This is a genomic window from Mycobacteroides sp. CBMA 271 (assembly GCF_009729205.1).
Taxonomy (GTDB): domain Bacteria; phylum Actinomycetota; class Actinomycetes; order Mycobacteriales; family Mycobacteriaceae; genus Mycobacterium.
Window position 1 is genome coordinate 571,609 of sequence record NZ_VTHB01000002.1, and the last position, 115,343, is coordinate 686,951.

Consider the following 115,343-nt stretch of genomic DNA (forward strand, 5'->3'; position numbering starts at 1 on the left):
ATCGGCGTCAGCACGGTGGGCCAGATCGCCGGACCTCGTGGTGGTGTCGGTCCTCAAGCACGGCAGTCACGGTTTTCAAGAGGCGCGCATCATCGGCGCACTGGTGGTGACGCTAGCGGCGGCCGTTGCGGCCGTACTGCCGATCGGCTATCCGGTCGATACCGAAACTCGTTAGACGTCAAGGTGATATGGGTCGTCCTTGGGGAGCCACACATCTTCCAGCCCGAGCGGCCCCGTCGCACGAGTGAGTGCGTCGACCATGGCGTGCACCGTGGGGTTGTCCTCGTCCTCACGGACAACCAGCGACCACGTCCAGCACGGCGTTGGATTGACAATCGGACGCGCGATCAGACCCGGCGGAACCGGGGTCTGCTGCCCCTTCGGGTTGACCAGAACCGGTCGCTTGAGCCTGCGGACATGATCGAAAAACGTTGGGCCGGTGACGCCCCCGTCGCCGATGCGCTGCAAGGGGGCACCGACTTCATCGGCGAACTGTTGGGCGTATCGGTTCCATGACTCCCAGCTGGCACCGTCCTCCTCGAGGAGCGCCAGCGTGTGCTTGGCCTCGACCGGTGAACCGTCTGTCCCCACGTCAAGGGCATAGAGCCTGTCGGCGCCCACAATTCGGGCGCGCAGCCGCAGTCCCTCCAAGTCCGCGTTCTGCACCCAGCAGATGGCCAAGTCCAGACTGCCCTCCGCGACGCGGGCCGCCTGAGTGTGTGAGGGCATTACCCACGTGTCAACCCGGAGCTGCGCCACACCCGCGGCGCGTTCGGCCCAGTCAGTCGGACACCAATTCACATACCCAATGCGCACCGGCTGCGTGCGAACCAGCCCCATCGCAGCCCTTCGGAACGCATCGGCACGATCGATCAAAGCGCGAGCCTCCGGCAGCAGCGCCGCGCCCGTGGGCGTCAGCGATACCGATCGACGGTCACGATCGAAGAGCTGCACCTTCAGATCACGTTCGAGCGCCTTGATCTGTTGTGAGAGAGAGGGTCCGGCAATATGCAGCCTGTCGGCGGCGCGGCCGAAATTCAGCTCCTCGGCGACGGTGACGAAGTACCGCAACTGGCGCAGTTCCACCGACACATCCTAGACCGCTGGTAGATGCAGCCTCCCAGCAATGAGCAAACAGGTCGTGGCCTCCGGGCAGATGTTCGCCAATGATCTTGTTGGAAGAGCTACAACACGAATGGAGCAGTTCTATGCCATCTACACAGAAGGTCGTCGTCATCACCGGGGCGTCCCAGGGCATCGGTGCCGGGCTAGTCGAAGGCTTTCGCAAACTCGGATACGCCGTCGTCGCGAACTCTCGCTCTATCCCGGACAGCTCGGACCTCCAGGTCCTCTCCGTCGCCGGTGACATCGCACAGCCCGGTGTCGGGGCGCGGGTGATCGACGCCGCCGTCGCGCGATTCGGACGGATCGACACCGTGATCAACAATGCGGGCATATTCATCGCCAAACCGTTCACCGAGTACACAGATGAGGACTTTGACGCCATCACCGGCGTGAACGTGCGGGGATTCTTCGAGATCAGTCGCGCCGCACTCAAGATTCTGACCGAGCAGGGCGAGGGTGGGCACATCGTGAACATCTCGACAAGCCTGATCGACCAAGCCAATTCGCAGGTTCCGTCGGTACTCGCCGCGCTCACCAAGGGCGGCCTGAATGCCGCTTCGCGCTCGCTGGCCGTCGAGTACGCCACCCGTAAGATCCGCGTGAACACCGTGGCACTAGGCATCATCAACACCCCGATGCATGCCGGTGACTCCGAGGAGATGCTGGCTGTGATGGCGAACATGCACCCGCTCGGTCGGCTCGGCGAAACCTCTGAGGTCGTGGACGCCGTGCTGTACCTAGAGAACGCCCCCTTCGTCACCGGTGAGATCCTGCACGTCGACGGCGGACAAAGCGCGGGACATTGACATGGGCGACACCGCAACAGCCGTCGACATAGTTGGCGCGCTACTCAAGGAATGGAAGACGGGCGTCGACGCCCACAAACCCGAGATGGTCGCAGCGCTCTTCACCGAGGGCGCGCTCTTTCAGGGACTGCAGCCCTACAGCGTGGGGCGCGATGGGGTGGCGAGGTACTACGCGTCGCAGCCGCACGGGATGCGCGTCACCTACGACATCCTCGAGGCTCGCCTGTTGGGCAATTCGGCGGCGCTCGGATACGTGCAGGCGCAGTTCGCCTTCGAGAACCGGCCCGCGGTCGCCCTCCTCATCGGAGTAGTGGCAACACACACTGACGGTCGTTGGCAGATCGCTTATTACCAGGTGTCACCACCACCCCTGGGGGCTAGCAAGCCAGCGTGACGTACGCGACCTTTTGTCGGGTAGTAGGAACCGTTGTCGGCCGGTTCCGCATATTGCGTCCCGACTGCACGTCCTGGGCGCCGGTCTGCTGCGACACCCCTTGCACCGTGCACTGCGACGGATGATCCGATCCGACCTTCGTGATGATGACCCGGTAACCGTTGGACTTGAGGTCGTTGATGACGGCGTCGGTATCCGCGGCGGGGCCGGCGAACGCGGCGGCAGCCGTCACCAGTGACAGTCCCGCGGCGGCTACTCCTGCAACCGCCGCGGTAATGATCTTCTTCATCAGTGGTGCTCCTTCTGCGTCGTCGAAGATGAAGCCGGGCTTACAACTCGTGACTAAGCGTTGTTCTTATTTGTGCCGTAGGGCACGTGCGGGTTGGTCCCCAGCGGGACCAGTGGGTTGGCGCCTTCATAGGTCGGCTGGTGGACACCCTGCTCGTAGTAGACATCGCCGGGTGCCACGCACGGGCCCTGCCCGGTGGCGTTGACGCTCGTTTCGCTGGCGTAGCAAACCGGAGGAGGCGTCGGACCGGCCGAGGCGATCGGTGCTCCGACAATAGCGACAGCCGCGGCAACACCGACTCCGCCGAGGATTGCAGTGAGTGACTTTCTCATGTGATGTTTCCTTTCCGCTCGGTCATCTTGCTAATGGCCTGGAAAGTGAAATCACTTGCCAAAACATCAACGTTGATGCATTCATCCAGTTCAACGGCTTTCAACATCACCTAGTTCCCAACTTATGAGATCCTCGGCCAATTCTTAGCTAAATCTCAGAGTACCCCATGGGGGTTAGGGTCCCAAGAAAATGGTGTATAGCCGTTTACCTACCGTTAACCAGGGGTAATGAGCCCGTCTGGCTAGATCACCTGATCTATAGTTAGATCATGCGATCTAAATCGGGCATCAAACGCACCTTCACCGAGGTGGCGCGGCGCGAGCAGATCGTCGCGTGTGCGATGGAAGTGATCGCGGAGGTGGGCTACCCACAAACCACCATCCGAAAGATCGCCGACCGGGCAGGTATCGCGATGAGTGTCGTGCTGTATCACTTCGGTTCCAAGGATGGGCTCGTTGAGGCGGTCATCGCGTCGATGTATCAGACGGCCCTCGCCGAGGTGCCCCCGGCGGTACGCCGCGAGCGGACCCCGACGGCGCAGCTCGCCGCTTACATCCGTGCCAGCGTCGGCTATTTCGATACCCATCGCATGCACCTGGCAGCACTCAGCCAGCTGGGGACGAGCTACAAGCCTAGCGACGGCCGACGCCTTGGCGACCTGGAGCTGACACCCGAGCTCACCGATCAATTGGCCGAGCTCGATCCATCCGCCATTCTCCGCGCGGGCCAGAAATCCGGTGAATTCGCTTCGTTTCCAGTCGATTCCACCGCCATAGCAGTGCGAGGAGCGGTGAACGCGGTGGTCGAAAAGGTACTGCAAAACGCCGATTTCGATGCGCACGGCTACGCGGAGGACCTGGTGAAGTTGTTCACCCGAGCAGTGCGGAGGGTGTGATGGCTAGGATCATGATCGCCGCGATCGGCAGTCACGGTGACGTCGCTCCCATGACGGGTATCGGTGCGCGCCTCACACACGCCGGCCATCACGTGACCATCGCGGCGTATGAACGCTTTGCGCCGCTGATTACCCAGTGCAGCTTGAATTTTCGCGGTATTCCCGAACCAGGTAACCAATCGGGGGATTCCGATACCGATCCCATGAAGGGTCTTGCGGAATTCCTCGCCCCACGTGGCATGCGGACGCTAGGTGCCGCGCTCTTGACGGCGCTGGGCGACGAACCCACCGACGTACTGATGCTGTCACCGTTCGCGGAGCTAGCGGGACATCCGATCGCCGAAGCCAAGGCCGTAGCCTCCGTCGGCCTTCGGCTGCAACCATTCTCGGCCACCGGCGCCTTTCCTCCAGCGGCGTTGGGCGCCTGGTCGGCCGGCTCGGTGGGCAACCGCCTTGCGTCCCGCTCCGGCGGCTGGCTTGTCGATCACTTGTACGGCGGCGCGGTCGCCGATTTCCGGCGAGACCTCGGCCTACCCAAGGTTTCCGCGGGCGCGCTACATCGCCAACGCACCGAAGCGGGTTGGCCTGTGCTGCACGGATTCTCGCGGTATATCGTTGCGCGACCGGAAGATTGGCGGGCGGGACTCGACGTGACCGGCTACTGGTGGCCTGAACCCGACCCACAGTGGAGTCCCGCCGCCGAGCTAGTCGACTTTCTCGCCGGGGGAGCCCCACCGGTGTTCATTGGGTTCGGGAGCACGATGACCTCGGCCAAACACGCGGCGCACATATCCGAAGTCGCCCAAAAAGCCCTGCGCCAGGCCGGTGTTCGCGGCATCGTACACGCGGGTTGGTCCGGACTCGATGCCGTCGGCGACGAGATCCTGACTATTGAAGACGTGCCGCACAGCTGGCTGTTCCCACAGATGGCCGCCGTCGTGCACCACTGCGGTGCGGGCACGACGGCGGCCGGGCTACGTGCCGGAGTTCCGGCGATCGCCGCTCCTGGGCTTGGCGATCAGCCATTCTGGGCGCGGCGTCTCAAAGGACTCGGACTGAGCGCCGCCACCATCCCGCAACGCGCGCTGACGGTCGAGCGGCTCGCCGATGCCATCCGCGTCGCCCTGACCGACGACGGGCTCCGGGAACGTACCCGGCAGATCGCTCGTGTTCTGGCAGCCGAGGACGGCCCGGCTCAGGTTGTGCGTATGGTCGACGAACTACTGCGCTGACCAAGAGGGTCCGCGACACGTACCGATTCCATGCCGCCGTCATCCCGAGTCCCCGTTTTGAGCGTGCGAATTGTGTCGATTTCTGGACGTTGTTCGACAGGATCCGCACGCTCGACAGGCACCCGCTGGGCGTAGTCTCCTGCGGGTGAGGGACACCGGACACCTGCTGGAAGCCGCCACCGCCGTAACGCTGCTTGCGGCCGGGCTCATCTTCCTACTCGCGCTGATACTCGGCGTCTGGAAGTACCGGCAGATGCTCAGCAGCCCGGACCATCTCGCACATCCCTACGTCGACATTGCGCATCGGGCGGCACTGCTCTATGCATTCGCCACCTTGCTCACCGCGGTATTCGTCGAGTTCAGCGGGTGGCCTAGCTGGGTAAATCTCACCGCTGCAATGGTTCTGGTGTTTTTCTTTGTGTCCGCCATCGTCAGCTACATCGTCCACGGCGCGCTACGCGACACCACCAATCAGCTCGAAAACCCTGGCCCAGGAATCTACGTGGCGATGGCCCTGCTCATCGCGGGCGAGATTGGCGGGTTCGCGGTTCTGCTCGCCGGATTCGTACGTGCCCAATGGTTCTCGTGACACCCGGCGCCTAGCGGTCACCACATGTAGGGCACCAGGCGATAGCGCGCTTTCTGCGCGTACTCCCGGTATCCGGCCAACTGTTCGGCGAGTAGCTTTTCTTCGTCGCTGATACGCATCATGAGCACGATGAGGCCGGGGATGACGGACACGAGGCCCCAATACGAGCCGAGCGCAAGGGGAAATCCGACGATGGTGATCACGTTGCCGGTGTACATGGGGTGGCGGACCAGCCCATATAGACCCGTGGAGACAAGCCTCTGGTCCGCCTCCACTTGTACGGTCGACGCCGCGAAGCTGTTCTGAACGACCACTAGGCTCGTCACGCCCAGTCCAACGGCGACCAGGACATCACCCAGCACGCAGATCACCGCCGGTACCGACGACCAGCCAAAGCGGTGATCAAGGGCGCTCATCACCACCATTGCCGCGAGCGAGAAGTACCAGCCGCCGATGAGGACTTTTTGCACCCTCCGCGTTTCTGCTACCGGGCCCGCGCGCTTACGACGCTGGTGCGCAGCGGGATTCGCCCGCTGCAGGTAGATGCCGGGGATCCACGTCGACAATGCAAACACCACGAGAAAGGCCCACGCTTGCCAGTAGTCGACCGTCCCCGCGAGCAGGAAAAGCACCGCGCCGAAGACGGCGAGTTCGACAAACCCGAACGCCAGCACTCTCGCAACGGCCTTCACGAAACCTCCAACTGTTGGGCCATGCTTCGAACCGATGGCGCCTCTAGGAGCGCGAGCACCGAAAGTTCCGCATCGAGGGCCGTGTTGATCGCGGCGACCACCCGGATCGCCCCCAGCGAGTTGCCGCCCAGGTCGAAGAACGACTCGTCCACCCCGACGCGGTCTACACCCAGCACGTGGGCGTAGATGCTCGCCAGGATCTGCTCGGTCAGACTGGACGGCGCGCGATGTACGCCATCGGTGCCGAGCGCCGGTTCCGCTGACACCGCAGGGCTGTCCAAACCTTTCAGCCGCAGTCGCTCGGTCCCCTTGATGAGATCCAACGACGACAACCGGCGGTCTGGATGTGCGGTCATCGCTGCCAGGACGTGCTTGAACCGCTCCATCAGCGTGCCGACGCATTCCGCGTCGAATACATCGGTGTCGTACTGGACGCGCAGCCCCATTTCACGACCCGGCCCGGCCTGCACCGCGATTGGGTAGTGATAGTCGTCGCGGCTGCTGAATCCGGTCACGGTCAAGCCGTCGGCGCCCGGCAGCGTTCCGGCGTCCGTCGGATAGTTCTCGTACACGAAAACCGTGTCGAACAACCTGTCCTGGCCGGTGATGCGGTGGATATCGCTGAGTGCCACATGCTGGTGCTCGAGGGTGTCGTTGTGCGCATTTTGCAGTTGATCCAACAGGTCCGCCGTGGTGCTGGTCTCGCTGAAGGTCGCCCGCACCGGCACCGTGTTGATCAACAGGCCCAACATCGATTCCGCGCCGAGCACCTCGGGTGGCCTGCCCGAGACCACCGTCCCGAACGCGACATCCTGCTCACCGGTCAGTGTGCTGAGCAGTAGCGCCCAGGCGCCCTGCAGCACGATGTTGACGGTGGTGCGCTGCGTGCGCGCCAGTTTGGTCAGTGCCCTCGTGGTCTTCGCAGGTACCCGAAACATCTCAACGCTTCGCTGCCCGAACAGCAGCTTCTGCGACGGGCCGATGAGGATCGGAGTCTCAAAGCCTGCCAACGCCTCTCCCCATGCCGCGTGGGCGGCATCGTGATCTCGTTCCGACAACCACGTCACGAACGTGCGGTATGGCGTCGCCGCGGGCAGCCGCAGCCCGTGGTATCCGGCGAAGATCTCCTGCATCAGGATCGGCATCGACCAACCGTCTAGCACGATGTGGTGATTAGTGAGCACCAGCCGGTGCGCCTCTGCGGCAGTACGAATCAACGCCACCCGGAATGCGGGTTGCTTCTTAAGGTCGCACACCGCGGCGCGCTCGTCGGCGCAGATTCCCTCGATCTGTTCTTCAGCGCCAACGCCATTGGCGTTGAGTTCGGTGTACCGCCAGGGCGCCACCGGATCGACCGGAATGACCTGCACCGGTTGCTCGAACTGAGGACAGAAGCGTGCCGCCAGGTGCGGGTGCCGGCTGACCACGGCCTGCACCGCATCGCGAAGCCGGGGCGCATCAAGCGGACCGCTCAACGCAACCTCCAGCTGTACTGCGTACACATCGTCCCCCGAGCAATTCGCCATGCTGGCGTGATACAGCAGTCCATGCTGCAAGGGGGTTAGCGGCAGCACGTCGTCGATCGGGAAGTGGCCGTGCAGCTCGTCGATCTGCTGCTGGCTCAGCCGGGCAGGAGCGATATCGGACGGGGTCAACCCGCCCCCACCCCTGCGCACATGCGCGCAGATCCCGGCCAGGGCGTCGAACCACAACCGGCTGATCCGGGTAACCGCCGTGCGATCCAGTGCCGACGGTGCCCACATCCAGGTGGCGTTCAGATGCGGCCCGGAGTCGGTGTCGATGGTGACCGCGTTGAGCTCCACGGAGTGCGTCAGGGCAATCGGAATATCCCCGGCTGCACCCGTCAATGACACGCCTTCTTGACTAAAACGCCACACATCGCCAGACGCATAGGCCGCCGGGGAGCCAAGCCGCCCAAGGTAGTTGAACCCAATCGCTGGGTCGGATCCGCCGAGATCCACCTCGGGATTCAGATAGCGCAAGAGACCGTACGTTAGGCCGTCGGGCAGGGCTCGAAGTTGTTCTTTGGCGTCCTTGATTACCGCGCCGAGCGCCGCATCACCGGCCACCACCTGCGTCCAGCGCAGCCCACCGTGCGGCCTCCCGACACTCAAAGCCACCGGATACTTGGTGGTAAACCATCCGACGGTGCGCGACAGGTCAATGTTTCGCTCCGCCGCGTCGCCGGAATCTGCCAGTTCCTCGTGGCGTCCGTGACCTTCGACGTCGATGGCGATGGGTGCGCCGCCGGTCCCCAGGTACTGCGTCCACGCCAGGGCGAAAGCGATCAGCAGAATCTCTTGTACCCCAGCGTGAAACGCCGCAGGCACCTCACCGAGCAGCATATGGGTGGTCTCGGCGTCCAGAAACTCCGTCAAGTGTCCGGCGGTGGCAAACGTATCCTCGGCGGATTGCGGTGCCGGTATGCCCGAAGGGACCGCCGCCACCTGTCGCCACGCGTCCGCCTGGCCGATCACGTCGGGGTGGTGGGCGTGCTCGGTCAGCAGTTCCGCCCACCGCTGGAACGACGTCCCGGTCGGCAGCAGCAGGACCTCCTGCCCACCCTGATGCTGAGTCCAGGCAATGTTCAGGTCTTCCAACAAGATTCGCCACGAAACACCATCTACGGCCAGGTGGTGAACGATCAGCACCAGCTGGCTCGTTGAGGTCGCCCACAGCGCGCTCAGCATCACCCCGACGGCGGGGTTGAGCCGCGACCTTGCGGCCACCAGCGCCTCATCGGAGAGCAGATTCACCGAATGCAGGCAACTCGCAGCGTCGATCGCATCCGCCGCAGGCACGGTCAGCGCCCATCCGCCGGCGCCGTCGTCCGCTGCGCGCATCCGGAGCATCGCGTGCCGCTCAAGCAATGCCTGCAACATGACTGCAACGTCGGCCGCCGTCACGCCCTCGGGAGCCTGCAGCACCACCGTTTGATTGAATTCGTCGACCGGACCGTCGGCGCTTTCCAAACCCTTCAGCCACTGCATGATTGGGGTGGCCAGGACTTGCCCCAGACCCTCGTCAATCTCGCTGCCGGGACTATTGGCCAGCCTGACCACCCGCGCCAATCGGGCCACCGTCTGCTGGACAAAGATGTCGCGTGGGCGACCCAGTAGGCCGGCACCACGCGCCCGCCAAATCACCTGGATGGCCGAAATGCTGTCTCCGCCAAGGTCGAAGAACGAATCATCGACTCCCACTTGTTCCAGCCCGAGGACTTGCGCAAAGATGCCGGCCAAAATTTCCTCGATCTGAGTGGCCGGAGCGCGGTAATGGTCGATGGCCTGATACTCGGGCGCCGGCAGCGCACGAATGTCTAGCTTGCCGTTGACCGTCAACGGCATGGCCTCCATGACCACGATCGCTGCCGGCACCATGTACGCTGGCAGCCCCTCACCGAGTGCCGCGCGCAACCCTGCGGGATCGGCGCTCCCGGTGATGTAACCCACCAGGCGCTTATCGCCGGGACGGTCCTCGCGGGCGATCACCACCGCATGCTCGACCCCATCGAGATCCGTTAACGCCGATTGGATTTCACCCAACTCGATGCGGTATCCGCGGATCTTGACCTGCTCATCGGCACGCCCAACATACTGCAACTGTCCGTCGGCACCCCAACACGCCACGTCTCCGGTGCGATACATCCGCGTGCCCGGCGTGCCGTACGGGCACGCGACAAATCGCGACGCCGCCAGCGGCGCCCGGCCTACATATCCATAGCCCAAACCCGCACCGGCAACATATAACTCACCCATCACACCAAACGGCACCGGCCGCAGCCAATCATCGAGAACGAAGAACGCCAGATGCCCCAACGGCACCCCGATCGGACTCGCCGCACTGCCGACGTCGGCGGCCAAGATCTCCCGGAACGAGGCGTGCACCGTCGTCTCGGTGATCCCGTACATATTGATCAACCGCGGCAACACCGGGTGATCCTGCAACCAATCCTCCAGCCGGGAGGGCTCGAGCGCCTCTCCACCGAACACAACCAACTCAAGTTGAAGCTCGGACTCCAACCCTGGCGCCTGCCCGTCCACGGTTTGCAACGCGTAGAACGCCGACGGCGTCTGGCTCAACACGCTGACGCGTTCCTCGACCAACAAGGCATGAAACTCGTCGGGCGCGCGCACCACCGAATCCGGAACAACCACCAATCGGCCACCGTGCAGTAGTGCCCCGAAGATCTCCCATACCGAGAAGTCGAAGGCCAACGAATGACATTGCGTCCACACCTGACCCGGTGTCAGCTCCACCTCGGAGTCGATCGCCTCCAACAACCGCGTCACGTTGTGATGCGGAATGGCAACACCTTTCGGAACGCCGGTGGTGCCCGAGGTGTAGATGAGATACGCGATATCGTCCGGGCCCGGGACCGCCAATGCGTGACCTGGCTGGTGGTCGGCGGCCGAGACATCGATGACCGTCAATTCACGCCCGTCCAGCCGATCAGCCAGCTCGGCGGTGGTCACCGCGACCATCGACCCAGAATCGTCGAGAACGAACTCTAATCGCGCATCGGGCACCGATGGATCGATCGGCACATACGCCGCACCGGTTTTGAGCACGCCCATGATCGCAACGACTGCCTCGACCGACCTGGAGAACAACAGCGCCACCCGCTGCCCCGGACCCACACCATGACCAACCAACAAGCATGCCAACCGGTTCGACGCCTCATCAAGTTCTTGATACGTCAGGTGGGTGTCATCGAGGCTGACGGCCACCGACCCTGGAACACGCGCGACCTGCTCCTTGAACAACGTTGGAATGGACTCCGCGCTGAGCGCAGGCCGGGTCAGGATCGCCCGATTGCCCACTACGTCAAGGCACTTGTGCTCGTCGGCGCTGACCACGTCGACCGCCGACAGACGCTGGGTGGGATCGGCTGTCATCGCCTCAAGCACCTGCTGTAGCCGGTCGATCATCGTCTCGACGGTGCCGATGTCGAACACGTCGGTGCGAAACTCGACGGTCCCCACAATCCCTGCGGCTCCGCCCGATTCGTTCCACGATTCGGACAACGAGAAGGACAGATCCATCCGGGCAGAGTGAGTGTCCAGCGGTAGCTGGGTGAACTGCAGATCCGCCGACGCCAATCCGCCGCGTGGATCGCCGGTTTGGCCGGGCACGTTTTGCCAAGCCAACATCACCTGCACCAGGGGGTGATGGGCCAGCGAGCGAGTCGGATTCAACCGCTCCACGAGCACCTCGAAGGGCACATCTTGGTGCTCGAAGGCCCCCAAACTACGTGTCCGTACCTGAGCCAACATGTCAGCAACGCTGGGATCTCCGGCGAGATCGACCCGCAACACCAAGGTGTTAACGAAGAATCCGACGAGTGCGTCCAGGGCCGAGTCGCGTCGCCCGGCAATCGGGAAACCCACCGCCACATCAGAACTCGCACTGAGCTTGGATAACAGCACGGTCAGGGCCGTTTGTACCACCATAAAGGTGGTCGCGTTGTGCTCGCGGGCCAGGCGAGTAACCCGCTCCTGCAAATCGGCAGACCACTCCACGTCCACCCGGGAGCCACTTTGATCGGCAACCAACGGATAGGGTCGGTCGGTCGGCAGTGCCAAACGCTCAGGCAGCCCGGCCAGCGCGTTCTCCCAGTAACTCAATTGCCGGGAGATACGGCTCTCACTATCGTCGAGCTCGCCGAGCTGCGCGCGCTGCCAGAGCGTGTAATCCGCGTACTGGACCGCCAACGGTTCCCAGCTGGGGGCCTGCCCCGCACACCGGCCGGTATAGGCCACCCCTAAATCGGCCACCAGTGGGGTGATGGACCAGCCGTCGGCAGCGATATGGTGCACCACGGCCACTAGCACATGGTCGTCCTCGGCGACGCGGAAAAGCCGTGCCCGCAAAGGGATCTCGGCGGAAAGGTCGAAACTGTGCTGGGCCGATTCCGCGACCGACGCATCCAATCGAGATGCCGGCCATCCGGAGGCGTCAACGACCTCCCAACCGGATTCGGCTTGCGCAGCCGAAACAACCAGCTGCTGGGGTATCCCATCGACTGCCGGAAACAACGTGCGCAGACTCTCGTGGCGGTCAAGCACGTCGGCGAACGCCACGCCCAACGCGCCGACGTCGAGGTACCCCTGCAGGCGCAACCCCACTACCAGGTTGTACACCGGCGAGGGCCCGTGCAGTTGGTCGATGAACCACAGCCGACTTTGCGCGAAGGACAGCGGCATCACCGCGGGCCGCTCGGCGGCAACCAACGGGTCTAGCCGGCCGGTGTCGTCACCGATACGGAGCGTTAACTGGGCGACTGTGGGAGCGTCGAACACAGCGCGCTCTTCAAGGCCTGCATCCAGAGACCTGTTGAGCGCCGCGACCAGACGCATCGCCAACAGTGAATCGCCGCCGAGGTCAAAGAACGAGTCATCGACGCCGACGCGTTCCAGGCCCAGGACGTTCGCGTAGATTCCGGCCACGATTTCCTCGGTGGGCGTCGCCGGAGCCAGATACTGATCGACGTGCTGGTATTCCGGTGCGGGCAAGGCTTTTTTGTCGAGCTTGCCGTTGACCGTCATCGGCATCGCCGGCACGACCACGACCGCCGATGGCACCATGTAGGGCGGTAGCTTGTCGGCCAATGCGGTGCGCACCGATGCCGGGTCGGCGATACCGGTGATGTAACCAACGAGTCGTTTGTCTCCAGTACGGTCCTCGCGAGCGATCACCACCGCATGCTCGACTCCATCGAGATCCGTTAACGCCGATTGGATTTCGCCCAGCTCGATGCGATATCCGCGGATCTTGACCTGCTCATCGGCACGGCCTACGTACTCAAGTTGCCCATCGAGCCCCCAGCACACCAGGTCCCCGGTGCGGTACATCCGCGCGCCCGGATCCCCGAACGGGCAGGCCACAAAACGTGTGGCAGTCAAAGGCGCCCGGCCCACATAGCCGTCACCCAAACCCGCACCGGCCACATACAACTCGGCCACCACGCCGGCCGGAACGGGGTCCAGCCATTCATCGAGGACAAAGGAGGCCAAATGCCCCAACGGCGCCCCGATCGGACTCGCCGCACTGTCGGCGTCGGAGGTAGTGATCTCGCGGAAGGACGCGTGCACCGTGGTCTCGGTGATCCCGTACATGTTGATCAGCCGCGGCGATTCGGGATGGTCCGCCAACCATGGTGCGAGACGCTGCGGTTCCAGCGCCTCTCCACCGAACACCACCACCTCGAGACCTAGCTGTCGATCGTGCCGCCGGTCCGCGTCCACGGCTTGCAATGCATAGAACGCTGACGGCGTCTGGCTCAGCACATTGACGTGTTCATCGACCAGCAGCGCATGGAACTCGTCGGCAGAACGCGTCACCGACTCCGGCACAATTACCAGCCGCCCGCCGTGCAGCAGGGCGCCGAAGATTTCCCATACCGAGAAGTCGAAGGCCAACGAATGACATTGCGACCAAGCTTGTCCCGCTGCCAGGTCCACCTCCGCCTCGATCGCTTCCAACAACCGCGTCACGTTGTGGTGCGGAATGGCAACACCCTTGGGCACTCCGGTGGTACCCGAGGTGTAAATCACGTACGCGGTGTCATCCCCATCCGGTGCCTCCCACGCGTTGCTCAGACCGCCGACCGCCACGGCCTCGGCGTCGTCGATATCGATGACCGTCAACCCACGCCCTTGCGGCCGATCCGTTAAGTCGGCAGAAGTCACGACGGCAACCGGCGCCGAATCGTCGAGGACGAATTCCAGCCGCGCATCGGGCACCGATGGATCAATCGGCACATACGCCGCACCGGTTTTGAGCACGCCCATGATCGCAACGACTGCCTCAATCGACCTCGAGAACAACAGCGCCACCCGCTGCCCCGGACCCACACCGTGAGCGACCAATAAGTGCGCCATACGGTTCGACGCCTCATCAAGCTCGAGGTAACTCAGCGAGCTGTCGCCGCAACTAACCGCCGTCGTCTCCGGAACAAGCGCCACCTGCTCGGCGAACAACACCGGAATCGACACCGAAATCACGGGCTCGGATAGCGCGGCCCGATTGCCCCACTCATCCACCTCGGTGCGCTCAGCTGAGTCGCCTAGTTCCATCGACAACAATCGCCGGGTGACATCGGCCGTCATTGTTGTTGCACCTCCTCTGTCATTGCCTCCAGCACTCGCTGGAATCGTTCGACGACTTTCTGAACGCGGCCCATACGGAATACGCCGGTATCGAATTCGACACGCAGTACAAGTTCGGTACCGGGCATCGCCTGCAGCGTCAGCGGATAGTGGTTGTATTCGCGACCGCTGACCTTGGTGATGGCCAATCCGTCGGCCATCGACGACGCCAGGGTCTCCACCGGATAGTTCTGGTAGACGAACAAGGTGTCGAACAGTTGATCCTGGCCGACAGCCTGGTGGATTTCGCTGAGCGCCAGATGCTGATGCTCGAGGGTGTCGCTATGACGGCGTTGGAGATCATCGAGCAACTCGGCGATGGTGGTATCCGCGGTGATGGTGGCCCGCACCGGCACGGTATTGATCAGCAGGCCGACCATAGAGTCTGCGCCGGCCACCTCGGCCGACCGGCCCGAGACCGCCACCCCGAAAGCGACATCACGGCGGCCGGTCAACCACATCAACACCTGCCCCCAAGCCGCCTGCAGCACGGTGTTGACTGTGGTGTGTTGCGCGCGAGCCAATTCATTGATGGCACTGGTGATTTCGGCGGTCAACTGGAACGACTCGACGGCGCGTCGGCCTTGCGTCGCCCGACCCTTGGGGGCGACCAGTGGCGGATTATCGAATCCCGCGAGGACTTTACGCCAGGCCTTGCGGGCGGCATCGACGTCGTGATCGGCCAGCCATGTCACAAACCTGCGGTAGGACCCGGCCGCGGGCAGGTGTTGACCGTAATAGCTCCCGAAGATCTCCTGCAGCAGGATCGGCAGCGACCAGCCGTCGAGCACGATGTGGTGATAAGTCATGACGAACCGGTGCTCGTTGTCGCCGGTGCGAATCAGCGCCGCGCGGAATGCCAATTGGTGCAACAGATCACAGACAGCTGCGCGTTCGTCGGCACACAACCGTTGCATCCGTTCGCCGACGCCGACGTGGTCGGCGGTACCCGCGGCTTCCGTGGAGATGTCGAGGTACTGCCAGGGCACGCTGGCGTTGGCCGGGATGGTCTGCACCGGTTCGTCAAATCGCTTATCGAACCGAGCCGCCAGGTTCGGATGGCGGTTGACGACTGTGCGCACCGCCTCACGTAGCCGGTGAGCATCCAGTGGGCCGGTGACGGTGACGTCCAGTTGCATCGCGTAAACATCGTCGCCGTTTCCGCGAGTTGCATTGGCCTGAAACAGCAGTCCTCGCTGCAGCGGCGTCAAGGGCAGGACATCGGCAATCGGTGCGTCCCGGCTGAGCTCGTCAATTTCGTGCTGAGCGAGCCGGACGGGCGCGATGTCGGAGGGTGTTAAGCCACCGCCACCACCGCGGACATGCGCGCAAATACCGGTCAATGCCTCGAACCACAGCCGACCGAGCCTGCTGACTTGGGTTTGGTCCAGTGCCGACGGAGCCCAGGTCCATGTGGCGTAAAGCCTTGGTCCGTCGGCTGTTTCGACCGTGCTCGCATTGAGTTCCACGGTGTGCCCCAGTGGCATCGGTATGGCTGCGGCGGCAGCGGACACGGCCGCACCCTCGTGGCTGACCTGCCATAGTTCGGCGAGGCCGTCCGATGGCGCTGTGCCGCTCGCACCCAGCCGGCCTAGGTAATTGAATCCGACAGTGGGGTCGGCATCCGACAGATCGATATCCGCGTTGAGGTAGCGCAGCAGACCATAGGTCATTCCCTCGGGCAGAGCGCGCAGCTGTTCCTTTGCGTCTTTGATCACGCGGCCGAGCACCGGCTCGCCGGCCACCACCTGATCCCAGCGCAGCATGCTCTCGGATCGCCCGATATGCCCCGCGACCTTCAACGCCACCGGGTACTTGGTGGTGAACCAGCCCACGGTGCGAGACAGATCAATCCGCGCGCGCTGTTCTCCTATCTCCTCCACGCGCCCGTGACCTTCGACATCGATGGCGACCGGCAAGGTGATTCCCGAGAACTGCGTCAACGCCATGGCATAGGCGATCAACAGAATGTCTTGAACCCCTGCGTGGAATGCTGCGGGAACCTCGCCGAGCAATGCGCGGGTCGTCTCGACATCCAACTCCGCCGTGAGATGCCCTGCGGTCGCGTACGTGTCCAGCTCGGGACGCACGGCCGGCAGTGTCGACGGGGTTGCCAGCACTCGTCGCCAGCTGTCTGCCTGATCCACCACTGTCGGGGCATGGGCGTGTTCGTCAAGCACAGTTGCCCACCGGGCGAAGGATGTTCCCGTTGTCGGCAGTGCAACGGTTTGTCCGTGACGGTGCTGGGCCCACGCGATGTTGAGGTCTTCGAGCAGGATCCGCCAGGACACCGCGTCGACGGCTAGGTGATGGATGGTGAGCACCAGCTGTTGCGTGGAAATCACCCACAACGCACTGACCATCTCCCCAGCGGCCGGGTTCAGCCGCGACCGGGCCGCCATCAGCGCCTCATCGGAGAGCATGTCCGTCGACTCCAGATGCACTGGTACCGAGCCCTTCTCGGGTACCAGCAGCGACCAACCTCCCGCATGATCATCCTGGGCACGTAGCCGCAACATGGCATGCCGGTCAAGTAAGGCGCTTAAAACCATCCGCGCGTCGGACTCGGTGACTCCAGGCGGGGCCTGGATCATCACCGTCTGATTGAACTGGTCGATCTGGCCGCCTGCGCGTTTCACCTCATGCAACCACCGCAGGATTGGGGTCGCGGTGACGGGACCGAGACCCTCATCCGTCGGGCCGTCCTCATCTGCTGCTACCCCGACCACCTGAGCCAGTCGGGCCACGGTCTGCTCCACGAAGATGTCGCGGGGTCGGCACGTGACACCGCACGCCCGGGCTCGCGCCACTACCTGCATGGACAGGATGCTGTCGCCGCCAAGGTCGAAGAACGATTCATCGACGCCGACCCGCTCCAGCCCGAGGACTTGGGCGTAGATACCGGACAAGATCTCCTCGACGGGCGATACCGGTGCGCGGTAGCGATCAACGTTTTGATAATCGGGTGCCGGCAGCGCGCGGGTGTCGAGCTTTCCGTTGACCGTCAACGGCAACGCATCCAGGACCACGATCGCCGCCGGAACCATGTATGAGGGCACGCGATCGGCCAATGCGACCCGCATCCCGGCCGGATCCATCTCCCCGGCAACTAATTCGGTGACATAGCCGATCAGGCGCGTGGTGCCGGGGTGATCTTCGCGGGCGATCACCACCGCCTGCGAGACACCATTCAGAGCAGCCAGCGCGGACTGCACTTCGCCGAGCTCGACGCGGTACCCGCGGATCTTGACCTGATCATCGGCCCTCCCCCGGTACTCCAGCTGTCCGTCAGCCCGCCAGCTGACCAGATCACCGGTGCGATACATGCGCATCCCGGGGGCCCCGAATGGACACGCCACAAACCGAGACGACGTCAGACCCGACCGACCCAGGTATCCGCAGGCCACACCGTCGCCGGCCACGTAGAGCTCTCCGACCACCCCGACAGGAACCGGTTGCAAATACTGGTCGAGCACGAAGAGCGCCGAGGTCGAGACGGGTGCGCCGATGGGCGCGGCGCCGGAGCCCGGTATCAAGGGCGCACTCATCGATGCGTACACCGTGATCTCGGTGGGTCCATAGGCGTTGATCACTGTCCGGCCAGGCGCCCAACGGTCGACAACCTCGCCCGGGCACGCCTCTCCGCCGAGTAGCAGCGCCACCGATTCCAGTCCCTGAGGGGATAACGCCCCAGCGGCTGAAGGGGTCTGGGTAAGAACATTGACACGCTCGTTGACCAACAAGGCGTGGAAGTCGTCCGGTGACGTCACGACCGACTCGGGCACCACCACGAGGCGTGCACCGCTCAGTAGCGCAGCCCAGATCTCCCATACCGAGAAGTCGAAGGCGTAGGAATGGCACTGGGTCCAGACCTGGTTCTTCGGCAGGTGCGCTGGCGTCGACCGCGCTATGTGGGTCAGGTTGTGGTGAGTGACCGCAACGCCCTTGGGCAGGCCCGTGGTTCCCGAGGTGTAGATGAGGTAGGCAATATCCTCGGGGGTCGGGTCCGACAGTGCGGTACCCGGTTGATCGTGCACCGCTGGATCGTGAAAATCGATGACCGGCACCAGAGTTCCGTCCAATCGATCGGATAGGCCGCTGGTAGTGATCGCGACTACTGGCGCGGCGTCGGCCAGCATGAACTCAATCCGGGCGGCGGGCACCGCCGGGTCGATCACCAGATAGGCGGCCCCGGTCTTGAGTATCGCGAGCATGGCGACTATCGCCTCCGCGGAACGTTCCATCAGCAGCGCAACACAGTCACCGGGGCCGGCCCCTTGTACGACGAGGCTGTGCGCCAACCGGTTTGCGGTCTCATCGAGTTCCCGATACGTCATGCAGCGCCCGTCGCAGCTGATCGCCACCGCCTCTGGGGAGCGGGCGACCTGGGTCGCGAACAATGCGGGGACCGAAACCGGTGCGCTTGCGGGCCTGTCCAATACCGCCCTATTGCCCACCTCGTCAATGCGTGCGTGCTCGTCGGCATCCAGCACGTCGATCGACGACAGGTGCCTGTCCACATCGACGGTCATCGCCGTCAACACTTGTTCGAATCGGCGGGTCAGTGTCTCGATGCTGGCCGAGTCGAACACGTCGGTGCGGAATTCAACCGTTCCGCCAATTCCGGCGGGTTCCCCTGCAGCCGTTCGACGTTCAGCCATTGAGAAGCTCAGGTCCATGCGGGCGGTCTGGGTGTCCGCCGGCATCTGGGTGACCTCTAGATCGCCCAGCGCCAGTCCATCATTGCTGTCGTGCCCGGGGACATTCTGCCAACCCAGCGCCACCTGGACGAGCGGGTGATGGGTCAGAGATCGCGTCGGGTTGAGCCGCTCGACGAGTACCTCGAACGGCACATCCTGGTTCTCGTATGCCGCCAAGCTACGTGCTCGCACCTGGGCCAGCAGCTCCGCCACGGTGGGATCTCCGGACAGGTCCACCCGCAGCACCAAGGTATTGACGAAGAACCCAATCAGCTCGTCGAGGGCAGGGTCGCGGCGTCCGGCGATCGGGAATCCGATTGCCACATCGACACTTCCGCTGAGCTTACCCAGTAGCACGCCGAGCGCGGCCTGAAGCACCATGAAGCTCGTCGCGTTGTGTTCACGGGCCACCCGAGCAATCTGCCGTTGCAGATCGGCGGGCCAGTCCAGTGCCAACGTGGCGCCGCGCTGATCGGCGGCGGGCGGGTAGGGCCGGTCGGTGGGTAGCGCGACGCGTTCAGGCATCCCGGCCAACGCTTCTTGCCAGTAGGTGACCTGCGTGGCGATCCGGCTCTGGCCGTCGTCGAGATCACCGAACTCGGCACGTTGCCACAACGTGTAGTCGACGTACTGAACCGCCAGGGGCGGCCAGCCGGGCGCGCGGCCCGCACTCCGGCTGGCGTAGGCCACCCCGAGATCAGTCACCAGCGGGGTGATCGACCAGGCGTCCGCGGCGATATGGTGCACCACCGCTGCCAACACGTGTTCGTCACCGGTGAGACGGAACAGCCTCGCCCGCAACGGTACTTCAGTGGCCAAGTCAAATATGTGCCGCGCCGCGGCGCCGATGGCCTCCTGCAGCATCCCCGGTGTCCAACCCGTGGCATCGACGACGTCCCAACCGAAGTCAGCATGTTCGCAGGACACGACATGCTGTTGCGGTATTCCTTCGACCGCCGAGAACAGCGTGCGGAGGCTTTCATGGCGGTTCACCACGTCACCCAGTGCCGCACCCAACGCATCGACGTCCAGAGCTCCGCTGATGCGGAGCGCGGTCGCCATGTTGTAAACCGGTGAGGGTCCTTGTAATTGATCGAGGAACCACAGCCGGGATTGCGCGAACGACAGCGGAATCTGCGCAGGCCGCTCGCCTGCCATCAAGGAGCCAAGTGTGCTCGATTCGCCGCTGATACGGGGGGCCAACAGCGCCACGGTGGGAGCCTCGAACACGGTGCGCACCGCCAGGGCGGCATTCAGGTCGGTGTTAACCGCGGCGATGAGGCGCATCGCGGACAGCGAATCCCCGCCCAGATCGAAGAACGAGTCGTCCATGCCGACGCGCTCCACACCCAGGACCCTTGCGTAGATTCCGGCCAGGATCTCCTCGGTGAGGGTGCCGGGGGCGCGGTAGCGATCGATGTCCTGATACTCGGGTGCCGGCAAAGCGCGGGTGTTGAGTTTCCCGTTGACGGTCATCGGCAACGTCGCCAACACCACCACAGCGGCCGGAACCATGTAGGTGGGCAGCTGCTCGGCCAGCTGGGCGCGCAGTTTCGCCGGATTCGCGGTCCCGGTCACGTATCCCACCAGACGCGTGTCACCAGGGCGGTCTTCACGGGCGATCACCGCCGCCTGCTCTACCCCATCAAGCCCAACCAACACCGCCTGGATTTCGCCGAGCTCGATGCGATACCCGCGGATCTTGACCTGCTCATCGGCGCGACCGAGATATTCGAGCTGCCCGGCCCTCGAACCCGAACCCCAGCGCACCAGATCACCGGTGCGATACATGCGCTGCCCCATCGCTCCCGCGCCGACGAACGGACAGGCCACGAATCGTGAGGCGGTCAAACCTGTCCGGCCCACATACCCGACACCCACACCGCGGCCGGCGATATACAGCTCGCCGACGACACCCGGCGGCACCGGGCGCAGCGACCCATCCAGCACGAACAGCGCCGCACCCGAGACCGGTGCGCCGATCGGCGGCGCCCCCGACCCCGCAGTCAGGGATGCACTCCGGGAAGCACAGATCGTGGTCTCGGTCGGGCCATACGCGTTGACCATCACCCGTCCTGGCGCCCAACGGTCTAACAGCTCGGCCGAGCAGGGTTCCCCGGCTACCAACAACGACACCGTTCCCAACGTTTCGGGCGAGAGCATCGCCACGGCCGACGGGGTCTGGCTCAACGCGCTGACCTGTTCGGCAACCAGCAGGGCATTGAGGTCCTCGGGTGAGCGCGTCACCAATTCGGGCACGATGACCAGTCGCCCGCCATGGAGCAGCGCACCCCAGATCTCTTCCACCGAGGCGTCGAAGGCATACGAATGCCATTGCGCCCATGTCTGTCCCGCCAGGAAGGTGTCCGGGGCCCCCAACAGCTGCGTCACATTGTGGTGGGTGATCGCCACACCCTTGGGGACGCCGGTCGTGCCCGACGTGTAGATGATGTAAGCGATATCGTCCGGGCCGGGCGCCGGCAGTGCGGGGACGTCAACGTCTTCGACATCGGTGCCCCTGATGACCTGTAGGTCATATCCGGCCAGCCGGTCGGCCAGGCCCACAGTGGTGATCGCGACGGTCGGGGCGGCGTCGGTGAGCATGAATTCGATCCGTGCGTCGGGTAGTGCGGCATCGATCGGCAGATACGCAGCCCCCGTCTTAAGGACCGCCAGCATCGCGACAATCGCTTCCGGGGAGCGTTCCGCCAGTAGGGCCACACAGTCGCCGGGTCCCGTGCCTCGATTTACAAGGTTGTGTGCCAATCGATTCGAGGCCTCGTCGAGTTCCCGGTAGGTCATACGGCGGCCGACCGAGCTGATCGCCACCGACTCTGGAGCATGAATCAGCTGCTGCGCGAACAATGCCGGGATCGATACCGCGGCCGGCGCCGGGGCGGCTAACACCGACCGATTGCCCCACCCGTCGACACTGGCGTGTTCGGACTCGTCGAGCAGATCGATGGAGGAGAGCCGCTGGCTGGGACCGGTGGTCATCGCTGCCAACACCCGCTGCCAGCGTCGGATCAGCGTTTCAATGGTGCCGGTATCGAACACATCCGTGCGGTACTCCACCGCACCACCGATCCCGGCGGGTTCACCGGACGAATTCCAGCGCTCCCCAAGGGAAAAGGTTAGGTCCATGCGGGCGGTCTTGGTGTCCACCTCGAGCGGCGTGACCCGCAGATCTCCCAAATGCAGCCCGCCGGCGGGACCGGACTCCTGCCAGGGCAGGTTCTGCCACGCCAAGGCCACCTGCACCAGCGGGTGATGGGTCAGGTTCCGCGTCGGGTTGAGCCGCTCCACCAATACCTCAAAGGGCACGTCCTGATGCTCATAGGCGGCCAGGCTCCGTGCACGCACCTGGGCTAGCAGCTCAGCCACGGTGGGGTCCCCCGCCAAATCCACGCGCAGCACCAAGTTGTTGACGAAGAAGCCCACCAGCTCGTCTAGCGCCGGGTCGCGGCGCCCTGCGATCGGGAAGCCCACGGCCACATCGGAATTACCACTGAGGTTGGCCAGCAGCACCGCAAGGGAAGCCTGCATCACCATGAAACTGGTCGCGCTGTGCTCGCTGGCCGCCGCACGCACCTGCTCCTGCAACTCTGCTGGCCAATCCACCACCACAGTGGCGCCGCGTTGATCGGCCACCAACGGATACGGCCGATCGGTCGGCAGCGCCACCCGCTCGGGGAGCCCCGCCAGCGTCTCTTCCCAATAGGCGACCTGCGCGGCGATGGGGCTCTCGCGGTCGTCGAGATCGCCCAGCTGTGCACGCTGCCATAGCGTGTAATCGACATACTGCACTGCCAGCGGCGCCCAGTCGGGGGCTTGGCCGGCACACCGGCTGGCATACGCGACACTGAGATCGCGCACTAACGGCGTCAGCGACCACCCGTCCGCGGCGATGTGATGCACCACCGCAACCAACACATGCTCGTCTACGGCGACACGGAATAGTCGCGCCTGCAACGGAATTTCAGACGTCAAGTCGAAACTGTGGCAGGCGGTGTCCGCGACGGCGTCATGCAGCCGGCTCGGCGGCCAGCCCGTGGCATCAATGACGTCCCAGCCGAAATCGGCAATGTCACCGGAGGTCAGCACGACCTGCCGAGGTGTTCCGCCGGGTGCATCGAAACGCGTACGCAGGCTTTCGTGCCGGCTGATTACATCGCTCAGTGCCGCCCCCAGTGCGTCGGCATCAAGGCGCCCATGCAGGCGCAGACCCACCGGCATGTTGTACACCGGTGAGGGACCTTGTAATTGATCGACGAACCACAACCGGTTCTGGGCAAACGACAACGGAATCACCGCCGGGCGGTCGCCAGCCATCAACGGCTCCAAGCGGCCCGCGCTCTCGCCGATACGCGGCGCCAACTGAGCAACGGTCGGCGCCTCGAACACGGTGCGCGCCGCAAGCTCGGTACCCAGATTCGCGTTGATCGCGGCGACCAGACGCATCGTCGACACGGAATCCCCACCCAGATCGAAGAACGAGTCGTCCACCCCGACCCGCTCCACATCCAATACCCGCGAGAAGATTCCGGTCAGAATCTCCTCGACCGCGCCGCACGGCGCTCGGTAGTGGTCGACGTCCTGGTAATCCGGTGCCGGTAGCGCCCGGGTGTCGAGCTTTCCATTCACCGTCATGGGCAACGCCGCCAACGCCACCACTGCGGCCGGAACCATGTAACCGGGCAGCCGTTCGGCCAGCGCGGCGCGCGTCGTGATCGGATCGGCGGTCCCCGTGATGTACCCAACCAGGCGCTTGTCGCCCGGATGGTCCTCGCGCGCGATCACCGCCGCGAGCTCCACCCCATCGAGTTCGGCTAGGGCAGACTGTATTTCGCCGAGCTCAATGCGGTAACCACGAATTTTCACCTGCTCGTCGGCGCGGCCCAGATACTCGAGCTGCCCGGCCCTCAAACCCGAACCCCACCGCACCAGATCTCCGGTGCGGTACATGCGCGCGCCGGGCTCCCCGAAGGGACAGGCCATGAAGCGTGCTGCAGTCAACCCCGGCCGACGCCAATACCCCATGCCCACACCGGCACCAGCGAGGTACAACTCACCGACCACACCCGCGGGTACCGGACGCAACCATTCGTCCAACACGAAGAAGGCGGCCCACGCCGTCGGAGAGCCGATCGGCGGCGGCCCCGAGCCGGCCGCCAAAGGTGCACTGGCGCACAACCACATCGTGGTTTCGGTGGGTCCGTAAACGTTAACCATCACCCGTCCCGGCGCCCAGCGATTCACCAACTCCGGCGGGCAAGGCTCCGCGCCGATCACCAACGCGGTTGCCTCCAGGCCTTCCGTCGGCAGCATCGACACTGCCGACGGGGTCTGCGTCAGCACCGTAACCTGTTCGCGCAGCATAAGATCGTGGAAGTCCTGAGGTGAGCGTGCGACCACGTCGGACACCACCACCAGCCGTCCGCCATGCAACAGGGCTCCCCAGATCTCCCATACCGAGAAGTCGAACGCATACGAGTGGAACTGCGTCCACACCTGACCCGGCTCCAGCGACACCCCGATCTGCAGCGAGTCGAACAGCTGAGTCACGTTGCGTTGGGTGACCGCCACACCCTTGGGCAGGCCGGTAGTGCCTGAGGTGTAGATGATGTGGGCCATGTCATCCGGGGCCGGTGCCGCCGGGGGGGTGCTGGGCTGGATTGCGACGGCCGGGTTCTCGATATCAATGATCACCAGGTCATGCCCGTCGAACCGGCCGGTCAACGCGGCGACGGTGAGCGCGGCGATTGGGGCGGCATCGGACAGCATGAAGTCGACACGGGCCTCCGGCAGTGCAGGATCGATCGGCAAATAGGCCGCACCGGTCTTGAGCACCGCGAGGATCGCCACGATCCCCTCGGCCGAGCGGGGAAACATCAACGCCACGCGCTCGCCCGGGCCCACCCCATGGCTAATGAGCAAGTGCGCCAATCGATTGGACTGCTCGTTCAGCTCCCGGTAGGTCAGTGCCCGGTCCCCACAGACCAGTGCCACCGCCTCCGGGGCGCGCACCACCTGTGCCGCGAACAGCTGTGGCACCGTGGCCGGTTTCGGTAGGCGGTTCAGCACAGCGCGGTTTCCCCACTGCTGCAGGCAGGTCCGCTCCTCCTCGTCGAGCATGTCGATCGCCGACAGAGCCCGATCTGGGTCCGCGGTCATGGCATCCAACACCGACTCGATTCGCGCGATGAGAGCGTCGATGCCCGGCGCGTCGAAAACGGCCGTGTCGTATTCGACGCGCAGGCGCAGTTCGTCACCGGGTATGGCCTGCATCGTCAGTGGGTAATCGGTGGATTCGTGACTGATGATCTCGGTGATGGACAACCCGTCTGCGCCCGACAACGCCGTGGTGTCGACGGGGTAGTTCTCAAACACGAACAGGGTGTCGAACAGTCGGTCGTGGTCGGTGATGCGGTGTATCTCACTGAGCGAAAGATGCTGGTGATCAACGGTCTTGGCGTGGGCATGTTTGAGTTGATCGAGCAGATCAATGGTGGTGGTTGCCGCCCCGATATCCGCGCGCACCGGCACCGTGTTGATCAACAGTCCGACCATCGACTCCGCGCCCACCACCTCAGCCGGTCGCCCGGAGACCACGGTGCCGAAGGCAACATCATGCTGTCCGGTCAGCGAGGTGAGCAGTAGCGCCCAGGCGCCCTGCAGCACGGTGTTGAGGGTGGTGTGCTGAGCACGCGCCAGTTCGGCGAGCGCTCGGGAGGTGCGTTCGGATACTCGATGCGCACGCACACCTCGTTGACCCTGTTCCGATGTGAACAACGGACCGACAAGAGCAGGAGTGTCGAAGTCTGCCAGCACCTCACGCCAGGCCGCCTGTGCTGCCGTCAGGTCGCGATCGGCCAGCCAGCCGATAAAGCTGCGGAACGGGGTGGCCGCGGGTAGCCGATGCCCGCGATAGCAGGCGAAGATTTCCTGCAGCAGGATCGGCAGCGACCAGCCATCCAGAACGATGTGGTGGTTGGTGAGCACAAACCGATGCCGGTCAGATGCGGTGCGAATCAAGGCGACCCGGAACGCCGGTGGGTGGGCCAGATCGCAGACCGCAGTGCGTTCCGCAGCACACACCCGCTGAACCTGCTCCTCGGATTCCGACGGGCTGCATTCGATGTACTGCCAGCCCACTGCGGGATCGGCGGGGATGATCTGTACCGGCTCATCGAACTGTTCGCAGAATCGGGCCGCCAGGTGGGGATGGCGGTGAGCCACCTCCTGCACAGCATCCCGTAGCCGGGCCTGATCGAGCGGTCCCTCGACCGTGATGTCCAGCTGCACCACGTACAAGTCGTCGTGAGGGCCATGTCCGCTGCCGCTGTGAAAGACCAGTCCCTGCTGTAACGCGGTCAGCGGCAGCACATCTGCGATCGGGTACTGCCGCTGTAAGTCATCGATCTGCTCTTGGCTCAGCCGGGCGGGTGCGATGTCCGACGGCGTCAATCCGCCTCCGCCATGTCGCACGTGCTCACAGATGCCGGCCAAGGCGTCCAACCACAGTTGGCTGAGCCGACTGATCTGAGCGTGATCGATGATCGAGGAGGCCCAGGTCCAGTTGGCTTGCAGATGCGAACCGGCATCGGTGTCCAGGGCGCCCGCATTGAGTGCCACAGTGTGGGTCAACGGCATGGGAATCGCCGCGACCGCAGCCGTCGAGGACAGTCCTTCGGCGGATATCCGCCACAGACCTTCGGATGAGTCGGCGGTTGCACCGCCCAGGCGGCCCAGGTAGTTGAACCCAATCGTCGGATCAGCCGCTTCCAAGTGAATGTCTGCGTTCAGGTAGCGCAGCAGACCGTAGGTCAACGGATCCGGCAGTGCCCGAAGCTGTTCTTTGGCGTCCTTGATCACGACACCGAGCGCCGCGTCGCCTGCCACCACCTGTGACCACGACAGTCCGCCGAGCGCCAGGGACACCGGATACTTCGAGGTGAACCAACCCACCGTGCGCGACAGGTCAATGTTTCGATCGAGACCCTCACCAAGGTCTTCTATACGCCCATGCCCCTCGACGTCGATGCCTACCGGCGCCCCGCCGGTGCCCAAAAATTCGGCAACCGCCAGCCCGAACGCGATCAACAGAATGTCCTGTACCCCAGCATGAAACGCTGCGGGTACTTCGCCCAGCAGCATGCCGGTGGTCTCGACATCCAGCGACACCGACAATTGACCGGCAGTCTCAAAGGTATCTACGTCGGGACGCGCGACCGGCAATGCCACCGGGGTCGCCGCCGCCCGTCGCCACGCCTGCACGTGTCTCACGACCTCGGGGCGGTGGGCTCGGTCGGCCAACAGCTCGGCCCACCGCTGGAACGATGTTCCAGCTGGGGGCAGGGCCATGGCGTGTCCGCCGCGACGCTGGGTCCAGGCGATATTGAGATCTTCCAACATAATTCGCCACGACACCCCATCGATAGCGAGATGGTGGACCACCAACACCAACTGGCTCGTCGAGGTCACCCACAGCGCGCTCAGCATCGCCCCTGCGGCCGGATTCAATCGGGACCGGGCGGCCACCAGCGCCGCGTCGGAGAGCGTGTCCACCGATTGCAGGCATCTTGGGGCGTCGACCGATCCTGGCTCGGGGACCGTCAAGGACCACTCGCCGACCCCGTCGACCTCTGCGCGCAGCCGCAACATCGCGTGCCGATCGAGTAGGGCCTGCAACAGGATGATGACGTCCGCCTCGGTCACTCCATCGGGAGCCTGCACCATTACCGTCTGGTTGAACTCATCGACCGGCCCGGATACATCACGCAGCCACCCCATGATCGGGGTCGCCCGTACCGGCCCGATGCCCTCATCGATCGGACCAGATCCATTGCCAGCCACAGCAACCCGAGCCAGCCGGGCCACGGTCTGTTCAACGAACACATCACGCGGTCGACATACCAAGCCGATGGCCCGGGCCCGCGACACGACCTGCATCGACAGGATGCTGTCCCCACCGAGGTCAAAGAATGAGTCATCAACGCCGACGCGCTCCAGCCCGAGTACCTGCGCATAGATGCCAGCCAGCACCTCTTCGACGGCATCTGCCGGAGCGCGATACCGATCGACCGCGACGTAATCGGGAGCGGGAAGAGCTCGGGTGTCGAGCTTTCCGTTGACTGTCAACGGCAGCACATCAAGCATCACCATTGCGACAGGCACCATGTACGCCGGTAGCCGCTCGGCCATCGCGGCCCGCAGGTCACCGGAGTCGGCTGTTCCGGTGACATAGCCGACCAGACGCTTTTCGCCAGGACGATCCTCGCGGGCGATCACCACCGCCTGCTCAACACCGTCGAGGCCGGCCAAAGCGGCTTGCACTTCACCGAGTTCGATGCGATGGCCGCGAATCTTGACCTGCTCATCGGCGCGGCCCAGGTATTGCAGTTGCCCGTCGGGGCGCACACACACCAGGTCCCCGGTGCGATACATCCGCATTCCCGGCCCACCGAACGGGCACGCAACAAATCGAGACGCGGTCAACTCGGTCCGGCCTACATAGCCGTAACCCAAACCAGTACCGGCCACATACAGTTCACCGATCACCCCCGCCGGGACCGGGCGCAACCATTCGTCGAGCACGAACAGCGCCGCGCCGGAGACCGGCGAGCCGATCGGCACCGACAGTCCGGGTGTGAGGGGCGCACTGATCGCGACACACATCGTCGTCTCGGTGGGACCGTAGGCGTTGATCATCACCCGCCCGGGTGCCCATTGCTCCACCACCTCAGGCGGGCAGGCTTCACCAACTACTGCCAGCGCCACCGAATCCAAGCCCTCACGCGGCAATACCCTTACCGCAGACGGTGTTTGCGTGAGCACGTCGACCCGTTCGCGAACAAGCAGTGCATGGAAGTCTTCCGGTGAGCTCGTCACGTCCTCCGAAACGACCACCACCCGCCCACCGCGCAGCAAGGCTCCGAAGATCTCCCACACCGAGACGTCGAAGGCCAAGGAGTGGGTCTGTGACCACACGCCGGGGTTCGGCAGCCCGGCATCGAGTGACTCCAGCAGCTGAGTCACATTGCGGTGCGTGATCGCCACGCTTTTGGGCACACCCGTGGTGCCCGAGGTGTAGATCAGGTACGCGATATCGTCTGCCCCCGGCGCAGGCAGCGCGCGCTTGTCACCCGCCGAGTTTTCGGTATCGCGAACATCGATGACGGCAACGCCGTACGCATGCAACCGATCTGCCAGATCTGCGGTGGTGACCGCGGCAATCGGCCCGGCATCGGCAAGTACGAATTCCAGCCGCGCATCGGGCACTGCCGGGTCGATCGGCAGGTACGCCGCACCGGTCTTGAGGACGGCCAGAATCGCCACGATCGCCTCGGCAGATCGGTGAAACAGCAGCGCCACACTTTGTCCGGGGCCCGCACCGTGCTCAATAAGCGTGAGCGCCAACCGATTCGCGGACTCATCGAGCTCCCGGTATGTCCACGAACGTTCGCCGCAGGTAACTGCCACTGCCTCCGGGGCGCGCGTCACGTGCTTGGCGAACAACCCGGGAACCGACAATTTGGACGAGACGGGGCTCAACGCGGTTAGGGCCACGTGGTTGCCGATCGCGGCGAGGCGCGTGTACTCATCATCGTCGAGTAAGTCCAACGCAGACAGCCGCGCCGCCGGGTCCGCGGTCATGGCGCTGAGGACACGTTGTAGCCGAGCGATCAGCGTGCCGATTGTGTCGGCGTCAAACACGTCGGTGCGGAACTCCACCGTCCCACCGATTCCGGCCGGCTCACCGGAATCCGTCCGACGTTCGCCCAGCGAGAAGTTCACATCCATTCGGGCCGTGCGGGTTTTCACCGGCATCTGGGATATCTGCAGATCACCCAACGCCATTGCGGCAGTTGCATCGTCGACGTGGTGTCCGGCGAAGTTCTGCCACGCCAGCGCCACCTGGATCAGTGGGTGGTGCGCCAGGGATCGGGTGGGGTTCAGTCGATCGACGAGGACCTCGAAGGGCACATCTTGGTGATCGAAGGCGGCCAGGCTGCGCTGCCGCACCTGGTCCAGTATCTCAGCAACGGTCGGGTTCCCTGCCAGATCGACCCGCAGCACCAGGGTGTTGACGAAGAAGCCGACCAGTTCGTCGAGTACTGGATCACGGCGTCCGGCGATCGGGAAACCCACCGCCACATCGGAACTCGCGCTGAGTTTGGACAGTAGTACCGCCAGAGCGGCCTGCACCACCATGAAACTCGTCGCATTGTGCGCCCGCGCCACCCCTGCCACTTGCTGCTGCAGCTCGGCGGGCCAGTCGACCGTCATCGTCGCACCGTGGTGGTCTGCCACCAACGGGTACGGCCGATCGGTGGGCAGCGCGATGCGCTCGGGCATCCCCGCCAACGCGTCCTGCCAGTACGCCAGCTGCCCGGCGATCCTGCTCTCGCTGTCCTGAAGATCACCGAACTGCGCCCGCTGCCACAACGTGTAGTCGGCATACTGCACGGACAGCTCGGCCCAGCCCGGAGCGCGCCCGACGCACCGGCCGGCGTAGGCCACGCCCAGATCGGCCACCAGCGGAGTGATCGACCAGCCATCGGCGGCGATGTGATGCACCACGGTCGCGAGTACATGCTTGTCCTCGGAAACGCGGAACAGCCGCGCCTTCACAGGGATCTCGGTGGAGAGGTCGAAGGTGTGCCGTGATGCGGCGTCAATCGCCTCGTGCAACCGCCCCAACGACCAGTCGGTGGCATCCACAACGTCCCAGCCGACCTCGACGCTTCCCCGGGCCATCACCATTTGGCGGGGGATTCCATCGGGGGCGGAGAACAGGGTGCGCAGGCTCTCGTGGCGGTTCACCACATCGGCCAGCGCCGCGGCCAACGCCTCGACATCCAGCGCTCCATCAATCCAGAACGCGGCCGTCATGTTGTAAACCGGTGAGGGGCCCTGTAATTGGTCCAGGAACCACAACCGTGACTGCGCAAACGACAGCGGAATCACAGCGGGACGCTCGGCGGCAACCAACGACTCCAGCCGATCCCCTTCCCCACCGATACGGCGGGCCAGTTGGGCCACTGTCGGCGCGTCGAATAGGGAACGCATAGCGATGCTGGCGTCCAACGAGGTGTTGACCGCGGCGATCAGACGCATCGCGGATAGTGAATCCCCACCAAGGTCGAAGAATGAATCGTCCGCCCCGACGCATTCGCGCCCGAGAACACGGCCGTAGATATCCGCCAGAATCTCCTCGACGGGAGTGGCTGGAGTGCGATAACGCTCACCCGCAGCGTATTCCGGGACCGGCAAGGCGTGCGTGTCGAGTTTTCCATTGACCGTCAGCGGCACCGCGTCGATTACTACCACCACGGCCGGCACCATGTAGCTCGGAAGTCGCTCCGCCAGTTGGGCACGGACCTGGCCCGGGTCGGCGGTGCCGGTGATGTAGCCGACCAGGCGCAAGGCGGCGAGATCGTCTTCGCGAGCGATCACCACGGCTTGGCTTACTCCGTTGAGACTTGCCAGTGCAGCTTGGACTTCGCCGAGCTCGATGCGATACCCGCGGATCTTGACCTGCTCATCGGCACGCCCGAGGTACTGCACTTGGCCGTCGGAGCCCCACCGAACCAGATCGCCAGTGCGGTACATGCGCGCGCCAGGCTCGCCGAACGGGCAGGCAACGAAGCGGGCCGACGTCAACCCGGAGCGGTGCCAATACCCCACGCCGACACCGCGACCGGCCACATATAACTCCCCGACCACCCCCGCAGGCACCGGACGTAACCAGGCATCCAGGACGAAGAGCGCTCCCCCAGCCACCGGCGTACCGATGGGCACTGCCGACCCCGCGGTCAGCGGCGCACTGATCGACGCATACACCGTGGCCTCGGTGGGGCCGTAAGCGTTGATCATCACTCGCCCGGGCGCCCAGCGGTCCACCAGCTCAGGCGGGCATGCCTCGCCGGCCACCACCAACGCCACCGATTCCAACCCCTGCGGCTCGAGCATGCCCGCGGCCGACGGAGTCTGACTCAACACACTGACGTCTTCGGCAACAAGCAACTCATGGAATTCGACGGGTGACGCGGCAACCGATTCGGGCACCACGAGCAAGCGTGAACCATGCAGCAGTGCGCCGAAGATCTCCCAGACCGACACGTCGAAGCTGTACGAATGCCACTGTGCCCACACCCGCCCCGGCCCGGCTGGCAGGTTGGCATCGAGTACACCGAACAGTCCTGGCACGTTACGGTGCGCAATAGCAACACCTTTCGGAACACCAGTGGTGCCCGACGTGTAAATGATGTACGCGATGTCGTCCGGCGCCGGGCCCACCAGCGCAGTGCTGGGCGCGGCGACAACAGGGTCGTCGATGTCGATGACGATCAGATCCAGCCCGCCAAGGCTTGCCCTGCTGGCCGCGGTGGTGACAGCGACCTTCGGCGCGGCATCGGCCACCATGAACTCGATACGGGCAGCCGGTAGTGCCGGGTCAATCGGCAGATAGGCCGCGCCGGTTTTCAGCACGGCCAAAATCGCCACGATGGCATCCGCGGACCGGGAAAACAGCAGCGCCACGACCTCGCCCGGGCCCACACCGTGCGCAGATAACGCATGCGCGAACCTGTTGGTGGCATCATCGAGTTCCCGGTAGGTCATCGACCGACCCTCGAAGGTCAGCGCCTTCTCGTCGGGTGTGCGTGCCGCCTGTTCGGTGAACAACGCCGGGATCGACTCCGCCGCCGCCGGTTTACTCAACGCAGCGCGGTTACTCCACCCGTCCAGGAGCGCGTGAGCAGCCCCGTCGAGCAGATCGACCGATGACAACGGACGATCTGGATCCGCGGTCATCGCCGCGAGTACCGTTTCCAGCCGCTCGATCAACCCTTCGATGGTGGCGAGGTCAAAGGCGTCGGTGTCGTACTCGACGCGCAGGCCTAGTTCGCGCCCCGGGAGGGCTTGCACCGCAAGCGGATAGTGATTGGATTCGTGGAAATCGAACTCGGTGATGGCCAGACCGTCAACACCCAACGGCGCGGTGGGGTCGATTGGGTAGTTCTCGAAAACCAGCAGAGTGTCGAACAGCCTGTCCTGCCCGACGAGGCGATGGATATCGCTGAGCGCCGTGTGCTGGTGCTCGAGGGTGTCATTGTGCGAATTTTGCAGCTGATGCAACAGATCTGACGTCGTGGTAGTCGCCGCGATCGTCGCCCGCACTGGCACGGTATTGATCAGCAGGCCGACCATCGATTCCGCGCCGAGGACCTCGGGCGGTCGCCCCGAGACGGTGGTGCCGAATGCGACATCGTGCTGACCCGTCAGCCAACACAGCAGCCGTGCGAAGGCGGCCTGCAACACCACATTGGCGGTGGTGTGATGCGCACGTGCCAGCTCGCCGAGCGCTCGCGTTGTCGCTTCAGGCAGCCGGAATGACTTAATGCCTCTCTGCCCCAGCTCCTCTCGGCCAATTGGAGCCACCAACGTGGGGGTGTCGAAACCGGCCAGTGCCGCACGCCACGCCGCTTGGGCGGCATCGTGATCTCGTTCGGACAACCAGGTGACAAACCTGCGGTAGGGCGCGACCGCGGGCAGACGTTGCCCACTGAAACTGGCGAAGATCTCCTGCAGCAGGATCGGCATCGACCAGCCGTCGAGCACGATGTGATGGGCGGTCAGCACGAAGCGGTGCCGGCCGTCCGCAATCCGGATAAGTGCGGCCCGGATCGCTGACTGGCCGCCAAGATCACAGACTGTGGCGCGTTCGGTGGCGCAAATCGTCTGGACCCGCCCGTCAATGCCACCGGCGGCAGCATCCAATTCGAGGTACTGCCAAGGTATTACCGGATCGGAAAGGATGAGCTGCACCGGCCCGTCGAACTGTTCGCAGAACCGGGCAGCGAGGTGCGGATGTCGGCCGATCACCGCCTGCACGGCATCGCGGAGTCGGCTCGCGTCGAGCGGCCCCTCCAACGCGATATTGAGCTGCATCGCGTACACGTCACCGGAGTCCTGTGCGGCGCCAGCGTGGAAAAGCAGCCCCTGCTGCAAGGGGGTCAGCGGCAACACGTCGGCAATACGGTCGTGCTGACTCAGCTCATCGATCTGCTGCTGACTCAGCGCGGCAGGAGCGATATCCGATGGGGTCAATCCTCCTCCCCCGCTTCGCACATGCGCGCAGATGCCGGCTAGAGCCTCGAACCACAGTTGACTCAACCGGCTGACTTGCCCACGATCGAGTGCTGAGGGCGCCCACGTCCAGTCGGCATTCAGCCGCATACCGGTGTCGGTGTCGACGGTGGCGGCATTCAGCTCCACGGTGTGCCCAAGTTGCATGGGCACCGCCGCGGTGGCGCGGGTCAACGACAAACCCTCGGGGCAGATCAGCCAGCCGTCGCCGGTGGCCCCACCGAGACGGCCGAGGTAGTTGAACGCGACCGTCGGGTCGGAGCCGGCTAGATCCACGTCGGGGTTCAGGTGACGCAGTAGACCGTAAGTCATTCCGTGGGGATGGGCCCTAAGCTGCTCCTTGGCGTCTTTGATCACCGCGCCCAACGCCGCATCGCCGGTCGTCACCTGCGCCCACCGTAATCCACCTAGTGCCAACGCCACCGGGTACTTGGCGGTGAACCAGCCCACTGTGCGCGACAGGTCGATACTTCGATCGGCAGCTCCGCCGAGATCTGCCAGTTCCTCGTGACGCCCATGGCCTTCCACGTCGATACCGACCGGTGCGCCGCCCACGCCTGAGAATTCGGCCACCGCCAATCCGAAAGCAATCAGCAGAATGTCTTGCGTACCAGCGTGAAATGCCGTGGGCACTTCACCGAGCAGCATGCGGGTGGTATCGGCGTCCAATGACGTCGACAACTGCCCGGCTGTCTCGTAGGTGTCCGTTCCCGGGCTTACCGCCGGCAGCGCGGCTGGGGTCGCCGTCACCTCGCGCCAGGCCTGTGCCTCCGCCACCACGTGTGGGTTCAGCGCAAACTCAGTCAGCAGCTCTGCCCACCGCCGGAACGGCGTCCCGGCGGTGGGCAGCGATACGGATCGTCCGCTGCGGTGCCGAGTCCACGCGATGTTGAGGTCTTCCAGCATGATTCGCCAGGACACCCCGTCCACGGCCAGGTGGTGGGCCACCAGAACCAACTGGCTCGTGGAGGTAATCCACAGTGCGCTCAGCATTGCCCCGGCGGCCGGATCCAACCGCTTCCGTGCCGCCACCAGCGCCTCATCGGTCAGCACGTCCGTCGATTGCAGACGCGCCCGGGCATCGATCGAACCCGCTCCGGGCACCATCAACGACCAGTTATCAGCGCCGTCGGAGGCGGCGCACAGCCGAAGCATGGCGTGTCGATCAAACAAGGCCTGCAACAGGATTGCGACATCGGGTTCGGTAGTACCCACGGGCGCCTGCAGGAGGACCGTCTGATTGAACTCACCAATCGGGCCGTCTGCGCTTTCCAGGCCCTTCAGCCACCGCATGATGGGGGTGGCTACCACCGTCCCGAGGCCCTCGTCGACCGGCTCATCAACTCCGCCGAACACGCCAACCACCTGGGCCAGTTGGGCCACGGTCTGCTGGACGAAAATGTCACGCGGGCGACACATCAGGCCTGCCGCGCGCGCCCGTGACACCGCCTGCATCGACAAGACGCTGTCCCCACCCAGCTCGAAGAATGAGTCGTCGACACCGACCCGCTCCAGACCGAGAACCTGCGCGTAGATGCCGGCCAGGATTTCCTCGGTGGGGGTCGCCGGGGCGCGGTACTGGTCGATGGCCCGGTATTCCGGTGCGGGCAAGGCCTTTTTGTCGAGCTTGCCGTTGACCGTCAACGGCATGGTGTCCAGCACCACGATCGCCGACGGGACCATGTATGACGGCAGACGTCGAGCCAGCTCCGCACGTGCTCCGTGCGGATCGGCAGTGCCGGCGATGTAGCCGACCAGCCGCTTGTCCCCCGCCCGATCCTCGCGAGCGATCACAACTGCCTGTGCGACACCGTCTAGATCCAGCAATGTCGACTGAATTTCGCCCAGCTCAATGCGGTGCCCGCGAATCTTGACCTGCTCATCGGCGCGGCCCAGGTATCGCAGCTGCCCATCATGTCCCCAACACACCAGGTCCCCGGTGCGATACATCCGCATTCCCGGCCCACCGAACGGACAAGCCACGAAACGTGTCGATGTCAGCGACGCACGGCCCACGTAGCCATACCCCAAACCCGCACCAGCCACGTACAGTTCGCCGATCACCCCTGCCGGCACCGGACGCAGCCAGGCGTCGAGTACCAGGAACGTCAGATCGGCCAGGGGCGCCCCGATCGGACTTCCGACCCTGAGTACATCGTCGGCGGTGATCTCACGGAAGGAGGCGTGCACGGTGGTCTCGGTGATCCCATACATGTTGATCAGCCGCGGCGGCCCCGGGTGATCAGCCAACCACGGTGCAAGACGCTGCGGCTCCAATGCCTCTCCCCCGAACACCACCACCTTGAGTCGGAGCTGCTCGGTTTCGGGCCGGGCCGTATCCACGGTCTGTAGTGCGTAGAACGCCGTTGGTGTCTGGCTCAGTACGGAGACATGTTCATCGATCAGTAGCGCGTGAAATTCTTCAGGTGAGCGCGCAATCCCATCGGGTACCACCACCAACCGGCCACCGTGCAGCAGCGCGCCGAAAATCTCCCACACCGAGAAATCAAAAGCCAACGAATGACACTGCGACCACGCCTGCCCCGGAGTGAGCTCGAGCTCTGCGTCGATTGTCTCTAGTAAGCGCGTCACGTTCTGGTGCGGAATGGCCACACCTTTGGGCACACCGGTGGTACCCGATGTGTAAATCAGATAGGCGATATCGTCAGGTTGCGGCACCATCGGCAACGCCGCGCTCGGCTGGCCGTACACCGCGCGGTCGTCGATATCGATCACTGCCAATCCGAGCCCACCCAACCGATCCACCAGATCGGCAGTTGTCACCGCAACGGTCGCGCCGGAATCGCTGAGCACAAACTCCATCCGCTCGTCGGGCACCGACGGATCAATCGGCACATATGCCGCACCGGTTTTGAGCACGCCCAGGATCGCCACCACTGCCTCGACCGACCGCGAGATCAGCAGCGCCACCCGATCGCCAGCACCCACGCCATGGGAAGTCAGCAAGTGCGCCAACCGATTCGAGGCGGATTCCAACCCTCTATATGTCACCGATGTGTCGCCGCAACTGACCGCCACCGAGCTCGGTACACGCTCAGCCTGCTCGGTAAACAATGCCGGAATCGACATCCCGATAACGGGCCTGGCCAATGCCGCCCGATTGCCCCATACATCCAAGGTTGCGCGGACGTCAGCGTCCCAGATATGGATGGCGGAGAGCGGCCGGTCCGGGGTGGCGGTCATCGACATCAACACTCGCTCGAATCGGACGGCCAGCGCTCGGGCATCGCAGCCACCGAACAGCGGACCAACACCCGATGTGCTCAGGAAGAGCTCTTCGTCGTTCTTGATAAAGACCAGGCCGAACTGATCCACGAGACCCGTGTGAGTGACGGTCCCCGATCCGGCGGCACCGGCAAAATCAGCCAACCGGGTGGTCGGAATGAAATTGATGGCAGCGCGATTCGACGCCCGCCCGGCTCCCTGGAATCGCGTCTTGCTCTCGATAGCGCGTAGCGGAAACCGTTGATGCTGCAATGCTTCTCGTATTCGACTATCGACGTGTTCACAAAATTCAGCGACAGTAACCGTTGGCGAGGTCCTCACTATCAACGGCACAACACCGGAGACCATCCCGGGCACCAGCAGCGACTCCGGCCGCACGCGCCGACTCACCGGGAAATCGAGCACGACTTCATTTCCCCCGACCTCCTCATGCACCAGTAGCGCGCATGCGGCGGTAATCACCGCGGCCCGACGCACCCCCAACACCGCCGACAGCTCACGGGTCTTGGCGACCACGGAAGGGTCCAGCTGAATTGGGGCAGAAGGCTCATATTCGTTGGCTGGGCTCGCGACACCGGGCGCAAGTCCATGAGGGGGCTCGCTGTCGAGAGGACCACACGCGGCCCAATAGGCCTCATCGGCCAGGTAATCGTCGGAGACTTCGTATTCCGACTCACCATCGACGAGACTTCCCAACGATCCAAAGAAGGGGGGAGGAATCGCCGCATCGGTGGCGATCGCAGAGTAGACGGCCGCGATCCGATGACAGAGGAGTCCCATGCCGACGCCGTCGATCACTATGTGGTGGCAGCACACGAAGAAGAAGAAGTCGTCCGGCCGAACCTGCATCAGCGCGAACTTGAACAACGGGCCGCTCAGCGACATCGGCGTTCGTTGGATCGACGACGCAATCCGATAGGCATCACGCTCGGGATCGGAAGAGCCCGTTAGGTCATAGCGAGCCAGCTCAACGTTCGGATAGTCAACCGCCGTCTGGAAGACCTGACCGTTGATTTCAGAAAACGTGGCTCTGAGCGGCTCAGCTTCCTGCACCACATGACGCACCGCTCGTTCGAGCAGGCCGTGATCGATGGCGCCGTCGATTCGCCCCAACATGCCGAGCTGCCATTTGACACCGGCACGACCGGTTTCTTCGGCGAGCCAAATGTCCAGCTGCCCCCGCGTTAAGGGAAGCGCCCGATGATCACATTCCATTGGTCCCCGCCCGCCACTTACTGATCAACAGTCCGACCCTGTGCCACCCTCTCGCGCAGACTCTTCGGCCGAATGTCGGCCCACTGCTGCTCGATGTTGTTCAGGCAAGCGGCACGGTCCGCCGCGCCATAAGCCACCCGCCAACCGGCGGGTACATCGACGAAGGCAGGCCACAAACTGTGCTGCTCCTCTTCATTAACCAGCACAAAAAAACTGCCATTGTCATCGTCAAATGGATTGATACTCAACAGGTCTCCCGAAACCCTCCGCGCATGCCAAGTGGAACAGGTTCTAAAACTAACCGAGATTGCGTCACCGGTGCGTGGTTTTAGAAAAATCATCAATACTTGCTGATGGACCTTCAGTCGTCCACTGCGCAACCTGACATTGCCCCGATAGATCGCTTCCTGAACGACAAATTGACTGATAGCCGTTACCAAACCAGCTTTGATCTGCTTTACGCCGCCGTCACGACACATGTGACGACCGTTGTCTCATAGTTTGCTGTATAGACCGTGGCACGCATCTTCCGGTCCTCGACAAGGTATCGAACGTGACCAGATTCCTCCGGTGGAAACCGTGGCCTGCGGGCCGCCGTGTCGATCCCCCTCGGCCGCATCCAACCGCAGAAAGTGCTCGCAATCCTGACTCAACACTCGTAACGTTGAAACCGCGCCGCAGAAATCTGAAGTGAGTGTCTATCTGCGGCAAGCAAACTCACATCCGGCACCACCGAGGCCGTCCGCATGTGAGCTGACATACCGTCTAGTACTGAGGATCACGCACAGTGAGCAAAATCGCGAAAGACGCATTGCCACCCGGGCCGCCACTGCCTCTGGCGGTGCAGTCCATCTTGATGGCGGGCTACGGTCTGCGCTTCCTTGCCGGCTGCCAGCGGCGCTATGGAAACATGTTTACGCTTCGTATTCCGTTGTCGGGCAAGGTCGTTTATCTCGCAGACCCCGCCGATATCAAGACCGTATACGCCGGCGACCCGCGAGTCTTTCATTCCGGCGAAGCGCATTGGTTCTTTCGCGGTCTCCTCGGTGACAGCTCGCTGTTTGTGCTCGACGAGGACGAACACCACGACCAACGGCGACTGCTGATGCCGGCGTTTCATCGCGATGCAGTCGCGCACCAGGCCGCTCAGATGGCCGACATCGCTGCAGCTAACATCGCCGAATGGCCGGTCGGCACGGACTTTCCCGTTGCGCCCGCGACGACAGAGATCACGCTCGAGGTGATCCTGCGAACTGTTATCGGCGCTAGCGACCCGGTGCGACTGGCCGCGCTGCGTAAGGTTGTACCGCGATTGCTCTACATGAAACCGTGGGAAACACCGGCGATTACGAATCCAGGCCTGCGACGCCACCGCCCGTGGCGCGCCGTCGGCCGCCGCATGGCCGAAACCGATGCCTTGCTCTACGCGGAGATCGCGGACCGTCGTGCCGATCCACACCTCGCCGAACGCACCGATGTGCTGGCGATGCTGGTCCGCGCCACCGATGAGGATGGCCGCACCATGTCGGACCGTGAACTGCGCGATCACCTCTTGACCGCGATCGCGGCCGGACATGAAACCACCGCGACGGCGCTGTCCTGGGCATTGGAACGGTTGACTCGCCACCCGGCCGCACTGGCCAGGGCAGTTGTGGCCGCCGACGCCAGCGCGGCGGGCGATCCCGGCGGCGACGAGTATCTCGACGCGGTGGTGAAGGAGACCCTGCGAATCCGTCCGGTGATATTCAGCTCAGGCCGGGTTCTCAAAGAGCCTGTCGAGGTGGGCGGCTACCGGCTTCCGGCCGGCGTCATGGTCGACCCGGCGATCGGTCTGGTGCACGCAAGTGCCGCGGTGTACCCGAATCCGGAACGGTTTGACCCAGATCGGATGCTCGGCGCCACCCTCAGCCCAACCACGTGGTTGCCTTTCGGCGGTGGCAACCGTCGTTGCCTCGGTGCCACCTTCGCCATGGTGGAGATGCGAGTGGTGTTGCGCGAGATACTGCGTCGGGTCGACTTGAGTACCACCACCGCGGCCGACGAAAAGCAGCAGGCCAAACACGTCACCTTCGTGCCGCATCGTGGCGCGTACATCCGGGTTGAGGCGATCAGAGACTGCGGTCCCGCTGTGGCGGCGCAATGTCCCGCCAACGCTCACCACACCGGGCAGTCGCGCAACTAGCGGCGGCTCTTCGGTTGCGACTGGCCGAGCCCGGCAAATTGCTCCACGAGATCGGCTGCGGCCAGAACGCTTTCGGCGGGTTTGGACATGAGGGCGGCGACCTCGCGGGCCCGCGCTACGCACTGCGGATCGAGGATGGCGCGCAGGTCTGCCACCAGTGTCCCTTCGGTGGTGGACGAGAAGCGGCGAGCGGTGCCCACTTTCAGCCGCTTGACGCGTGATCCCCACAGCGTCTGATCAAGGTCAGTCGAGAGGATCAAGGTCGGCACGCCAGCACGTAGGCCGGCGGCCGTGGTCCCGGTTCCGCCGTGATGCACGACCGCGCTGCAGAGAGGAAGCGCCGCCGAATAGTTCAGTGCAGGCACTACTTTGATCTTCTCAGTATCGGGAACGTCGCTGAAGTCGGAACCGGCAGCACACACCAGCGCCCGCGCACCTAACCGATCACATGCCGAGCTGATCATGGCGACGGTTTTGGCAGCAGATTCAACCGGCAGGCTGCCAAAGCCGAAGAAGATCGGCGGTTTCCCGGCCGCAATCCACGCGGCCACCTCGTCATCGAAATCCGTTGGTAGGTCGAGTGTCAGCGCGCCGACGAAGGGGCGACGGCTACCAAATCCGGCCCATTCGGATGCCAGCCCAGGAAAGCAGAGCTCGTCGTATGCCTGGATCTCCAGCGAGCCTCGTTCGGTGATCCGCCGCGGCGACGGCGCCGTGGCGGTTGGCAAGGCCAGTTCACCGCGCTGTATACCCTCGACCTTCTTCGCATTCTTCCACGCCAGCCACTCGCCCATCTTCATTGTTGAACGGCCCAGCGGCGCAGGCAGAAGCGGTACAAACTGGCCGTTGGACCGTAGCGGGAAGAAGTGCAGCGTGGCCAGTGGAATGTCGTAGTACTCAGCCACATTGCCTGCGGCATCCTCGAAATTCACCCCCGTGAACAGCAAGTCGGCCCCGTCAGCCAACGTCGTCAGCGTGGCGACGATGTCCTTCCAGCACTGGAGAAAGGGTTCCACGACTTCGCGCCGCAGCCTGATCAGATCCCGGACCTTCCAGAAGTTGCGGAACAGATGGGTCCAAAAGTTGCGGTGAGCGTCCAGAACCTCCTGCAGGTCCGGCCCGTACGGGACCGCGGTGAGTCCGGCCGCTTCGACGAAGCCAATGAGATCGGGCGGGACGGCCATACGTACCTCGTGCCTGCGCCGCAACAACTCACGACCGACAGCGACACACGGCTCGATATCACCGCGCGTCCCATAGCTCGCCAACACAAATTTCATCGCGGCGCCCGGCCCGAAACATTCGATATGTCTTCTGCCATCAGCCCACCCGCTTGAGGCGGACGAAGCCCTCCAACAGATCGGCAGTGGTTACCGGGCTTTCGGCGGGTCTGGTCATACGGGTAGCAACATCGCTGGCCTGGGTGACATATTCCGGGTCCAGGATGGTGCGCAAGTCCGCCACCAATGTCTTCTCGGTTGTGGCCGAAAAACGCCGAGTGATACCGACTTTCAACCGCTTGACGCGGGCCCCCCATAGTGTCTGATCCAGGTCTGTCGAAAGGACCAGGGTCGGAACGCCCGCCCGCAGGCTCGCAGCAGTTGTGCCTGCGCCGCCGTGGTGCACCACCGCGCGACAGGCGGGAAAGGCCGTTGAGTAATTCATTACGCCAACCACTTTGACGTTGTCGAAATGTGGCACATGATCGAAATCACTTCCTCCGGCGCACACCAACGCTCGCTCACCCAACTGGTCACAGGCCGAGCTGATCATGGCGAGCGTCTCGGCGGCAGATTCAACCGGCATGCTGCCGAAGCCGAAACAAATCGGCGGCTTCCCTGCCGCGATCCAGGTGGCCACTTCGTCATCGGAATCCGTTGGTAAGTCCAACGTCAGCGCACCGACGAAGGGGCGGCGGCCGTTGAATTCAGCCCATTCGGCCGCCAGCCCGGGCATACACGCCTCGTCATAGGCCTGAACCTCCAGCGAGCCGCGCTCGGTAATACGCCACGGTGAAGGCTTGGTGGCTTTGGGCAGGCCTAGTTCACGACGCTGCGGGTCCTCGAGCCGTTTGAACAACGGCCAGCCCAACCACTCCGACAGCCTCATGAGGGAGCGGCCCCATCGCGCCGGCAGTCCCGGAACGAGCTGACCGTTGGCCCGAATCGGAAACACGTGCAGCGTGGCGAACGGGAGTCCGTAGTACTCCGCTACATTGCCTGCTGCCTCCTCGCCAAGGACGCCGGTGAAAAGCAGGTCGGCATCTTTGGCCTGCGATGTCAGGGTAGCGCTGACGTCCTGCCAGCACTGGGTGAGAAATCGCCAATCCTCGCGCAACAACTCCCGCAGGTCCCCGATGCGCCAGAAGTTCTTCCAGAAGTTCCGTAGAAAACGCGCCCAGAAATCACGGTTCACGTCCTGCCACACGCGCACGTCCGGACCGCACGGAACCGCGGTAAGCCCGGCCGCCTCGGCGAAGTCGACAAGGTCGGGCGGGACGACCATGCGCACCTCATGTCCGCGACGCATTAACTCGCGGCCGACTGCGACGCCGGGCTCTACATCGCCACGGGTTCCATAGAATGAGAGTACAAATTTCATCGAGGATCTCAGCCCTTCACTTCCCTGCTCCTGCGGAACGAAACCGGGAGCCCCACCGTGGCTCAGCCGCCGGGAGCATAACCCGCAACTTGCGCTATTGACTTGAAATCCAAGAGTTTTGGGTGAAGGTCAACAACACGGACCGGCCCAAGGAAGACCTCAGCGACGGAGCGCCGGCACCGACTAGCAACTACTCAGGCAGGCAGGACAGCCCGCGGATTTTGCGAATCCTATTGGTATATAAGAAATATACGCACGTTACCCGAAACCGTAGTGCGCATTCGGTTTCCGCAGAAACGTGGCATCTGCTCCGCTCCAGCACATTCCAGATAGTTACTTGGCACGCAAGACGAAACCGGTTTGGTCACCGCGGTTCTGCAGATTGAGCTCCTTCGCTCGTTTCTCCCACGCCCAGATCTGCTTAGGGCGGAACATCCGAAGAATCTTGGGGTCGGTTACCGGAACGTCGCCCCGATAGGCTTCACTGCCGGTGAACTGACCAAACGTTGAATCATCGAACGTCTGCTCTACCCGCAACCCGGCCCGCTCAGCTGCCAATGACATTCCCTGTCGCGAGGGTATGACCATATGCCGAGGAGCATCGGCCTGTACCCAATCAGTCCCGTACGTCGTCCACGCCTCGGATGATGTCGTGGGTACGCGGGCCAGGCACATGCCCTCGGCAGCGAGCTTGCCTGCCGCCACCTGGAGCGTGGCCACCGGATCGGGCATGTGTTCAAGCGAATGATTGAACATGATGAGATCGAATTCGCCTGTCACGTCGTTCAGATACTGCTTCTTTAGCGGAATCCCCTCGCGCGACTCACCATCGCTTGCAATGAAGGGATCGGCACCGACCAGACTGCTGAATCCGACACGAGCCAGCCGATCAAGCAACGCGCCGCTCCCGCAGCCCACGTCCAGAATCCGCGCGTCACGCGCGATCCCCAGCTGAGCCAGCATTCTGACAACATCCCCGCCGAGCAGCACCCGGAAGATGCTCTCTGGCACCGGCGCCGTCATGATGGAGCCGAATATCCGACCGCCGCAGCGCAATTTGAATCGGTCGCGTTGGGTGACCAGCCACTCAAACGCCTTCGGCTGGGCCGACCCGTTATGCGAGTAGTAGGTGTCCGGATAGTGCCGCATGAGTTCTTCACCCTCAAGCGGATTGAGAATCTGCAACGTGTCGCACTGCACGCAGCTGAAGTATCCGAACTGCTCACGGGTTCCGAACATCATCTCGCGAATGTCGAATGCTTGATGCGGACCAGCCGAATCGCAGAGTCGGCACTGACTGGTAACCGCCGTCATCCAACTCTCCTCTGCTGCGCGGTGGCCGGGTGCTCGTGACCGGCGGTCACAGAACAACTTTCAAACGAACGAACCACGGAGCACGAACCTACCGCGTAGTGTCTTCGTTCGTGTGGGGATCAGTGCTAGCGCTCGCGGCGCTAGTGGCCCTCAACCCGATACGTCTCGGCATCACCCTCCTCGTAATCTCTAGGCGACGGCCGGTACCAAATCTGCTCGTCTATTGGGCCGGCTGTCTCCTAGGCTGCATCCCCGCCGTCCTGCTTCCGCTGACCCTCTTGCATGTCACGCCGATGTTCAGGTCTTTCACCGAGAGCGCGGCGAGCAGTCCCGCGATCCGACACGTTCAACTCGGCATGGGCCTGCTCGCGCTGGTGGTCGCCGCACTGCTGGCCGCGTGGCCGCGGATACGCCGCCGTCAGCCGGTGGCGACCGGCAATGCTTCAGTGCTGATAAAGGATTCGCAGACACCGAGTCTAGTTTCGCGACTACTCGGTCACGCGGACGACGATGACACTCACGGCAAGTCGGCGGTGGGGCGGCTGCTCCGCCGGACTAGGGCAGCGTGGGAAGGCGGATCTTTGTGGGTCGCGTTCCTGATCGGCGTGATGCTGGGCGGTATCGAACCTGACGCGGGTCTTTTCCTTATCGCGATCCTCGTGACCTCGGGCGCCGCGACCGGAACACAGATCGTCGTCGCGGCTGTCTTCATCGTCGCCGTACTTGGGATCGTCGAACTCACCCTCATCTGTTACCTGATTGCCCCGACGAAAACTGAAGGCGCTGTGCAAGTTCTGCACGACTGGGCCTTGACTCACCGCCGAAAGATCTTGGTCGCCATGTGCATGGCGGCCGGGGTATCCCTGTTGATCCACGGCCTGAGCGGCATCTAACGTTTCGAATCCCTAGCTGCTTGCGTGAAATCCATTTGGGCACAAGGGTTGACCAAACAAATGGGTTGGGCCTTGGTTCTGAATTCCCCGGAGAAATGGCGGCGGGCTCGGTAGTGTCCGGGCCGTGTGGGGTCCACTGCTCGGGATGGCGATCATGTTCGCGGTCAATCCGGTACTACTTGCCATCATCGTCTTGATGATCTCGCGGCCCAAGCCGGTGCAGAACCTGGCGGCCTACTGGCTCGGGAGCATGATCGTAAGTCTTGCGGGCCTGCTGATACCGCTACTGGTGCTGCATATCGCACCAGCATTTCGTTCCTTCGTGGAAGATTTGGCGAGGCCTGGCAGCAGTGTCACCACCAGGCTGGTCAACCTGGGCATGGGTGTCCTGATGTTGTCCATCGCAGCGCTGATGGTTGTGCGTTCGGTCCGTCAGCGATCGCGCCTACTGGTCGCAGCAGGCAGCGCTCCTGCTCCGCCGCCAGATCCCATCACATCGCCGTTCGGAAATCGGCGGGACGCCGCAGAGGGCAGCGAATCCACGTTCCGGCGGCTGCTTCGTCGCCTCCAAACAGCTTGGGAGGACGGGGCATTGTGGGTGGCGTTCATTTTTGGCCTCGGAGGGGTTCCACCTCCGATGTTGGTACTCTTCGTGCTCACTCCGGTAGTGGCATCCGGCGCCCCCGTTGGCACACAGGCCATCGCCGTTATCTTGTTCGTCTTCGGGATGTTTGCGATCGTCGAGCTCACCCTCGTCAGTTACCTGGTCGCGCCCACGAGAACCCTCGCGGTGCTGAGACCGCTGCACGATTGGGCGCTGGCTCACCGTCGGCAAATGTTGATCACTATCTTCTCAGTGGCCGGAATGATCCAGGTAGTCAACGGTATTGCTTGAGCAGCATCGCCGGCACTACCGCATTGTGCCGATAGGTCAGGCCCAGGTCCCGCGTCGCCCGTTGGCTGTCGCCATGATCTCGTAGACCAGCTTCATCATCGACGGCCGGGTGCGCCGGCTGAGTTTTTGGAACCGCTGAGAGTCCTCGACCATTGCCCGGAAACCGCGTTCGCTTGTCCGATACGCCTCGAAAACGTTATCCAGCGTGGATTGATCCCAGGGCTCGTCGCACGCAGCCTCGCACAGCGTCTCGTAAGCCACCGACATCCAGTCGGTACCAAAGGGCTCTGTCACCGGGCCGCGGTAGCGTTGGCGCCGAAGGTCTGTTTCGAGGAACCCCTCGATTGCCGTCTCGTCCCGGGCATCGAGGTTGAGCCCCAGGGCAACCGAGATTCGTTTCATCTCCCGTCGCCAATCCTCAAGGAGATTGGCGTACCCCACGAACACGCGCGGCACGTCCCGGGTGTTCGCCTCTGCCAGCAGGTTGAATTTGAGCCACAACGCGCTGGAGAACTCTGTCGAGGCTGACATCTGGGCAGCAACCGAGGCAATGACCTCCGTCGGGTGACGTACCGCGATCACGGTCGCCACATCGAATCCGGCTAGTCGCGCGGCCTCAAACCACATGCCGGACAGCAGATTTATCCTCGGGTCCTTGATGATCACCAGTGGCGCGGCCGGTAGCGTAGTCAGAAACGCCCGGATCTCGGCGATGCAGGCGGCCTCTTCGTCGGTGTCGAACGCACCTTCCTCCTGCAAACGCAAGGTCGTGTCGAACCGAGAGCTGTCGTTACGATGCAGGATTCTCTCGTTGAGAATGATTGCTTTGCGTGGCTCCCAATAGCCTCGGGGATTGGCCGGGTTGGCACCCGCGAGCGCGGACGGGAGAGTCCCACCGCACAGTGAGAGAACCCGGGTGATCGCCGATGTTCCAGACCGCGCCATCCCCAGGACGAACAGAACCGTCGGGCGGACAGGCCCGTCCTCAGTCATGACCACAACTTTGCACTCGACGCCGCACTCCGTGCGGTAGTGCCGTGCTGCACCATGAGATCCTCCAGCGGTAGACCCGCCCGGTCCTGGCGGTACGTCCCATCAGAACGCTTTTCGCAACGTAATTGACTGTGGCACATTGAATCATGTGTCCCCGGCACACGCGGATACATCGAGCCGATTGCCCCCATGGCGGGCAACCGCCACCGTCGGCCCCAACCCTCTCCGGGTCCGGAACTCGACGGTGATTGCCGGATCGGCATGGCGGGCCAACGCGCGCAGCGCCGAAGGGCTGTAAGCACGCAGGGAGCTGATGAACCCGTCATGCTGCAGCGGGGAGAGCCCGGTGAGCGGCAGCACGACCGCCAACAACGCGAGGTGGACGGGCGCCGGGGGTCTGGGTAGGTCGACAATCAACAACTTCTGCGCAGCCCTCGTTCCCGCTGCGAACACGTGGGCGGCGAGTTCGGGCGAAAGATGGTGCAGCGACAATGCAAATATCGCGAGGTCGTAATGCCCATCCGGGGCGTCGATTGCGGTGGCATCCATGACTTGCACCGATGCGCGCGGGTGACTGCCGAGATCACCAGCAGCCGCCCTAGCCACAAAAGTCGGATCGATGTCAGTGACCGTCACCTCGGCGGTGGGATGCATTTCCAGCAGCTTGCGCGACAGCCCGCCAAGGCCGGCGCCGAGTTCGAGGATCTTGGGAGTGCGCACGTCGGCCACCTCACGAAGCGCCAGCCGAGCACATCTCTCATGGATACCGATCCGTCGCCGTCGTCCTGCGCGATCGAGTGAATCCATGACCTTGCGTTTCAGATCGTCGACGTCGTCACGGTCCAGGTATTCCAGTCGGTTGGTCTGCAACCGGCGGTCCAGCCAGGAAGCGTCGGGGCCGCCACGAGGCATGCTCGAAATGTCGCAGGCGCTGTTCTCCACGTAGAACATCATGGCTGACATCCCGCCGTTCGACACGACAGTCGCGAAATCGAAAGGTGAAACCAATTGCAGTGCAATCTGGTTCACGGCGAATGCAAGAATCAAGGCGAATATCTGGCTCGGCTCGTCAACCAGATCGGCGGGCACCCGCAATGACACAGATTTCGCCACCACACGATCCGTGGAGCGGCTAGGCTCCCGACAAGTTCGGGTGGTTTGAGACCGGCGGAGCGGTCGACAGAACCCGTACGCGAATAGCCTGCATCCTCCGAGTTTGGCCCTGGCTGCTGAGAAACCGGCTGAGACTGAAGGAGTTTGACTGGTGCCTGGACAGATACGTCGGATCCGCGATTCCATGGGCGGTCGCAGGGCATCCAAAGGTGCTGCGCGGCCCGATAATAGGCTCGCGTTGGCCGACGAGGCATTGCTCGCCGAGCATCACGCCGCCGATATGAACGTGGTTATTCAGGTGACCTGGCTGTACCCGGACGCCATTGACATCGACGCACTGCGACGTTTCCATCACCATCTCGGCCAGGGCTTGTTGGGCCGGCGTATCGAGCGTCCGGCGCTGCCGATCGCCCGGCATCGGTGGGTCGCGGATCCGGGTCAGTCCCACATCGACATCGCTGAGCGGTCCCGTCCACGTGCCGCGTTCAGCGATTGGGTCGACGAACGCTCGCAGCTGCGCATCGACCCCGAATCGGGGCCCGGCTGGCACCTCGGCGTCCTTCCTCTTGACAACGGTACGACCGCAATCAGCTTGGTGCTGTCACACAACCTGATCGATGGCCTCGGGCTTGCCCTCGTGATAGTCGAAGCGGTCGTGGGCAAGACCCGCGATCTTGGCTACCCACCACCGTTGTCGCGCAATCGATTGCGCGCATTCGGTCAGGACGCCCGACAAACTGCGCGAGACGTACCCAAGGCCGCGCGGGCGCTTGTGGTGGCAGCGAGACTGGCCCGGGAGCAGGCCCGCACCAAGAGCGAGAATGACCGTCTCCCGGCACCCGTGCTGGCCGCGGTCAATGTAACTGGTGCCGACGACACCGACGATACTGTGCTCGTACCCGCCATCACGATCTATGTCGAACTGGATGAGTGGGATGCTCGTGCGGAAGCGCTTGGCGGAGCGAGCCATACGCTGGCTGCGGCCTTCGCCGCGAAGTTCGGGGAGAACGTCGGGCGGCGACGCCCCAGTGACGGGGCCGTCACCCTGCAAATCCCCATCAGCGACCGCACAGAGGACGACACACGGGCGATGGCGCTGTCGTACGCGCGGGTCAGCATCGATCCGACCTCGCTCACAACGGATCTGCGCGGCGTCCGGGCAGCCATCAAAGAGACGCTGACGGCGCTGAAGGCCGCATCAGACGAGTCGAAGCAGCTCCTATGGCTGCCGTCATTCGCGCCGAAGCGGACCCTGAAACGGATGGTCGCCCGGATACCCGCCGACCCCGATCAGTCGGTGTTTTGTTCCTACCTCGGAGACCTGCATTCGCTCATCGGCTACCCCGCCGGCACCATCGCTGACTTCCAGAACGCGCGCGCAACCGGGCAACGCGAAAGCCGACAGCTGCTTGACCGCACCGGCGGCCGAATGTTCATTCTGTCCGCGCGCCTCAACGGCAAGATCTTCATCAGCGTCGGCGCCTACCAACCGGGCGCAACAAACACGAAGGAAGCCTTGAATGCACTGGCCGTGCAGACGCTGACAGATTTCAGCCTGACCGGGGAGATCCACTGACGAATCGACGCCACAGTGGCGTCGTCGGATCCACGTCAGAAGTTATGACAAGTCTTGTAAGCCTGTTCCATGGCGCCAAGATAGGGCTCGAAGGCCGGAGCATTCGCCACATCTTGGGCAGTCTTTCGCCGCTTCTCCGGCCCCGCGGCAAGAAATTCACGTAGGCCACGCTGCAGTATCGGCGATTGCGAGAATGCAGCTTCAAACTGCGGGTCTTGCGCGTTGAGCGCCGCCACTACCTGCTGATAACTACAGGTTGTATTGATGGCCGCTTCCAGGTCGGGATCCGCGGACGCGATCCCCGCGCCAGCGGTCAGCGAAACCACAAGTCCCCCAACTCCTACAGCGAGTTTGGTCACCGACAGACGAAACATATGCACAGATCCTTCCTACTAACTCCTCGACGCACCCGACCCTAACCGGACAACTCCGATCACACCCGCGCTTTACCCAACCCGCTATAGATCAACCGTCCCAACAGATTTGGGAATCATGCGTGACCAGACACCGGGTCTAGAAACGTACCGGCCGGGCGCTGACGTACCCGTTGGGGCCACCAGAACCACCGACCCAGCAGTGCCGCGATCGCGGGTGTCATGAACGCGCGCACCACCAACGTGTCGAACAACAGACCAATACCGATGGTGGAACCCACCTGCCCGATGACGCGCAGGTCGCTCACCACCATCGACATCATGGTGAAGGCGAACACCAGACCAGCGGACGTCACCACCTTGCCTGTCCCGCCCATCGCGCGAATGATGCCCGTATTGATTCCCGCGCCGATCTCTTCCTTCATCCGCGACACCAGCAGCAGGTTGTAGTCCGAACCAACCGCCAACAGAATGATCACCGACATCGCGAGCACGAGCCAATGCAGTTCTATACCGAGAATGTTCTGCCAGATGAGAACCGAAAGCCCGAACGCCGCGCCCAGCGAAAGTGCCACTGTCCCAACGATCACCAGTGCCGCAATGAGGCTTCGCGTCATCACCAGCATGATGCCGAAAATCAGACACAGCGCCGCAACACCGGCAATCAGGAGATCGAAGGTCGACCCGTCGCGCAGGTCCTTGAACGTCGCTGCGGTCCCGGCGAGGTAGATCGTGGCGTTCTCCAGCGGCGTCACCTTGAGCGCCTCTTCGGCCGCCGAGCGCACGGCATCCACTCGTGAAAGCCCCTCAGGCGTACCGGGATCGCCCCGATACGTCAGGATCAGGCGCACCGCCTTCCCGTCCGGTGAAAAGAACAGCGCCATAGCGCGTTTGAATTCCTCGTTTTCGAAAACCTCCGGCGGCAGATAGAACGAGTCGTCGTTTTCTGCGCCGTCGTAGATCTTTCCCATCGCGGACGCGTTAGCGGCCGTTTCGTCGATAAGGGCGAACATCCCCGACATGGTGCTGTGCATGGTCAGCATCATGGCGCGCATTGATTTCATGGTCGCGATCATCGGCGGGAACAGGGCAATCAAATCCCGCTGGAGCATGTTCATCTGCTCCACGCGTTCGAGGATCTGGTGCGTCCGAGCGCTCATTTGGTCGGTGCCGTCAAGTGCCTGAAATACGGATCTGATCGCGAAACACACCGGGATGGTCTCGCAGTGCTTCTCCCAATACAGGTAATTGCGGAGGGGCTTGAAGAAGTCATCGAAATTGGCGATGTAGTCCCGCAATCGATCGACCGTCGCCGTCAGCTCCCGGTTCATGAGGACCGTCTCGTTGGTGATGTCGGAGATGCCGCGCATCAGCTCATAGGTGCGCTGCATCTGGTTGATCATCTTCGTCATGCCGTCGGCCTGCTTCAGCATGTCGTCCATGCGGTCTTTCCCAAACGGCAGGATCTGCACCATGCCTGCGCTCTGCAGGCTGATCTGGAACGGTATCGACGTACGTTCGATCGGGCTGCCCTCGGGCCGAGTGATGCTCTGCACCATGGAGATACCCGGCACCGCGTAGAGGCTCTTGGCTAGTTTGTGCAGGACCACGAAATCCGCCGGATTACGCATATCGTGGTCTGCCTCGAGCATCAGGACGTCGGGCGTCATTCGCGACTCGGGAAAGTGTCGCTCAGCGGCCGCGTATCCCACATTGGCGGGGATGCCTTGGGGCACATAGAGCCGGTCGTCATAGCTGGTCTTGTATCCGGGGAGCGCCAGCAGCCCGACAAGCACCACGGCGCACGCTCCGGCGAGGATCGGCCCGGGCCACCGGACGATCGCGGTGCCGACCCACCTCCATCGCCTGACCATGATCTTCCGCTTGGCTTCGAAAAGCCCGAACCTGCTGCCTACGGAGATGACTGCCGGAACCAGCGTGACCGCCACGGCAACCGCGACGACCATACCCACCGCGGCGGGGATGCCCATGGTCTGGAAGTAGGGCAGCCGGGTGAAGCTCAGACAGAAGATTGCTCCCGCGATCGTCAACCCGGAAGCCACGACCACCTTGGCGACGCTGCTGTAGGTGGTGTAAAAGGCCGTTTCTCGATCCGCGCCCGCCTGCCTCGCCTCGTGGTATCGGCCGATGAAGAATATGCCGTAATCCGTCCCCACCGCGATGCCGAGCGATATCAACAGATTCACCGCGAAGGTCGAAAGTCCAATGATTCCATGGTCTCCCAACAGTGCGACGACGCCCCGGGCCGCCTGCACCTGCACTCCCACCATCACCAGCAGAAGTACGACAGTGATGATCGAGCGATACACAAAGAGCAGCATCGTGAAGATCACCACGGCCGTCACCAGGGTGATCTTGATGAGAGACGTGTCGCCGGCATGGTTCATATCCGTCACCAACGGTGCGGGACCGGTGACATAGGCCTTGATCCCTGGCGGCGCAGTTGTCCGATCGACAATGGCCCGGACGGCCTCCACGGACTTATTTGCCAGCGCCTGGCCTTGGTCACCCGCGAGATTCACTTGGAAGTAGACGCTCTTGTCGTCAGCGCTCTGCACACCTGACGCAGTGAGCGGGTCACTCCAATAGTCTTGAACGTGCTGCACATGCGCGGTATCTGCCCTCAACTGACGAATCAGATCGTCGTAGTAGAGGTGCGCGTTGTCGCTGAGGGGTTGCTGGCCTTCCAGCACGATCATCGCGACGCTGTTGGAGTTGGATTCCTCGAACACCTCGCCCATACGCTGCATCGCCAGGAACGACGGTGCCTTCTGGGGAACGAGGGGAACCGAGCTCTCTCGCCCCACTTGTTCCAGCGATGGGACAGCGAAGGTCACGACGGCGATGATCGCCAACCACCCCACGATGATTGGCACCGAGAGTCGGCGGATCAGCCCAGCGATGAACGGCGGCCGGTCGGCGATCCGGTGGGTGCTCACGCGACCATCACCGTGCCGAAGATGAACGCACTCATTGCGATTAGCGCTCTTCCCGCTGCAGAAGGAACCTCACCAATGGGCGCGTACCGGCCGAGCCACCCAATGAACTGACGGGGCGCTGCCGCACTCGTTGGGGCCACCAGAACCATCGACCCAGCAGGGCCGCGATCGAAGGTGTCATGAACGCGCGCACCACCAACGTATCGAACAGCAGACCGATGCCGATGGTGGAACCGAGCTGACCGATGGTGATGAGATCGCTCACCACCATCGACATCATGGTGAAGGCGAACACCAGACCCGCGGACGTCACCACCTTGCCTGTCCCGCCCATCGCGCGAATGATGCCCGTATTGATTCCCGCGCCGATCTCTTCCTTCATCCGCGACACCAACAGCAGGTTGTAGTCCGAACCAACCGCCAACAGGATGATCACCGACATCGCGAGCACCACCCAGTTCAACGGGATACCGAGAATGCTCTGCCAGATGAGAACCGAGATCCCAAAAGCTGCGCCCAGCGAAAGTGCCACTGTCCCAACGATCACCAGCGCCGCGATGAAGCTTCGCGTCATCACCAGCATGATGCCGAAAATCAGACACAACGCCGCGGTGGCCGCGATCAGCAGGTCGTACTTGGAGCCGTCCACGATGTCTTTCACCGAAGCCGCGGTGCCGGTCATATAGATCTTCGCGTTGCGCAGCGGGGTGCCCTTGAGCGCCTCGGCGGCGGCGGTTTCAATGGGCTCGACCAGTGACATACCCTCCGTCGTCGCGGGGTCACCCCGTTGAGAGATGAGCATCCGCGCCGCCTTCCCGTCCTTCGACAGGAAGATGTCCATGACCCGTTTGAAGTCCTCGTTTTCGAAAACCTCTGGGGGAAGGTAGAACGAGTCGTCGTTCTGAGCGGCATCGAAGGCCTTGCCCATGGCCGTGGAGTTTTTCGTCGACTGTTCCATCTGGTCGAAGATCCCGGACATGGTGCTGTGCATGGACAGCATCATTTTCCGGGTGGACTCCATGGTCTCGATCATCACTGGAAACTGCTCGGCCATCTGTGGCAGAAGTTCATCCAGCCGATCGAGGTTGGCTACGAGATCTGACATCCTGTCCGAGACCTCGTCGATGCCGTCGAGCGTGTCGAAGACCGATCGAAATGCCTGACACATCGGTATGTCGTAACAGTGCTTGTCCCAGTACAGATAGTTCCGGATCGGCCGAATGAAATCGTCGAAGTCCGACACGTGATTTCGCAGCTCGTTCATGGTTTCTTCGAGCTCATGCGTCGTGCCGACCATGTCATGGGTGGTGCTGACCATCTGCTCGGTCAACGCCTGCATGCGCTTCATGGTCCCGATCGTCTTCAGCATGTCATCGGCTTGGACCAGCAGATCGTCCATTCGATTCTTCTGAAACGGCATCAAATGCGATTGACTCGCACTGCTCATGCTGAGCATGAACGGAATGGTCGTGTGCTTGAGGGGTTCTCCTCCGGGACGCGTCACCGCCTGAACCCGGGATACGCCCGGCACCGCCTGGACGCCCTTGGCCAGCTTGTTCAACACCAGGAAATCCACCGGATTACGCATATCGTGATCGGCCTCGACCAACAAAATGTCCGGCGCCATCATCAACGACTGCGGAAAATGTCGTGACGCGGCCGCGTAGCCCACATTGGCGGGAATGTCTTGCGGAATGTACTTCGCGTCGTTATAGCTCGGTTGATACACGGGCAACGTCAACAACCCGATAAGGGCCACGGCACACGTCGCGGCAAGAATCGGGGCGGGCCACCGAACGATCGCCGTCCCGATCTGTCGCCATCTACGGACCATGACCTTCCGCTTGGGCTCAAACAACCCGAATCGGCTGCCGACGGCAATGACGGCCGGAACGAGTGTGATGGCCACTGCGACCGCAACGACCATGCCCACCGCCGTGGCGACGCCCAGAGTTTGATAGACGGGGAGCCGGGTGAAATGCAGACAGAGAACCGCACCCGCAATCGTCAAGCCGGAACCCAGAACCACCTTGGCAACGCTGCGAAAGGTGGTGTAAAAGGCCGTTTCTCGGTCTTCACCCGCCTGACGCGCTTCCTGATATCGCCCGGTGAAGAATATGCCATAGTCCGTTCCTGCCGCGATGGCGAGCGCCACCAGCAGATTGACGACGAAGGTCGTGATACCGATAAGCCCGAGGTCACCGAGTAACGCAACAAACCCTCGGGCCACCGTCAGCTCTATCCCGACGACCACCAGCATGAGAATGACGGAAACAATTGATCGGTAGACCAAGAGCAGCATGGTGAAGATGACCGCGAGGCTCAGCCCCGTGACCAGCAGGACTGTCCTGTTGCCGGCCGGGCCCAAGTCTGCGGCGAAGGCCGCCGGGCCGGTGACGTACGCCGTGACCCCCGGCGGCGCCGGTGTTCGCGCCACGATTCCCCGAACGGCCTCCACGGATTGGTTCGCCGAAGCCCCCTCCCGGGGATCAGTAAGGGCCACTTGTACATAGGTGGCCTTGCCATCGCTGCTTTGCGCTGCCGCCTGGGTGATCGGATCGCCCCAGAAGTCCTGAACGTGCTGTACGTGGGCCGTGTCGGCCTTCAATTGGCGAACCAGCTCGTCGTAATACCCATGGGTGTCGTCACCGAGGGGTTGTTGCCCCTCGAGAACGATCATCGCCACAATGCTGGAATTGGTTTCGCCCATCAACTCACCCATGCGCTGCATCGCCTGAAATGACGGAGCCGCATCGGGATTCATCGCGACCGCATGCTCTTTCTCGACCTGCTCGAGCGACGGAACGCTGATACTCAGGACGACGGCGATCGCCAACCAACCGAGGATGATCGGCACCGCCAGCAGGCGGATCATCCGCGGCAAGAGTGGCCGACGGCCGGACACCGGCAATGGCTCCGTGGGGGGCTCACTCGACATGCTCATGCGGCCTTCAAGATGCAAAAGGTCAAAGCGCTTACGCCGTAGCGGACCTTCTCGTCCTTAACTTTGTCTCCGACGATGATGCGACATCCGATGCTGTCGGCGTCGCCTTGCGCGGTGATGTTTCCCATCGCGGTTGCCTCGCTGATCGGGAACTCCACCGACCATGGCAACGGCGCATCCTTGACCAGCTGCGGGTCAGCGTCGGCATCGAAATAGCTGATGGTCGCCACAGTGCCCGGAGGTCCGAACACCTCGTAGACCATGTACTTGGGATCGTGCGGACGTTTCTCCTCGCGTTCGGCGCTCGCGTACGCGGGACGCCGGTCGTTGCCGAAGATGCCGTGCAAGCGCGACACGGTAAATCCGCCCGCAACCGCCACCACGACGAGCACCAGCGGTATCCATAACCGCTTCAAGATCTTGAAAATTGCGAGTCCCTCCGACCGTCTCCGTGCCAGGCACGCATGTCAGTTGCACTAACATGCGTCTCCAGATCGGACGCGAACAGACAGATGACCGAGCCTCGAATGCGACTGCATTCCAAGCTCGGTCATGTGCGGAGCACCGCTAGCGTGCGGCACGCCTCATTGCGCGCGACCCGATTGCGAGAAGTAAATCATGTCGGTGCGCCATGGACGGCACAATCCGAGATCTTCGCCGGAAAGGCCTTGATCCCTTGATAATTAGTCTCGCGACGGTCCGAATTTGGTAACGGAATGCTCGTCTAGAAATATGCGCCTCGCGCTGTGGACATGCTGTATCTGGTTACGGCCAAACCCCATTCGGTGTCAGCGCGGTGCCCGATTCGCGAATTCTCCGCGATGTCAGGCTGATTCGTTGGAGACGGCAGTTCTCCGAATTACTAAATCCTACTAGGCGCGGCCGTCCACGGACTTCGGATCCGTTTCCGGCTGAACCCATCGGAATCCGGACTTGCTGCGCTCCATGAACCGGCGCTCGTAAGTGCCCTCGATCCTCTTGCCGTCCACCTCACCGGTAAGGATCAACTGGTCCGGGGTGGGCTGGCGTGCACTAAGCACCAGTTGCGGCGGATCGGATTCACGCTTGCGTAACTCCAGCCGGTCGCCGTCGACCTTGAGCATCCATGCCGAGGTGCGACCATCGGGAGTCTGGGACACAAAGTTCACCACTTTGAACTCGGCTACCTTGTCGCGGTGGGCAATGGCCACATTGGGCCATGGCGCGGGAGCCGTCTGGTTCAGGTTTACCGCTAGCCCGTCGATGGTGAATGACGTTGCATGCCACACACCGTCGAGATTCGACGTGGGGGTCCTATAGGTCGCGTAGACAGATGCACTCTGAAGCGCGATGAGCGCCGTCATGACCGATGCCAGACCGAATTTCAGGACAATGCCCGTCCTTCGCAGCCAGCGCCTGTTCGTACCGAGTGCGGGCCACAGCCGCACCGGCTCGGTGGCGCTGCGATTGAAGGCCACCCGCACGAGGTTTGGCCACAGCGGCGCGGTCACCGCGACCGCAATCAAGAACAGCTCTCCGGACAACTGCTTGACCGGCACGTCGTAGGTCATGTTCAGCAGAAACACCTGCGCCATCGCGAACACAGATCCCAGGGCCCCCAACACCCAGGTGCGGTTCCAGAGCAGGAGCAACCCGGAGATCAGTTCCACGAGTCCCGTGGCCGTCGAATACGGATCCGAGGCCCCCATAAAGCCCCACAACGTATTGAACAAGCTTGTGTCACCGACCAATTGCAGTTGCCGGTCGGGTAGCGCCATGAATCCCATCTGCGTAGGGATCGCCTTCGCTATTCCGTACATGATCATGGAGATCGCCAGGCCGAACCGGGCGAAGATCCAGAGCGAGGACGCCAGGCCGCGGTAGTTCGGGCGGTGGCGGTCCCATGCCGTCCATATCGCGGTGATCACCAGCGCCACCACAATCCATCCCAGGTGATAGCACCACATCCACAACAGGTCACCGCCCGCCGAGAAGGTGATATCGATGCCACGCCCGTAGAGGAGGAAGCTACCGATCTGGGCCGTCAGCCACAGCACGGGCTCAAGCAGGTTGAACAACAGCACGTTGTCGTAGACCGAGAGCACCAGGATGCCGCCGCCGATGGTGAAGAGCAGACGGAAGCCGAGCTTCTGCCACGGAGTCCACTGCACCGGGGTGTCGGCTCCATCGTCTTCGACCGTGCGGGACATCTCGGAAGCAGCGATGGTCATGAAGGCGAGCCTAGCGATGGGATGGTCACCCGCGCATCGGGGAAAACCCTGACTCGCCTCCAGATTCGTGGACCGCTAATCCCCTAGGGCACTTCGCATCCAACGCAGGACACTCGGCATCGCCCACCCGCCCGCTATCAGATGCTCACCCGGCACCGGCAGGTATTCCACCGCTGCCCCTTTGGCGCGCCAGTTCTCGGCAAGCTCAAGAACGCCCTCCTCGGGAATGAACTGGTCACCGAGGAATCGGTCCTTGGCGCCGTGGTACAGCAAGATAGGCATGGCGGGTGCAACATCGCCCGGCTTGTTCGCGGCAATCACATTCTGGGCGATCTCGGATTCGAAAGGCTCTGAAATGGAAGCCAACACATCGAGATCAATCCGAGCCAGCCCGGCGGCCGCGAGGGGCGGCTGGGGCAGATCCTTCGCGAGCGTCGTGACATAGAACGCGAAGTCCCCGAAGATTTCCACCATCTCCGGGTACTCCCGTGCCTGCCCGACGGTGGCGGCGGCAAAAAGTCCAGAACCAAAGGCTCCGTTCATGTTCCGGTACAGCAGTGCATAGTCCGTGGGCGTCCCACCGGCCGCTGCGCCCTTGAATCGCAACTCGGGAGCATAGGTGGGCTGCTCCTGGGCGGCCCACGCCGTCGCTATGGCTCCGCCGCTGTATCCATCCATGACCATGGGAGATTCGGCGAGGTCCGGACGGATCTCGCGCATTCCGCGTACCGAGTCCAGTACCGCATGCGCAGCCATGACACCCGCCGAGTACGACATCCGGGGGCCCTCGTGGTCGGGAAGGAGCACCGCGTAATTCCGTGCCAGCAGCAGGGGCAGGAAGGGCGGCACGTCGATGAACACGCCCCGTCCGATCCGGTATGACGGCGCCGACTTGAGACCCAGCGAGTTAATCGGCTGATTGCGCACTACAACTGGGCGAGGACCGCTGCCCTTCCAGGCACCGCGGGGAACAAGCAGCGACGCCGTGACGGGAACGGCATTTCCTGCGGTATCGGTGGAGCGCACCATCAACCGCTGTATCGTCACCCCAGGAATCGGAATGCGCGGCTGCACAAACTGTTTCCGAACGATCTCGCCGTTGCCATAGTCGGTGAGATCGCCCGGATCGGAGTAGAAGCCCGGCCCTGGGATGGGTGTCGGAAGAATTGCGGCATGCCGATCGGCGCGCTGCGCGTCGGTCAGTCTGCTTGCTGCCCAACTGTTTAGCCTGCGTACCACTGCCGAGCTGCGCAAGCTCACCGCCGAGCCGGCGATCCCTGCGATCGCAGTGCCCACGCCAGCCAAAGCGGCTCCGCCTATAGCGGAGTATGGCTTCGTTGCCATACGACACCTCCTGAGTCCCGCACAGCGTAGACCATGCACTCCCACAACAGATGTAGTAGGAATGTCTCGATCACGCCGCGTGTTCCGGCAGGGTGTCGGCTGCTAGCCTGGCGCGGATTTCGGGTCGAATTTCCGCGCCAGGCCCGCATTCGATCTGTGCACGAATCGGCTAGATCAGGCCCAGCAGGCTGATGTCGGCCGCGTATTTGAGGATCAGCTCCTTGGCGACGTGTGGGATTTCGCCCCCGCCGCCGACCTCCGCTTCTCGCACCGCTCCGCTGAACTCGGCGGTCGGCAACGCCGATCCGTCGATGGCCAGCTGCGGCTTCTCGTACATCTTCAGCAGCGGCAGCACGGACTGCTGGCGCTGCTGCTCGGGCAGGCTCTTGAGCGCCGTCTCGAACCGGGATAGCCACTGCGCGTAGTCATCGATCCGCACGATCTTGTACCCGGCCTCGATCAACCAGTCCACGAAGGTGTCCAGGGAGACACCGTCGTGATGCGGATTGAACACATCGAAGCTGCGGTAGCCATCCACCACCCCCACCCCACCGATTGCGGTGATGGACGCAGCTGTGAAATCGCCTGGCACACCGTCATAGTGGGCCCGCTGGCGGTTTCCATCGGCGTCCAGTTCGTAGAAGCTCTTGGGTGCGACGCCGGTGAGCAACAGGCTCTGGATGGTCCGGGTGAACACATCGGTGACGTTGAGCTGACCGTGATACCGGCTGTGCGCCAAGATCATGTCCGAGCGGAACACCCGCACCGGCAGCCCGGCCAGGTCATGGGCCTCGCGCAGCAGCACCTCGCCCGCCCACTTGGAGTTGCCGTATCCATTGGCGTAGCCATCGTTGATCTCGCGTACCGCCGACATCACGCGGACATCGGAGTCCTCCTCGAACTGCGTCACCGGAATCTGGTCGGCGATGCCGACAGTCGACAGGTAGGTGACCGGCTTGAGCCGCTCGGAGAGCGCCAGCTTGATGATCTCGGCGGTGCCTGCCACGTTCGGCCCGAACAGCTGGCTGTAGGGCAGCACGTGGTTGACCAACGCACCGGAGTGCACGATCAGATCCACGTCTGTGGCGAGCTTGCGCCAAACATCCTGCGTCAGACCAAGATCTGCGTCACCGAAGTCGCCGGCGATCACCTCGAGGCCCTTATCTGCCAGCCCGCGGTAGTGCGCCAACAGCTCGGGGTCACCCGATTCGTACACCGCGTCCAACCGGGCACGCGCGGCCTGCACGTCAGTGCCCCGGATGAGCGCGTACACCTTGCCGCCCGTGGGTGCCAGCCGCTCAAGCCAGTCGAGCACCAGCCAGCGCCCGAGCCAGCCGTTGCCACCGGTTACCAGCACGGTCTTGACGTCGCTAGCCGGTGGCGCAATGTCCTTGGCCGCCTTCAACAACGACTCATCGAGGAACTTGTCCAGCGTCAGCTCCGCCGCGTTGATGACGGTGGCATCCTTGCCGTGCACCGAAGTGAACGTCGGCTGCATGGCGTCACCGGCTTGCTGTGCCTCGATATGCCGGGCAATCGCCGCGAGATCGTTGGCGACGCTGTTGATGACGCCGACCGGGACCTCGACGTCGAAGATGTCGTGCAGCAGTTCGGAGTACGACAGCGCCGATAGCGAGTCGCCACCCAGGTCAATGAACCGCACATCCGGTGCAATGTCCGAGATCGACGCGCCCAACAGGGCCGCCGCAGCGTCGGTCACCGTGTCCAGGACGGGACGATCGGCCGCATCGCGAGCCAGCTGGCGCAACCGCTGGTTCTGGCCTTCCGCCAGTTCGGCATACAGCGCCTCCAGCCGTTCGCCGTAGTGTTCCTTCAGCTTGGGACGCAGCAGCTTGCGCGCGTCAGACAGCAGGCCGGACTCGACCGTAAACACCTCTGTTTCGACGATGAAATCCCGGGGGATCTCGTAGGACTGCAGCTCGGCGTCCTTGGCGACCTGCTGCAGGGAGTCATGAATCAGCGGCTTGAGCGCATCCGGCGAATCCGTGTAGCGCTCAAGGGCTTCCGGAGTGGGCACGACGACCGCCAGCAGGAACGAACGCTCGCTGTTGCCGTATACGAAGATCTGCCGCACCAGCGGGCTGCCCGTGTAGGCGGCCTCCAGCTTGGACACCGCAACGAACTCACCCTGCGCCAGCTTGAGCACGTTCTTCACGCGGTCCAGGTACTTGAGGTGATCCGGTCCCAGCTCGGCCACCACGTCGCCGGTCTTGTAGTAGCCGTCCTCGTCGAAGACCTCGGCGGTGGTTTCCGCGCGCTTGTAGTAGCCCGGGAACATGGTTTCTGACTTCAGCCGCAGCTCACCCCGAGGATGCGGGGAATCCGTGGTGAAGTAACCGAGTTCGGGAACGTCGACCAACTTGTAGTCCGTGACGGGCGGGCGTTGCAGGACGCCGTCGCGCCACACCCCGCCAGCCTCAGTAGAGCCATAGCCGTCGTGCAGCGGAACCAGCATGAGCGACTCCATGAACTGGTTCATCTCGGGAGACAGCGGCGCCGAACCGGATCCGGCGCTGAGCACACGTCCGCCGAAGTCCTCCTCACGGATCCGTACCTTGATCCGCTCCGCCAGCTCCGGATCGCTCTCTCCGGGGGCAAGTGAGCGATCCAACTCGGCCTGGTAGCGCTGGAAGACCATCTCCACGATGCGTGGCACGAACAGCACCTCGGAGGGACGGATGAGTGCGATGTCCTCGAAGAACGTCGACAGGTCACTAGAGGCGATGTAGAACGCCGTACCGCCACCGGACAGCGTGCCCATCAGGGTGAGCCGGCCCGCCAGGTGACTCATCGGCATGAAGTTGAGGCCGACGGACGGAATCACCTCTTCGGTCAGCCACTTCTTCTGCCACAGGTTGGCCAGCAGCCACTGCGGGTACATCGCCCCCTTGGGGGTGCCGGTGCTGCCCGAGGTGTAGATGAGCAGACGCAGCGCGTCGGGATCGGAGCTGGGCAGCGGAGCGGGCGCAAGCCCGCGGCCCCGCGCGATGGCCTCGCCGAGTGGATCGACCACTATCGTTCGGCCGGCCTCCTCGAGTCGGGTGCGGGCAGCGCGCAACGCCTCGCGGTGGCTGTCCACCTCCGGGTGGTAGTCGAAGACCGACAGCAGCCGGATAGACGGCGACGCCAGGATGGACTCCAGCGCGGCATCGAGGTACTCGACGCTGGCCGCGAAGACCGCCGGCTGCGTCTCCTCCAGAATGGCGTTGCGCTGGGGAACCGAGGCGCCGGTCTGCAGCGGCACCGACACCGTCCCGAGGCGAATGCCGGCGACATCGAGCGCCGCGAAGTCGGTGCTGGTGAAGCCGAGCTGGGCGACGAAGTCGCCGTCACGGATCCCCTGCTCGTGCCAGGCGGCCGCGATGGCCGCTGCTCGATCCCATAGCTCACGATAGGAGACGGTCGAGTACTCAGGCTTCAACGCAAGGGCGGTCGCGCCGTTGTCGTCGGTCACCAACTCGGTGACGCGCTGACCGAGTGCCGCGCGGTCCCCATAACCCTCCAGGAGCCCGCGGACCACCTCAACGAGCGGCAGGCCGGGCTGGTTGATGGCTTCGGTGACGGCCGCGTCAGGGAACAGCGCCTGCAGCTGCGGGTCGTTGGCCACGACCTGCGCGATGCGCCGTTCGAGCGCCTTTTGTTCTTGTTCAGCGAGCACCACGACATCAGGTGTTGTTGCAGCGGGGGTGGAAAGTGTCTGTGTCATGCCTAGTACCTCGGGATACATATAGATGGTGGGTGAGGGCGACGGTGTCCAAAGGGAAAAACTACATACCTAAGCTAACTATTCCCTGTGGGGCCCAAACGGCCGCCTCCCACGGAGTGGACATTCTTGCTGGATGCGGCCCGTAATCACGACCATGGCTGCCATCTCAGGGTGAGCAGGATCACCCCCATTTCGTCGCGGTAATCCGCCACAGACGCCGCGGCAGATCGCCCTCCTCGAACGCGTACACCTCGTCGAGCGTCCATCCCTCCGCTAGTTCGTCGACGAGTTCGCGGGAAAAGAAGTGCACCGCGAAACCCCCATGCTCAAAGATGTCGTCGCCCCGAGGTACGCCGGATCCGAAGTGCGCATCACCGGTGTGACGAACGGTGTAAACGAGCCTTCCGCCCGGCCGCAGCACTCGGTGGATCTCGCCCACAATGCCGTGAATCTCCCTCGTGGAGAAGGCCATACACAACGCCATGTGCGCGAAGACCGCATCGAAGGATTCGTCCTCCATCGGCAAGGGCTCCCGCAAGTCATGCATTGCCACCGAGAGGTTCGCGGTGACACCTTGCGCCTCGGCGGATTCCCGGATCTGTTCGATGGCGACCTCGCTGAAATCGGTGGCGACTACGGAGCAGCCCTCCCGAGCGAAGTAGAGCGCGTCTCGGCCGTGACCGGCCGCCAGCTCGAGTACGCGGCGTGCGCCGGCCGCCCCGAACAACCGCACCGCATACACCGCCGGCGCCGATGGCCGGGCTCCATACATATCCGGATGCAGTTGATAGGTGCCATCCCAGTGCGCGCGCTGCACCGCTCCCAAATCTGCATTCACGCGTGGCCCCTTTCATGCAATCTACCTCGTAATTCAATTACTCTATTGAATACTAGATCAATGGATCTATAGTGAGCCGGTGACCGTTGCACCGGAGACCAAACGTGACTTCAAAGATGGGCTCTACGGGGAGTTCGCACGGATCGGCAAGGCCCTCTCAAGCGGGCCCCGCCTAGAGATTCTCGACCTGCTGGCCCAGAGTGAGCGGACCGTCGAATCGCTCGCCACCGAGGCCGCCCTCTCTATCGCAAACGCCTCCCGCCACCTCCAAGTACTGCGCCAAGCGCAGCTCGTGACCGCCGAACGCGATGGGACCTTTGTCCGCTACCGACTGTCCGGCCCAGAGGTCACCGGCCTCGTCCTGGCGCTCCGGCGCACCGCCGAGCAGCACCTGGCCGAGGTGGATCGAGTAGTACGTGACTTCCTCGGGGATCGCGACAGCCTCGAACCCGTGCCCCCTGATGAGCTGATGCGCCGCATGACTGCAGGCGAGGTCGTCGTGCTCGATGTACGGCCCGCCCAGGAATACGCGGCAGGCCATATCGCCGGGGCGGTGTCCGTGCCCATCGACCAGCTCCACGAACGTCTCGCTGGACTTCCACACGACAAGCACTACATCGCCTATTGCCGCGGGCCCTACTGCGTCTACGCCGACGAAGCGGTCGACACCCTGCAAGCCAAAGGCATTCGCGCACAACGTCTTACCGAAGGCTACCCCGAGTGGTGGATGTCGGGCCGCCCTGTGAACTCCATGAATCAGCACAAAGCCGCATCAAGGAGGCCAGCATGAAGCGCATGTTGATCGTCGGATACGGAGGCCTCTCGTACCTCACATTCCTCGCGGCATTTCTCTATTCGATTGGATTCGTGGGGAACTTCGTCGTACCGCGCACCGTCGACGGCGGCATCGCGGCGTCGACGGCCGAAGCCATCGTGGTCAACATCGTGCTGCTCACACTGTTCGCCGTGCCGCACAGCGTGATGGCCCGCCCCGGCTTCAAGGTCTGGTGGACTCGACTGGTTCCCGACACGATCGAGCGCAGCACGTATGTGTTGGTGTCGAGTCTTCTTCTAGTCCTGTTGTTTTGGCAGTGGAGGACCCTGCCCGCACCGATCTGGGAGGTTGACTGGGCACCCGGACGGATCGCCCTGTACGCCCTTTTCTGGCTTGGGTGGGCGCTCGTGCTCGCATCGACCTTCATGATCAACCATTTCGACCTGTTCGGACTGCGTCAGGTCCATCTCGCGTGGCAGGCAAAGCCCTACAGCCACGTGGAGTTCCGCGTGACCATGCTGTATCGACTGGTACGACATCCCCTGATGTTGGGGTTCATCGTGGCGTTCTGGGCGACACCCTCGATGTCGGCGGGGCACCTTCTATTCGCAGCGGCAACAACGGCATACATCGTGGTGGCCCTTCAGTTCGAAGAACGTGATCTGCGTGAGGTATTGGGCGAGCCGTATCGCGAGTACAGACAGAAGGTCCCCATGCTTGTCCCCGGCCTGCGGCCCCGGAAGCCGTCGTAGACTCAGCGCCCCAACGCGTGTGGAGCTCTCCGTCCGACTCGGCGCGCGAAATCATGCTCGCGCACTGAGAATCAGACTTCACCGTATTCATCGAACCAGTACGCGAGCTTGCCGCGCCGGCTCACCGCACGCAGCCGCGACTCCGTCAACGCCCGAGTCTTGCTGGTGGTGACGATCATCAGCTCATCGTCCGATTCGATCCGGGTGTCGGGCAGCGGGACGAAGGTGTTGCCCTGCCTGATGATCAGGGTGACGACGGCCGGATCCGGAAGCCGCAGCTCCAGGATGGTCACGTTGCGCAACCGCGATGCCGGCTGCACCTTCATGGTGAGCAGCTCGGCATCGAGCACATCCAAAGGTGCTGCCTCGACCTGGATTTCGCGGGTCGCCTCTCTGGTGATCAGGCCCAGCAGGTGCGCGACGGGCCTCAGGCTCGGACCCTGCACCAGGGTGAAGACCACCACCAGGACGAACACGATGTTGAGCAGCCGGTAACTGTCGGGCACTCCCTCCACGATGGGGAAGGTCGCCAGCACCACCGGAACGGCGCCACGCAGACCGGCCCAGGAGAGGAACGCCTGCTCACGCCAGGGGAGGCGAAACCCGGCAAGGGAGCCCACCACCGACAGTGGCCGCGCCACCAGCAGCAGCACCAGGCCGATGACGATCGCCGGAACGATGTCCTGCACCAGCTCGGTCGGGTTCACCAGCAGGCCAAGCAATACGAACAGGCCGATCTGTGCCAGCCAACCCAGACCCTCGGCGAACGATCGGGTGGCCGATCGGTGCGGCAGACCCGAGTTGGCCAGCACCACTGCGGCCAGATAGGCAGCTATGAAGCCACTGGCGTGCACAGCCCCCGAGGCGGCGAACGCCACCAGGCCCAGGCCGAACGTCGCGATCGGGTACAGCCCCGAGGCGGGCAGGGCCACGCGGCGCAGCGCCATCGCCCCGAGGAAACCGGCACCTAGGCCTATCGCCGAACCGGCCAGCAGCTCGTAGACGATCTGCAGCACCGCGCTCTTGGGCTCGAACACGAAGGGCAGCACGCTGAACATCAGGACCAAGATCACCGCGGGTGCGTCGTTGAAACCGGACTCGGCCTCCAACAGGCCAGCGACCCTGCGCGGCAGCGGCAGCACCCGCAACACCGAGAACACCGCGGCGGCATCGGTGGAAGACACGATGGCACCGAGCAGCAAGGCCAGCTGCCAGTCCATGCGCAACAGCACATGCGCACCGACCGCGGTGACCAAGGTGCTGATCACGACGCCGACCGTCGCCATCGCGCCGGCGGGCGCGAGCACCTTGCGGATATCGGAGAACCGGGTGGTCAAACCGCCCTCGACGAGGATTACCGCGAGCGCCGCGGTGCACACGTTCCGGGCCAATTCCACGTTGTCGAATTCCAGCCCGAGCCCGTCCTCACCGAGGACGACTCCGACCAGGAGAAAGAACAAGAGGCTGGGGAACCCAATGCGCGTGGCTACGCGCGTGCCGACGATGCTGGCGAGCAGCACAAGCCCGCCGATGAGCAAGGCCAAGTACAGCTGGTGCAGGCTCACTTCGTTCCCGTCGGTCGACTCCGGTTAATAGGGCACGATAGCGGGGTGGCGGAACGGAAGATGCGCGTCGCGATTGCCGGCGCCGGCAAGGTCGGTCGTTCCGTCGCGCGCGAGCTGCTTGATTATGGGCATAAGGTCCTGCTGATCGAACACGAGCGCAGCAACTTCGAACCGGAGACGGTGCCCGGAGCGGACTGGCTCAATGCCGATGCCTGCGAGTTGGACACCTTGGAAGAGGCGGGCATTCAGACTTGTGACGTCGTGGTCGCCGCCACGGGAGACGACAAGGCCAACCTCGTCGTCGGCCTGCTGGCCAAGTCGGAATTCGGTGTGCCCCGGGTTGTCGCCCGTATCAACGACATCCGCAATCAGTGGCTGTTCGGACAGGCGTGGGGCGTGGATGTCGCGGTCTCCACGCCCGGGGCCATGGTCGCGAGTATTGAGGGCGCGATCGACATCGGGCACCTGGTGCGCCTCATGGGGCTGCGCGAGGGCCGCGCCGATCTGACCAAACTCACACTGCCCGAAGATAATCCACTCGTGGGACAGCGCGTGGAGGAACTGGCACTACCACCTAACACCGCACTCGTGACGGTACTTCGGGGTGCGACGGTGGTGCTGCCCACACCTGAGGATGTCCTGGAGGCTGGTGACGAGATGCTGTTCATCGCCAACAGCTCCGCAGAACCCGCGATTCGCGCCGCGATCCACGGGTCCCGATAGATCCGCTAGACGCCGAGCAGTGCCAATTCCTCGCGTGCGCGCCGCTCGACCAGCAGCGGAACGTAGTCACGCAGCGGACGCCCGTCGAAGCGGGAATGTTCGGCACGTACCACCGCTTCCACGACGTCGCGGGTCAGTCCCGGATGTCGGACTTGTAGTTGATCTACAAGATTTCCGATTCCTGCCTGCTCGCTAAGTACCGCCACGGGGACAAAATTTGCACGATGTTTGCAGTTTCGTCAACTGAGGAAATCGGGGCGATATGGCGCCAGCCAAGAATCGGTCCCTCGGTTTGTAGACTGTGTTGACCGAGACGACGGAGGTGGGCAACGCGGTGCTGGACGCTGGTAATTCATTGATTTACTGCGTCTTTCATGACGCACACGTGAAACCCACGGCAGCACGATGAGCACTGCGACGGTTGTGGGCAGCGGGCCCAACGGGCTCGCTGCAGCAATCACCCTCGCGCGTGCAGGGATATCGGTCACTGTGTTGGAGGCCACTGATCAGCCCGGCGGCGGCTGCCGTTCCTCGGAAATGCTTGTTCCCGGACTCATCCATGATCACTGCGCCGCCGCACACCCGATGGCCATTGGATCATCCTTCCTGACGAGTCTGGACCTGGACGGTCATGACGTGCGCTGGCTGCTCCCCGCGATCGATTGCGCACATCCGCTCGATGACGGCACAGCTGGCGTGTTGTACCGGTCTGTGGCAACCACGGCTGCGGGAATGGGCAGCGACGGTGACCGTTGGCGCATGCTGTTCGGTTATCCCTCACAGCATTTCGACACCCTGTCCGAGGACATCACGGCGCCGTTGTTGCGCATACCTGGCCACCCGATCCAGCTGGCGCGATTCGGTTTACCCGCGGCGTTACCCGCCTCGACGGTCGCCCGGCTATTCAGCACGGAATCTGCCCGTGCGCTGTATGGCGGGGTCGCCGCACACGCATTCCGGCCATTGCATTTCCCGATGACCGCGGCGGTGGGTCTAGGGATCATGACGGCCGGTCACAGGCACGGCTGGCCCGTCGTCTCGGGTGGCACCGGCTCCCTGGTGACGGCGATGGTCGCAACTCTCGTCGGCCTGGGCGGCACGGTCGAGACAGGGGTCCGCGTCGCACACGCCGCTGCACTGCCCCGCTCCGATCTGACGTTGTTCGATCTCGAACCAGGCGCCGTCGCGGACATTCTCGGAGAACGGCTGCCTAAACGGGTCATTCGCGCGTTCAGGAAGTTCCGGCACGGCCCCGGAGCTTTCAAAGTTGACTTCGCCATCCAGGGCGGGGTGCCCTGGACCAACCCCGATGCCCATCGCGCGGGCACCGTGCACCTCGGGGGAAACTACGCCGAGGTGGCCGCTGCCGAACGGCAGATCCACGCAGGTGCCATGCCGGAGCGACCGTTCGTCCTCGTGGGACAGCAGTACCTAGCCGATCCGCAACGCTCCGTCGGAGACATCCATCCACTCTGGACATACGCACATGTGCCGTTCGGATACAGCGGGGACGCCACCGAGGCGATCATCGGGCAGATCGAGCGATTCGCTCCCGGGTTCCGTGAACGCATCGTCGGCACGGCCGTGCGGTCCACCACCGACATGTCGGTTTACAACGCCAACTACGTCGGGGGTGACATCATGACCGGCGCCAAGGACATCCGGCAGCTGGTGTTCGGCCCACGGGTCGCGTTGTCGCCGTACGGCCTCGGCGTGCCGGGCATGTACATCTGCTCTGCGGCCACTCCCCCTGGCCCGGGTGCGCACGGAATGTGCGGTGTGCACGCCGCGAATGCGGCGCTTGCGGGCGCCAGCATATCGAGGACCAAGGAGTGAACCATGTTGCGAATCGACACCCACCATCACGCCGTTCCCGCTGACTACCGTGAGCACTTGCGCACCAAGGGCATCGACGAGGCCGGCGGTCGCGCGTTGCCCGAGTGGAGCCCCGAGGCATCTCTGGAAACTATGGCCGAGCTCCACATCGGCACCGCCATTTTGTCGGTGTCGACTCCAGGGACGACATTCCTGCCCAACCCGGCCGACGCCGCTGCACTGGCTCGTAATCTCAACGACCAGCTGGCCGGGGTGGTCGCCGCACACCCCGGCCGTTTCGGGTTCTTCGCCACCATCCCGCTGCCGCACGTGCAGCACGCTGTATCGGAAACCGTTCATGCACTTGATGATCTACGTGCCGATGGGGTGGTTTTACTAGCCAACAGTGCCGGTACGTACCTGGGCGAGAGCGGCCAGGACGAGCTGTTCGCGGCGCTCGACGCGCGTTCGGCAGTGGTGTTCATCCATCCGGCGGACCTGCCCGGCCCACCGGTTCCGGGGGTATTGCCGTTCGCGGCAGATTTCCTCCTCGACACCACTCGTGCGGCATACCTTCTGGTGCGCAATGGAATACGCCAAAAGTATCCGAACATCAATTTTGTTCTGAGCCATGCCGGTGGCTTCGTTCCCTATGCATCGCATCGGATGGCGACCGCCATCTTCAGCGATACCGGGCGTAGCCCAGCCGACGTTCTCGACGACTTCGCGGGTTTCTACTTCGATACCGCGCTGTCTTCCAGCGCGGCGGCGCTGCCGTCGCTGTTGGCCTTCGCGAAGCCAGGACACATCACCTTTGGTTCGGATTGGCCCTTCGCGCCGGTGGCCGCCGGAAAGCTTTTCGCCGCCGGGCTGGAGACCTACCCTGGCCTCGATCAACAAGCCCGCGACGACATCGACCGCAACAATGCACTCCGCCTCTTTCCTCGACTGGGTCAGGCACCTCAGGGTGCTGCCGGGTCTCCCGCGCAACGACTGCGTCATTCCGCGGGCCGCGTCGTGATGCGCGGCGCGGCGCGGCTGATCAGCGGGCGCTGACGCATCCTCCTGTTGGTGGGCAATCCTCGAATTCCTCGCGTCCCAGCGTCGCCAAGCGTACTGTTGACACTGTAAACAAGCGCAGCACGCGTGACTACCAGCACTGAAACTAGGTGGGCACCATGATTTTGCTTGGAGCAATTCTTCTCCTCGCCGGATTTCTGCTCAATATCGGATTGCTGTGGACCATCGGACTCGTACTTCTCGTCATCGGCCTGGTCCTGATGGTCGCGGGCAAGATGGGACACGCTGTCGGCGGTCGCCGCCACTACTACTGACCTCGCCCGCAGGCACGGCAAGGAGGACACCATGCGTTATGCAGGACTGCTATTGGTCGTGTGGCTGATTATCGGGGCTATCGCCGTCGCGCAGCGTGGGTACTTCACCGACAGCCCCCAAACCTGTGCGAGTGCGGGAACCATAGCGCTGACCGTCATCGCCGGGCCGCTCAACTACGCCGGTCTTAATCCGACGGTCACCCACTGCGAGATCCCCCAACCCAGCCCGTGACGTCAACGGGTATCGGCGCGCACCGCCGCGCCCACTCTCACTAGAACATCGAGCTGGGCCGGGTTGAACATGTCCAAGAGCGCTTGGCCCACAGTACGTTCGGCGAACTGCTGGCCGCGAGGTGCATCGGCGGTCGAGGTCAGCATTCCGGGGTGATCGGCGTATAGCCTTCGTGCCTGTGCCGCCATCCGATCCGCAAGTTCTGCCCGTGCCTGCTCATCGGCATCAACAGACAGTCCCTCGAATTGGCGGTCGAGGCTACGGTCCTGCTGGTCCTGGAACATCGCGATAAATGCCTTGAGCCCGGATGGGCCGAGCACCCGTGACATGACATACGCCAGTGCTCGGTCGGTATCGGATAGGTCCATATCGGCTGCGGCAGAGGCAAACTCGAGTGGAAGATCGGTCACTGTCTCGCTGGACAGTATCTGCCCGATTTCTGCACGGATCCGCCGGAGGCGCTCGATGGTGGCGGCCAGCTCCGTGTCGATGGCCCGCAGTGCCTCTTGAGGGTTCTCGTTGGCCTCATCCATCTCGGCAATCTGCTGCAGGGAAAGGCCCAGTCCAGCAAGTCGTTTGATCTGCAGGACCCGAACCAGGTGCGCGACACCATAGCTTTTGTACCCGTTGGAACGGCGTACGGGCTCATCGAGCAGTCCAATATCGTGATAGTGGCGCACCGTGCGCAGACTCGTACCGGCAAGCTCGGCGAGCTCCCGCGTGCTCCAGCCCACCGTCACACCTCTCTGATCCGCTGACATATCCGCCACTTGACACCATGCCGCTACGGCATGGTCAATGGTGACCTGCTCCATTTGACTATGCCCCAACGGCATGGTCTTTCCTGGGCCTATGGCCCTTCCAGAACTGATCACCGTCGAGGAATTCTTTGATCCGCCAGTGCGTGCGAGTGCGTCGATCTCGCCGGACGGAACCAGGATCGCGTACCTGGCGCCGCGGAAGAACCGTCTCAACATCTGGGTGCAAGAGATCGATAGAGACGACCCGGCCGACGCACGCTGCGTCACCTACGACGAAACCCGAAGCGTCACAGGCTTTTTCTGGGCCGATGATCCGCGCTGGCTGCTCTATGTACAGGATTCCGGCGGCGACGAGAACTGGCACTTGTACCGGGTGGACCTGGACGATCCCGACGCAGCGCCTGTCGATCTGACGCCGTATCCGGGTGTGCGACTGCTGGGCATCGAGCGCCCGCACGGACGCCCCGGCAAGGCATTCATCCAGCTGAACCATCGCAAGATCGACGAAATCGACCTCTACGAACTCGATATCGCCACCGGCGAACTGACCATGCTGGCCGAGAATCCCGGCGGCGTCATCGCCTGGTTTTGCAGCCCGGATCACCGGGTGTTCACGCAGACGCTCACACCCGAAGGAGACGTCGAATTTTCTCGCTTCGAATCCGGGACGTTGCAGACGCTCGCGACCTACGCGGGCGCGGACTACCCGGTGGGCATGAATCCCACCCAGATGACGCCGGATGGAAGCGGGCTGTGGATCGGCTCCCATCGCGATACCGATCGCAGCCGGCTGGTGCGGCTCGATCTGACCACCGGGGAGGAGACAGTGGTCGACAGCCATCCGACCTTCGACGTCGCGGCGGCGCTGGGTCTGGCGCCCGCGCTGATCCGCCATCGCAAGACGGGCGAACTGCTCGCCGTCCGATACCTGGGTGAACGGCAGGAGATCCACGTCCTGGATTCGGATTTCGCCCCGATCTTGGACGCACTGACGGCGCTGTCCGATGGAGACCTGTCGGAAGTTTCGTCCGACGAGGACGGACGGCGCTGGGTGGTCAGCTTCGCGCACGATCGCGATCCCGGTGTCACGTATCTCTACGATCACGCCACGGGCGAGAGCCGCCAATTGTTCCGCCCGTACCCGCATCTAGATCCGGCAGCGCTCGCCCCCATGACGCCAGTGACCATCACCTCTCGCGACGGGCTGAGCTTGCATTCGTATCTGACGCTGCCCGTCGGGATCGAGCCCGCGGGACTGCCGCTGGTGCTGGTGGTCCACGGCGGTCCGTGGCACCGCGACAGCTGGGGCTTCGATCCGTCGGTACAGTTTCTGGCCAACCGCGGATACGCGGTGTTGCAGGTGAACTTTCGTGGATCCACCGGCTACGGAAAGGCCTTCACCAAGGCCGCCATCGGGGAATTCGCGGGCAAAATGCATGACGATCTGATCGACTCCGTCGATTGGGCGGTCAAGCAGGGCTACGCGGATCCGAGCCGCGTCGCAATCTTCGGCGGCTCCTACGGCGGATACTCCGCCCTGGTCGGGGTGACCTTCACCCCCGACGTCTTCGCCGCCGCCATCGACTACGTGGGAATCTCGAATCTCGCAAACTTCATGCGGACCCTGCCGCCGTTTGTCCGGCCACACCTGTCCGCCAATTGGTACCTCTATGTCGGCGATCCGGCGGATCCGGCACAGGAAGCCGACATGCTGGCTCGCTCACCCATCAGCCGGGTCGACCAGATCCGCACACCGTTGCTAGTTGTGCAGGGCGCCAACGATGTACGAGTCGTGCAGGCCGAATCCGACAACATCGTGGCGGCGCTGCGGGCCCGCGGCGTCGAGGTCGAATACATCGTCAAGGAGGACGAGGGCCACGGATTCCTCAACCCGGAGAACCAGATCGATCTGTTCCACGCGACGGAACGCTTCCTGGCTCGACACCTGGCCGGACGGCTGGTGTTGTGACCGAAGCCGTGGAAGACGAACGCGGGCCCACCCCACTCGAACAAGCAGGTGGGGTGCCCGGCCTCATCTATGCCGGCCTGCCGAGCGTGGCGTTCGCATTAGGCAACAGCGCCTTCGGGCTGTCCGGTGCGATCTGGATAGCGGTGGCCACCGGTGCGGCGATCGCCGCATGGAGATGGTTACGTAACCAGCCCCTGCAGCCCGCGATCTCCGGTCTGTTCGGGGTCGCGATCTCGGCGTTTGTCGCCTACCAGATCGGGTCGGCCAAGGGCTTCTTCCTGACTGGTATTTGGATGAACCTTGTTGCCGCGCTGCTCTTCACCGCATCGGTGTTGGCGGGCTGGCCGCTTGCGGGTGTGATCTGGCATGGACTGACCGGTGCCGGACGAGGCTGGCATGAGGACCCGCCCTCACGATTCGCCTTCACGCTGGCAACGCTGGCCATGGCGAGCGTCTTCGGGTCCAGATTCGCCGTGCAGGAGTGGTTGTATACCCAGGATTCGGTCGGCTGGCTGGCCGTGGCACGTATCGCGATGGGCTACCCGCTCTTCGGCGCGGCACTACTGGTTGTCATCTGGGCGGTGCGCCGTTCGAAGAGGCGAGCTTCTCACTCTGGTTCAGCCAGCGCGGTAGCCGATCACGTCCGATGAGCTCACACCCGCTGGTCGCGGCCAGCACCTGGGCCTGACGGGTGAAGTCCTGGTTGCTGACCACCATCGCGCGGGTACAGCCATAGTGCCGGGCGCCCGCGACGGCCTCTTGAACCGCTCTGACTCCCACCGTTTTTGAGTAACGCTTGCACTGCACGGCAACGACATCGCGGCGGCTGGTAGCGACGAGGTCGACACCATAGTCACTGGATGCCGGGGTAGTCTCGATATGCCACCCGGCTCCGAGCATGCGGGCAGCGACAAACGTCTCGAAGTCCACACCGGACATCTCGTCGATCTCGGCAAGTCCGGATAGCGTTGTGTACCTCTGCAGTTGAGCTTCGTATTGACGTCGAGCGAGGGTGTCACCGAGTCCGCGCAGGCCCCAACCTACTCCGCGGATTACCGCATAAACGGCATACGGCGACGCCAAATAGGCGACCTGTGCCAGCGCGGCAAGCAGTGCGTCACCGGTGTTTCGGTAGACGACGACTGCTGGCCAGATGGCCAACGCGACGACCGGCCCGGCCAGCACCACGACGAGAATTGTGACGAGTGCGCGCGATAGCCGACGACGTGCACGAACCGCCTTCCGCCTCCACCTCCGCAGGATCACATGCGAACTCTAAAGCAGGCCACAGACATCCAGAACGTCGCGCCGACTACCGCCGCGCGACTACCAGGGCCTCCGCGGCTTCGGCGGTCATGGCCGCTCGTCCCCACCGCCCGGCGAGTGCGGCGCAGGTGATCAGCTGAATCTGGTGGAAGATCATCAACGGCAGCACGATCAGCCCCACCGGATGCCCGGCGAACAACACCGTGGCCATGGGCAATCCGGTCGCCAGGCTTTTCTTGGACCCGCAGAAGATCACCACGATGCGATCGGCCCTGTCGAACCGGAACAGCCGCGCGACTCCCGCCGTGACACCGAGCACCACTGCCAGCAGCACGACACTGACCGCCACCACCGCCAACAGCCGGGAGAGCTGTAAACCTTGCCAGACGTGCTCGACCATCCCCGCGCTGAACGCCGCGTACACCACCAGGTAGACCGAACCCCGGTCGACGACCTTGGTGAGTGTCGTATGCGAAAGCAACCGATACAGCTTGGGCCGCAACAATTGTCCGGCCACGAAGGGCACCAGCAGCTGCACCACGATCTCCAGGATGGCGGTGGGTGACACCGTCGCCTCCCCCGTGGTCTGCATGAGCAGCATCACCAGCACGGGAGTCATGAAGACGCCCAACATATTCGACAGCGACGCGCTGACCACCGCGGCAGCGACATTCCCGCGGGCGATGGAGGTGAAGGCGATCGAGGACTGCACGGTCGATGGCAGCAGGCACAGATAGAGCAGCCCGACGTAGAGGTCGGCGGTGAGTACCGACGGCACGAGCAGCCTCATGGCCAGCCCGAGGAGCGGGAACAACACGTAGGTGACGGCCAGCACCGTGGTGTGCAGCCGCCAGTGGCGTAGACCTTCCAGCGCCTCGCGCGGCTCGAGCCGTGTTCCGTAAAGGAAGAACAGCACTCCGATAGCGATCTTGGTGGCCCAGCCGAAGAGGTCGGCGGCACCGCCGCGCGCGGGAAGCAGCACGCCGATGGCCATGGCCGCGAACAACCCCAGCAGAAATCCGTCGATGCGGAGTTTGGCCAGCCAGGTCACCACGCCACCGTAAAGGCGCCGACATTGATTATGAAAGCCGATAGAAGTGATATCTCTGAACGAGTACTGTGATTTGTATGCTGGATCCCGAGCTGCTGCGGACGTTTCTGACCGTTGAGCGCGCCGGCGGATTCACCGCGGCGGGGCGCATCCTCGGGCTGCGTCAATCGACGGTGAGCGGGCACATCGCGCGGCTGGAGCAGGCAGCCGGGCGGGAACTGTTCCGCCGCGATACCCGCAATCTGGCGCTGACCGCCGACGGTGCCGCCATGGTCGGCTTCGCCCGTTCCATCCTCGACGCCCACGCCCACGCGGATCGCTACTTCGCGAGTTCAGAACTGACGGGTCTCATCCGGCTCGGCGCCTCCGATGACGTGGTGGCTCGCGAGCTGCCGGATGTCCTTGTCGAGTTTCAGAACTCGCATCCGGGCGTGGACCTCGAACTCATCGTCGGTCTCAGCGAATACCTCAAAACCCGCATGACCGCAGGCGAACTAGACCTCATGGTGGCCAAGCGGCTGCCCGGCGAAAAGCATGGCGAGATGCTCTGGCGGGACCGGCTGGTGTGGGCGGGGCGACCCGGTACGCAGGAGGTGCGCGATCCCGTGCCGATCGTCACCTATCCTCCGCCGAGCCTGACCCGGCATGCGGCGCTGCGTGCGCTGGAACGCGAGGGTCGCACCTGGCGTATCGCCTGCGTCAGCGATAGTCAGTTGGGACTGCGCGCGGCGGCGCTGGCGGGGATGGGCGTGGTGGCGCACGCCGAATCACTGTTGCCCGCAGGGCTTGCCACGGTCACCGACGAGAGCCTGCCGGACCTGGGCGAGCTGGAGTTCGTGCTGCTGCGCCGCCGCAGCGTGCTGTCGGAGCCCGAGCAGGCGCTGTGCGACGCAATCATCGCGAGCACCCATCGGCTGCATCGGTGAACTCCAGCGCTACGTGATAGGGCTGGACCAGGTGGCGCCGCTGATATCGGTGAGCACCACCGTGTACATTCGCCCCGGCGCGATATGTACACGTTTCGTATCCATCACTACCTGTGCTTTGGCACCGAGCGGTACGACGAGGCTGTGCTCTCCCGGTTTCACCTTGGCCACATAGTGATTGGTGATGTTCTGGGCGGGGAGAGAACTAAGCTCCTCTCCGTTCACCCTCAGCACCGGCTTCTGTGTATCGGTGTCGACAATGTCGACACCGATCAAGAAGGAGCCATAAACGTCGACCCCTTCCGTTCGATAGACCGTGAACTGAAGGGCTCCGCTGGTCAACGACGCATCAGACACTTCGATGCGGGGCGCGATCGACTTGTTGTGCAGCGGCCCGTACACACCGCCGTGAAAGTACTGATTGGTGAACAGCGTCAGAGCCATCGCGGCAGCGGAACCGACGAGTACGAATGGGGTCCCGATCCGCACCGACCCGGATGCCAGCCGCGCGAACCACCGTGATCTTGCGAACGAAAAACCCCTGGCCGCAAGGAGACGATCCAGCGAGTACCTGCCGCCACCGGTCAAGAACAGCATGAACCCGCTGGCCACTCCCAGGATGCCGATCTGCCATTCATCCAGGCAGGTGGTGCCGAGCCAGCCCGATCCCAGCAGAATTCCCGATGCCAGGGCCAGCACGCCAATGCTCATCAACCGGGTGCACAGTCCGAGCATCACGCAGAGTCCCACCACGGCTTCGACGACGGTGAAGGTGATCATCGCCCACTTGAGTAGGTCAGGGTGGGTGAGCAAGTACCCGATGATCGGTTTGATACCTAGTGCATTCGGCAGAAAGTGGTTGAACTTCTCCCCGATATAGCCGGCAACATCAGGATCCAGCTTGTTCTCCAGGGCCACTCGCCTCCAGAAGGCGGAGAAATAGGTCCAGCCGATCACCAGGCGGACCGGAAGGGCAATAAGCCCTGCCTCATCGGGGATTTCGAACAGACTTCTCTTGACATAGCTCTTCATGCTCACGTTCCTCTAGCTCGATTTCGGGGCCGATATGTCGGCACGGATGACGCACATGTGTGCGACGCGAATCGAAAAGGAACTCTCAGCGTCGGCTGACGCAGAGGATGTGCAGAAGGGCGCGGCCACTGATGACCGTATCGATACGACGGGGCGGTGCGCGTTCGGTGCTCCAGACAGAAACACGCTGGGAGACTGCGGGCACAGCCGTCAGGACGAGCTCACCCCACGTTGACCACGAGAAGACTGCCAAGTGGTGCGCAACCGAGGAGTCCGCGGCCGTGCACGAACCATGACGAGTCGCCGCGGGTGCGGCCTCGGTGAACGTGCCGCTGTCGCGCGACGTTGACAGTCCAGGCTGTGATGACAACGTCGGGGTCAGGACTTGAATCGCTCGGGGGCAGTGCACCAGGGCCAGCGATACCAACAGCCCGACAAGCAGGAGCGCCATCGCGCGATTTCGCACATGAATTACGTGGCGCGGCAACGGCATTGTCACGCCATCACCGCAATCCGCACGAGTGCGATGCTAGCAGTGCGGAGTTGCGCCGCTCCTCACCGTGTCGTGAGGAGGGTGAGTGCGCGGAAGGCCGGCACCACGAGACCTGCCGCGCGTAGCCCGATCTTCTGCAGCGCCGGCTTCTTGGCCAACGGCCCCAGCCCGGCGAGCTGCAGCACCCCGTACAGCATGTCCCAGTCGGTGTCGATGTGACTGATCTTGAAATCATCGGTCAGCGTGTACCGGTCTATGCCAATAAAGTTCAGACAGCGGCCGGTTCCCTTGAGTTTGGCTCCAGTGTTCGGCTCGATGGTCTCGCCGATCATTCGACCGACGCCCCGCCACGGAATGGTCACGCGCCATTGACCCTCGAAGTAGTCCCAGTACGGCAGTGATCGAATCTCGCCATCTTGCGGGTAGAACGCGAAGTCGGGGAACACGTCGAACGCGGACTGACAGTTGTCGATGGTGAACTGGCGTCCGAGCCGGTTCTCCTGGAAGGTCGTGCTGTCGATGTAGCTGCACTCGTCGGCCAGGCAGTAATCGATCTTCTTGATGTCCTGTTCGGCCCAGGCATCGAACCATTCCTGCGCGAACTCGGTTCGCCCCTCTGCAGGCAGGCCGCGCTCGATGTCGTTGGTCTCCTGCTGTTTGACCCGCTTCCAGAACTCGGGCATAAATGCCTGGTACTTCGCGTGCTCGGGCGACGGTCCCAGGTCCTTCAGTGTGCGCATTCTTGTTCTTCTTTCTGTTGATTTCAGGAGCTTCGGGCAAGGAGATGAACGGGCAGACCGCCGGCCAGGCCCGTGGACACGCGAACCCGGTGCCGCGGCGTCCAGCCGTCCCGAGTCTGGAATGCGTAGTGCTGCAGGATCGTTCCCAGCACCAGGACACCCTCGATGTAAGCCATCCGGGTACCCATGCACTTGCGCGGACCAATACTGAATGGCAGGAAGGCATTTCGATTGATCTTGTCGGTGAGGAAGCGCTCCGGACGGAACGCCTCCGGGTCCTGCCAAAAACGAGGATCACGGTGCAGCGCATACGGGCTGATGATGACCTGGGATCCCTTCGGGATGAAGTACCCGCCGATCTCGTCGTCGTCAATTGCCGTGCGAACGTTCGCCGGCGCGGCCTGGAATCGCTGTGCCTCGTCGAAGCAGGCGCGAAGGTACTTCAGGTTCTCCAGATCGGCGTACTCCAGTGCCTTACCGCCGAGAGCGTCGACCTCGGCGTAGGCCTTGCCGAGCGCTCTCGGGTTACGGCACAAGAGGGCAATGGTCCACGCCAAGGCCGCTGCCGTGGTTTCGAACCCGGCGAACACCAGCCCCGCAGCCTCGGATCGGCGCCGCCGTTCCTGTAGCTCGGGGCAGCCGTCGAACTCAAGTCCGAGCAATGCGTCCACGAGGTCGGGGGCTTCCGGCACCGGGCAGCCCGCGCGTTCTCCGACAATACGATTCAGCATGCCGAAGAGCTCGTCCTTGGCCTTCTCGCCGCTGCGGTGCAAGGGATTTGGCAACCTGCCCGGTAGGAAACCGAGGGCCACTCGGCTGATCACGTACCTGCCGTAGTCACGCGCACCGTCTACTGCCGCGTCGATCTCCGCCGGACTCAGCGTGACCTTGAACATCGATCGCAGGAGCCCGTCCATCACGACAGCTCCCAGCTCGTGTTCCAGGTCCACATACTCGCCGGCGACGTGTGCCGACCACGCCGCCACTCGATCGGTGATCCCTTCCATCATCAGGGGCGTCGCACCCGCCAGGGCACGCTCACCGAAGTAGGGGTTGAAGGCCGAACGGACACGCTTCCATTCCTGCCCTTCCAGCAATGGAAGTGCCACCGGCTCACCGGAAACCAGCTCCAGGGTCATCTCATGCTTGGTGTAGCGATCGTGGTGCCTGGTGAACACATGGTCGATGTGGTCAGGATGGTTGACCAGGGTGAAGGTGAACTCCGGACGCCTAGATGTGTGCAGCCGGACCACGTCGCCGTACTGGGCGGCGACCTTGGCCAGAAGCAGATAAGGCAGCCGCAGCGGGTCCCCCAGACCACCAATACCGAGTCGCACGGCTGCCGCCCGCGGAAGGGCCGGCGGATCGCGGCGCTCGACGCCCGTTCCGCGCAATACCGAAATATCATTGGTAGACAAGGCAAGTCGTCCTTCCGTGCGGAGGAGCGGACGAGTATCTGCTCACGCGTGAACGGGTCGGTCTACGGCAGAGCGTAAACCCATTCCTCTCCATATTGCAAGATTGATAGATAAATCATTCATTCATTCACGACGGAGTGGGCGCGGGAACCGTAAGATCGGGTCATGACCGGGGCCGACGTTGTGGCGAGCAAGGTGAGCCGCCCACGCGACGGCGACGCCGAGCGCAATCGACTGCTGGATGCGGCTCGGGCGGAGTTCTGCCGGCACGGCCTGCGACAGTCATCCATCGCGGCCATCGCGAAACGCGGGGCGGTGTCCCAGCCGACGCTGTACCGGCGCTGCGGGACCAAAGACGAGATCGTCTCCGCGGTGATAACCCGCGAAGTCCTGCAGGCATTCACCAGATTGGAAGCAGCCACCAAGGATCTCGCCACCGCCGAGGAACGCATGGTGGAGGCTTGGGTGCTGGGGGTGCGCGAGTCACGCACGAATGAACTCGTCCGGGCGCTGCGAGACTTCGACCCGGACGCGCTGACGAGCGGCATGATGCGCTCCGAAGACGGGCAACATCGATTGGTGCGTTCGGCGATCGTCGGCATCTTCCACGACTCCACCATCGACGAGACCGCTGGCGAGCAGGCGGTTGAGATCGTGATCCGCATCATCGCAACACTTCTCATGGCGCCAACGCCGGTGCTGCCACTCGACACCGACGACGAGTCACGGGCCTTCGCGGAGCGATACCTGGTGCCGATCGTGGGAGCTGCCCGCAAGGGTCCGCTCTAGCCGATCCTCAGTGCAGGATGATGCGTCGGAGCAAGATCAGCGGCGCCAAAACAGATGGTGTACAACACCACTGCCGCTAGGGATCTTCTCCACGTGATAGCGATCGGTGAGCTCGTCCGGGCTCTCCCACAACCTTTCACCGCGACCGATCTCCACCGGCGCCACCGCCACGTGCAGGGTGTCGACGAGGCCCGCGTCCAGGAAGGCGCGCACCGTGGCCACGCCACCACCTATCCGTACGTCCTTACCGTCGGCCGCCTCGAAGGCACGAACCAACGCCTCCTGCGGGGTTGCATTGAGGAAGTGAAAGGTGGTCTCGCCCAAGGTGAACGACGGACGTTCGTGATGGGTTAGCACGAACACAGGGGTGTGGAATGGCGGCTCGTCGCCCCACCACCCCTTCCATTCCTCGTTCTCCCACGGGCCACGCACCGGACCGAACTTGTTGCGGCCCATAATCTCTGCGCCGACGTTTCGCGCCCAGTCGCGGGTGAAGTAGTCGTCGAGGCCGCGCGTTCCTCCGGGGTCGGTGCGGTTGACCCAGCTGGCGGTGGCTCCGGCCCAGGCCATGAGCCTGGACGGATCCGCATGCCCGAACGGCTTTTCCTCGCTTTGCCCCTCGCCCGCACCGTATCCGTCGGCGGTGACACTGAAGCACTGGACGCGAACGAGCTGGGTCATTCGAAGATCCCTTCTGGTTGCATTCTGCAATCAGTTATGGAAGCTACCCTAGACTGATTGCATGACGCAACCAGTCGATCCGAATCGGCTGCCCGTGGCACCGGGCAGGTCGGCCTGCCCCATCAACCTGACGATGGAACTTTTGGGCGACCGCTGGAGCCTAATCGTTTTGCGCGACATCATGTTCAGTGGCAATACCCACTTTCGCGAGCTGCTCACTGCATCGGTTGAGGGCATCGCCTCGAACACTCTCGCCAGCCGGCTGGCCAAGCTCGTCGACGCCGAACTACTCACCCGCGACGACGACCCCTCGCATCTGCAGAAGGTGGAGTACCACCTCACCGAGGCCGCGATTCAGCTTGTCCCGCTGATCGCGCACCTCGGCGCCTGGGGCGCCCGCTGGCTTCCCGCCTCGCCCGAGCTGTCGGTGCGTGCCGAGCTACTGGCGGCGGGCGGGCCACCCATGTGGGAGCGGTTCATGAACGAACTGCGCGGCCGGCATCTCGACGGTGCACCGATACCCGAGGATGGGGTGCTCGCCGAGCTCACCGCTGCGTATCAGGAAACTGCTGCCGCGCATGGTGCTCGTATTTAGGCTCCACGGGCTACGATCACCCCTGCCGCACACCATCCGCGTCAGGAATGAGAAACCGTGCAACAAGACTCCGTAACCGTGTCCGCACACTCCCCGGCCAAGGCCGTGCGGCTAGGCATCGTGGTTGGTGCGCTCGGCGTGGTGTTCGGCGATATCGGCACAAGTCCCATCTACACCATTCAGACGGTGTTCAACCCCGCCGACCCGCACCCCGTCCCGTTGAACACGGACAACGTGTACGGCATTGTGTCGCTGATCTTTTGGTCGGTGATGCTGATCGTCACCCTCACCTACATCACCCTGGTGATGCGTGCCGACAACGACGGCGAGGGCGGCATCATGGCCCTCATCACCCTGCTCACGAGATGGAGCGGGAAGCAAGGCCGCCGCGGTGCACTGGTGCTGGCCAGCGTCGGATTATTCGGTGCTGCACTATTTTTCGGTGACAGCATGATCACCCCCGCCATCTCGGTGCTCTCGGCCGTCGAGGGTTTGAAGATCGTCCAGCCGGAGCTGGAAGTATGGATCGTGCCGATCACCGCGGTCATCATCGTCGCGCTGTTCATGGTGCAACGCCACGGCACCGCCGCCGTCGGGAAGTTCTTCGGACCGGTGATGATTCTGTGGTTCACGGCGATCGGCGCCTGCGGGGTATCCGGGATCGCCACGCACCCCGAAATCCTGAAGGCGCTCTCCCCCACCTACGCAATCGGTTTCATGGCGGGACACTTTCACATCGCCTTCTTCGCCCTCGCGGCCGTCGTGCTGTCGGTGACCGGCGCCGAGGCGCTGTACGCCGATATGGGGCACTTCGGCAGAAAGGCCATCACTTATGGCTGGCTGGGACTTGCTCTTCCCGCGTTGACGCTGAGCTACTTCGGCCAGGGTGCATTGATCCTGGGCGACGAATCTGCGATCAGCGCACCGTTTTTCCTACTGGCACCCGAGTGGGCGCGGCTTCCCATGGTCCTGCTCGCGACGGCGGCCACCGTCATCGCATCCCAGGCGGTGATCACCGGCGCGTACTCCGTGGCCTCGCAGGCCGCTCAGCTCGGCTATTTGCCGCGGCTGCGCATTGATCACACCTCGGAGTCGACGATCGGCCAGATCTATGTGCCGTGGATCAACTGGGTCCTTATGGTCTCGGTGCTCACGCTGGTCTTCGCGTTCCAGAGCTCGGCCGCCTTGGCCTACGCCTTCGGTATGGCGGTAACCGGCACCATCACCATCACCACCCTGCTGTTCTTCTATGTGGCCCGCATCCGCTGGAACACCCCGCTCTGGCTGATCGTGATCGGCGCAGGCTTGCTGTTGTCGGTCGACCTGCTGTTCCTGGCGGCGAACCTGACCAAGCTGGTGCACGGAGCCTGGCTGCCGCTGCTGATCGGCCTCACTGCCTTCACGGTGATGATCACCTGGCAGCGCGGTCGCGCAATAGTCACCCCGGCGCGTGAGGAAGAAGAGGGACCGCTGCGCGAGTTCGTCGACACTCTGCACAACGAGCCCCCACAGGTGGTCCGGGTGCCGGGCACTGCGGTGTTCCTCAATCGGAGCAACGAGACAACACCCCTGGCCATGCGGGCGAATGTCGAACACAACCATGTGCTGCACGAGCACGTGCTCATCCTGTCTATCGAGACGCCGCCCGTGCCGCGGGTTCCCGATGCCGAGCGCACCACGATCGACCACCTGGGCTACGCCAAGGACGGCATCATCCACGTGACAGCACGTTTCGGATACATGGAGACACCCAACGTCCCGCACGCGCTGAGTCTGCTCGATACCTCGGAGACCGAGGGCCCGCTAGACCTCGATGACGCCACCTACTTTCTGTCGAAGCTGGAGCTGACCAAGGGGCGCGAAGCGACCTTGGCTCGCTGGCGCAAAAACCTGTTCATCGCGACATCCCACATCACCGCAGATGCCGCCGAGTTCTTTGGCCTGCCGCGTGATCGCACGGTGATCATGGGTTCGCGTATCGAGGTGTAGATCACCACTGTTATTTGGAATCATTCCAAATAACAGTGGGTTGCACCTGTCATGCCCACCACAACCCGCACCTCAGAATCCGACGTCACGCCCTTCCATGCCTCCACCGCGCTGGCTGGCAGCTTGCAGAGAGTCCTGGTCGACCTCATCGAACTGCACCTGCAAGGCAAGCAGGCGCACTGGAATGTGGTCGGCACCAACTTCCGCGACCTGCATCTGCAACTCGACGAACTCGTCGATTTCGCTCGCGAGGGCAGCGACACCATTGCCGAGCGGATGCGTGCGCTCTACGCAGTTCCCGACGGCCGCTCGGACACCGTCGTCGCCACCACGACCTTGCCCGAGTTCCCTGCCTATGAGCACAGCACCGGCGACGTCGTCGATCTGGTCACCACACGAATCCATACCGCCGTCAATACCATCCGCGGCGTGCACGACGCGGTGGACGACGAGGACCCCACCACCGCCGACATCCTCCACCAACTGATCGACGGTCTGGAGAAGCTGGCCTGGCTGATTGCCTCGGAGAACCGCAAGGTGTGATCCGTCGTGTACCAATGGACTGGTGCATGCACTGAAACGCTTCGCTATGGCCGTCGGCCTACTCGGCACCGTCCTGGTCTTGGGTCCGAATGCCGCGCTGGCCAACGCCGCCGATGCTTCACCGGCAGGTGACGTGCTCTCCCTCGGCGACCCTGCCGCGCCGGGTCAGATCGACCTCTACCTCGATCCGTTGTGCCCCTACAGCGGGAAAATGGTGCAGGAGCAGGGCACCGAGATCGGCAGGCGCCTCGAGTCCGGCAAGCTGCACATCAATCTGCGATTCGTCGACTTTCTCGACAAGTACTCTGCCAGCGGCACATACGACACCCGCGCCATCTATGCGGCGTACGCCGTCGCCGACCAGTCACGATCGAGCGACACCACGTGGCGATTCATCGAGCAGATCTACGCCAAAGGTCAACAACCAGAAGAAGAAGGCGACTCGGATCTAAGTAACGATCAGCTCGCGGATCTGGCCGGCCGGGTGAATGCGCCGCTGGGGGCACAGGACATGATCCGGATCGGGCTGCCGATCCCCTTCGACGCGCGCGCCATCGCGGCCAACAACCTGCCGATCCTGCGGCAGTTCCCCAAATCCGGCGTGCCGCTTGTCGCCATCAACAATCAACCCGTCGACGGGGAGTCCAACTGGCTGAGCAGGATTCCGCGGTAGCCGTTACGAACCAAGGCGTGACAGCGCAGCCACGGTGAGCGCCTCGATGCCGGTGCTCAGCGTGGGTTCGAGGACCGGTGCGAATTCCGGAGAATGGTTGGACGGCACCGGCTTTCCAGCCGCAGCGGCGTCCTCGAAGCGCTGTTGGTCATAGCCGCCCCAGAACCAGAAGGCGGTGGGGACTCCGGCAGTGGTTCCGAAGAAGCCGACGTCCTCGCTGCCGGCGAGCGGGCTCGGTGACTCGATCACCCTGTCGGCGCCAAAATACTCACGGAAGACCGACGCGATCTCCTGCATCGCAGCGTCGTCGACGACGGTGATGGGGAAGGTGTGCAGCGGGGTCACGGTCGGTTCCTTGTCAGCGCCCGAAGCCGCCGCTTCAGCCTGCGCGATCCGATTGATCGAGGCCAGCGCCTTACTGCGGACCTCCTCGGTGAAGCTCCGGACATTGATCCCGAGTTCCGCGTCGTCGGGGATGATGTTGTCCTTGGCCCCGGCGTGCAAGTAGCCGACGGTCACCACGGCCGGTTCAAACGGCGACAGCTCCCGCGACACGATGGTCTGCAGACGCTGCACCACGTTCGACGCCATCACCACCGGATCGATTGCCGACTCCGGTTGTGAGCCATGCCCACCCCGGCCGAACAGCTGCATCTTGAGCGAATCCGACGCCGCCAGCGCCGTACCCGTCTTGTACGCGATCATCCCCGCCAGTAGCGGACCGACGTGCTGGCCGAGAACGATCTCGGGCTTGGGGAACCGATCCAGAATGCCGTCGGCGATCATCGCATTGGCTCCGCCACCGACTTCCTCGGCGGGCTGGAAAACTGCGACCACCGTTCCCGACCACGTCTCTTTCAGCTCAGTAAGCAGCCGAAGGGTGCCCACCAACGCGGCAACGTGCATATCGTGCCCGCACGCGTGCATGACGGGAACGTCCTTGCCATCGGGATTCGTCGCACGGGCGGTGCTTGCATACGGAAGCCCGGTCTGTTCCTGCACCGGGAGGGCATCGAAGTCTGCACGCAACCAGACAACCGGACCGGATCCATTGCGCAGCACGGCAACTACCCCCGTGCCACCGACGCCCGGTGTCACCTCCAGCCCGAGCGGCGCGATAGCCTCCTGGATCTTCGTCGCAGTTCGATGTTCTTGAAACGACAATTCCGGATGCCGATGCAGGTCGCGGTACAACTCGGTCAGCTTCCCCAACGTGTCGGCCCAATTCTCGGGCAACGTGATCGCCATCGAAACCTCCACTACGTGTGCTCGTACAGCTCCATTCGACAATACGACGACCTACCCTCGGACCTAGAGAGTCGTCACCCCCATCGAGATTCACGGGAGATCCCCTGCGCCACATCACCGACGCCGACATCTCCGTCGACACCATTGTCGTCGGGGGCGGGATGTCTGGTGTGTCGATCGCCTACGAATTGGCCGAGCATCACCGCGTTGCGCTGCTGGAACGGGAATCGACGCTCGCCTTCCACACCACGGGGCGCTCAGCCGCAACCTTCGTCGAGAACTACGGCAATCCGGCCATCCGGATGGTGACGGCGGCGAGCCGGGATTTCTTCACCAATCCCGTCGACGGCTTCGATGCACCCCTGGCGACGTCCTTGCCGCTCTTGATCATCGCCGATGCGGCACATGAGGACGCCCTCCGTGCGCATCATCACGAGGACAACCACACCGAGTTGCTCGACGGCGCCGTCGCCGAGCAGATCAATCCCCTACTGCGTCCGGGGTACACGCGTTTGGCCACACTCGATCTGACACCGATGGAACTGGATGTTCACGGGCTGCACCAAGGCTATGTGCGCGGCCTGCGCCGACGTGGCGGGACGATCGTGAAGTCGGCGGAAATCGTGGGCGCTACCCGCCGCCGCGACAGATGGGCCCTGCACGACTCCACCGGCCGCACCTTCGAGGCATCCACCGTTGTCAATGCGGCGGGTGCATGGTGCGACGAGTTCGCGCACGCCTTGGGGGCTCGTCCGGTCGGAATTCGGCCCCTTCGACGCACCGCCTTCATGGTGTCCATGCCACAAGAGGGTTCTCGCGGCCCGCTTCCTATGACGCTCGACGCATCCGACGCCTTCTACTTCAAACCCGACGGCACCCAGTTCCTCTGTTCTCCGGCCGACGAAACCCTGCAGCCGCCGGGAGACCCTCGGCCCGATGAGCTGGAGATGGCCCGGGCGATCGGAATGATTAACGAGGCGACCACTCTCGGTATCAGGACGGTGAACTCCGCCTGGGCCGGGCAGCGCTGCTTCACTACCGACCGCACACCCGTGGTGGGCGCAGACCCGGATGTCGAGGGATTCTTCTGGTACGCCGCTCAGGGCGGGTATGGCATCCAGATGGCGCCTGCCCTGGCCCGCGTCGGCGCTGCTCTGGCGACGGGCAACCCCCTCCCGGATGATCTCGTCACCCGCGGGCTGACCACGGCAATGCTGTCGCCACGCCGGGCATCACTGCACGCCTCCCACTAGCCGCTCCCGGACCGCGCCGGGCGAATCCTGTTATCGTCGGCGGCGATGGTGAACATGGATCGGCGCCGCATGATGGCGTTATCAGGACTCGGCATGCTGACAGCGGCGGCTTCTATGCCGGAGGCGTGGGCGCAACCGGCTCCGCAGATCCCGCCCCAACAGCCGCCCACCGGCAAGTACGTGTTCGTTGACGAGTTCGACGGCCCGGCGGGTTCCGCACCCGATGGATCCAAGTGGGCGGTGTCGAAGGCGCGCGAGTCCATGAAGGACCCGACGTTTTGGGAGCTCCCCGAAAATGTCGGCCAATACCGTGACGATCGCAAGAATGTGTTCCTCGACGGTAATTCGAACCTCGTGATCCGGGCCACCAAGGACGGCAACACCTACTACGGCGGCAAGATCTACAGCACGACTGAACTCGGTGTCGGTCACACCTGGGAAGCGCGTATCAAGTTCAACTGCCTGACCCCGGGCGCGTGGCCCGCGTTCTGGCTCGGGAGCGACCAGGACGGTGAGATCGACACCGTCGAGTGGTATGGCAACGGCAGCTGGCCGGCCGCAACCACCGTGCACGCCAAGGCAAACGGCTCGGAATGGAAGACCCACAACCTGTCCCTGGACAGCGCCTGGCACACCTGGCGCACCCAGTGGGATGACAAGGGCATCCGATTCTGGCGCGACTACACCGACGGCGCCGCTCCATACTTCGAGGTAGCGGCCAACTCTCTCGCGGACTGGCCGTTCAACAATCCCGGCCACCGAGTCTTTCCGGTGCTGAATCTGGCGGTGGCCGGATCCGGCGGCGGCGATCCACGCGGTGGCACCTACCCCGCGGAGATGCTCGTCGACTGGATCCGGGTCTCGTAGATCCGCAGACCCCGTCGGGCCCTGCAGACGCGAGACATCAAGCACCGGAACGCGACTCCCACATGTCACGCCACTCGGCTTCCTCGTCTTGTTTATCGCGATGCTGGCCCGTAGACGGTTCGGTAAGCGTGATTGCCGGATGCGGCAGGGTGAAAAAGTCGCCCTTACCCTGCGCCGCACGGTGCTGACCGGTATCGAGGTAGCAGTACCCCAGTCCCGAGAGCTCCGCGGTCCGATCGGACTTGTCGAGATAGTGAAGCAAGTTCTGGGTAGCCGCTTTGGCACCGTTCTTGGCGAAAATGGCAGCCTTCGGCAGGGGCCTGCCAGAGGGCGACGTCACCGACGTGGTGTCACCGATCGCCCAGATTCCCTCGTGGGTCGTCTGCATGGTCTGCGGATCGACGCCTATCCACTCCGCCCCATCGATGGTGACGGACGGCTCATGCGGCGGAACGAACACCAACAAGTCGAAACTCACTGTGGAGCCGTCCTCGAATACGACGACCTTCTCGTCCGGGTCAATGCGTTCTGTGGCGTGCTCACCGTGGAAGGCGATCTTGTTGTCCCCGAGCAGCTCCACCAGCTGAGGTCCCGCATACGGGCCCGCCGACGGCATGGGGTGCTTCTCCGGGGTGTAGACGCTGATGTCGACGCTGGCTCGTATGTTCTTTTCGTTCAAAAGGTCCGAGGCGAGCAGGGCCCCCTCGTAGGGAGCCACCGGGCAGCGGTACGGCTGTGATGTCACCAGGAAGACGAGCTTGCCCCCCGAGAATTCTTCAAGCGCGCGCCGGGCCTCACCGGCTGCGGCAACGCCGTAGTAGTGCACCGCATCACCCCGGGCGGCTGCTTCACTCAAGCCCGGAATCTTGTCGAGGGCATTACGAGCGCCGGTGGCGATGACCAGCGCGTCAAAGTCCAGAGTCGAGGAGTCGGATAGGGATACGGTGCGTGCGCTGGTGTCGATGCCGACAACGGAGCCCGTGACGGTGGTTATCCCCGACAATGTCTGGGCACTGGGCCGAATCGGCACACTCTCCGCGTCACGCCAACCCCGCATGACCCATGGCAGGGTAAATCCCAGAAAATGCGCGAAGTCCTCGTCCACAATCGTGATGTCTAGATCCTCGAGCGGTGCGTGGGACTGACGGAGCTCGTTGATCACACTCAGGCCGCCGATGCCGGCACCCAGGATGACAATCTTCTTCATGTTCTGCGTTCCCTCTTCCTCTCGGACTTCGTTTTTCACTGACTACCTGCTCTCAATGCGCCGGACGCGGGCGCTGCAGTTGCGTGAACTCCGGTACCCGTGCGAGCGCGATGACCGCGTCGAACAACGCGTGCGCACCAGCGCGGTCCGGTAACGCCGTCAACACGGGCCCGAAGAACGTGCGCTCCTCGACCTGCAATAGGGGGCTGCCACCGACATCGCCCAACGCCCGCTGCCCGGCTTCGTGGGTGGACCGGACCAGCGTGTCGAGCGAGGTGTCCGACAACGATTCGATGGATGTCCGCAGGGGTGCGACTGCCGCAAGCACCTGTTCGACCAGATCGGCGCCGACGGGTATCGAATTATCGAAATACAGCTCACCGAAGACGAAATACGCATCATGTAAAGCCTTCTGGCCCAGCTCACGATGGATGCTGGCCATAAGCCGTCCCACGCGACGCGAGTCATCCATGCGTGCTCGTTGGGCGGGCGGCAGCTCCCTACCCTCATTCAGCACGGCCAGATTCATCAGCTGCCAATCGACCGACAGACCGGACTGACCCGCGACCGTGTCCAGCCACCGGGCGGTGTTCCAGGAGAACGGGCACACCGGGTCGAGCCAAACCTTCACACGGCCAAGTGTCGACATGCGGTATCTCCCATCATTGTGAAACACGGCCGACACCAGGGAAAACGCCCACAATGGCGCCGGTACGGCGGTTCGTTCTGATTCCATTCATACCATACCCCCTACCGTATTTACGAGGAGTAGGGCCGAGTGTGGATCGTTGGTGTTTATACCCTAGGGGGTATGGTATGAATGCAGCATGTCGTTGCCCAAAAGCATTGATCTACAGCAGAAGGGTGGTCGGGTGATGCGCACCGCCATGGTTGCCGCGTTGAAGCGGGCGTGGGTCCCGATGGTTGTCGCGTGCGCGGTCGGTCTCGGCGCGATCGCAGTGAATCACCTGCGAGGCGCGTTCGGCTCCGAACCGATATTCGCGGCCACTGGCATCAGCGCAGAACCCCTTGCGTCCTCCACGATCAAGCGGGTGCAATACGAGATCTATGGCCCGACCGGCACCACCGGCACGGTGAACTACCTGGACAAAGACGCCCAGCCGCAACAGGCCGACTTCGCCAGCTTGCCTTGGACGTACACGATCGAAACAACGGCACCAGCGGCGCTCGCAAGCGTTGTGGCGCAAGGTAATGGCACCGCCCTTGGGTGCCGGATCATCGTGAACGATCAAACCAAGGCCGAGCAGTCCGCGGACGGGCACCGCGCCCAGGCCTCTTGTCTGGTCAAAGCCGCATGAACGCCTCCACCCAAGAACGTCCGGCCTTCATGCGATTTGTCCGCAGATTCGCCGTCCCCATTCTGGTGGCCTGGCTACTGCTGACCGTCGCGGTCAATGTTCTTGTGCCACCGATAGAGTCCGTGGCAAGAGAGCATGCGGTCACCATGTCGCCGCAGGATGCACCGGCGATGATCGCGGCCAAACACATCGGCCAGAAGTATCACGAATCTGACTCCGACAGCATCGCGATGATCGTGCTGGAAGGCGACGAAGCACTCGGTGAACAGGCGCACCGGTACTACGACAGCTTGGTGGCAGAGCTGCGGGCAGACACCGACCACGTGCAGCACGTCCACGACGTCTGGGGTGATCCGCTGACCTCTTCCGGAGTCCAGAGCCGCGACGGTAAGGCCGCCTATCTGCAGCTCAATCTGGCCGGTGACCAGGGCAGCACGCTGGGCAACAAATCCGTTGCCGCGGTGCGTGAAATCGTAGGCAACTCCACCCCACCACCGGGCCTCAAGGCATATGTCACCGGCCCCGCGGCGCTGACCACAGACATGAACGAGGCCGCTGACAAAAGCATGCTCGTCATGATGGGCGTGACCGGCGCGGTCATCATGATCATGCTCCTCATCACCTACCGCTCCATCAGCACGATGCTGCTGGTTCTAGTCATGGTCGGGTTCGAGATGGGCACCGCCAGAGGTGTTGTCGCGATTCTCGGCAACTACGATCTACTGGAATTCTCGACATTCGTGGTGGCCATGTTGTCATCTCTTGCGATCGCGGCAGGTACTGACTACGCGATATTTCTCATCGGCCGCTACCAGGAAGCGCGCCAAGCCGGCCAAGACCGAGAATCGGCGTACTACACGATGTTTCGGGGTACCTTCCACATCATCCTGGGCTCAGGACTGACCATTGCCGGTGCCACGTTGTGTTTGCATCTTGCGCGGCTTTCCTATTTCAAGGCACTAGGCATCCCGTCCGCCCTGGGGCTGCTCGTCGTTGTTGCCGGCGCACTGACCGCCGCGCCCGCCCTCGTCGCGGTCGCGAGCCGGTTCGGTCTGCTCGACCCGAAGCGAGCCGTGAAGGTCCGCCGGTGGCGGCGTATCGGTACCGCCACCGTGCGCTGGCCCGGCGCGGTGTTCGCCGCCTCATTGGCCATAGCGCTAATCGGTATCGCCGTAATGCCGACCATGAAGGTCAGCTACAACGACCGCTTCTACATACCCAGCGATTTGCCGTCCAACATTGGATACGCGGCGGCTGAACGCCATTTCAGCGCCGCCACAATGAATCCCGATATCCTGATGATCGAAAGCGATCATGACATGCGCAATACCGGCGACATGATCATTCTCGACAAGATCGCCAAGGAGGTGTTCCGGTCACCGGGAATCTCGATGGTGCAGAGCATCACCCGCCCCTTGGGCGGACCAATCGAGCACACCTCCATACCATTCCAGATCAGCGCACAGTCGATTCCCATCCAGCAGAACCTTCAATTCATGAAGGACCGCGCGGCCGATATGCTCACCATGAGTGAAGATCTCGCCGCCATGATCGGATCCATGGAGCGCATGCAGTCTCTCGTGGACCAGATGAGCACCGCGACCCACCGTATGACCGGCGATATGACAGACGCGAAGGCGACACTGGACGAGATCCGGGGCCATCTGGCCGACTTCGATGACGTGATACGGCCTTTGCGTAACTATTTCTATTGGGATCAGCACTGTTTCGATATCCCTGTATGCACGGCAATACGTTCGGTATTCGACTCGATCGACGGCGTCGACACCTTCGGCGACAAGATGCGCGCACTGACCACAGACGTCGGAAGTATCGACGCCGTGATTCCTCACATGGCCGCAGAGTTCATACCGATCATTGCCGTGGCCAAGTCCATGCGCGGCACCCTGCTGACGATCCACAGCAGCTTCTCGAACCTGGTCACACAGCTGGCGCAGATGACTGACACCGCCGGCGCGATGGGTCAGGCCTTCGACGCGTCCCGCAGCGGCGACTACTTCTACCTGCCGCCAGAAGCATTCCAGAACCCCGACTTTCAGCGCGGCCTGAGACTATTCCTGTCGCCCGACGGCCACGCGGCACGCTTCATCATCACCCACGACAAGGACCCAGCGACCCCCGCGGGGATTTCCGCGGTCACCTCCGAATTGGAGGCCGCCCACCAGGCCGTGAAGGGAACCGTCCTGACCGATGCGCAGTTCTATCTCACCGGTACCGCCGCGATCTACCGCGATATACAATCCGGTTCTCACTATGACCTTCTGATCGTCGGAATCGCCGCCCTGACACTGATTTTCGCAGTAATGATGATCATCACGCGCGCACTGGTTGCCTCGCTAGTCATCGTGGGCACCGTGCTGCTTTCCCTCGGCGCGGCATTCGGGCTCTCCGTGCTGGTGTGGCAACACATCCTGGGTCTCGAGCTCAACTGGATCGCACCGGTCTTCGGGCTGATCATCCTGTTGGCTGTCGGCTCGGACTACAACCTGCTGCTCGTGTCACGATTCCAGGAGGAGATCGGCGCGGGATTGAAGACCGGCATCATCCGCTCGATGGGCGAAACCGGCGGAGTCGTCACGGCCGCGGGTCTGGTGTTCGCCTTCACCATGATGTCTATGGCGGCAAGCGATTTGAGCTCAATCGGTCAGGCCGGCAGCACCATCGGACTGGGCTTATTGTTCGACACACTCATCGTCCGCTCACTGATGACGCCGTCGATAGCCGGGCTCCTCGGCCCCTGGTTCTGGTGGCCGATGCAAGTCCGCAGGCGCCCGACTTAAAGCCAGCGCACAAACAGACCGTGCGCACTATACCCAGGAGGGTATAGTGAAAGCAGCTAGGAGCCCTCGAAAGGTAGACCAATGATCGACGATCAAGACAGCATCGCCGCGATCCTCGGCAGACTGCGCCGCGCACAGGGGCAGCTCAACGGAGTGATCAACATGATCGAAAATGGGCGCGATTGCAAAGATGTCGTGACTCAGCTGGCCGCCGTGTCGCGAGCGCTCGACCGCGCCGGATTTAAGATCGTCGCCACAGGACTGCGCGAATGCATTGCCGCCGACAAAAACGGAAACACCGCTCCCATGACCGAGGCAGAACTCGAGAAACTGTTCCTCGCCTTGGCGTGAGTGCGGCAACTCACGCCAAGCGTTCTCGGCTCAGAGATCGTCCGAGAAATCCGCGGTGAGCCAGCGATCCGGACGGATCGTAAAGAGCACCGTATCGGCGGTGTCGTAGCTGCGCGCGAATTCCCGTCCGGCCTCTTCGCCGAGGTACCGGATCGCGATGGCCTCGCGGACCTCCGCCGGGGCGCCCTGTGTCGTTTCGACGACCGTTCCCTCGACAACGACGTACTGGTACGGCGGCTCTTCGTGTTGCACGGTCACGGTCACCGCGCCCGCCTGCTCGATGAGCCTGGCCTTGCGATTTCCCGCACTGGTATTGATTCGAATGTTGCCGCCGGACGCGTAGTCGTACCAGATGGGGACGCTAGCTGGTGGGCGGCCATCATCGGCCGCAACCGACAGCACGGCGATGTGCTTCGCGGCGAGGAACTCTTGGCGTTCGGCTTCGGAGAACTTGCGTGGCATGTCGCCTCAAACCACCGGAAAGGTGGGCTCTATTCCCGGCCCGCGTTCCTCATGCCCCGATCCCTGTGAACACGTTGTCCAGCAAGGCATCCACAAAGCTCTCCGTCAACGGTTGATCCGGCACCAATAACCGGTGGTAGCAGGCTCCCCACAGTTGATCCACAATGACCTCGGGATCCGTATTCGGCCGGATCTGTCCTCGCTCCTGTCCCCGGCGTATCGCCGCAACACCGAGGGCACGTCGTGGCCCTGAATACCGTTGCAGAAAAGCCGCTTTGAGTTCCGGATCGGTCTGCGCCTGACCGATGAGTTCTCCGATGATCGCGCTCCCGGCACCGTCCCGAATGACGCCCAGAAAGGCGTGCATCTGGGTGCGCAGGTCGCGCTCGATGTCCCCGCTGTCCGGGAATCCCAGTTCCGGTTCAACCTTTCGGAAGTAGCCGTCGAGCGCGAGTGCTCCCTTCGACGGCCACCATTTGTAGATCGTCACCTTGCTTGCGCCGGAGAGAGCCGCGACCTTGTCGATGGTGAACCCACGCATCCCCTCGGCCAAGAGAAGGTCACCCGCCGCCTGAAGGACTTCCTCACGCACCTCATCGGCCGGCCGACGCCCTCGACGAGGCTGCTTCACCTCGCCCCCTTCCACAGAAGTCACCGTCGCCTCCCACTCCTTGCCAACTATGTGTACGTACCGTACATTAACTATATGTACGGTACGTACACATAATCGATGGAGGGCCTGCGATGAAGATCTCGGGAAACACAGTGTTCATTCCAGGCGCCACCAGCGGGATCGGACTTGAACTCGCAATAGCTCTGCAGGCCAAGGGTAATACCGTGATCATCGGAGGACGCCGGACCGAGCTGCTGGAACAGATCAGCGCCGAACACCCCGGCATCTCGGCCGTGCAGATCGACATCTCGGACCCGGCCAGCATTCACACCGCAGCGCGACAGGTGCTCACCGAGCATCCGAGCCTGAACGTCCTCATCGCGATGGCCGGGGTGATGCGCGTCGAGGATTGGCACCACCCCGAGTCGTTTCTTCAGTCTGCCGAGGAGATCGTCACCACCAACGTGCTCGGCCCGATCCGCTTGATCGCCAACTTCATCGAACACCTGCAAGCGCAGCCGGAAGCCACCATCGTCACGGTGTCTTCGGGGTTGGCTTTCGCGCCGCTGAAAGCCACGCCCAGCTACAACGCGTCGAAGGCCGCGATCCACATGCTCAGCGAGTCGATCCGGCTACAGCTCGCGGACACCGGGGTCCAGGTCAAGGAGCTGCAGCCACCCGCGGTTCGCACGAACCTGTTACCGGGGCAACAGGACAGTGATTTCGCGATGCCCCTCAAGGACTTCGTTGATGAGGTGGTGACGCTGCTGGAGACACAGCCTGACGCCACCGAGATCCAGGTAGAACAGGTGAAATTCCTCCGCTACGGCGAGGCACGCGGCAACTACGACGAGGTCGTCGCTGCACTGAACGCATCCGATCCCCACAGTCGCTAGACCCGGGTGTCACGCACCTCACCTGGATACCTGGCCGCACTCTTGTCAAGATTGAGCTGATGACTGACGAGGTGAGAGCACCCGGGACCAAGGTCGCACTTGCGCTGGGCGCAGGCGGTGCGCGTGGCTACGCGCATATTGGTGTGATTCGCGAACTGCGCGAGCGGGGCTATGAGATCTCTGGGATTTCTGGATCATCGATGGGTGCCATGGTGGGCGGCCTGGAAGCAGCCGGGGCGCTCGACGAATTCGCCACGTGGGCAACATCGCTGACCCAGCGAGCAGTGCTTCGGCTGTTGGACCCGACATGGGCCAGCCCCGGCTTCTTCCGCGCGGAGAAGATTCTTGACGTGGTGCGCGAACTGCTCGGCGACGTCACGATCGAGGAACTGCCCATCCCGTTCACCGCCGTCGCAACGGATCTGATCGCCGGCAAGTCGGTATGGCTGCAGCGTGGCTCATTGTCGTCGGCCATCCGGGCCTCCATCGCGATACCCGGGATGATCTCGCCGCACGTGATGGATGGACGGGTGCTGGCCGACGGCGGCGTTCTCGACCTACTGGGGGTGGCACCGCTGGCCGGAGTGCACGCCGAGCTCCGGGTGGCGGTGAGCCTCAGCGGAGGCGATGAACTGCGCGCTCCGGCGCCACCCCCGGAGCCCGAGCCACGCGAACCGCGGGTAACAACGGAGTGGCTGAACAGGCTGCTGCGCAATACCTCGGCGCTCTTTGAGACCGAAGATGCCGGGCCTGCCGGTCAACCAGATCCCGCCGCGAAACTGACGAGCTTCGAAGTGATGAACCGCACCATCGAGATCATGCAATCGGCACTTGCCCGCATGCAACTTGCATCACACCCGCCCGACGTCCTCATCGAGGTGCCCCGCACGACGAGCCGGAGTCTCGACTTCCATCGAGCCACCGAGGTCATCGAAGTTGGACGCCGTTGTGCTGTAGAGGCTCTCGACAAGTACGCGCCGTAAGACTCACGCCGAGAAGGCACTCAGGTACAGAATTCGGCCGATTTCTGTACCTGAGTGCCTTCTCGTGCGGTGTCAGTGGCCGCGCGCCACCCAGTCGTCGTAGTGCACGATCTCGTCCCCAATGGTGGTGGTGTCACCGTGGCCGGTGTAGACGACGGTGTCCACGGGAAGCGGACCCAGACGTCCGGAGATGGACTGCAGGATCGTCGGGAAATCGGAGAACGACCTACCCGTGGCACCCGGCCCACCCTGGAACAGGGTGTCACCCGAGAAGACCGCACGCAGGTCCGGCGCGTACCAACACACCGAGCCGGGGGAATGCCCCGGCGTGTGCAGGGCATGCAACTCCAGACCGCCCACACGCAGCGCCATATCGTCCTCGACGCTGCGGAAGTCCTTGTTCGGGTGCGTTGTACGCCACAGCATGTCATCGGCGGGATGCAGTAGCACCGGCGCATCCAGGGCCTGACTCAGCTCGGGGGCGACAGTGATGTGGTCGTTGTGCCCGTGGGTGCAGACCACCGCCACCACGTTGCGGCCGGCGACCGCCTCGATGATCGGCTCCGCCGAATGGGCGGCGTCGAAGACCACTACGTCGGAATCGTCGCCGACTATCCAGATATTGTTGTCGACTTCCCAACTGCCGCCGTCGAGTTCGAAGGTTCCGCGGGTCACTACCCGCTCTATTCCGCTCATCAATCCACCACCATGGGACGCAGTTCTGGGCCGCAAGGGATGCTATCGGACAACGTCGACGACGCGTTCGGCGATCTGCGTCCGTCTCCCGTCGGCGGTGACGTAGTACAGCGTCCCGACGTCGTCATCTGCCGGATCCCCGGACTGCAGCACAACAGCCTTCGCACCATCGGCGAGTTCCACCGACTCGAGCACGGGTTCTTCCCCAACCTTGTCCCAGATGTCGCCATCCTTGGTCCATTCGGCGAAGCGCTTCTCGCCTATCCGCTGTCCGCCCGGGCCGCAATGCACCGCGGCCGAGCTCGCGTGCAGGGTGCCGGACAACCCCCACCACAGAGTTCGCACGTAGGACTCGGTGTCGTCATCGGGATGCCCCTGCACGTCGGTCGTCTCGGTCTGCCCGGTCTCCAGGTCAAGCACCCCGACCGGGTCGTGAAAACAGCTGCTCACGCCACCAGGTTCTCGAGGTGGCGGATAACGAACTCCGTTGTAGGCGATCCGCTTTCCATCGGGACTGAACGACGCGTTCCAGATGCCGGCGGTGCCCACCTCTACTCCGTAACCACGCACCCGGCCATCCCGGGAAATCAGGTACAGCGATTGCGGCCCCCCGTTGGGCGCGTGCGCGCGTTCGTGACGGGTGACCAGCAGCTGTCCATCGCGTTCGGCTGCGATATACACATCGGAGTCAGAGACCCCCGGTTCCAGTGGCGGAAGCGAGAGTTCGCGCAGCATCTCCGGCTTCGGCTCCTCGTCCGCCAGGTCTGCACGCATGAGTCGATTCGGCCTGTCCCACCAGACGACCGTGCTTCCGCCACCCGGGTACGCCGTCGAGTACACCGGGATGGCGAAGGACAAGGTCCGGCTGCGGCCGGTGCGCAGGTCATAGACGACGAGATGGCCGTCGTCCGGCCCGCCGTATTGGCGGGCCACGACGCGCTCGCCGTCATCGGTGACAAAGCCCGAGCGGAGAAACCGTCCGGGGATCTGCGCGATCGTCATTCCGCCTCGCACAACACCCAGCTCGGCGATCGGCTCCGGTTCGTACTTCACCCGCGACGCGATGTACGTGGTGTACGCGAACACCGACGGTGCGCGCGGTGGTTCACTCAGATGCGGTGATTGCTGCTGCGGCGCCGAACATCCCACCAGAACGACAATCAGACCCACCGACAATGTCCGTTGCATGAGACCCCCAAAATCTGTCGATCACCAAGATTCCGACCATCATCTCCCAGCCGGTCCTGCACACGGGGCTATCTCGTTAGTGTTGGATTCATGACAACGGCGTTCGTGCTATCCGGTGGCGCCAGCCTCGGGTCCATCCAAGTGGGAATGCTGCTGGCCATGGCCGAGGCCGGAGTGACCCCCGACCTGATCGTCGGCACCTCGGTGGGCGCGTTGAACGGGGGCTGGATAGCGTCCCGGCCCGACGTCGACGGTATCAACGGTCTCGCCGATCTCTGGCGGTCGTTGTCTCGTAACGATGTCTTCCCCCCAAGTCTCGCTACGGGATTCCTCGGCTTCATCGGGCGCCGGCGCAGCCTTGTCTCGGACGCTGGTCTTCGGCGTCTTCTCAAGAACCACGTGGAGTTTCAGCGGCTCGAAGACGCCCCGATTCCGTTGCACGTGGTCGCCACCGAGGTGCTGACGGGTGAGGATGTTCGGCTGTCCAGCGGCGATCCTGTCGACGCTATCGCCGCCAGCGCCGCGGTGCCCGCGGTCCTGCCACCCGTGAGGATCAACGGGCACGACTACATGGACGGCGGGGTCGTCAACAACACTCCGCTCTCCCATGCTGTCGCGCTCGGCGCCACCGAAATCTGGGTGTTGCCGACCGGATATGCCTGCGCTCTGCCCGAAGCACCCCGAGGTGCGGTGGCCATGGCGCTGCACGCGATGACACTTGCCATCAACCAGCGCATGGCGGCGGACGTGGCTCGATTCGAAAGCACCGTCGATCTACGGGTGGTGCCGCCGCTGTGCCCGGTGCGTACGTCGCCGGCAGACTTCTCACATTCGGCCGAGCTCATCGGGCGAGCACACGAACAGACGCGGCGATGGTTGACCTTGCCTCATTTCAAGATCAACCAGGCAGATCTGCTGGCACATCTACACGAATGATCGCCCGACCTGCATACTGACCGCGTGGTCGACGACGCCCCCAGCCAACCCGGCCCCCGCACCGGCCGTGAGCGGATCCAGAAACTCGCCCGCGCTGCATTGAACGCCGATGTGACCGTCGAGCAACTGGACACCGTACTCACCGACATGTCGGTCGTTCTCGTCGATATGAGCGAGACGCTCAGTGTCATCGGCGAACTCACACCGCGGATGATGGTCATCGTCGAACGGATGGAGAACGTGATGACTCGCGTCGAACGCATCGTCGGCGTGGCCGAGTCGGTGCTCACGCCGGTGGTCGTTACCGAAGCCGCCGTCCGCGGCGTCCTCGGATCCCTCCAAAACGAGATCAAACGACGCCTGAATCCGCCGCGTTCCGCAGACTAGCGCTCCGAAAGAAGTGCCCCGCGGCTGTTCTCTGTTAGATCTCCACGGAACGCAGAACACTTAGAGTGACGCCATGGAGCTCTACGATGTCATGCGCACCACCTTCGCGGCACGCGAGTTCACCGGGGAACCACTGCCCGACAACGTGTTAGATCGCATTCTGGATAACGCGCGCTTCGCACCTAGCGGCGGCAACCGACAAGCCGGGCACGTCATCGTGGTCAGGGATGCCCAGACACGTGAAAGCCTGGTCGACGCAACGAAACCGGGTGCGCGACGCTACTTCGCGCAGATCATGGCGGGCGAGAATCCGTGGAATCCCATCACCCCCACGCACGTTGCGCCGGAGACGACAGCGGCAACCGTGGTCCCTGAGTCAGTCATTGAACCGATCCGCACCGCGTCGGTGGTCCTGGTCGTATGCCTGGATCTGCGGCTGGTCGCCGCCACGGATCAAGACCTGGATCGCATCGGCGTGATCAGCGGAGCGTCGATCTATCCGTTGGCGTGGAACATCCTGCTGGCCGCTCGCGCGGAGGGCTTCGGCGGAACCTTGACCACCATGGCCGTGGCGCAAGAGCCGAAAGTGCGTGAGCTGCTGGGCATTCCCGATACCCACGCGGTCGCTGCGGTACTACCCATCGGCAGGCCGGTCAAGCAGCTGACCACGCTCAAACGCAATGCCGTTCACGAGTTCGTCACCCTCGAACGGTTCGATGGGGATCCCTGTCGATGGGTTCGTGAGATCTCGACAGCATCCCGCGAGATTGAAACTAGATAGGTCCTTACTCGAACTTTCCCGCCAAGGATTCAATCTCGGTGCGAAAGCACTGTGACGCAGCTAGCCAAGCGGCGCCACTCCCAGGACCAGGCATTCGCGACATCACACTGATTTCCCCTGGCAGCATGGTGTTTGATCGAATAGACGTGCCAGTCCGCGATCTGAAACGAGCAATCCATGGATGCACAGAACGAGCCGGACGCCGAGGCGGACGTATCGGATGCCGCCGCACCCGAAGAACCCGAGACCGATCCGGTGCTGATCACCGCCGCCGAACTGGGCGTTAACGGAGAGCACGGGCCGCTCTTCTCGGATATCGATCTGGAACTCACCTCGGGATTCCATGCCATCCAGATGCCCGGCGGTCCCGGTCAACACTGCCTGCTGCTGACGCTGGCAGGCCGGCTCAAATCCAGCCATGGCACCGTCTCGGTGATGGGCGAGACCGACCCGCGCGCGATCCGTCGTCACGTCGCCATCGCGGCCTTCGCCGATATCGATGAGCTCGAAGAAACCGTGACGGTGCAGACCGTGCTGGCCGAGCAGCGCCGGTGGCTGGCCCCGTGGTTCTCGCGGGTTCCCAGTGACACCGGACGCGACAAGCTCGCCGAAGTCTTCGGGGAACTGACCCCACCGTCCGGGGAAACCTTCATCGTCGAACTGTCCGACCTTGAGCTGTTCCTACTCCGGATCACCCTGGCGCTGCTCTCGGATCGGCCGATCCTCATCGTCGGCGACCTCGAACAGGTCCGCGACAACGTACGGCGGACCACCGCGGTCGAGCGGCTCGGCGTCATCGCCACCCAGCGCACCGTCGTCGTCGGGGTGACCAACCCGCTGGGCACCGACGCCCCCATCCACGACTTGCACGATCACCGCATCCTCACCGGGAGGGACTAACCATGCTGGCTGGACTCGCATACGGTTCAGAAATAAAGCGCTTCGGCCGCAGCCGAATGACCCGCGCCGCAATCGTGGTCATCATGTTGCTGCCGCTGGTCTACGGCGCGCTCTACCTGTGGGCGTACTGGGATCCCTTCGGCCACGTCAACAAGATGCCGGTGGCATTGGTCAACGCCGACAAGGGCGCCGTTGTCTCCGGACAACAGGTGAATATCGGCGAGGAGATCTCCAAGAGCCTCACCGCCGACGGCAGCATGGACTGGCACGTCGTCAGTTTGGATGAGGCACGTAATGGAGTCGAGCACGGCTCGTACTACTTCATGCTCGAATTGCCGCCCGATTTCAGCGAGGCCATCGCCTCACCACTGACCGGACAACCCAAACGGGCCAATCTCGTCGCCGTCTACAACGACGCCAACAACTACATCTCCTCCAGCATCGGCCGCACCGCCATCGACCAGGTGCTCAATGCCGTCTCCACCCGAATCTCCGGGCAAGCCGTTAATCAGGTTCTCTCCGTGGTGCTTTCATCGGGTGCGGGTATCCAGCAGGCCGCCGACGGCGCCGGGCAACTCGCCGACGGCGCAGTCAAGGTCGACGACGGCGCAGGGCAGCTCGCCAACGGACTACACACCGCCCGCCCGGGATCCGCACAACTGGCCACCGGCGCCAAACAGCTTTCCGATGGCATCAACCAGGCCACCGATCCCCTGTTGACGGTGGCCAAGGCGGTCTCGTCCATCGGCGGCAGCACCGACAAACTGCAGCAGGGGACGGACGCCCTGCGGCAGGCCAACAACCAAATCGACGGTGTCGCCAAGGGACAGGATGCGGCCGCCAACGCGCTCACCGCGGTGATCGATCAGCTTGCCGGACGCCAGGATCCGGCCGCGAACACGTTGCGCGGGATACAGGATCAGCTGCGCGAACATCAGTTCACGCCCCAGATCCGTCAGCAGCTCACCGACGCCGAGAACGCGTCGATCGCCATGACCGAGACCCTGCGCGGGCCCGGTAGTCCACTGAAAGTCGCGCTCGATCAAATCGGAGGCAAGGGGCAGGACCTCACCAACAAACTCAACCAGGTGCGCAACGGGGCGCAGCAGCTCGCCACCGGAAACGCACAATTGGCCAGCGGCATCGCCCAAATGGATGACGGTGCGGGGCAACTGAAATCGGGTACATCCCAACTAAGGGATGGCTCCTCCGAACTGGCGACGAAGCTTGCCGACGGCGCCAAGCAGATACCTCACTGGAGCGCCCAGCAGAAGGACGCCATCGCCGACACCATCGGCGGTCCGGTCAACCTGGAGACCTCACACGAGAACGCCGCACCCAACTTCGGCACCGGCATGGCACCGTTCTTCGTAACGCTCGCGTTGTTCTTCGGCGCACTGGTTTTGTGGATGGTTTTGCGGCCCTTGCAAAACCGAGCAATCGCCGCGGAGATTCTCCCCATAAGGGTGGCACTCTCCAGCTATCTGCCGGCGGCCACGATCGGCATCTTCCAAGCGGTCATCCTGTACTGCGTGGTGCGATTCGCCCTCGGCATGCACGCCGCGCACCCCGTCGCGATGTTGGCGTTCATGGTGCTGATCTCGTTCGCGTTCGTCGCGGCGACACAGGCGATCAACGCAGTGGTGGGGCCGGCGGTGGGGCGCGTGCTGCTCATGGCGCTACTCATGCTGCAGCTCGTCAGTGCCGGCGGCATGTATCCCGTGGAGACTACGTCCAGGCCGTTCCAGATTCTGCACAAGTATGACCCAATGACCTATGGGGTCAACGGATTACGTCAACTGATCCTGGGCGGCATTGACGGCCGTCTCTGGCAAGCGGTGATCACGCTGCTCATCATAATGATTGGCGGGCTGGCCATCACGTGCCTGTCGGCGCGACGTAATCAGACCTGGAACCTCACCAGGCTGCTGCCCTCGATCAAGATCTGACCAGAAGGTCCAACTCCATACCGCGGCACATTCGTCGAGAGTTAACTGCAGTTTCAACTATGTATCGAGGAGCGCGTGGCTCGGCGGTCGCTCGCCGCTAACTCCGGGCGGCAAATTCCCTGGCCACGTATCTACCTGTGTGTCAATATCTTTCAGTGCCCGTTACTCGCCGCCTGTTACTCAAGATGGGATTCGCCGGACTACTCGTCCCCGCCGCGTTCGCTGCATGCGCACGCGAAGGTCACCACCGTTCATTCCAAGACTGGCGCCGTGAATTCGAATCGGGGGTTGCAGATCGTATGCGGGCCGCGCACATCGTCGGGGCGTCCGTCGCGATCACCTCCCGCGATTCGACCCGCTACACCGCAGCATTCGGATTCGCCGATCTAGGTCGACAACGGGGATTCACCGTCGATACCCCCACCCATCTGGCATCGGTCAGCAAGCTGTTCACGGCCTCCGCCCTTGTCCAACTCTTCGAACGCCGTGGGCTAGATCTGCATGGCGATGTGAACTCATTCATCGACTTTCCGGTCCGCAACCCTCACCACCCCGATGTGCCCATCACTCCGCACCAGCTCCTCACCCACACGTCCAGCATCTCTGATGAGGGGTACGAAGACATATGGTCGGAAGGCGACCCCACCCAGTCCCTGTCCGACTTCCTACGGAACTACCTAGTGGCAGGTGGCCGCGCCTACTCCCCAAACGGATCGTTCCTCAGCGAGCGGCCCGGGCACCGATGGGACTACTGCAATGTCGCCGTCGCGCTGGCCGGATATGTCATCGAGTGTGTCAGTAAACAGAGCTTCTCTACTTACGTACGAGACAACATGTTCCGTCCGCTCGACATTCGAAACGCGCATTGGTACTTGAAAGAATTTGCGCCCAACGTGCTCTCGAAACCCTACGAATTCTCGGATGGCACCTTTGTCGAGATGCCGCAGGAGGGGTACGCCGACGTGCCCGCCGGGATGCTGCGTTGCTCGGTGCGTGATCTTGCGACCTCGCTGCGCGCGATGTTGGGTGGCGAGCCAGCCGTCTTGTCACCCGCCGCAGTGGACGCGATGCTGCGCCGGCAAGTCGATCCCGCTGTCGCGCACTACCAGGGCCTGGGCTGGATCGAGGAGGAGATCCGCGGACGCCCGTTCGTCGGGCATTCCGGCCGCGATAACGGCACCTCCACGGTGGTGGCGCTGACGGAGGATCGGAGCCACGCTGTCGCGGTGCTGATGAACATCGACCGTACGGACGCAACCGACGAGTTCAGGAGCTCAATCGCCACGGACCTGCTCTACGGGGCCTGCCTTAACCATTGACCGCGTCGCGACTCGGCGACGTTCACGAGTGGTCATTGCACCCCAAACACCGTGTGGCTCATCGGTTGTTATGGCATGCGCCGCACACGGCTTTCGCACCGGACACTCGTTGCAGATTTGTTTCGCCTGCACCTCGTACTGCTTGCGCGAGGCACCGCGCAGAGTTTCGGCGCAATAGAAGATATCCGTCGAAACTCCGCGACAAGCTGCCTTCATCTGCCACTCCAGGTCATCCAACCCCGATGCCACACCGCGAAACTTTGGTCGCGTCACGGTCTTGCCCCAGACCGCCTGCAAACATTCGGGTGCGCCGATGCCATCCGCATCCACCGATTCTGGAGCCGAAGGCCACCGGCACGCCATAGCCACCGTCGACAATGCGCGCAGCGAAACTAACCAGACTGGCTCTAGGATTCTCCGGTTCCGATTGCTATTGTGTGCCCCCTCTGTGCCATGTCGCCCCGGCTGGGCGCGGCGACAGTCCAGGCAGCTATTGAGCTCGCTGCCGCGACCCCCAGACAAATCGCGGCGTACCACAGGCTCCCAATCGGGTCACCGTGTGCGGTAACACCATTCGTGGCGCCTAAGTAGTCGGGCAGCGCGACCGCCCATAACACGGCCATCACGACTAGATACACCCCCGCATAGATCAGAATTGCCGGACGGGTGGCGTACCCGTCCGGCAGACTGCCGCGGCGAAGCCACTGTTTGGTCAACACGACAGCCGCCGTGACCGCGAGAACCACCAGCAGCAGGGCGTAAACGACGCCGGTGACGGAGGTGCTGTCCGAGATCGTGCCCGCGATGGTGGCCGGCAGCGGCAACACCGCGGTGCCGATCGATGCCAGCACGCCTACAACAACAGTGCGCCAAAGGATCTGAACACCTGTGAAAGTTTGGCCGTCGTCGACATGCCGCCCGACGAACAGCTGCACGCAGAACGCCAGCGACATCGGCCACAGCGCCGCGAACACCACCACGCTGCCCATGGGCACCGAATCGAAGAACGGCTTGTTGAGCGGGTTGTCCAGCGTCCACTCCCACCACCGCAGTTGCGGTCCGAGGTGATCGAAGATCTCGTAGAACGCATGGTGAATGAAGCCGACGCAGATCGCGCCGACCAGGACGCCATAGCGACGAAACACCCCGAGCGTACGGACAATCTCGAAGGCGACGGTGGCCATCATCGGGTAAATCGCGATGATGTAGAGCGGCAGCCGTCCCCACAGGAAATCCACGGTAAAGACGTTGTGCGCGAACATGGTATCGACGTGCTCGCTGATACCGAACGGGCCCGGGAAGTACAGCGGCGGTTCGATGATCAACAGGTAGGCGATCGCGCCGAACCACACCACGATGTTGGTCGGATCGTTGTCGCGGCGCAGCCGGATGATCGCGTACACCAGCGCCAAGACGGCACCGGCGATCACGGTCAGCTCCAGGACGGGCAGCGTCCAGTTTTCCAGCGAGAACGGGTTGCGGAAGGCGACGAGCCCGCCGGCGGTTTCGCAGGAGAAACCCAGTCGCGCTGCAAGTTCGACGAATGTAGGCGCGCATAAATCAGACATGTTCTACCTCAGCCTCAGCCTCGGGCGCCGGGGTCTTGCCACCGGTGTACCACTGGGTCACTTCATAACCCGCCTCGTACCGCGCGAACCATTTATCGGCCAATGCCGGAAGCCTCTCCTGTGCCGGGTCGTGGCCCGGGATCTGGCTGCGGACCGCGCCCGACATCGCCACGATCACTTCGCGCGCCGGGAGAGTCTTGAACGCGTTTTCGATCGGACCATCGTAAGGGGCCTCGCCCCACGGAAGACTTTGTAGCAGTTTCTTTTTCCGTGCCTGCATGCCGAACATAGATAGGGCATCCACCTTGCGGTCTTCGAGGGGAACGTGCTTGTTGAAGCCTTCGCAGGCGATGCGCAGCATTGCCCACACGTGCTTGAAGATCGACGGTGCCACCCGCATGCGGTACCACGGGTCGTTGACCACAGCGTCATAGATGATGAGCGCCGAGCTGCGATGCTCGACTTCTTCGACGAAGTGCCACAGGAACAATGAGGCCACCCGGTCGTCTCCCGGTGCAAACAAAGTGTCGTCGTGGTCGAGCATCAGCTTGAACACGGGAGTGAAGGTGGCCTCCAGATCGGCGGTATAGGCCAACCGGTACTTCAACGGCGTGTTGGCAGTCAGGTCATCGAAGGCCGCGACCACCTCGTCCAGGGTTTCTTTGAGGCCCGGGTAGCTCTTGATCAGACCCTTCACGTGCTGGCGATGGCCCATGGAGTGCTGACCCTCTTGTTTGACGAAGGCGTCCGCCTCCTCGGCGATCGCCGGGTCGGTGATTGCCGGCATGAGCTCGGGGATCATCTGCCCGATCATCTTCTCGAAGGCAATGGCCAAGATCGACACCGCATTGGCCATGCTCGAAAACGCGGGGTTGGACTCGTTCCAGAGGAACGGGACGTGATGGTCGGCGAACGCAAACCGAAGCTTGCGCACGATGAGTTCCGTCATGGAAGGCACCTCGCTTGAGTGAAACATACAATCATACACTTAACTGTTGATATGTATGATTACTGGATCAGACGAGGTCTGTCAACGGCGATATGCTGCAGTGATGTCGACGGCCCGGGGACTTAGCAGTGGCGCGTAGACGCGGTTGGGACGGGCAACCGCCCGGTTCCGATGAGGAAGCCTCCCGGCGGATCATCGCCGCGGCGGTCAAGCTGATCGATGAGACGGGCGCCGCGGTGAGCCTGGCCGAGGTGGCCGCCGAGATCGGCGTCATCCGACAGACCGTCTACCGGTATTTCCCCACCGCAGAGGCGCTCATGCACGCCGCCTCGATTGCGTCGGTCGACGGGTTCCTGGATCGACTGACCGAGGTGGTGCGGGGAATCACCGATCCCACAGACGCGCTCGCCGAGGGCGTGCTTTACACCCTCGAAGAGGTCACTCGCACACCGCATTTGGGCATCATGATGTCCGAGCCATACGCTCATTCACATAGCAGTGACATGACCTCCGACGAGGCCCAGGCGTTCGGGCTGCGGATGCTCAACCGGTTCGACGTGGACTGGGATCACTACGGCTACGACGACGAAGCCAAACGCGGCCTGGTGGAGTTCGCACTACGCATCATGTTGTCGTTCTTCGTCTCTCCCAACGAGCCGACCCGATCGCGCGACGAACTGCGCCGCTACCTCAAGCGCTGGCTCGGGGGCGCAATCTTGGCGCAGGAAACCGGCGATCCTGTCAGCTAGCTCAACCTGGGCGTCCTTGGGTACGAAAGTCCTTGCAAAAGAGTTGTCCGTCACGAAATATTAATCACGTTTTTCGTTGCCACTAATTACTTCTATCGCCTTTCGCAATCAATCTGCGGGTCCTACGTTGGCGAGATGAAATCGATCAACCGACGCACCATGCTCGGCGGCGCTGGCCTGGCGGGGGTTTCGGCCGTCGCCGGCGCGGGCGCCGACCGGGCACTGTCGTCTCCCCGCTCCCATGACGACCCGCACGACCCGGCCGTGATCGACGACGCCGCCCGCTTTGGTGATCCCCGCATCCCCGCCGAGCTGAACACCGCCCAACCACACCTGTTTCATCTGAGCGCACTGGCGCCCACCACCTTCGACGGCGGTGATCTGCGTCAGGCGCATGAGCGCAACTTCCCCATCCTCACCGGACAGCAGGCCAGCGTGGTCATGGTGACCCTGCAGCCGGGCGGGATCCGGGAACCGCATTGGCATCCCAGCGCATGGGAGGTCAACGTCATCACCGGCGGCGTCGCCACCTGGACGCTATTGGATCCGGAGGGGCACTCCGAAACATTCGACGCCCACGTCGGCGACGTCGTCTTCGCGCCGCAGGGCTCGCTGCACTACTTCGAGAACAAGGGCACCGAAGACCTGAGGCTTCTCATCGTCTTCAACGCCAGCACCGAGGAAGGCAAGGACGACATCGGGATTGGCGCGTCGATCAGCAAGTTACCGCCGGACGTGCTGGCCGCGCTCTTCGGAGTGCCAGCAGAAACCTTCTCGACGTTCAAGAAGATCAACGAGTCGCTGACGATTCTGCGCCGACCTGGCGCCTGAGTCGGTCCGGTTTCGGTCGCGCGAAAACCCTTGTTGGCCACCAGAACCAGGTTCCCAGCAGTCGAACGAGTGCCGGCACGATGAACGACCGCACAATCAAGGTGTCGAGCAACAGGCCGATGCACACGGTGGTACCCACCTGGCCGATGGTGCGCAGATCACTCGACAACATGGCCAGCATGGTGAAGGCGAAGACCAAACCCGCGGAAGTCACCACCCCACCGGTACTTCCGAGCGCACGGATCAGGCCGGTGTTCAACCCGGCGTGCGTCTCCTCTTTAAGTCGGGCGATTAGCAGCAGGTTGTAGTCCGACCCCACCGCCACCAGGATGATGAACGTCAGGGGCAAGATCAACCAGTGCAGTGGCAGCCCGACAAGATGCTGCCAGATGAGCACCGACAGCCCGAAGGCTCCCGCGAACGAGAACGCCACCGTTCCGATAATCACGAAGGGGGCCACCAGGCTTCGCGTGATCACCATCATGATCAAGAAGATCAGCGTGAAGGCGGCGATCGCCGCGATGAGCAGATCGGACGCGGCGTACTGCTTGATGTCCTTGTTATTAGACCCCGCGCCGCCGATATAGACCTTGGACCCGGCCAACGAGGTCTCCTTCAACGCCGTGGTGATGGCGTTGGGGAAATCGTTGACGTGCTCGATACCTTCCGGCCCCATGGCATTTCCCATGTGGGTGACGATGAACCGGGCCGCCTTGCCATCCGGCGACATCATCAGTGTCATACCGGTTTTGATGTCCTCGTTGTCGAATGCCTCGTGCGGTATGTAGAAGAAGTCGTCGCTGCGGGATGCGTCGAAGTCATTGCCGACGTTGATCATGTCGTCGAAGGTCTGGTTCGTGGCCGTGGCCTGCAGATTCGTTTGGCCGTAGGTGTTGACGATGAGGGACTGCAGGGCCTCCTGGTCATTGGCCGTGAGCTTCAGCAGCGCGACCATCTGCGGCATCAGCTTGTCCACGGCTTCGAGGGAGCCCACGGCGTCTTTGATGTCGGCTGCCAGTTTGTCGATGCTGTCGAGCATGTCGAACAGCGATCTGAAGGACCAGCAGACGGGGACGTCGAAACAGTGTGGCTCCCAATAGAAATAGTTGCGCAGTGGACGCATGAAGTCGTCCAGGTTCGAGACCTTCTCGTTCATGTCCTGGGTGACCTGCTGCATGTCCTCCATCGTCACGACGGTGTTGTGCAGTTCGTCCGCCAGTTTTTGCGTGAGGTCGACGGTTTGCCGCAGCACCGCAACCGAGTGCGCCATGATCTGGGCTTGCTTATCTGTGTTGGCGTTCTGCGCCATGGTGAATGGGAGCTGTTGACCGTTGCCGCTGCCCTGCGTGGTGAAAAGGTAAGGCAGCGAGGCATGCTCGAGCGCTCGCCCCATGGGTCTGGTGATGCTCTGCACCATCGCGACGCCGGGAAGCCGGACCAGCCCCTTGGACACTCGGTCCAAGGAAATGAAATCGGCCGAGTTCCGCATGTCATGATCCGACTCGACCATCAGCATTTCGGTGAACAACTTGCTCGGCGGAAAGTGGCGGTCTGCAGCCGCGAAACCTTCCTTGGCCGGGGCATCCGTCGGCTGGTAGGCGCGATCGTCGTAACTCACCATGTAGGTCGGCACGAAGACCGCGCCAACGAGAACCGCAGCGGCACTTGCCACGAGGATCGGCTTGGGCCACCGCACCACGCTCGCCCCAATGCGCCGATACAGACGCGCCTTGGCTTTCTGTTTGGGGTCGAACAGTCCGAACAGACTGCCCAGGCTGAGCATCGCCGGACCGAGCGTGAGCGCCGCCGCGATGGTCAGGAGCATGCCGATGGCGACGGCCGGTCCCATGGTGTGGAAATAGTTGAGGCGCGCGAAACTCAGGCACAGCCCCGCTCCCGCAATCGTCAGTCCGGACCCGATGATGACATGGGAGACGCCTCGGTAGGCCGCGTAGTAGGCCTCTTCTCGGCTGAGACCCGCGTTCCGTGCCTCGTGATACCGACCCAGCAAGAAGATGCCGTAGTCGGTTCCCGCGCCGAGCGTCAGTGAGATGACGATGTTGACCGCGAACGAGGACAGCTCGATGTATCCGAAATGCCCAAGGGTGGCGACAACGCCTCGGGCCACCAGCATCTCGACCAGGACCCCGAACAACGGCACCAGCATCGTGGTGACGGAGCGGTACACGATCAGCAACATCAGAATGATGAGGAAGATCGTCACGATCGTGATGTTGTTCAAGCTGGAGTTCGCGACACTCAAGGTGTCCGAGGCGAGCGGTGCCGCACCGCTGACGTAGACCTTGAGTCCGGGCGGTGGTGTGTCCTTGTCGATCAGTTCCTTGACCGCGGCGACGGATTTGTTCGCCTGCATCTGGCCGATATCGCCGGCCAAGCGCAGCAACACGAACGCGGACTTGCCATCGAGGCTCTGCGCCCCGGCCGCGGTGATCGGCTTGCCCCAGGTGTCCATCACGTACTGCACGTGTTCGGTGTCGTTCTTCAGCCGGCGCACCAGGTCGTCGTAGTACTGGTGATCGGCCTCCCCCAACGGCCGATCGGCTTCCAGCACAAGCATAGTCAGGCTCGTGGAGGTGGACTCGTGGAACTTCTCGCCGATCTCCAGCATCGCCCGCTGCGACGGGGCGTAGTGCGGGATCATCGGCCCCGCGAGTTCCGCGGCAACATCTTCTACGTGCGGCACAAACGTATTCGTCGTCACCGCGACAATGGCCCAGAAGACGATGATCGGCACGGCGAGGATGCGAACCATCCTCGCCACGAAGGGCGGTTTCACGCCGTGCTTACTCTGCTCGCTCATGCCGACTTCACCCTGCACATCACGTTCGCGTCCGCATGGTCGTCGGACTGTTCGTCGCGGACAACGTCATTCACGCGTATCCGGCAGCCGACCTGACCCCCACGCACCTGCACCGAGATGCTGCCCGACACCACGGTGAGCGTCGTGGTCTCCGTGTGGGACCACGGCAGCGTGGTCACATCTTCCTGATGCGGATGGCCGCTGATATCGACATAGCTCAACATCCCGCCGTTCCCCACCGAGCCGAACACCTCGTATGTGAGCGTCTTGGGTGTGAACTCCGGCGGCGCCTGCGGCGGATTCACGGTGATCACTGGTCCGGGGGCGGAGAACTGGTGCACTTTCCACATGGATCCCGCCGCGACGCTGAGCGCAATGACGGCGACCAACGGCATCCAGCCTCGGGCCAGGATTGTCCTGCCGACCGAACGTGGGCTCACCCGACCACCTTCCCGGACCTCACGCCTCGGACATGTCAATGAAACTGACATCAGTACGGTCGCTGATGTTATCAGCCGAACCTGGGAGTGAGCGCGGCAACTTTCGCCGGTATCGACAATCCGTCAGATGAGCCTCACGACGTTGCCGGGAGCCGTCCTTTCAACTTCCTCATCCTGAGCACCTGCGCGGTGATGTTGATCGACGAGATCATCGGGATTACGCCGAGAAACGTGCGCTCGGAGGGGGTGGCTCCATGCAGTTGTTCCATGCTGCCCAGCACGTAGAAGCAGCCGAGGCTGAAGATAGTGGCCGGGATGGAAAACGCCCATAACGATCCCCGGTCGGCAATCGCTTGCCGCGCGAAATTCAGCTCGTCCGCCGACATCGGCTCGCGTTTACGCACCTTCTTCAGGACGAACGGATAGCCGCCGACCCTGTCCGCCAGCGGCGATGACGCCTGGTTCCTTAGGCGGGTCGTGTACACGAACATGCAGGTCGCGAAGCTCAGCAGTGCCACAAAGGCGAGGATCGCCAGGTACCCAAAGAGGTGCCAGTTATGCCCTAAGAAGTTCCAGTTCATCGCGCCGTCCCTTTGCCTCGCTGTCGAGGAATCTTCGTCAGATACTCGGGGTTTCCGGCTAGCAAGTCAAGGTTCCTGACACTGCCCGCCGCGCATCCACATGTGCTGTACTGGCGAGATGGTCGAGTCTCGCGGGCTGAACGAGGTGGTCGACGCCGCGATCGAACAGTCGCTACTCGGAGGACCACGCAAGTACACCCGCACGCAAGTGGCCGAGTTGTCCGGGGTATCCGTCGACCGGGCGCAGAGACTCTGGGTGGCACTCGGTTTCGCGGCGGCCTCCAGCGACGACGAGATTGCCTTCACCGACGCCGATATCGCC

General features: G+C 63.1%; 84 protein-coding genes and 1 pseudogene (2 of these 85 only partly in view). 41 read left to right on the top strand and 44 right to left on the bottom strand.

What is annotated here, in order from left to right; genetic code table 11:
- Positions 1-2, bottom strand: a 2-nt sliver of a protein-coding gene (locus FZI91_RS08165) for a hypothetical protein (RefSeq protein WP_155938363.1). Its footprint begins 319 nt before the window's first position; just 2 of its 321 coding nucleotides fall inside the window; only part of the start codon is in view: it crosses the left edge, with 2 bases visible at positions 1-2; its stop codon lies off the left edge, out of view.
- Positions 3-37: 35 nt separating this feature from the next.
- Here FZI91_RS08165 and FZI91_RS08170 point away from each other — a divergent pair, with 35 nt between their 5' ends.
- Entirely contained in the window at positions 38-175 is a 138-nt protein-coding gene (locus FZI91_RS08170) for a hypothetical protein (protein WP_155938365.1), read from the top strand.
- Here the strand turns inward: FZI91_RS08170 and FZI91_RS08175 are convergent.
- Positions 172-1,086, bottom strand: a complete 915-nt coding sequence (locus FZI91_RS08175) for a LysR family transcriptional regulator (RefSeq protein WP_162526523.1) — start codon at positions 1,084-1,086, stop codon at positions 172-174. The two genes, FZI91_RS08170 and FZI91_RS08175, sit on opposite strands and share 4 nt — an antisense overlap.
- A gap of 122 nt (positions 1,087-1,208) precedes the next feature.
- Between FZI91_RS08175 and FZI91_RS08180 the strand changes: the two genes are divergently transcribed.
- Both FZI91_RS08180 and FZI91_RS08185 read left to right on the top strand, forming a co-directional pair.
- Complete coding sequence (locus FZI91_RS08180; protein WP_155938367.1) at positions 1,209-1,931, top strand: SDR family NAD(P)-dependent oxidoreductase; 723 nt, start codon at positions 1,209-1,211, stop codon at positions 1,929-1,931.
- 1 nt (position 1,932) lies between these two features.
- Entirely contained in the window at positions 1,933-2,325 is a 393-nt protein-coding gene (locus FZI91_RS08185; protein ID WP_155938369.1) for an SgcJ/EcaC family oxidoreductase, read from the top strand.
- Here FZI91_RS08185 and FZI91_RS08190 read toward each other — a convergent pair.
- Both FZI91_RS08190 and FZI91_RS08195 read right to left on the bottom strand, forming a co-directional pair.
- On the bottom strand, positions 2,309-2,614 hold the full coding sequence (locus tag FZI91_RS08190) for a hypothetical protein (protein ID WP_155938371.1): 306 nt from the start codon (positions 2,612-2,614) through the stop codon (positions 2,309-2,311). The genes FZI91_RS08185 and FZI91_RS08190 overlap by 17 nt on opposite strands.
- A gap of 53 nt (positions 2,615-2,667) precedes the next feature.
- On the bottom strand, positions 2,668-2,946 hold the full coding sequence (locus tag FZI91_RS08195) for a hypothetical protein (protein WP_155938373.1): 279 nt from the start codon (positions 2,944-2,946) through the stop codon (positions 2,668-2,670).
- 269 nt (positions 2,947-3,215) lie between these two features.
- On the opposite strand from FZI91_RS08195, the gene FZI91_RS08200 reads away from it, so the two are divergent.
- From FZI91_RS08200 to FZI91_RS08210, 3 genes are all read left to right on the top strand, one after another.
- Entirely contained in the window at positions 3,216-3,842 is a 627-nt protein-coding gene (locus FZI91_RS08200) for a TetR/AcrR family transcriptional regulator (protein WP_162526524.1), read from the top strand.
- Entirely contained in the window at positions 3,842-5,074 is a 1,233-nt protein-coding gene (locus FZI91_RS08205; protein WP_155938375.1) for a glycosyltransferase, read from the top strand. Before FZI91_RS08200 ends, FZI91_RS08205 begins: the two co-directional genes overlap by 1 nt.
- 166 nt (positions 5,075-5,240) lie before the next feature.
- Positions 5,241-5,663, top strand: a complete 423-nt coding sequence (locus FZI91_RS08210) for a hypothetical protein (RefSeq protein ID WP_162526560.1) — start codon at positions 5,241-5,243, stop codon at positions 5,661-5,663.
- Between the two features lie 17 nt (positions 5,664-5,680).
- Here the strand turns inward: FZI91_RS08210 and FZI91_RS08215 are convergent, their stop codons facing one another.
- The 4 genes from FZI91_RS08215 to FZI91_RS08230 are packed head-to-tail and all read right to left on the bottom strand — an operon-like array spanning position 5,681 to position 39,088.
- Entirely contained in the window at positions 5,681-6,355 is a 675-nt protein-coding gene (locus FZI91_RS08215) for an isoprenylcysteine carboxylmethyltransferase family protein (RefSeq protein WP_162526525.1), read from the bottom strand.
- Entirely contained in the window at positions 6,352-14,487 is an 8,136-nt protein-coding gene (locus FZI91_RS08220; protein ID WP_155938377.1) for a non-ribosomal peptide synthetase, read from the bottom strand. Before FZI91_RS08220 ends, FZI91_RS08215 begins: the two co-directional genes overlap by 4 nt.
- Positions 14,484-38,840 carry a non-ribosomal peptide synthase/polyketide synthase gene (locus tag FZI91_RS08225; RefSeq protein WP_155938379.1) on the bottom strand — a complete coding sequence of 8,119 codons (24,357 nt, stop codon included), beginning with the start codon at positions 38,838-38,840 and terminating at the stop codon, positions 14,484-14,486. Before FZI91_RS08225 ends, FZI91_RS08220 begins: the two co-directional genes overlap by 4 nt.
- A 17-nt stretch (positions 38,841-38,857) precedes the next feature.
- Positions 38,858-39,088 carry an MbtH family protein gene (locus tag FZI91_RS08230; RefSeq protein WP_155938618.1) on the bottom strand — a complete coding sequence of 77 codons (231 nt, stop codon included), beginning with the start codon at positions 39,086-39,088 and terminating at the stop codon, positions 38,858-38,860.
- Positions 39,089-39,627: 539 nt separating this feature from the next.
- On the opposite strand from FZI91_RS08230, the gene FZI91_RS08235 reads away from it, so the two are divergent.
- Positions 39,628-41,022, top strand: a complete 1,395-nt coding sequence (locus tag FZI91_RS08235) for a cytochrome P450 (protein WP_162526526.1) — start codon at positions 39,628-39,630, stop codon at positions 41,020-41,022.
- Here the strand turns inward: FZI91_RS08235 and FZI91_RS08240 are convergent.
- From FZI91_RS08240 to FZI91_RS08250, 3 genes are all read right to left on the bottom strand, one after another.
- Positions 41,019-42,302: a glycosyltransferase gene (locus FZI91_RS08240; RefSeq protein ID WP_155938381.1), complete on the bottom strand. Its 1,284-nt coding sequence runs from the start codon at positions 42,300-42,302 to the stop codon at positions 41,019-41,021. The two genes, FZI91_RS08235 and FZI91_RS08240, sit on opposite strands and share 4 nt — an antisense overlap.
- A gap of 40 nt (positions 42,303-42,342) precedes the next feature.
- Positions 42,343-43,623, bottom strand: coding sequence for a glycosyltransferase (locus FZI91_RS08245; RefSeq protein WP_155938383.1), 1,281 nt, complete (start codon positions 43,621-43,623; stop codon positions 42,343-42,345).
- 333 nt (positions 43,624-43,956) lie between these two features.
- On the bottom strand, positions 43,957-44,937 hold the full coding sequence (locus FZI91_RS08250; RefSeq protein WP_162526527.1) for a class I SAM-dependent methyltransferase: 981 nt from the start codon (positions 44,935-44,937) through the stop codon (positions 43,957-43,959).
- A 110-nt stretch (positions 44,938-45,047) separates the two neighbouring features.
- Between FZI91_RS08250 and FZI91_RS08255 the strand changes: the two genes are divergently transcribed.
- Together FZI91_RS08255 and FZI91_RS08260 are read left to right on the top strand one after the other, a co-directional pair.
- Entirely contained in the window at positions 45,048-45,830 is a 783-nt protein-coding gene (locus tag FZI91_RS08255; RefSeq protein ID WP_162526528.1) for a GAP family protein, read from the top strand.
- Positions 45,831-45,954: 124 nt separating this feature from the next.
- Positions 45,955-46,725 (top strand): GAP family protein, encoded by a 771-nt coding sequence (locus FZI91_RS08260; RefSeq protein WP_162526529.1) that lies wholly within the window; start codon positions 45,955-45,957, stop codon positions 46,723-46,725.
- Between the two features lie 36 nt (positions 46,726-46,761).
- On the opposite strand, the gene FZI91_RS08265 is transcribed toward FZI91_RS08260, so the two are convergent.
- Positions 46,762-47,718 carry a sulfotransferase family protein gene (locus tag FZI91_RS08265; RefSeq protein ID WP_155938386.1) on the bottom strand — a complete coding sequence of 319 codons (957 nt, stop codon included), beginning with the start codon at positions 47,716-47,718 and terminating at the stop codon, positions 46,762-46,764.
- A gap of 144 nt (positions 47,719-47,862) precedes the next feature.
- Positions 47,863-48,669, bottom strand: a complete 807-nt coding sequence (locus FZI91_RS08270; RefSeq protein ID WP_155938622.1) for a class I SAM-dependent methyltransferase — start codon at positions 48,667-48,669, stop codon at positions 47,863-47,865.
- A gap of 313 nt (positions 48,670-48,982) precedes the next feature.
- On the opposite strand from FZI91_RS08270, the gene FZI91_RS08275 reads away from it, so the two are divergent.
- Positions 48,983-50,407, top strand: a complete 1,425-nt coding sequence (locus tag FZI91_RS08275) for a hypothetical protein (protein WP_162526530.1) — start codon at positions 48,983-48,985, stop codon at positions 50,405-50,407.
- Between the two features lie 35 nt (positions 50,408-50,442).
- Here the strand turns inward: FZI91_RS08275 and FZI91_RS08280 are convergent, their stop codons facing one another.
- From FZI91_RS08280 to FZI91_RS08315, 8 genes are all read right to left on the bottom strand, one after another.
- Positions 50,443-50,781: a hemophore-related protein gene (locus tag FZI91_RS08280; RefSeq protein ID WP_155938388.1), complete on the bottom strand. Its 339-nt coding sequence runs from the start codon at positions 50,779-50,781 to the stop codon at positions 50,443-50,445.
- Positions 50,782-50,897: 116 nt separating this feature from the next.
- Positions 50,898-53,741, bottom strand: a complete 2,844-nt coding sequence (locus FZI91_RS08285) for an RND family transporter (protein ID WP_162526531.1) — start codon at positions 53,739-53,741, stop codon at positions 50,898-50,900.
- Between the two features lie 40 nt (positions 53,742-53,781).
- Positions 53,782-56,685: an RND family transporter gene (locus FZI91_RS08290; RefSeq protein ID WP_155938390.1), complete on the bottom strand. Its 2,904-nt coding sequence runs from the start codon at positions 56,683-56,685 to the stop codon at positions 53,782-53,784.
- Complete coding sequence (locus tag FZI91_RS08295; protein WP_155938392.1) at positions 56,682-57,101, bottom strand: MmpS family transport accessory protein; 420 nt, start codon at positions 57,099-57,101, stop codon at positions 56,682-56,684. The genes FZI91_RS08290 and FZI91_RS08295 overlap by 4 nt, the downstream gene beginning before the upstream one ends.
- Positions 57,102-57,557: 456 nt before the next feature.
- Positions 57,558-58,895 (bottom strand): hypothetical protein, encoded by a 1,338-nt coding sequence (locus FZI91_RS08300; RefSeq protein ID WP_155938394.1) that lies wholly within the window; start codon positions 58,893-58,895, stop codon positions 57,558-57,560.
- Between the two features lie 75 nt (positions 58,896-58,970).
- Positions 58,971-60,239, bottom strand: coding sequence for a lipase family protein (locus tag FZI91_RS08305; protein WP_155938396.1), 1,269 nt, complete (start codon positions 60,237-60,239; stop codon positions 58,971-58,973).
- 169 nt (positions 60,240-60,408) lie between these two features.
- Entirely contained in the window at positions 60,409-63,966 is a 3,558-nt protein-coding gene (gene car / locus FZI91_RS08310; protein WP_155938398.1) for a carboxylic acid reductase, read from the bottom strand.
- A 181-nt stretch (positions 63,967-64,147) separates the two neighbouring features.
- The gene (locus FZI91_RS08315; RefSeq protein WP_309224177.1) at positions 64,148-64,804 is read right to left on the bottom strand and encodes a class I SAM-dependent methyltransferase; all 657 of its coding nucleotides are present in this window, start codon (positions 64,802-64,804) and stop codon (positions 64,148-64,150) included.
- A gap of 79 nt (positions 64,805-64,883) precedes the next feature.
- On the opposite strand from FZI91_RS08315, the gene FZI91_RS08320 reads away from it, so the two are divergent.
- A complete protein-coding gene (locus FZI91_RS08320; protein WP_162526532.1) occupies positions 64,884-65,594 on the top strand; it encodes a metalloregulator ArsR/SmtB family transcription factor in 711 nt (236 codons plus the stop codon).
- On the top strand, positions 65,591-66,331 hold the full coding sequence (mddA, locus tag FZI91_RS08325; protein WP_155938400.1) for a methanethiol S-methyltransferase: 741 nt from the start codon (positions 65,591-65,593) through the stop codon (positions 66,329-66,331). Before FZI91_RS08320 ends, mddA begins: the two co-directional genes overlap by 4 nt.
- Positions 66,332-66,402: 71 nt before the next feature.
- Here mddA and FZI91_RS08330 read toward each other — a convergent pair whose 3' ends face one another.
- A complete protein-coding gene (locus FZI91_RS08330) occupies positions 66,403-67,896 on the bottom strand; it encodes a potassium/proton antiporter (protein WP_162526533.1) in 1,494 nt (497 codons plus the stop codon).
- 60 nt (positions 67,897-67,956) lie between these two features.
- Here FZI91_RS08330 and FZI91_RS08335 point away from each other — a divergent pair, with 60 nt between their 5' ends.
- Positions 67,957-68,619: a TrkA family potassium uptake protein gene (locus FZI91_RS08335; protein WP_155938627.1), complete on the top strand. Its 663-nt coding sequence runs from the start codon at positions 67,957-67,959 to the stop codon at positions 68,617-68,619.
- 5 nt (positions 68,620-68,624) lie between these two features.
- On the opposite strand, the gene FZI91_RS08340 is transcribed toward FZI91_RS08335, so the two are convergent.
- Entirely contained in the window at positions 68,625-68,825 is a 201-nt protein-coding gene (locus tag FZI91_RS08340; RefSeq protein WP_155938402.1) for a three-helix bundle dimerization domain-containing protein, read from the bottom strand.
- Positions 68,826-69,024: 199 nt separating this feature from the next.
- Between FZI91_RS08340 and FZI91_RS08345 the strand changes: the two genes are divergently transcribed.
- The 4 genes from FZI91_RS08345 (at position 69,025) to FZI91_RS08360 (ending at position 72,000) form a co-directional block, all read left to right on the top strand.
- Positions 69,025-70,455, top strand: coding sequence for an NAD(P)/FAD-dependent oxidoreductase (locus FZI91_RS08345; protein WP_155938404.1), 1,431 nt, complete (start codon positions 69,025-69,027; stop codon positions 70,453-70,455).
- A 3-nt stretch (positions 70,456-70,458) separates the two neighbouring features.
- Positions 70,459-71,490, top strand: coding sequence for an amidohydrolase family protein (locus FZI91_RS08350; protein ID WP_155938406.1), 1,032 nt, complete (start codon positions 70,459-70,461; stop codon positions 71,488-71,490).
- Positions 71,491-71,612: 122 nt separating this feature from the next.
- Positions 71,613-71,768, top strand: coding sequence for a DUF6131 family protein (locus tag FZI91_RS08355; RefSeq protein ID WP_155938408.1), 156 nt, complete (start codon positions 71,613-71,615; stop codon positions 71,766-71,768).
- A gap of 31 nt (positions 71,769-71,799) precedes the next feature.
- Positions 71,800-72,000 carry a hypothetical protein gene (locus FZI91_RS08360; RefSeq protein WP_155938410.1) on the top strand — a complete coding sequence of 67 codons (201 nt, stop codon included), beginning with the start codon at positions 71,800-71,802 and terminating at the stop codon, positions 71,998-72,000.
- A gap of 2 nt (positions 72,001-72,002) precedes the next feature.
- Here FZI91_RS08360 and FZI91_RS08365 read toward each other — a convergent pair whose 3' ends face one another.
- Positions 72,003-72,761, bottom strand: coding sequence for a MerR family transcriptional regulator (locus FZI91_RS08365; RefSeq protein ID WP_155938412.1), 759 nt, complete (start codon positions 72,759-72,761; stop codon positions 72,003-72,005).
- 91 nt (positions 72,762-72,852) lie between these two features.
- Between FZI91_RS08365 and FZI91_RS08370 the strand changes: the two genes are divergently transcribed.
- Complete coding sequence (locus FZI91_RS08370) at positions 72,853-74,730, top strand: S9 family peptidase (RefSeq protein ID WP_155938414.1); 1,878 nt, start codon at positions 72,853-72,855, stop codon at positions 74,728-74,730.
- Positions 74,727-75,380 carry a DUF3159 domain-containing protein gene (locus FZI91_RS08375; protein WP_162526534.1) on the top strand — a complete coding sequence of 218 codons (654 nt, stop codon included), beginning with the start codon at positions 74,727-74,729 and terminating at the stop codon, positions 75,378-75,380. Before FZI91_RS08370 ends, FZI91_RS08375 begins: the two co-directional genes overlap by 4 nt.
- On the opposite strand, the gene FZI91_RS08380 is transcribed toward FZI91_RS08375, so the two are convergent.
- Positions 75,301-75,918, bottom strand: a complete 618-nt coding sequence (locus FZI91_RS08380) for a restriction endonuclease (protein WP_162526562.1) — start codon at positions 75,916-75,918, stop codon at positions 75,301-75,303. The genes FZI91_RS08375 and FZI91_RS08380 overlap by 80 nt on opposite strands.
- Before the next feature lie 74 nt (positions 75,919-75,992).
- Positions 75,993-77,047 (bottom strand): annotated as a pseudogene (locus FZI91_RS08385) (bile acid:sodium symporter family protein).
- Positions 77,048-77,118: 71 nt separating this feature from the next.
- On the opposite strand from FZI91_RS08385, the gene FZI91_RS08390 reads away from it, so the two are divergent.
- Complete coding sequence (locus FZI91_RS08390; RefSeq protein ID WP_162526563.1) at positions 77,119-77,973, top strand: LysR substrate-binding domain-containing protein; 855 nt, start codon at positions 77,119-77,121, stop codon at positions 77,971-77,973.
- A gap of 9 nt (positions 77,974-77,982) precedes the next feature.
- Here the strand turns inward: FZI91_RS08390 and FZI91_RS08395 are convergent, their stop codons facing one another.
- From FZI91_RS08395 to FZI91_RS08410, 4 genes are all read right to left on the bottom strand, one after another.
- Positions 77,983-79,005, bottom strand: a complete 1,023-nt coding sequence (locus FZI91_RS08395; RefSeq protein WP_155938418.1) for a TQO small subunit DoxD — start codon at positions 79,003-79,005, stop codon at positions 77,983-77,985.
- 85 nt (positions 79,006-79,090) lie between these two features.
- Entirely contained in the window at positions 79,091-79,504 is a 414-nt protein-coding gene (locus FZI91_RS08400) for a hypothetical protein (RefSeq protein ID WP_162526536.1), read from the bottom strand.
- 56 nt (positions 79,505-79,560) lie between these two features.
- Positions 79,561-80,181, bottom strand: a complete 621-nt coding sequence (locus tag FZI91_RS08405; RefSeq protein ID WP_155938631.1) for a nuclear transport factor 2 family protein — start codon at positions 80,179-80,181, stop codon at positions 79,561-79,563.
- Between the two features lie 80 nt (positions 80,182-80,261).
- A complete protein-coding gene (locus FZI91_RS08410; protein WP_155938422.1) occupies positions 80,262-81,656 on the bottom strand; it encodes a cytochrome P450 in 1,395 nt (464 codons plus the stop codon).
- 165 nt (positions 81,657-81,821) lie between these two features.
- On the opposite strand from FZI91_RS08410, the gene FZI91_RS08415 reads away from it, so the two are divergent.
- Positions 81,822-82,445: a TetR/AcrR family transcriptional regulator gene (locus FZI91_RS08415; protein WP_155938424.1), complete on the top strand. Its 624-nt coding sequence runs from the start codon at positions 81,822-81,824 to the stop codon at positions 82,443-82,445.
- Positions 82,446-82,481: 36 nt separating this feature from the next.
- Here FZI91_RS08415 and FZI91_RS08420 read toward each other — a convergent pair whose 3' ends face one another.
- Complete coding sequence (locus FZI91_RS08420) at positions 82,482-83,126, bottom strand: dihydrofolate reductase family protein (RefSeq protein WP_155938426.1); 645 nt, start codon at positions 83,124-83,126, stop codon at positions 82,482-82,484.
- Positions 83,127-83,187: 61 nt separating this feature from the next.
- Between FZI91_RS08420 and FZI91_RS08425 the strand changes: the two genes are divergently transcribed.
- The 4 genes from FZI91_RS08425 to FZI91_RS08440 all read left to right on the top strand — a co-directional run bounded on the left by FZI91_RS08425 (position 83,188) and on the right by FZI91_RS08440 (position 86,926).
- Positions 83,188-83,721, top strand: coding sequence for a helix-turn-helix domain-containing protein (locus FZI91_RS08425; protein WP_155938428.1), 534 nt, complete (start codon positions 83,188-83,190; stop codon positions 83,719-83,721).
- A 78-nt stretch (positions 83,722-83,799) separates the two neighbouring features.
- Positions 83,800-85,710, top strand: coding sequence for a potassium transporter Kup (locus tag FZI91_RS08430; protein ID WP_309224178.1), 1,911 nt, complete (start codon positions 83,800-83,802; stop codon positions 85,708-85,710).
- A gap of 51 nt (positions 85,711-85,761) precedes the next feature.
- Complete coding sequence (locus FZI91_RS08435; RefSeq protein WP_155938430.1) at positions 85,762-86,253, top strand: Dps family protein; 492 nt, start codon at positions 85,762-85,764, stop codon at positions 86,251-86,253.
- A gap of 22 nt (positions 86,254-86,275) precedes the next feature.
- The gene (locus tag FZI91_RS08440; protein WP_162526538.1) at positions 86,276-86,926 is read left to right on the top strand and encodes a thioredoxin domain-containing protein; all 651 of its coding nucleotides are present in this window, start codon (positions 86,276-86,278) and stop codon (positions 86,924-86,926) included.
- 3 nt (positions 86,927-86,929) lie between these two features.
- Here the strand turns inward: FZI91_RS08440 and FZI91_RS08445 are convergent, their stop codons facing one another.
- A complete protein-coding gene (locus FZI91_RS08445) occupies positions 86,930-88,174 on the bottom strand; it encodes an amidohydrolase (protein ID WP_155938432.1) in 1,245 nt (414 codons plus the stop codon).
- Between the two features lie 104 nt (positions 88,175-88,278).
- Here FZI91_RS08445 and FZI91_RS08450 point away from each other — a divergent pair, with 104 nt between their 5' ends.
- Positions 88,279-89,427 (top strand): FAD-binding oxidoreductase, encoded by a 1,149-nt coding sequence (locus FZI91_RS08450; RefSeq protein ID WP_155938633.1) that lies wholly within the window; start codon positions 88,279-88,281, stop codon positions 89,425-89,427.
- A 45-nt stretch (positions 89,428-89,472) separates the two neighbouring features.
- A complete protein-coding gene (locus FZI91_RS08455; RefSeq protein WP_162526539.1) occupies positions 89,473-90,294 on the top strand; it encodes a family 16 glycosylhydrolase in 822 nt (273 codons plus the stop codon).
- Positions 90,295-90,331: 37 nt separating this feature from the next.
- Here FZI91_RS08455 and FZI91_RS08460 read toward each other — a convergent pair whose 3' ends face one another.
- Together FZI91_RS08460 and FZI91_RS08465 are read right to left on the bottom strand one after the other, a co-directional pair.
- Positions 90,332-91,501, bottom strand: coding sequence for an NAD(P)/FAD-dependent oxidoreductase (locus FZI91_RS08460; protein WP_155938635.1), 1,170 nt, complete (start codon positions 91,499-91,501; stop codon positions 90,332-90,334).
- A gap of 52 nt (positions 91,502-91,553) precedes the next feature.
- Entirely contained in the window at positions 91,554-92,150 is a 597-nt protein-coding gene (locus tag FZI91_RS08465) for a hypothetical protein (protein WP_155938434.1), read from the bottom strand.
- Positions 92,151-92,376: 226 nt separating this feature from the next.
- On the opposite strand from FZI91_RS08465, the gene FZI91_RS08470 reads away from it, so the two are divergent.
- The 3 genes from FZI91_RS08470 to FZI91_RS08480 all read left to right on the top strand — a co-directional run bounded on the left by FZI91_RS08470 (position 92,377) and on the right by FZI91_RS08480 (position 95,972).
- Positions 92,377-92,820 (top strand): MmpS family transport accessory protein, encoded by a 444-nt coding sequence (locus FZI91_RS08470; RefSeq protein WP_155938636.1) that lies wholly within the window; start codon positions 92,377-92,379, stop codon positions 92,818-92,820.
- Positions 92,817-95,621: an RND family transporter gene (locus FZI91_RS08475; RefSeq protein WP_162526540.1), complete on the top strand. Its 2,805-nt coding sequence runs from the start codon at positions 92,817-92,819 to the stop codon at positions 95,619-95,621. Before FZI91_RS08470 ends, FZI91_RS08475 begins: the two co-directional genes overlap by 4 nt.
- Before the next feature lie 81 nt (positions 95,622-95,702).
- Complete coding sequence (locus FZI91_RS08480) at positions 95,703-95,972, top strand: metal-sensitive transcriptional regulator (protein ID WP_155938438.1); 270 nt, start codon at positions 95,703-95,705, stop codon at positions 95,970-95,972.
- Positions 95,973-96,002: 30 nt separating this feature from the next.
- On the opposite strand, the gene FZI91_RS08485 is transcribed toward FZI91_RS08480, so the two are convergent.
- Both FZI91_RS08485 and FZI91_RS08490 read right to left on the bottom strand, forming a co-directional pair.
- Positions 96,003-96,434 carry a pyridoxamine 5'-phosphate oxidase family protein gene (locus FZI91_RS08485; RefSeq protein WP_155938440.1) on the bottom strand — a complete coding sequence of 144 codons (432 nt, stop codon included), beginning with the start codon at positions 96,432-96,434 and terminating at the stop codon, positions 96,003-96,005.
- 49 nt (positions 96,435-96,483) lie between these two features.
- On the bottom strand, positions 96,484-97,026 hold the full coding sequence (locus FZI91_RS08490; RefSeq protein ID WP_162526565.1) for a TetR/AcrR family transcriptional regulator: 543 nt from the start codon (positions 97,024-97,026) through the stop codon (positions 96,484-96,486).
- A gap of 152 nt (positions 97,027-97,178) precedes the next feature.
- Here FZI91_RS08490 and FZI91_RS08495 point away from each other — a divergent pair, with 152 nt between their 5' ends.
- Together FZI91_RS08495 and FZI91_RS08500 are read left to right on the top strand one after the other, a co-directional pair.
- A complete protein-coding gene (locus FZI91_RS08495; protein ID WP_155938444.1) occupies positions 97,179-97,943 on the top strand; it encodes an SDR family oxidoreductase in 765 nt (254 codons plus the stop codon).
- A 59-nt stretch (positions 97,944-98,002) separates the two neighbouring features.
- On the top strand, positions 98,003-98,926 hold the full coding sequence (locus FZI91_RS08500) for a patatin-like phospholipase family protein (RefSeq protein ID WP_155938446.1): 924 nt from the start codon (positions 98,003-98,005) through the stop codon (positions 98,924-98,926).
- A gap of 72 nt (positions 98,927-98,998) precedes the next feature.
- Here FZI91_RS08500 and FZI91_RS08505 read toward each other — a convergent pair whose 3' ends face one another.
- Together FZI91_RS08505 and FZI91_RS08510 are read right to left on the bottom strand one after the other, a co-directional pair.
- Positions 98,999-99,622, bottom strand: a complete 624-nt coding sequence (locus FZI91_RS08505; protein WP_155938448.1) for an MBL fold metallo-hydrolase — start codon at positions 99,620-99,622, stop codon at positions 98,999-99,001.
- 42 nt (positions 99,623-99,664) lie between these two features.
- Positions 99,665-100,810, bottom strand: a complete 1,146-nt coding sequence (locus FZI91_RS08510; protein ID WP_155938450.1) for a hypothetical protein — start codon at positions 100,808-100,810, stop codon at positions 99,665-99,667.
- Positions 100,811-100,900: 90 nt separating this feature from the next.
- Here FZI91_RS08510 and FZI91_RS08515 point away from each other — a divergent pair, with 90 nt between their 5' ends.
- The 6 genes from FZI91_RS08515 to FZI91_RS08540 all read left to right on the top strand — a co-directional run bounded on the left by FZI91_RS08515 (position 100,901) and on the right by FZI91_RS08540 (position 107,082).
- Positions 100,901-101,746 (top strand): patatin-like phospholipase family protein, encoded by an 846-nt coding sequence (locus FZI91_RS08515; protein WP_155938451.1) that lies wholly within the window; start codon positions 100,901-100,903, stop codon positions 101,744-101,746.
- 24 nt (positions 101,747-101,770) lie between these two features.
- Positions 101,771-102,133: an ATPase gene (locus tag FZI91_RS08520; protein WP_162526541.1), complete on the top strand. Its 363-nt coding sequence runs from the start codon at positions 101,771-101,773 to the stop codon at positions 102,131-102,133.
- Between the two features lie 73 nt (positions 102,134-102,206).
- A complete protein-coding gene (locus FZI91_RS08525; protein ID WP_155938455.1) occupies positions 102,207-102,914 on the top strand; it encodes a nitroreductase family protein in 708 nt (235 codons plus the stop codon).
- Between the two features lie 177 nt (positions 102,915-103,091).
- Positions 103,092-103,814 (top strand): hypothetical protein, encoded by a 723-nt coding sequence (locus FZI91_RS08530; RefSeq protein WP_155938457.1) that lies wholly within the window; start codon positions 103,092-103,094, stop codon positions 103,812-103,814.
- A gap of 2 nt (positions 103,815-103,816) precedes the next feature.
- Positions 103,817-105,763 (top strand): YhgE/Pip domain-containing protein, encoded by a 1,947-nt coding sequence (locus tag FZI91_RS08535; protein ID WP_155938459.1) that lies wholly within the window; start codon positions 103,817-103,819, stop codon positions 105,761-105,763.
- A 299-nt stretch (positions 105,764-106,062) separates the two neighbouring features.
- Positions 106,063-107,082: a serine hydrolase gene (locus FZI91_RS08540; RefSeq protein ID WP_208091264.1), complete on the top strand. Its 1,020-nt coding sequence runs from the start codon at positions 106,063-106,065 to the stop codon at positions 107,080-107,082.
- On the opposite strand, the gene FZI91_RS24200 is transcribed toward FZI91_RS08540, so the two are convergent.
- The 3 genes from FZI91_RS24200 to FZI91_RS08555 are packed head-to-tail and all read right to left on the bottom strand — an operon-like array spanning position 107,038 to position 109,599.
- On the bottom strand, positions 107,038-107,445 hold the full coding sequence (locus tag FZI91_RS24200; RefSeq protein ID WP_155938461.1) for a WhiB family transcriptional regulator: 408 nt from the start codon (positions 107,443-107,445) through the stop codon (positions 107,038-107,040). The two genes, FZI91_RS08540 and FZI91_RS24200, sit on opposite strands and share 45 nt — an antisense overlap.
- Before the next feature lie 44 nt (positions 107,446-107,489).
- Complete coding sequence (locus tag FZI91_RS08550) at positions 107,490-108,650, bottom strand: hypothetical protein (protein ID WP_155938462.1); 1,161 nt, start codon at positions 108,648-108,650, stop codon at positions 107,490-107,492.
- Complete coding sequence (locus FZI91_RS08555; protein WP_155938464.1) at positions 108,643-109,599, bottom strand: metal-dependent hydrolase; 957 nt, start codon at positions 109,597-109,599, stop codon at positions 108,643-108,645. Before FZI91_RS08555 ends, FZI91_RS08550 begins: the two co-directional genes overlap by 8 nt.
- Before the next feature lie 128 nt (positions 109,600-109,727).
- On the opposite strand from FZI91_RS08555, the gene FZI91_RS08560 reads away from it, so the two are divergent.
- On the top strand, positions 109,728-110,348 hold the full coding sequence (locus tag FZI91_RS08560) for a TetR/AcrR family transcriptional regulator (protein ID WP_162526542.1): 621 nt from the start codon (positions 109,728-109,730) through the stop codon (positions 110,346-110,348).
- Between the two features lie 135 nt (positions 110,349-110,483).
- Positions 110,484-111,179 carry a cupin domain-containing protein gene (locus FZI91_RS08565; protein ID WP_155938466.1) on the top strand — a complete coding sequence of 232 codons (696 nt, stop codon included), beginning with the start codon at positions 110,484-110,486 and terminating at the stop codon, positions 111,177-111,179.
- On the opposite strand, the gene FZI91_RS08570 is transcribed toward FZI91_RS08565, so the two are convergent.
- The 3 genes from FZI91_RS08570 to FZI91_RS08580 all read right to left on the bottom strand — a co-directional run bounded on the left by FZI91_RS08570 (position 111,139) and on the right by FZI91_RS08580 (position 115,021).
- The gene (locus tag FZI91_RS08570) at positions 111,139-114,000 is read right to left on the bottom strand and encodes an RND family transporter (protein WP_155938468.1); all 2,862 of its coding nucleotides are present in this window, start codon (positions 113,998-114,000) and stop codon (positions 111,139-111,141) included. The two genes, FZI91_RS08565 and FZI91_RS08570, sit on opposite strands and share 41 nt — an antisense overlap.
- On the bottom strand, positions 113,997-114,395 hold the full coding sequence (locus tag FZI91_RS08575) for an MmpS family transport accessory protein (RefSeq protein ID WP_155938638.1): 399 nt from the start codon (positions 114,393-114,395) through the stop codon (positions 113,997-113,999). The genes FZI91_RS08570 and FZI91_RS08575 overlap by 4 nt, the downstream gene beginning before the upstream one ends.
- A 179-nt stretch (positions 114,396-114,574) precedes the next feature.
- Positions 114,575-115,021, bottom strand: a complete 447-nt coding sequence (locus tag FZI91_RS08580) for a hypothetical protein (protein WP_155938470.1) — start codon at positions 115,019-115,021, stop codon at positions 114,575-114,577.
- Between the two features lie 118 nt (positions 115,022-115,139).
- On the opposite strand from FZI91_RS08580, the gene FZI91_RS08585 reads away from it, so the two are divergent.
- Positions 115,140-115,343, top strand: the start of a protein-coding gene (locus FZI91_RS08585) for an adenylate/guanylate cyclase domain-containing protein (RefSeq protein ID WP_155938472.1). Its footprint extends 798 nt past the window's final position; only the first 204 of its 1,002 coding nucleotides appear in the window; the start codon lies at positions 115,140-115,142; its stop codon lies beyond the right edge, outside the window.

Bases quoted from the DNA above. Each gene is read 5' to 3' on its own strand.
- FZI91_RS08180 (WP_155938367.1), top strand. From the start codon at position 1,209: ATGCCATCTACACAGAAGGTCGTCGTCATCACCGGGGCGTCCCAGGGC.
- FZI91_RS08185 (WP_155938369.1), top strand. From the start codon at position 1,933: ATGGGCGACACCGCAACAGCCGTCGACATAGTTGGCGCGCTACTCAAG.
- FZI91_RS08190 (WP_155938371.1), bottom strand. From the start codon at position 2,614: ATGAAGAAGATCATTACCGCGGCGGTTGCAGGAGTAGCCGCCGCGGGA.
- FZI91_RS08195 (WP_155938373.1), bottom strand. From the start codon at position 2,946: ATGAGAAAGTCACTCACTGCAATCCTCGGCGGAGTCGGTGTTGCCGCG.
- FZI91_RS08200 (WP_162526524.1), top strand. From the start codon at position 3,216: ATGCGATCTAAATCGGGCATCAAACGCACCTTCACCGAGGTGGCGCGG.
- FZI91_RS08205 (WP_155938375.1), top strand. From the start codon at position 3,842: ATGGCTAGGATCATGATCGCCGCGATCGGCAGTCACGGTGACGTCGCT.
- FZI91_RS08220 (WP_155938377.1), bottom strand. From the start codon at position 14,487: ATGACGGCCGATGTCACCCGGCGATTGTTGTCGATGGAACTAGGCGAC.
- FZI91_RS08225 (WP_155938379.1), bottom strand. From the start codon at position 38,840: ATGGAATGTGATCATCGGGCGCTTCCCTTAACGCGGGGGCAGCTGGAC.
- FZI91_RS08240 (WP_155938381.1), bottom strand. From the start codon at position 42,302: ATGAAATTTGTGTTGGCGAGCTATGGGACGCGCGGTGATATCGAGCCG.
- FZI91_RS08245 (WP_155938383.1), bottom strand. From the start codon at position 43,623: ATGAAATTTGTACTCTCATTCTATGGAACCCGTGGCGATGTAGAGCCC.
- FZI91_RS08250 (WP_162526527.1), bottom strand. From the start codon at position 44,937: ATGACGGCGGTTACCAGTCAGTGCCGACTCTGCGATTCGGCTGGTCCG.
- FZI91_RS08265 (WP_155938386.1), bottom strand. From the start codon at position 47,718: ATGACTGAGGACGGGCCTGTCCGCCCGACGGTTCTGTTCGTCCTGGGG.
- FZI91_RS08270 (WP_155938622.1), bottom strand. From the start codon at position 48,669: ATGTTCTACGTGGAGAACAGCGCCTGCGACATTTCGAGCATGCCTCGT.
- FZI91_RS08280 (WP_155938388.1), bottom strand. From the start codon at position 50,781: ATGTTTCGTCTGTCGGTGACCAAACTCGCTGTAGGAGTTGGGGGACTT.
- FZI91_RS08290 (WP_155938390.1), bottom strand. From the start codon at position 56,685: ATGAGCATGTCGAGTGAGCCCCCCACGGAGCCATTGCCGGTGTCCGGC.
- FZI91_RS08300 (WP_155938394.1), bottom strand. From the start codon at position 58,895: ATGACCATCGCTGCTTCCGAGATGTCCCGCACGGTCGAAGACGATGGA.
- FZI91_RS08305 (WP_155938396.1), bottom strand. From the start codon at position 60,239: ATGGCAACGAAGCCATACTCCGCTATAGGCGGAGCCGCTTTGGCTGGC.
- car (WP_155938398.1), bottom strand. From the start codon at position 63,966: ATGACACAGACACTTTCCACCCCCGCTGCAACAACACCTGATGTCGTG.
- mddA (WP_155938400.1), top strand. From the start codon at position 65,591: ATGAAGCGCATGTTGATCGTCGGATACGGAGGCCTCTCGTACCTCACA.
- FZI91_RS08335 (WP_155938627.1), top strand. From the start codon at position 67,957: ATGCGCGTCGCGATTGCCGGCGCCGGCAAGGTCGGTCGTTCCGTCGCG.
- FZI91_RS08345 (WP_155938404.1), top strand. From the start codon at position 69,025: ATGAGCACTGCGACGGTTGTGGGCAGCGGGCCCAACGGGCTCGCTGCA.
- FZI91_RS08350 (WP_155938406.1), top strand. From the start codon at position 70,459: ATGTTGCGAATCGACACCCACCATCACGCCGTTCCCGCTGACTACCGT.
- FZI91_RS08355 (WP_155938408.1), top strand. From the start codon at position 71,613: ATGATTTTGCTTGGAGCAATTCTTCTCCTCGCCGGATTTCTGCTCAAT.
- FZI91_RS08360 (WP_155938410.1), top strand. From the start codon at position 71,800: ATGCGTTATGCAGGACTGCTATTGGTCGTGTGGCTGATTATCGGGGCT.
- FZI91_RS08365 (WP_155938412.1), bottom strand. From the start codon at position 72,761: ATGTCAGCGGATCAGAGAGGTGTGACGGTGGGCTGGAGCACGCGGGAG.
- FZI91_RS08370 (WP_155938414.1), top strand. From the start codon at position 72,853: ATGGCCCTTCCAGAACTGATCACCGTCGAGGAATTCTTTGATCCGCCA.
- FZI91_RS08395 (WP_155938418.1), bottom strand. From the start codon at position 79,005: ATGAAGAGCTATGTCAAGAGAAGTCTGTTCGAAATCCCCGATGAGGCA.
- FZI91_RS08405 (WP_155938631.1), bottom strand. From the start codon at position 80,181: ATGCCCGAGTTCTGGAAGCGGGTCAAACAGCAGGAGACCAACGACATC.
- FZI91_RS08415 (WP_155938424.1), top strand. From the start codon at position 81,822: ATGACCGGGGCCGACGTTGTGGCGAGCAAGGTGAGCCGCCCACGCGAC.
- FZI91_RS08420 (WP_155938426.1), bottom strand. From the start codon at position 83,126: ATGACCCAGCTCGTTCGCGTCCAGTGCTTCAGTGTCACCGCCGACGGA.
- FZI91_RS08425 (WP_155938428.1), top strand. From the start codon at position 83,188: ATGACGCAACCAGTCGATCCGAATCGGCTGCCCGTGGCACCGGGCAGG.
- FZI91_RS08435 (WP_155938430.1), top strand. From the start codon at position 85,762: ATGCCCACCACAACCCGCACCTCAGAATCCGACGTCACGCCCTTCCAT.
- FZI91_RS08445 (WP_155938432.1), bottom strand. From the start codon at position 88,174: ATGGCGATCACGTTGCCCGAGAATTGGGCCGACACGTTGGGGAAGCTG.
- FZI91_RS08455 (WP_162526539.1), top strand. From the start codon at position 89,473: ATGGTGAACATGGATCGGCGCCGCATGATGGCGTTATCAGGACTCGGC.
- FZI91_RS08460 (WP_155938635.1), bottom strand. From the start codon at position 91,501: ATGAAGAAGATTGTCATCCTGGGTGCCGGCATCGGCGGCCTGAGTGTG.
- FZI91_RS08465 (WP_155938434.1), bottom strand. From the start codon at position 92,150: ATGTCGACACTTGGCCGTGTGAAGGTTTGGCTCGACCCGGTGTGCCCG.
- FZI91_RS08470 (WP_155938636.1), top strand. From the start codon at position 92,377: ATGCGCACCGCCATGGTTGCCGCGTTGAAGCGGGCGTGGGTCCCGATG.
- FZI91_RS08475 (WP_162526540.1), top strand. From the start codon at position 92,817: ATGAACGCCTCCACCCAAGAACGTCCGGCCTTCATGCGATTTGTCCGC.
- FZI91_RS08480 (WP_155938438.1), top strand. From the start codon at position 95,703: ATGATCGACGATCAAGACAGCATCGCCGCGATCCTCGGCAGACTGCGC.
- FZI91_RS08485 (WP_155938440.1), bottom strand. From the start codon at position 96,434: ATGCCACGCAAGTTCTCCGAAGCCGAACGCCAAGAGTTCCTCGCCGCG.
- FZI91_RS08495 (WP_155938444.1), top strand. From the start codon at position 97,179: ATGAAGATCTCGGGAAACACAGTGTTCATTCCAGGCGCCACCAGCGGG.
- FZI91_RS08500 (WP_155938446.1), top strand. From the start codon at position 98,003: ATGACTGACGAGGTGAGAGCACCCGGGACCAAGGTCGCACTTGCGCTG.
- FZI91_RS08505 (WP_155938448.1), bottom strand. From the start codon at position 99,622: ATGAGCGGAATAGAGCGGGTAGTGACCCGCGGAACCTTCGAACTCGAC.
- FZI91_RS08510 (WP_155938450.1), bottom strand. From the start codon at position 100,810: ATGCAACGGACATTGTCGGTGGGTCTGATTGTCGTTCTGGTGGGATGT.
- FZI91_RS08515 (WP_155938451.1), top strand. From the start codon at position 100,901: ATGACAACGGCGTTCGTGCTATCCGGTGGCGCCAGCCTCGGGTCCATC.
- FZI91_RS08525 (WP_155938455.1), top strand. From the start codon at position 102,207: ATGGAGCTCTACGATGTCATGCGCACCACCTTCGCGGCACGCGAGTTC.
- FZI91_RS08530 (WP_155938457.1), top strand. From the start codon at position 103,092: ATGGATGCACAGAACGAGCCGGACGCCGAGGCGGACGTATCGGATGCC.
- FZI91_RS08535 (WP_155938459.1), top strand. From the start codon at position 103,817: ATGCTGGCTGGACTCGCATACGGTTCAGAAATAAAGCGCTTCGGCCGC.
- FZI91_RS08540 (WP_208091264.1), top strand. From the start codon at position 106,063: ATGCGGGCCGCGCACATCGTCGGGGCGTCCGTCGCGATCACCTCCCGC.
- FZI91_RS24200 (WP_155938461.1), bottom strand. From the start codon at position 107,445: ATGGCGTGCCGGTGGCCTTCGGCTCCAGAATCGGTGGATGCGGATGGC.
- FZI91_RS08550 (WP_155938462.1), bottom strand. From the start codon at position 108,650: ATGTCTGATTTATGCGCGCCTACATTCGTCGAACTTGCAGCGCGACTG.
- FZI91_RS08555 (WP_155938464.1), bottom strand. From the start codon at position 109,599: ATGACGGAACTCATCGTGCGCAAGCTTCGGTTTGCGTTCGCCGACCAT.
- FZI91_RS08565 (WP_155938466.1), top strand. From the start codon at position 110,484: ATGAAATCGATCAACCGACGCACCATGCTCGGCGGCGCTGGCCTGGCG.
- FZI91_RS08570 (WP_155938468.1), bottom strand. From the start codon at position 114,000: ATGAGCGAGCAGAGTAAGCACGGCGTGAAACCGCCCTTCGTGGCGAGG.
- FZI91_RS08575 (WP_155938638.1), bottom strand. From the start codon at position 114,395: ATGCCGTTGGTCGCCGTCATTGCGCTCAGCGTCGCGGCGGGATCCATG.
- FZI91_RS08580 (WP_155938470.1), bottom strand. From the start codon at position 115,021: ATGAACTGGAACTTCTTAGGGCATAACTGGCACCTCTTTGGGTACCTG.